Annotated in this window: 90 protein-coding genes; 35 read left to right on the top strand and 55 right to left on the bottom strand. The window is 67.9% G+C overall.

The window, feature by feature from the left end; translation table 11 throughout:
* Both B5X90_RS17080 and B5X90_RS17075 read left to right on the top strand, forming a co-directional pair.
* Positions 1-242, top strand: a 242-nt coding sequence (locus B5X90_RS17080; protein WP_143264793.1) for an integrase core domain-containing protein, incomplete at its 5' end; no start/stop codon positions are given.
* Between the two features lie 219 nt (positions 243-461).
* Positions 462-1,937: a sugar porter family MFS transporter gene (locus B5X90_RS17075; RefSeq protein ID WP_079555143.1), complete on the top strand. Its 1,476-nt coding sequence runs from the start codon at positions 462-464 to the stop codon at positions 1,935-1,937.
* Between the two features lie 119 nt (positions 1,938-2,056).
* Here B5X90_RS17075 and B5X90_RS17070 read toward each other — a convergent pair whose 3' ends face one another.
* The 5 genes from B5X90_RS17070 to B5X90_RS17050 all read right to left on the bottom strand — a co-directional run bounded on the left by B5X90_RS17070 (position 2,057) and on the right by B5X90_RS17050 (position 7,892).
* Positions 2,057-3,283 carry an MFS transporter gene (locus tag B5X90_RS17070; RefSeq protein ID WP_079555142.1) on the bottom strand — a complete coding sequence of 409 codons (1,227 nt, stop codon included), beginning with the start codon at positions 3,281-3,283 and terminating at the stop codon, positions 2,057-2,059.
* A gap of 38 nt (positions 3,284-3,321) precedes the next feature.
* Positions 3,322-3,786 carry a MarR family winged helix-turn-helix transcriptional regulator gene (locus B5X90_RS17065; RefSeq protein ID WP_079555141.1) on the bottom strand — a complete coding sequence of 155 codons (465 nt, stop codon included), beginning with the start codon at positions 3,784-3,786 and terminating at the stop codon, positions 3,322-3,324.
* A gap of 188 nt (positions 3,787-3,974) precedes the next feature.
* A complete protein-coding gene (locus B5X90_RS17060) occupies positions 3,975-5,123 on the bottom strand; it encodes a mannitol-1-phosphate 5-dehydrogenase (protein WP_079555140.1) in 1,149 nt (382 codons plus the stop codon).
* Positions 5,123-7,105, bottom strand: a complete 1,983-nt coding sequence (locus B5X90_RS17055; RefSeq protein WP_079555139.1) for a PTS mannitol transporter subunit IICBA — start codon at positions 7,103-7,105, stop codon at positions 5,123-5,125. The genes B5X90_RS17060 and B5X90_RS17055 overlap by 1 nt, the downstream gene beginning before the upstream one ends.
* Positions 7,106-7,163: 58 nt before the next feature.
* Entirely contained in the window at positions 7,164-7,892 is a 729-nt protein-coding gene (locus B5X90_RS17050; RefSeq protein ID WP_079555138.1) for a TetR/AcrR family transcriptional regulator, read from the bottom strand.
* A gap of 184 nt (positions 7,893-8,076) precedes the next feature.
* Between B5X90_RS17050 and ptsP the strand changes: the two genes are divergently transcribed.
* The 3 genes from ptsP (at position 8,077) to B5X90_RS17035 (ending at position 10,551) form a co-directional block, all read left to right on the top strand.
* Positions 8,077-9,762, top strand: a complete 1,686-nt coding sequence (gene ptsP, locus B5X90_RS17045) for a phosphoenolpyruvate--protein phosphotransferase (protein ID WP_079555137.1) — start codon at positions 8,077-8,079, stop codon at positions 9,760-9,762.
* Positions 9,763-9,784: 22 nt separating this feature from the next.
* Complete coding sequence (locus tag B5X90_RS17040) at positions 9,785-10,207, top strand: helix-turn-helix domain-containing protein (RefSeq protein WP_079555136.1); 423 nt, start codon at positions 9,785-9,787, stop codon at positions 10,205-10,207.
* A 74-nt stretch (positions 10,208-10,281) separates the two neighbouring features.
* Complete coding sequence (locus tag B5X90_RS17035) at positions 10,282-10,551, top strand: hypothetical protein (RefSeq protein WP_079555135.1); 270 nt, start codon at positions 10,282-10,284, stop codon at positions 10,549-10,551.
* 8 nt (positions 10,552-10,559) lie between these two features.
* On the opposite strand, the gene B5X90_RS17030 is transcribed toward B5X90_RS17035, so the two are convergent.
* On the bottom strand, positions 10,560-11,780 hold the full coding sequence (locus B5X90_RS17030) for a PucR family transcriptional regulator (protein ID WP_079555134.1): 1,221 nt from the start codon (positions 11,778-11,780) through the stop codon (positions 10,560-10,562).
* 245 nt (positions 11,781-12,025) lie between these two features.
* On the opposite strand from B5X90_RS17030, the gene ald reads away from it, so the two are divergent.
* Entirely contained in the window at positions 12,026-13,144 is a 1,119-nt protein-coding gene (ald, locus tag B5X90_RS17025) for an alanine dehydrogenase (protein ID WP_079555133.1), read from the top strand.
* 166 nt (positions 13,145-13,310) lie between these two features.
* On the opposite strand, the gene B5X90_RS17020 is transcribed toward ald, so the two are convergent.
* The 6 genes from B5X90_RS17020 to B5X90_RS16995 all read right to left on the bottom strand — a co-directional run bounded on the left by B5X90_RS17020 (position 13,311) and on the right by B5X90_RS16995 (position 21,414).
* Positions 13,311-14,366: a Gfo/Idh/MocA family protein gene (locus B5X90_RS17020; RefSeq protein ID WP_079555132.1), complete on the bottom strand. Its 1,056-nt coding sequence runs from the start codon at positions 14,364-14,366 to the stop codon at positions 13,311-13,313.
* A 136-nt stretch (positions 14,367-14,502) separates the two neighbouring features.
* A complete protein-coding gene (locus tag B5X90_RS17015) occupies positions 14,503-16,200 on the bottom strand; it encodes an ABC transporter family substrate-binding protein (protein WP_079555131.1) in 1,698 nt (565 codons plus the stop codon).
* A 68-nt stretch (positions 16,201-16,268) separates the two neighbouring features.
* On the bottom strand, positions 16,269-18,425 hold the full coding sequence (locus tag B5X90_RS17010; protein ID WP_079555130.1) for a dipeptide ABC transporter ATP-binding protein: 2,157 nt from the start codon (positions 18,423-18,425) through the stop codon (positions 16,269-16,271).
* Positions 18,422-19,435: an ABC transporter permease gene (locus B5X90_RS17005; protein WP_079555129.1), complete on the bottom strand. Its 1,014-nt coding sequence runs from the start codon at positions 19,433-19,435 to the stop codon at positions 18,422-18,424. Before B5X90_RS17005 ends, B5X90_RS17010 begins: the two co-directional genes overlap by 4 nt.
* A gap of 2 nt (positions 19,436-19,437) precedes the next feature.
* On the bottom strand, positions 19,438-20,424 hold the full coding sequence (locus tag B5X90_RS17000; RefSeq protein ID WP_028277582.1) for an ABC transporter permease: 987 nt from the start codon (positions 20,422-20,424) through the stop codon (positions 19,438-19,440).
* 357 nt (positions 20,425-20,781) lie between these two features.
* Positions 20,782-21,414 carry a TetR/AcrR family transcriptional regulator gene (locus B5X90_RS16995; protein WP_256860299.1) on the bottom strand — a complete coding sequence of 211 codons (633 nt, stop codon included), beginning with the start codon at positions 21,412-21,414 and terminating at the stop codon, positions 20,782-20,784.
* Positions 21,415-21,541: 127 nt separating this feature from the next.
* Between B5X90_RS16995 and B5X90_RS16990 the strand changes: the two genes are divergently transcribed.
* The 3 genes from B5X90_RS16990 to B5X90_RS16980 all read left to right on the top strand — a co-directional run bounded on the left by B5X90_RS16990 (position 21,542) and on the right by B5X90_RS16980 (position 24,098).
* Positions 21,542-22,105, top strand: coding sequence for an NAD(P)H-dependent oxidoreductase (locus B5X90_RS16990; protein WP_018775397.1), 564 nt, complete (start codon positions 21,542-21,544; stop codon positions 22,103-22,105).
* A 163-nt stretch (positions 22,106-22,268) separates the two neighbouring features.
* Complete coding sequence (locus B5X90_RS16985; RefSeq protein WP_079555126.1) at positions 22,269-23,561, top strand: aminotransferase-like domain-containing protein; 1,293 nt, start codon at positions 22,269-22,271, stop codon at positions 23,559-23,561.
* A gap of 108 nt (positions 23,562-23,669) precedes the next feature.
* On the top strand, positions 23,670-24,098 hold the full coding sequence (locus B5X90_RS16980; protein WP_018775395.1) for a universal stress protein: 429 nt from the start codon (positions 23,670-23,672) through the stop codon (positions 24,096-24,098).
* Between the two features lie 4 nt (positions 24,099-24,102).
* Here B5X90_RS16980 and B5X90_RS16975 read toward each other — a convergent pair whose 3' ends face one another.
* Positions 24,103-25,746 carry an AMP-binding protein gene (locus B5X90_RS16975; protein ID WP_079555124.1) on the bottom strand — a complete coding sequence of 548 codons (1,644 nt, stop codon included), beginning with the start codon at positions 25,744-25,746 and terminating at the stop codon, positions 24,103-24,105.
* 256 nt (positions 25,747-26,002) lie between these two features.
* Between B5X90_RS16975 and B5X90_RS16970 the strand changes: the two genes are divergently transcribed.
* Entirely contained in the window at positions 26,003-26,341 is a 339-nt protein-coding gene (locus tag B5X90_RS16970) for a hypothetical protein (protein WP_079555122.1), read from the top strand.
* 119 nt (positions 26,342-26,460) lie between these two features.
* Here the strand turns inward: B5X90_RS16970 and B5X90_RS16965 are convergent, their stop codons facing one another.
* From B5X90_RS16965 to B5X90_RS16950, 4 genes are all read right to left on the bottom strand, one after another.
* Positions 26,461-28,056, bottom strand: coding sequence for a dihydrolipoamide acetyltransferase family protein (locus B5X90_RS16965; RefSeq protein WP_079555120.1), 1,596 nt, complete (start codon positions 28,054-28,056; stop codon positions 26,461-26,463).
* Between the two features lie 9 nt (positions 28,057-28,065).
* On the bottom strand, positions 28,066-29,046 hold the full coding sequence (locus B5X90_RS16960) for an alpha-ketoacid dehydrogenase subunit beta (RefSeq protein ID WP_079555117.1): 981 nt from the start codon (positions 29,044-29,046) through the stop codon (positions 28,066-28,068).
* Positions 29,046-30,311: a pyruvate dehydrogenase (acetyl-transferring) E1 component subunit alpha gene (pdhA, locus tag B5X90_RS16955; RefSeq protein ID WP_079555115.1), complete on the bottom strand. Its 1,266-nt coding sequence runs from the start codon at positions 30,309-30,311 to the stop codon at positions 29,046-29,048. The genes B5X90_RS16960 and pdhA overlap by 1 nt, the downstream gene beginning before the upstream one ends.
* Before the next feature lie 147 nt (positions 30,312-30,458).
* Positions 30,459-31,577, bottom strand: a complete 1,119-nt coding sequence (locus B5X90_RS16950) for a histidinol-phosphate transaminase (protein ID WP_079555113.1) — start codon at positions 31,575-31,577, stop codon at positions 30,459-30,461.
* 129 nt (positions 31,578-31,706) lie between these two features.
* On the opposite strand from B5X90_RS16950, the gene B5X90_RS16945 reads away from it, so the two are divergent.
* Entirely contained in the window at positions 31,707-32,093 is a 387-nt protein-coding gene (locus B5X90_RS16945) for a phage holin family protein (RefSeq protein WP_079555111.1), read from the top strand.
* On the opposite strand, the gene B5X90_RS16940 is transcribed toward B5X90_RS16945, so the two are convergent.
* Together B5X90_RS16940 and B5X90_RS16935 are read right to left on the bottom strand one after the other, a co-directional pair.
* Entirely contained in the window at positions 32,044-33,501 is a 1,458-nt protein-coding gene (locus B5X90_RS16940) for a hypothetical protein (protein WP_179129176.1), read from the bottom strand. The genes B5X90_RS16945 and B5X90_RS16940 overlap by 50 nt on opposite strands.
* Positions 33,501-33,845, bottom strand: a complete 345-nt coding sequence (locus tag B5X90_RS16935) for a hypothetical protein (protein ID WP_079555108.1) — start codon at positions 33,843-33,845, stop codon at positions 33,501-33,503. Before B5X90_RS16935 ends, B5X90_RS16940 begins: the two co-directional genes overlap by 1 nt.
* 217 nt (positions 33,846-34,062) lie before the next feature.
* Between B5X90_RS16935 and purB the strand changes: the two genes are divergently transcribed.
* The 4 genes from purB (at position 34,063) to B5X90_RS16915 (ending at position 37,265) form a co-directional block, all read left to right on the top strand.
* Positions 34,063-35,505, top strand: coding sequence for an adenylosuccinate lyase (gene purB, locus B5X90_RS16930; protein ID WP_079555105.1), 1,443 nt, complete (start codon positions 34,063-34,065; stop codon positions 35,503-35,505).
* The gene (locus B5X90_RS16925) at positions 35,502-36,173 is read left to right on the top strand and encodes a histidine phosphatase family protein (protein WP_079555103.1); all 672 of its coding nucleotides are present in this window, start codon (positions 35,502-35,504) and stop codon (positions 36,171-36,173) included. The genes purB and B5X90_RS16925 overlap by 4 nt, the downstream gene beginning before the upstream one ends.
* 85 nt (positions 36,174-36,258) lie before the next feature.
* Entirely contained in the window at positions 36,259-36,762 is a 504-nt protein-coding gene (locus tag B5X90_RS16920; protein ID WP_079555101.1) for a GNAT family N-acetyltransferase, read from the top strand.
* 68 nt (positions 36,763-36,830) lie between these two features.
* Positions 36,831-37,265, top strand: a complete 435-nt coding sequence (locus B5X90_RS16915) for an acyl-CoA thioesterase (protein WP_079555099.1) — start codon at positions 36,831-36,833, stop codon at positions 37,263-37,265.
* Here the strand turns inward: B5X90_RS16915 and B5X90_RS16910 are convergent.
* The 4 genes from B5X90_RS16910 to B5X90_RS16895 form a co-directional block, all read right to left on the bottom strand.
* Positions 37,204-38,256, bottom strand: coding sequence for an FAD-dependent monooxygenase (locus B5X90_RS16910; RefSeq protein WP_179129178.1), 1,053 nt, complete (start codon positions 38,254-38,256; stop codon positions 37,204-37,206). The two genes, B5X90_RS16915 and B5X90_RS16910, sit on opposite strands and share 62 nt — an antisense overlap.
* Positions 38,257-38,300: 44 nt before the next feature.
* The gene (locus tag B5X90_RS16905; protein WP_079555094.1) at positions 38,301-38,693 is read right to left on the bottom strand and encodes a nuclear transport factor 2 family protein; all 393 of its coding nucleotides are present in this window, start codon (positions 38,691-38,693) and stop codon (positions 38,301-38,303) included.
* A gap of 117 nt (positions 38,694-38,810) precedes the next feature.
* Entirely contained in the window at positions 38,811-40,001 is a 1,191-nt protein-coding gene (locus tag B5X90_RS16900) for a 4-hydroxybenzoate 3-monooxygenase (protein WP_079555091.1), read from the bottom strand.
* A gap of 92 nt (positions 40,002-40,093) precedes the next feature.
* A complete protein-coding gene (locus B5X90_RS16895; protein ID WP_079555150.1) occupies positions 40,094-40,873 on the bottom strand; it encodes an IclR family transcriptional regulator in 780 nt (259 codons plus the stop codon).
* 133 nt (positions 40,874-41,006) lie between these two features.
* Between B5X90_RS16895 and B5X90_RS16890 the strand changes: the two genes are divergently transcribed.
* The gene (locus B5X90_RS16890) at positions 41,007-42,311 is read left to right on the top strand and encodes an MFS transporter (protein ID WP_079555089.1); all 1,305 of its coding nucleotides are present in this window, start codon (positions 41,007-41,009) and stop codon (positions 42,309-42,311) included.
* Between the two features lie 13 nt (positions 42,312-42,324).
* Here the strand turns inward: B5X90_RS16890 and B5X90_RS16885 are convergent, their stop codons facing one another.
* Positions 42,325-43,407 carry an FUSC family protein gene (locus B5X90_RS16885; RefSeq protein WP_079555087.1) on the bottom strand — a complete coding sequence of 361 codons (1,083 nt, stop codon included), beginning with the start codon at positions 43,405-43,407 and terminating at the stop codon, positions 42,325-42,327.
* Between the two features lie 231 nt (positions 43,408-43,638).
* Here B5X90_RS16885 and mscL point away from each other — a divergent pair, with 231 nt between their 5' ends.
* From mscL to B5X90_RS16870, 3 genes are all read left to right on the top strand, one after another.
* Positions 43,639-44,166, top strand: coding sequence for a large conductance mechanosensitive channel protein MscL (mscL, locus tag B5X90_RS16880; protein ID WP_079555084.1), 528 nt, complete (start codon positions 43,639-43,641; stop codon positions 44,164-44,166).
* A gap of 128 nt (positions 44,167-44,294) precedes the next feature.
* Entirely contained in the window at positions 44,295-44,888 is a 594-nt protein-coding gene (locus B5X90_RS16875) for a DinB family protein (RefSeq protein WP_079555082.1), read from the top strand.
* A gap of 90 nt (positions 44,889-44,978) precedes the next feature.
* Positions 44,979-45,860: an ACT domain-containing protein gene (locus tag B5X90_RS16870; RefSeq protein WP_079555079.1), complete on the top strand. Its 882-nt coding sequence runs from the start codon at positions 44,979-44,981 to the stop codon at positions 45,858-45,860.
* Positions 45,861-45,909: 49 nt separating this feature from the next.
* Here the strand turns inward: B5X90_RS16870 and B5X90_RS16865 are convergent, their stop codons facing one another.
* A complete protein-coding gene (locus B5X90_RS16865; RefSeq protein ID WP_079555077.1) occupies positions 45,910-46,860 on the bottom strand; it encodes a diacylglycerol/lipid kinase family protein in 951 nt (316 codons plus the stop codon).
* A 172-nt stretch (positions 46,861-47,032) separates the two neighbouring features.
* Here B5X90_RS16865 and B5X90_RS16860 point away from each other — a divergent pair, with 172 nt between their 5' ends.
* Positions 47,033-47,269 (top strand): hypothetical protein, encoded by a 237-nt coding sequence (locus B5X90_RS16860; RefSeq protein ID WP_028277604.1) that lies wholly within the window; start codon positions 47,033-47,035, stop codon positions 47,267-47,269.
* A gap of 52 nt (positions 47,270-47,321) precedes the next feature.
* Here the strand turns inward: B5X90_RS16860 and B5X90_RS16855 are convergent, their stop codons facing one another.
* From B5X90_RS16855 to B5X90_RS16800, 12 genes are all read right to left on the bottom strand, one after another.
* On the bottom strand, positions 47,322-48,128 hold the full coding sequence (locus B5X90_RS16855; protein ID WP_079555075.1) for an IclR family transcriptional regulator domain-containing protein: 807 nt from the start codon (positions 48,126-48,128) through the stop codon (positions 47,322-47,324).
* 62 nt (positions 48,129-48,190) lie between these two features.
* Positions 48,191-48,898: a 3-oxoacid CoA-transferase subunit B gene (locus B5X90_RS16850; protein ID WP_079555073.1), complete on the bottom strand. Its 708-nt coding sequence runs from the start codon at positions 48,896-48,898 to the stop codon at positions 48,191-48,193.
* A gap of 1 nt (position 48,899) precedes the next feature.
* Positions 48,900-49,559 carry a 3-oxoacid CoA-transferase subunit A gene (locus B5X90_RS16845; RefSeq protein WP_079555071.1) on the bottom strand — a complete coding sequence of 220 codons (660 nt, stop codon included), beginning with the start codon at positions 49,557-49,559 and terminating at the stop codon, positions 48,900-48,902.
* Between the two features lie 18 nt (positions 49,560-49,577).
* Positions 49,578-50,777 carry a thiolase family protein gene (locus tag B5X90_RS16840; protein ID WP_079555069.1) on the bottom strand — a complete coding sequence of 400 codons (1,200 nt, stop codon included), beginning with the start codon at positions 50,775-50,777 and terminating at the stop codon, positions 49,578-49,580.
* Positions 50,774-51,259, bottom strand: coding sequence for a 4-carboxymuconolactone decarboxylase (pcaC, locus tag B5X90_RS16835; protein ID WP_079555067.1), 486 nt, complete (start codon positions 51,257-51,259; stop codon positions 50,774-50,776). The genes B5X90_RS16840 and pcaC overlap by 4 nt, the downstream gene beginning before the upstream one ends.
* A complete protein-coding gene (locus B5X90_RS16830; protein ID WP_079555065.1) occupies positions 51,256-52,074 on the bottom strand; it encodes an alpha/beta fold hydrolase in 819 nt (272 codons plus the stop codon). Before B5X90_RS16830 ends, pcaC begins: the two co-directional genes overlap by 4 nt.
* Positions 52,067-53,626, bottom strand: coding sequence for a lyase family protein (locus B5X90_RS16825; protein WP_079555063.1), 1,560 nt, complete (start codon positions 53,624-53,626; stop codon positions 52,067-52,069). Before B5X90_RS16825 ends, B5X90_RS16830 begins: the two co-directional genes overlap by 8 nt.
* Entirely contained in the window at positions 53,623-54,213 is a 591-nt protein-coding gene (gene pcaG, locus B5X90_RS16820; protein ID WP_179129173.1) for a protocatechuate 3,4-dioxygenase subunit alpha, read from the bottom strand. Before pcaG ends, B5X90_RS16825 begins: the two co-directional genes overlap by 4 nt.
* A complete protein-coding gene (gene pcaH / locus B5X90_RS16815; protein ID WP_143264792.1) occupies positions 54,206-55,114 on the bottom strand; it encodes a protocatechuate 3,4-dioxygenase subunit beta in 909 nt (302 codons plus the stop codon). The genes pcaG and pcaH overlap by 8 nt, the downstream gene beginning before the upstream one ends.
* Before the next feature lie 42 nt (positions 55,115-55,156).
* Entirely contained in the window at positions 55,157-57,130 is a 1,974-nt protein-coding gene (locus tag B5X90_RS16810; RefSeq protein WP_079555061.1) for a bifunctional sugar phosphate isomerase/epimerase/4-hydroxyphenylpyruvate dioxygenase family protein, read from the bottom strand.
* Complete coding sequence (locus B5X90_RS16805; protein WP_079555059.1) at positions 57,130-58,011, bottom strand: shikimate dehydrogenase; 882 nt, start codon at positions 58,009-58,011, stop codon at positions 57,130-57,132. The genes B5X90_RS16810 and B5X90_RS16805 overlap by 1 nt, the downstream gene beginning before the upstream one ends.
* A gap of 155 nt (positions 58,012-58,166) precedes the next feature.
* On the bottom strand, positions 58,167-59,009 hold the full coding sequence (locus tag B5X90_RS16800) for an IclR family transcriptional regulator (protein WP_179129171.1): 843 nt from the start codon (positions 59,007-59,009) through the stop codon (positions 58,167-58,169).
* A gap of 225 nt (positions 59,010-59,234) precedes the next feature.
* Between B5X90_RS16800 and B5X90_RS16795 the strand changes: the two genes are divergently transcribed.
* Positions 59,235-60,551, top strand: coding sequence for an MFS transporter (locus B5X90_RS16795; RefSeq protein WP_079555055.1), 1,317 nt, complete (start codon positions 59,235-59,237; stop codon positions 60,549-60,551).
* A 140-nt stretch (positions 60,552-60,691) separates the two neighbouring features.
* Here the strand turns inward: B5X90_RS16795 and B5X90_RS16790 are convergent, their stop codons facing one another.
* Positions 60,692-61,777, bottom strand: a complete 1,086-nt coding sequence (locus tag B5X90_RS16790) for an ATP-dependent DNA ligase (protein WP_079555052.1) — start codon at positions 61,775-61,777, stop codon at positions 60,692-60,694.
* A 117-nt stretch (positions 61,778-61,894) separates the two neighbouring features.
* Here B5X90_RS16790 and B5X90_RS16785 point away from each other — a divergent pair, with 117 nt between their 5' ends.
* The 3 genes from B5X90_RS16785 (at position 61,895) to B5X90_RS16775 (ending at position 65,008) form a co-directional block, all read left to right on the top strand.
* Positions 61,895-62,890, top strand: a complete 996-nt coding sequence (locus B5X90_RS16785; RefSeq protein ID WP_079555049.1) for a TIGR03885 family FMN-dependent LLM class oxidoreductase — start codon at positions 61,895-61,897, stop codon at positions 62,888-62,890.
* Positions 62,887-64,620 (top strand): alpha-amylase family protein, encoded by a 1,734-nt coding sequence (locus B5X90_RS16780; protein WP_079555046.1) that lies wholly within the window; start codon positions 62,887-62,889, stop codon positions 64,618-64,620. Before B5X90_RS16785 ends, B5X90_RS16780 begins: the two co-directional genes overlap by 4 nt.
* 151 nt (positions 64,621-64,771) lie before the next feature.
* Positions 64,772-65,008 carry a hypothetical protein gene (locus B5X90_RS16775; RefSeq protein ID WP_018775353.1) on the top strand — a complete coding sequence of 79 codons (237 nt, stop codon included), beginning with the start codon at positions 64,772-64,774 and terminating at the stop codon, positions 65,006-65,008.
* A gap of 4 nt (positions 65,009-65,012) precedes the next feature.
* On the opposite strand, the gene B5X90_RS16770 is transcribed toward B5X90_RS16775, so the two are convergent.
* The 3 genes from B5X90_RS16770 to B5X90_RS16760 form a co-directional block, all read right to left on the bottom strand.
* Positions 65,013-65,339, bottom strand: a complete 327-nt coding sequence (locus tag B5X90_RS16770) for a MoaD/ThiS family protein (protein ID WP_256860297.1) — start codon at positions 65,337-65,339, stop codon at positions 65,013-65,015.
* Positions 65,340-65,353: 14 nt separating this feature from the next.
* Complete coding sequence (locus tag B5X90_RS16765) at positions 65,354-66,478, bottom strand: WD40/YVTN/BNR-like repeat-containing protein (RefSeq protein WP_079555044.1); 1,125 nt, start codon at positions 66,476-66,478, stop codon at positions 65,354-65,356.
* A 78-nt stretch (positions 66,479-66,556) separates the two neighbouring features.
* A complete protein-coding gene (locus tag B5X90_RS16760) occupies positions 66,557-66,769 on the bottom strand; it encodes a hypothetical protein (RefSeq protein WP_028277621.1) in 213 nt (70 codons plus the stop codon).
* 150 nt (positions 66,770-66,919) lie between these two features.
* Between B5X90_RS16760 and B5X90_RS16755 the strand changes: the two genes are divergently transcribed.
* From B5X90_RS16755 to B5X90_RS16740, 4 genes are all read left to right on the top strand, one after another.
* Positions 66,920-67,417 carry a universal stress protein gene (locus tag B5X90_RS16755; protein WP_079555042.1) on the top strand — a complete coding sequence of 166 codons (498 nt, stop codon included), beginning with the start codon at positions 66,920-66,922 and terminating at the stop codon, positions 67,415-67,417.
* Positions 67,418-67,632: 215 nt separating this feature from the next.
* On the top strand, positions 67,633-67,992 hold the full coding sequence (locus B5X90_RS16750; RefSeq protein ID WP_143264791.1) for a metal-sensitive transcriptional regulator: 360 nt from the start codon (positions 67,633-67,635) through the stop codon (positions 67,990-67,992).
* Positions 67,993-68,059: 67 nt separating this feature from the next.
* Positions 68,060-68,290, top strand: coding sequence for a heavy-metal-associated domain-containing protein (locus B5X90_RS16745; protein ID WP_079555040.1), 231 nt, complete (start codon positions 68,060-68,062; stop codon positions 68,288-68,290).
* 103 nt (positions 68,291-68,393) lie between these two features.
* Entirely contained in the window at positions 68,394-70,697 is a 2,304-nt protein-coding gene (locus B5X90_RS16740; RefSeq protein WP_079555038.1) for a heavy metal translocating P-type ATPase, read from the top strand.
* Between the two features lie 27 nt (positions 70,698-70,724).
* Here the strand turns inward: B5X90_RS16740 and B5X90_RS16735 are convergent, their stop codons facing one another.
* Together B5X90_RS16735 and B5X90_RS16730 are read right to left on the bottom strand one after the other, a co-directional pair.
* Positions 70,725-70,997 carry a DUF2277 domain-containing protein gene (locus B5X90_RS16735; RefSeq protein WP_079555035.1) on the bottom strand — a complete coding sequence of 91 codons (273 nt, stop codon included), beginning with the start codon at positions 70,995-70,997 and terminating at the stop codon, positions 70,725-70,727.
* A 62-nt stretch (positions 70,998-71,059) separates the two neighbouring features.
* Entirely contained in the window at positions 71,060-72,013 is a 954-nt protein-coding gene (locus B5X90_RS16730; protein ID WP_079555145.1) for an EamA family transporter, read from the bottom strand.
* Positions 72,014-72,253: 240 nt separating this feature from the next.
* Between B5X90_RS16730 and B5X90_RS16725 the strand changes: the two genes are divergently transcribed.
* Entirely contained in the window at positions 72,254-72,796 is a 543-nt protein-coding gene (locus B5X90_RS16725; RefSeq protein WP_079555033.1) for a CGNR zinc finger domain-containing protein, read from the top strand.
* Positions 72,797-72,921: 125 nt separating this feature from the next.
* Here B5X90_RS16725 and B5X90_RS16720 read toward each other — a convergent pair whose 3' ends face one another.
* The 3 genes from B5X90_RS16720 to B5X90_RS16710 form a co-directional block, all read right to left on the bottom strand.
* A complete protein-coding gene (locus B5X90_RS16720; protein WP_079555031.1) occupies positions 72,922-73,284 on the bottom strand; it encodes a hypothetical protein in 363 nt (120 codons plus the stop codon).
* Between the two features lie 83 nt (positions 73,285-73,367).
* Positions 73,368-73,961, bottom strand: coding sequence for a hypothetical protein (locus B5X90_RS16715; RefSeq protein WP_079555029.1), 594 nt, complete (start codon positions 73,959-73,961; stop codon positions 73,368-73,370).
* A 114-nt stretch (positions 73,962-74,075) separates the two neighbouring features.
* Positions 74,076-75,431 carry an MATE family efflux transporter gene (locus B5X90_RS16710; protein ID WP_256860296.1) on the bottom strand — a complete coding sequence of 452 codons (1,356 nt, stop codon included), beginning with the start codon at positions 75,429-75,431 and terminating at the stop codon, positions 74,076-74,078.
* Positions 75,432-75,581: 150 nt separating this feature from the next.
* Between B5X90_RS16710 and B5X90_RS16705 the strand changes: the two genes are divergently transcribed.
* Positions 75,582-76,016, top strand: a complete 435-nt coding sequence (locus tag B5X90_RS16705; RefSeq protein ID WP_079555027.1) for a DoxX family protein — start codon at positions 75,582-75,584, stop codon at positions 76,014-76,016.
* A gap of 170 nt (positions 76,017-76,186) precedes the next feature.
* Positions 76,187-77,161: an acyl-CoA thioesterase gene (locus B5X90_RS16700; protein ID WP_079555025.1), complete on the top strand. Its 975-nt coding sequence runs from the start codon at positions 76,187-76,189 to the stop codon at positions 77,159-77,161.
* 12 nt (positions 77,162-77,173) lie between these two features.
* Here B5X90_RS16700 and dnaB read toward each other — a convergent pair whose 3' ends face one another.
* Positions 77,174-78,559 (bottom strand): replicative DNA helicase, encoded by a 1,386-nt coding sequence (gene dnaB, locus B5X90_RS16695; RefSeq protein ID WP_018775337.1) that lies wholly within the window; start codon positions 78,557-78,559, stop codon positions 77,174-77,176.
* Positions 78,560-79,355: 796 nt separating this feature from the next.
* On the opposite strand from dnaB, the gene B5X90_RS16690 reads away from it, so the two are divergent.
* A complete protein-coding gene (locus B5X90_RS16690) occupies positions 79,356-79,802 on the top strand; it encodes a hypothetical protein (RefSeq protein WP_079555023.1) in 447 nt (148 codons plus the stop codon).
* A 3-nt stretch (positions 79,803-79,805) separates the two neighbouring features.
* A complete protein-coding gene (locus B5X90_RS16685) occupies positions 79,806-80,378 on the top strand; it encodes a hypothetical protein (protein ID WP_079555021.1) in 573 nt (190 codons plus the stop codon).
* Positions 80,379-80,435: 57 nt separating this feature from the next.
* Here the strand turns inward: B5X90_RS16685 and B5X90_RS16680 are convergent, their stop codons facing one another.
* On the bottom strand, positions 80,436-80,855 hold the full coding sequence (locus B5X90_RS16680) for a TFIIB-type zinc ribbon-containing protein (RefSeq protein WP_079555019.1): 420 nt from the start codon (positions 80,853-80,855) through the stop codon (positions 80,436-80,438).
* Between the two features lie 75 nt (positions 80,856-80,930).
* Complete coding sequence (locus tag B5X90_RS16675; RefSeq protein WP_079555017.1) at positions 80,931-81,557, bottom strand: FMN reductase; 627 nt, start codon at positions 81,555-81,557, stop codon at positions 80,931-80,933.
* A 140-nt stretch (positions 81,558-81,697) separates the two neighbouring features.
* On the opposite strand from B5X90_RS16675, the gene B5X90_RS16670 reads away from it, so the two are divergent.
* Positions 81,698-82,132, top strand: coding sequence for a DUF1801 domain-containing protein (locus B5X90_RS16670; protein ID WP_079555015.1), 435 nt, complete (start codon positions 81,698-81,700; stop codon positions 82,130-82,132).
* A gap of 107 nt (positions 82,133-82,239) precedes the next feature.
* Here the strand turns inward: B5X90_RS16670 and rplI are convergent, their stop codons facing one another.
* The 4 genes from rplI to rpsF form a co-directional block, all read right to left on the bottom strand.
* Positions 82,240-82,692, bottom strand: coding sequence for a 50S ribosomal protein L9 (gene rplI, locus B5X90_RS16665; RefSeq protein WP_018775331.1), 453 nt, complete (start codon positions 82,690-82,692; stop codon positions 82,240-82,242).
* Between the two features lie 17 nt (positions 82,693-82,709).
* Complete coding sequence (gene rpsR / locus B5X90_RS16660) at positions 82,710-82,949, bottom strand: 30S ribosomal protein S18 (protein WP_003800144.1); 240 nt, start codon at positions 82,947-82,949, stop codon at positions 82,710-82,712.
* Positions 82,950-83,074: 125 nt separating this feature from the next.
* Positions 83,075-83,650: a single-stranded DNA-binding protein gene (locus B5X90_RS16655; protein WP_079555013.1), complete on the bottom strand. Its 576-nt coding sequence runs from the start codon at positions 83,648-83,650 to the stop codon at positions 83,075-83,077.
* A gap of 55 nt (positions 83,651-83,705) precedes the next feature.
* Positions 83,706-84,011 carry a 30S ribosomal protein S6 gene (gene rpsF / locus B5X90_RS16650; RefSeq protein WP_026266755.1) on the bottom strand — a complete coding sequence of 102 codons (306 nt, stop codon included), beginning with the start codon at positions 84,009-84,011 and terminating at the stop codon, positions 83,706-83,708.
* A 270-nt stretch (positions 84,012-84,281) separates the two neighbouring features.
* Here rpsF and B5X90_RS16645 point away from each other — a divergent pair, with 270 nt between their 5' ends.
* Positions 84,282-84,965, top strand: coding sequence for a DUF1345 domain-containing protein (locus tag B5X90_RS16645; RefSeq protein WP_079555010.1), 684 nt, complete (start codon positions 84,282-84,284; stop codon positions 84,963-84,965).
* 13 nt (positions 84,966-84,978) lie between these two features.
* Here the strand turns inward: B5X90_RS16645 and B5X90_RS16640 are convergent, their stop codons facing one another.
* Together B5X90_RS16640 and B5X90_RS16635 are read right to left on the bottom strand one after the other, a co-directional pair.
* Positions 84,979-86,292: a M18 family aminopeptidase gene (locus B5X90_RS16640; RefSeq protein ID WP_079555008.1), complete on the bottom strand. Its 1,314-nt coding sequence runs from the start codon at positions 86,290-86,292 to the stop codon at positions 84,979-84,981.
* Positions 86,293-86,354: 62 nt separating this feature from the next.
* Positions 86,355-87,254 (bottom strand): intradiol ring-cleavage dioxygenase, encoded by a 900-nt coding sequence (locus B5X90_RS16635; RefSeq protein WP_143264794.1) that lies wholly within the window; start codon positions 87,252-87,254, stop codon positions 86,355-86,357.
* Positions 87,255-87,683: the final 429 nt, after the last annotated feature.

Raw genomic sequence — 87,683 nt, 5'->3', positions numbered from 1 at the left:
TCCGCCAGGCCGTCACGGACCTCGGAGCCGTTCAGCGCTTCATCAAGCCCCACTGCCCCTGGACCAACGGCAAAGCCGAACGCTTCAACCGGACCCTGCAAACCGAATGGGCCTACCGGCAGGCCTTCACAAGCAGCACCCACCGCCAAGCCGCACTTGCGCCCTGGCTCCAGCACTACAACACTGAACGAATCCACACCGGCATCGGAACCACACCCACCACCCGGGTGTCACCAACCTGATGGCTCAGTACAACTAGGGCGGTCCCGAGGTCTGGACCACGACGACGGCAGGCAGTCTTTCGGACTGCCTGCCGTCGTCGTCCGCCCTCAGCCGCAGCAGCCGAAAAGTGTATGTTTCGTCTCACTTTCCGGTGGTTGTGACAGGCGGCACGCCGGGTCGGGTGTAAGACTGGGTAGTTGCGGCGAAAGCCGTGGACCGCGAACTGCCAAGGGAGCCGTATGACCACCACCCATGACCAGACCGCCGCCAAGATCCCCAAAAGGGTCATTTGGCTGGCCGTAGCGGGCGCCGTCGGTGGCTTCCTCTTCGGCTTTGACTCCTCCGTCGTCAACGGTGCCGTCGACGCGATCAAGGACGAGTTCGCCCTCAGCGAGGCCGTGACCGGCTTCGCCGTCGCCGTGGCCCTCCTCGGCTGCGCGGCAGGGGCCTACCTGGCCGGCAAGATCGCCGACCGCTACGGCCGGATCCCGGCCATGAAGCTGGGTGCGCTGCTGTTCCTCGTCAGCGCCATCGGCACCGGGTTCGCGTTCGGCGTCTGGGACCTGATCTTCTGGCGCCTGGTGGGCGGGCTCGGCATCGGCCTGGCCTCGGTGATCGCGCCGGCCTACATTTCCGAAATCTCCCCCCGCCACGTCCGGGGCCGCCTGGCCTCGCTGCAGCAGCTGGCGATCACCACCGGCATCTTCGCAGCCCTGCTCTCCGACGCTGTGTTCGCGACGTCGGCCGGCGGCGCGGACCAGGCCCTGTGGCTAGGCTTGGAAGCCTGGCGCTGGATGTTCATGGCCGCCGCCGTCCCCGCGGTCGTCTACGGCTGGATCGCCTTCACCCTGCCCGAATCGCCGCGGTTCCTGGTGTTCCAGGGCAAGGACGAGGAGGCCCTGAGGGTCTTCAAGTCGATCGCCCCGGACGAGGACTCGGACCGGCACCTGCGCGACATCAAGAAGGCCATCGACGAGGACAAGCTTGCCGGCCAGAAGGGATCCCTGCGCGGCAAGGCCCTGGGCCTGCAGCCGGTGGTCTGGATCGGCATCATCCTGTCCGTGCTGCAGCAGTTCGTCGGCATCAACGTGATCTTCTACTACTCCACCACGCTGTGGAAGGCCGTGGGCTTCCAGGAAAAAGATTCGCTCACCATCTCCGTGGCCACCGCCGTCACCAACATCCTGGTCACGCTCGTGGCAATCGCCCTGGTGGACCGGATCGGGCGCCGTCCGATCATGCTGGCCGGCTCCGTCGGCATGGCCCTCTCGCTGGGCACCATGGCGCTGGCCTTCGGCTCGGCCACCGGCTCCGGCGACGCTATCTCGCTGCCCGGGGCGTGGGGTCCGGCGGCACTGGTCGCCGCCAACGTCTTCGTCATCAGCTTCGGCGCCTCCTGGGGCCCGCTGGTGTGGGTGCTGCTGGGGGAGATCTTCCCGTCCCGGATCCGCGCCCGGGCCCTGGGCCTGGCCGCGGCCGCGCAGTGGATCGCCAACTTCGCCATCACCCTGAGCTTCCCGGTCATGGCCGCGGCCTCCCTGCCGCTGACGTACGCCATGTACGCGCTGTTCGCGGCGGCGTCGTTCTTCTTCGTCATGTTCAAGGTCCCGGAGACCAACGGCATGTCCCTGGAGCAGGCCGAAACCCTGTTCGTGCCCAAGGGATCCGCAAAGGAAGCCGCCAAGGAGTCGGCGAAAGAGTCCGCCAGGGCCTGAGCCGGCGCTTCTGTGAGGCCCGCCGCGGCCTCAGCGACCCGACAAAGAACGCCCATGCTTCCTCGGAAGCATGGGCGTTCTTTGTCACCTCAGCGGGTTCTGCACAACACCGGGCGTTGCTACACCACGTGCGGCTCGTGCGCGGCCAGGTAGCGGCGTCCGCCGAAGACGACGGCAATGGCGGCCACCATGGCCAGCGCGCCGGCGAAGAAGGGCACCTGCGGGCCGAAGTGCTCGCCCAGCTGCGCCGCGGCAAACGGTGCCAGAGCGCCGCCCATCCAGCGCACGAAGTTGTAGCCGGCCGAGGCCACCGGCCGCGGCGAGTCGGAAACCCCCATGGCCAGCTCCGTGTAGATGGTGTTGTTGATGCCAAGGAGCGCCCCGGAAATAACCACGAGGACGACGACGGCCGGCACCGAGTGCCCGGCGGCCAGGCCCAGTCCCACAAGGTCGAGCATCAGCAGGACCAGGGTGCCGGTGAGGACCCGGACCGCTCCGAAGCGGTTCTGCAGCACCGGGGCGGCAAACACTGAGAAGACCGCGACGGCCACGCCCCAGCCGAAGAACACCCCGCCGATCCCGTAGGCGTCCATGCCGAGGATGAAGGGCGTGAAGGCGAGGACGGTGAAGAAGCCGTAGTTGTAGAACAGGCCGCTGGCCGCCGTCGTCCGCAGTCCCTTGTGCCCCAGGGCCAGCAGCGGATCCCGGAGCCGGACTTTCCGCTCGGGCAGCGGCGTCTTGGGCAGCAGGGCAATCAGCGCGATGAACGCGGAGGCCATCAGCACGGCCGTGCCTAAGAACGGGGCGCGCCACTGCCAGCCGCCCAGCAGTGCGCCCAGGAGCGGGCCGAGGGAAATGCCCAGGCCGAGCGCGGCCTCGTACAGGATGATCGCCATGCCGGCGCCGCCGCTTGCGACGCCGACGATCACGGCCAGCGCCGTGGCCACGAACAGGGCGTTGCCCAGCCCCCAGCCGGCGCGGAAGCCGATGAGCTCAGCCACGCTGCCCGACGTGCCGGACAGGGAGGCGAACACGACGATGACCGCCAGCCCGATCAGCAGCGTCCGCTTCCCGCCGATCCGGGAGGAAACGTAGCCGGTGATCAGCATGGCGACGGCGGTCACCAGGAAATAGCTCGTGAAGAGCAGCGACACCTGGCTCGGCGAGGCGTCCAGGTTCTTGGCGATTGCCGGCAGGATGGGGTCCACGAGGCCGATCCCCATGAAGGCGAACACCGCCGCGAGGGCCGTGGCCCACACCGCCTTGGGCTGTTTGAGCAGTGAGGCCTTCTCGGCCTCGAGGGTTACTTCCGCTGCCGGCAGGGTGTCGGCGGGCTGGCCGTGCATGGGGGCACTCCTAAGTGATTGGAATTGTTGGGTGAAGATCAGGCCAGGAGCGTCGCGTTGATCCTGCCGATGACCGGGAGGGCGGCCGCGAGGGCGGCGCGGTCTTCGTCCGAAAGGGACGAGAGGACGCCGGCCATGACGGTGTTGCGGCGCTCGTTGGCGGATGCGACGGCGGCGAGGCCGGCGTCCGTGAGGGTGACCCGGACGGCGCGGGAATCGTCGGGGTCCGGCTCGCGCCGGGCGAGGCCGGCGCGTTCGAGCTTGATGATCTGCTCGGTGGCACTAGGCACTTTGACGCCGAGGTTCCGGGCGATTTCGCCCACCCGCACGCCTCCTGCGGCGGGCCCGGCGTCCAAAAGCATCTTGAGCATGCTGAGCTGGGCGGCACTGAGTTCGCCGTCGGCGTCCAGGCGGCGGACGAGGTAGATGCTGTGGCGGAGGGCCTCGCGGAAGTCCTCGGCGAGAGCGAGGAGGCCCGGGTCGGCCGGTTCACTGTCGTTCATAGTTAGGTAGCCTAACAGTTAGGCAACCTAATGGTCAATAATCAGGCCAGACCCTCCCTCACTTTTCGCGTCAAAAACGCAGGCCCTCCCTCACCAAAAGTGAGGGAGGGCCTGCGTCGGACCATCAGCTGAGGGAGCGTCACCGAAAAACCCGCGCGATCTGAGGGAGCGTCGTTCGGCTGGAGGGGCTAGACGACCGCTTTGGCCTCCTCGATGAGGGAGGAGACGGCGGCAAAGAGCGGGTGGTCCGCCGGCAGGCCGGTGATCTTCTCCGTGGCCTCGTCCGGCGTGGACGCGGAGAGGATTTTCGCCAGCTCCACCGCCTCGGCGTCGGCCGGATCATTGAAGCGCAGGGCCGCGGCGATGGCCCCGAGCAGCGCCTCGGGGACAATTCCGCGTTCGGCCAGCTCGGCAGCGGGACCGATGAAGCGCTCGTGCCGGCTGAGTTTGCGCAGCGGGGCACGGCCCACCCGGGTGACGGTGTCCGGGAGGTGCGGGTTCGAGAAGCGGCCCAGGATTTTTTCCACGTACGCCTCCTGCTCGGCCCGGTTGAAGCCGTGCTTGGCCACCAGCAGCTCCTTGGTTTCGTCCAGGACGGCGCGCACATCGGCCGCGACGTCCTGGTCGGCCATGGCCTCGGAAATCTTGCCCAGCCCGGCCTCGAATCCGAAGTAGGCTGCCGCCGCGTGCCCCGTGTTGACGGTGAACAGCTTCCGCTCGATGTACGGTGCCAGATCGTCCACGAACGTCGCGCCCGGGACCACCGGCTCCTTCCCGGCGAACGGGGTACGGTCGATCACCCATTCGTAGAACGTCTCCACCGTGACGTCCAGGCCCTGCCCGGCCTCCTGGTTCGGCACAATCCGGTCCACCGCCGTGTTGGCAAACACGGCGGCCGCGTCCAGGGCGCCCGCGGCCGGATCCCACTGGGCAACGACCTCGGACTTCAGGATGTCCGTGGCGTTGATCGCGTTCTCGCACGCCATCACCTGCAGCGGCGCCAGCCCGGCGGCACGGGCGGCGATCCCCTTGGCGATCACGGGCGCCACGAACTTCAGGATGTGCGGCCCCACTGCGGTGGTGACAATGTCCGCCGTCGCGATTTCCGCGACGACGTCGGCTTCCTGGGTGCCGGAGTTCAGCGCCCGGAAGTTGTCGACGGTACGGACAGCGGGGTTCTCTCCGACCTCGTGGACCTCGTAGCTGTCCGCGGCGGCCAGCTCGGTGATGAGGGCGTCCGCGACGTCGGCGAACACCACCTCATACCCCGCGTCGTGCAGCAGCAGGCCCACGAAGCCGCGCCCGATGTTTCCGGCTCCGAAATGAACAGCCTTCACTAGGAATTGACCTTTCCGAACAGGGCCAGCACTTCGTCAACCGTGGTGGCCGCCTCGAGCTGGGCCACCTGGGCCTTGTTGGTGAAGACCTTGGCGATTGAGGACAGGATGTGCAGGTGTTCGTTGTTGACGCCGGCCACACCGACGACGAACTTCACTTCCTTGCCGTTCCAGTCGATGCCGTTCGGGTAGCGGACAACCGAAACCGCCGACTTCATGATGTGGTCCTTCGCGGCGTTGGTGCCGTGCGGGATGGCCAGGAAGCTGCCCATGTACGTGGAGACGGATTCCTCTCGTTCGTGCATGGCATCCACGTAGCCGGAGTCGACGGCGCCGCGGTCCAGCAGCAGCTGCCCGGCCTCGTCGATCGCGGCGTCCCGCGTGGTCGCGTGGCCGTTGAGGACGACGCTTTCGGCCACCAGGATGCCCGCGGGACCCTCCTCGGCTTCTGCCTCGGCGGCCGCGGGGGCCTCTGCGGTGGCGGTGCCGGCGGCGGCCGCGGCAGGGGCCGCCTCCGTGGCGCCGGGTTCCGTGTTGCTGGCCTCGACCAGTTCCACGATCTCGTCGTACCGCGGGCTGTTCATGAAGTTGTCCACAGAAACATGCACGGCGCTGGCGGTCGCGGGCTTGGCCCTTTCGGTCAGGTCCTGGTGGGTGATGACGACGTCGTACGTGTCGGTGAGGTTGGCGATCGCGGAGTTGGTGACCTTGACGTCCGGGAATCCGGCGGCCTTGATCTTGTTGCGGAGCACCGAGGCGCCCATCGCGCTGGAGCCCATGCCGGCGTCGCAGGCAAAGACGATGTTCTTGATCGGGGTGGCGAGGACGGCGACGCCGCTGGCGCCCACGCCCTCACCGATCAGGGCCGCGGACACCGAGCTCTTCTTGCCCTTCAGGGCCTCCATCCGGTGGGTGGCCTGATCGAGGTCGTCTTCGGCGGGCGCCTTGCTGGCCTTCAGGACCACCGAGGCGATCAGGAAGGACACCGTGGTGGCAAACAGGACGGAGAGCGTCACGCCGACGTAGCTGTCGCGTGCTGTTGAGGCGTAGACCGCGATGATGCTGCCCGGGGCTGCCGGGGAGCGGAGTCCGGCGCCGGTAACCACGAGCGTGAAGATGCCGGTCATGCCGCCGCCGATTGCGGCGAAGATCGTCATCGGCTTCATCAGCACATACGGGAAGTAGATCTCGTGGATACCGCCGACGAACTGGATCACCGCTGCGCCCGGCGCGGATGCCTTGGCCAGGCCCTTGCCGAAGAATGAGAAGGCGAGCAGGATGCCGAAGCCCGGACCGGGGTTGGCTTCGAGCAGGAACAGGATGGACTTGCCCTGCTCGAGCGCCTGCTGCGTGCCCAGCGGGGTGAGGATGCCGTGGTTAACGGCGTTGTTGAGGAACAGGACCTTTGCGGGCTCGATGAAGATGCTGGTGAAGGGCAGCAGGCCGTTGGTGACCAGGAATTCGACGACGGCGCTGGCGCCATTGCTGAAGGCCTTCACAATCGGGCCGACCACCAGCATGCCGACGACCGCCATGGCGGCGGCAACGATGCCTGCCGAGAAGTTGTCGATCAGCATTTCGAAGCCCGGCTTGACGCGGCCTTCCCAGATCTTGTCCAGCGTCATCATGATCCAGGCAGTGAGCGGGCCAAGGATCATGGCACCGATGAACATGGGGATGTCGGTACCGACGATGACGCCCATGGTGGCCACCGCGCCCACCACGCCGCCGCGCACGCCGTAGACCATCCGGCCGCCGGTGTAGCCGATCAGCAGCGGGAGCATGTACGTGATCATGGGCCCGACAAGCTTGCCGAGCTCCGCATTGGGGAAGAAGCCGGCCGGGATGAAGAGCGCCGTAATGAAGCCCCAGGCGATGAAGGCGCCGATGTTGGGCATGATCATTCCGGACAGGAACGTCCCGAATTTCTGGACGTGTACGCGCATGCTGGTGCGTGGTTTCGCAACTGTCTCTGTTGCCATGTGAGTTCCTAACCGTCGTTCCCGCTGCATTGCAGGATGGTCCGATAATTTCGCCGAGCTAGCTGGTGGAGCTGTTGGAGATCCGGTGGAGCCATTCGAGGAAGAGCTTGAGTTCCGAGCTGGAGAGCTGGTCCGAGTGGGACGCCTGGAGTGCTGCGTTCAATGCGATGGCCGCCACAACCACTGAGGACTTTCCGCTGTCGACAGAACCGTTGTCCCGGGCCTGCTCGGTGGAAACCGCAAAGATCATGGCGTCGCGGGTCATGGCGGAGAGCTCGAGGTTCCGCTCCGGCACCTTTTCCGCGATCAGCATGAGGGTCATGCCCACATTGGCCGCCAGGATGGACCTGGCCGCCTCCTTGGGCGGTACGTTGAGCTGGCCGGAGACAGCCGCCTTGTTCAGCATTTCCTCCATGAGGGCCTCGGCATCGGCGACGATGGCCGGACGGTTCTCAGGACGGATATTTCCGAACATGACGAGGTACAGTTCCGGCTGCTTCAGCCCGAACTGGACATGGTTGTCCCACATCCTCCGGATGTCCTCCAGAGGTTGGCCAGAGGGCGCGAAGTCCCGTTCGCCCGCGACATATTCGTCGAAACCTGCTGCGACGACGGCGTCGAACAGCCCTTCCTTGTCACCAAAGTGGTGGTAGAGGGTCGGTGCCGTAACACCGGCCAGCTGCGTGATCTGGCGGGTCGAGACTGCGGATCCGCCGGAGTTGGCCAGCAGCTCGGCGGCCGCACGCAGCAGCCGGGCTTTGGGTGGTAGCTGGCCATTGATACTCATAACCGCTACCCTAGCACCTATAGCAACGCTATATGAACTGCATCACATACAATTTTTTCAGGTGCCGTGACCCGCCCGCTGCCGTAGCCGTCAGCCGCAGGCGCAAATGATCAGCAGGGTCGCTGCGGCACCTGGTTTACCGGCTTAGTGGCCACTGACCTACGACAGAAAATGAGGACCTTCAGTGCAGAACTTCCCAGGAGTAGGCGTTAGCCCCGGCCGCATCATCGGAACCGTCCGGCAGATGCCCAAACCGATCAGCGAACCGCCCGCCGGAGAGCAGCTTCCCGCCGGCGTCACGGCGGAGGACGCGACGGCGGCGCTGAAGGCCGCGGCGAAATCCGTCCACGACGAACTGAAGGCCCGCTCCGAGACCGTCTCGGGCGACGGCAAGGCCGTCCTCGAGGCCACGGCCCTCATGGCCACTGACACCATGCTGCTCAAATCCGCCGCCAAACTGATCGGCCGTGGCACCTCCGGGCAGCGGGCAATCTGGGAAGCCGGCGCCTCGGTTTCGGAAATGCTGCACAACCTGGGCGGCTACATGGCCGAGCGCGCCACGGACGTCCTGGATGTCCGCTCCCGGATCGTGGCGGAACTGCGCGGAGTCCCCGCGCCGGGCATTCCCGTGTCCCCCACCCCGTTCATCCTCGTCGCCGAGGACCTGGCCCCGGCCGATACCGCCACCCTGGATCCGGAGAAGATCCTGGCCCTGGTCACCGCCGGCGGCGGTCCGCAGTCCCACACCGCGATCATTGCCCGCTCGCTGGGCCTGCCCGCCGTGGTCGCCGCGGCCGGAGTCGACGAGCTCGCCGACGGCACCGAGGTATACGTGGACGGCGCGGCCGGCCTCATCACCGCGAACCCCGACGAGTCCCAGCGCGCGGCCGCAGCCCACTGGGCCGCCACCGCCTCGCTGCTCGCCGCCTTCGACGGGACTGGCACGACAGCGGACGGCCACCTCGTGCCGCTCCTGGCCAACGTCGGCGGCGCCAAGGACGCCGTGGCCGCGGCAGGCCTGAACGCCCAGGGCGTGGGACTGTTCCGGACCGAGTTCTGCTTCCTGGAGCGGGACACCGAACCGACCGTCGAGGAACAGGCCGCCGCCTACCAAGGCGTCTTCGACGCCTTCCCGGGCAAGAAAGTGGTGCTCCGCACGCTCGACGCCGGCGCGGACAAGCCGCTGCCGTTCCTGACCGACGCCACCGAGCCCAACCCCGCCCTGGGCGTCCGCGGCTACCGGACCGATTTCACCACGCCGGGGGTCCTGGAGCGCCAGCTGCAGGCCATTGCCCTGGCGGAGAAAGCATCCGAGGCCGACGTCTGGGTGATGGCCCCCATGATTTCCACCGCTGAGGAAGCGGCACGCTTTGCCTCGCTGTGCACTGCGGCAGGGATCAAGACGCCCGGCGTCATGGTGGAGGTCCCGTCGGCGGCGCTGACGGCCGAGGCCATCCTCCGCGAGGTCGGCTTCGCCAGCCTGGGCACCAATGACCTCACCCAGTACGCCATGGCAGCCGACCGCCAGCTCGGCCCGCTGGCCGCCCTGAACACCCCCTGGCAGCCGGCCGTACTGCGGCTCGTGGGCCTGACCGTGGAAGGTTCCGCGGCCGAGGGCCACAACAAGCCGGTGGGCGTGTGCGGCGAGGCCGCGGCGGACCCTGCCCTCGCCGTCGTCCTCACGGGGCTGGGTGTCACCACGCTGTCCATGACGGCGCGTTCCATCGCGGCCGTCGCCGCCGTGCTGAAGACCGTGACCCTGGCCGAAGCGCGGGAGCTGGCCAAGCTGGCCTTGTCCGCGCCGAGCGCTACCGAGGCCCGGGCCTGGGTACGGGCAAAACTGCCGGTCCTGGAGGACCTTGGGCTGTAGTGGCTGCCGCTAGGATGCACTCATGGCACTGATAGCCCCCCGGGTGACGGCCGGCCTCCCGGCCGATGATGCGCAGAAGCTCAGGTACGCCCTCGACGGCAGCCACGACATCACGGTGTTCGTGGACGGCACCGTCCACCGGCTGCCGCCCGCGGCGCGGGACGCCGTCGTCGATCTGCTGGGCCGTTTCAGCCGCGGCGAGGCCGTGACGGTCAGCAGCGTCGAGGAAATGCTGACGACGTCCCGGGCCGCGGAGCTTGCGGGGATCTCGCACACGTATCTGCGGAACATGACCGACCGCGGCGAGATCCCGGTGGAATACCGCGGAACGCACCGCCGGATCCGGCTGGCCGACATCATGGCGTGGCTCGAAACGCAGAAGAAGAATGGTGCCGGCGCCGGGACGCCGGCCGGCCAGGATGACGAGGCTGCCGGTGCTTCATGAAGCAGTGATAAGGATCAAGCAACGATCCCTGTCCGGCGCGGAGGCACTGATATCCCGCGGGTTAAGCTTGGAATGTGGGTAAATTCAGAGGGTGGCACATCGTGGCAGGGATCGCCGCCATGCTGCTCGCTGGCATCTTCGGAACCGCGATGGGCCTGAACAACACCGCCACGTATTTGGCCAGCGGCGTTGCTTTCGTAGCGGTGTCGCTCTGGGTGGACAGCCGGATTTCCCGCCGTCGGAGCGCTGCCGGCAACTCCGGCGCCGGCCAGGACCTTGGCCAGGACGCCGGCCTGGATGCGAAGCCGGCCCTCGACGCCGACCCGTCCAAGCGCGACGGCTAAGCGCGCCGTTAGATTCTGGGCCGGCCGGCCCAGCGCCGCGCCTTGAGCCCGGCATGCAGTTCCAGCCGCACCATTCCCTTCAACGGGTCCACGCCCAGCAGTTGGCGGATCCGGCCAAGCCGGTTGTAGATGCTGCTCCGGTGCAGGTGCAGCTTGGCCGCAACCTCCTGGACCGAGCCGTCGTTGTCGTAGAACAGCTCCAGCACGGGCAGCAGCTCGTGGTTGCGGTCATGGTCCTCGAGGAGACGGAAATATACGGAACCCGCGTCTGCCCAGGCCCCCGCGCCGCCGCCGGCCGAGGCCAGGAGCTGGTAGACGCCGGTGGCCCGGCAGTCGACGAGCTCGCCCAGCTGGGGATCCACCGCCGCGGCCTGGGCCGCCTGCCGTGACTGCCGGTAGGCCTCGGCCAGTTCCCGCGGCTTGGCGAATCCCTCGGAAGTGCCCAGGATGATCCGCCGGACCGTGCGCCCGGAGCGTTTGGCGAGTTCGAGTTGGTAGTGGACCAGCACCTGGGCGTGGTCGGCGCGTCCCGTGGATTCCTTGAAGAGCACCACCGCGTGGGTCTCCGTGCCGGCGCTGAACAGTGCGGCGTCCACCCCGATGGTCGCCTGCAGCGCCGCGGAGCGGTGAATGAGCGTGTCGGCGATGGGATCCGAGCCCCCGGCCCAGCCATCCGCGTCCAGGACGGTCACCAGCTGCCAGGGCCCCTTGCCCTGGACCTCTTTCCAGCCTGCAACGGCCGCCGCCGCGTTGGCCTCCCCGGCGCACGCAGCCAGGAACTCCTGCTCGCGCCGGCGCCGGAATTCGGACTCCGCCGTGTTGGAATCCAGCAGCAGGGAGGACAGCTGCTCCAGCTCCGGCGCCACGTCCGGCAGCTGGGCGAGGACGGTCGCGGCGCTGGGCTCCCCGGCGTCGAGCTGGACCCACAGATACCCCACCCGGAAGCCCCGCACCAGCAGCGGCACGCACACGCGCCCGAGCATGCCGAGGTCCGCGTTGGCCGGCACGACGACCGGCCGGACCGCCGTCGCGATCCCGTGGGAGAGCTGCCACGCGATAACGTCCACGGGGACCCGCTTGCTGAGCAGGAAGTTCACCCGGACCCGGTCCGCATGGGATTGGTTGGAGCTGTAGGCGAGGAGCAGACCGTCGAGGTCCTCGAGGGAGAGGCCGCGGCCCAGCCGCTGCGCCACCTGCTCCACGAGCTGCTCCACGTCCTGCTGTTGCATCCTGCCAGACTACTGCCCCCGCCCGCCGCACTGCGAATACATCCGGGACGGACACGAGCCGACACCTGACGTCCGCTCCCTCGACAAATGTCTATCGCCGGTTTTGGAAAACCCCGGAATGACGCGGCAGGCGCCCAATGCCCGGCGGCGGTGCCTGTCGCGTGCCTCACAGCGGGATTTATTCTGGAAGTACGAATCCCCCTCTCATCCAGGCCCACGAGGCCACCACCTACTGGAGCTAAAAAATGATCATCGGCGTACCCAAAGAGATCAAGAACAACGAGTTCCGCGTCGCCATCACGGCGGCCGGCGTCCACGAATTCCGGACCCACGGCCACGAGGTCCTCGTCGAGCGCGGCGCGGGCCTGGGCTCCGGCATCACGGATGAGGAATACGCGATCGCCGGTGCCGAGATCGTCGCCGAAGCCGACGACGTCTGGGGCCGCGCCGACATGGTGCTGAAGGTCAAGGAACCGGTCAAGGCCGAATACCACCGCTTCCGCAAGGGCCTGATCCTCTTCACCTACCTGCACCTGGCCGCCGAACCGGAACTGACCCAGGCCCTGATCAACTCCGGCGTCACCGCCATCGCCTACGAGACCGTCCAGGAGGGCAGGTCCCTGCCGCTGCTGGCCCCGATGTCCGAGGTTGCCGGCCGGCTGTCCGTGCAGGTCGGCGCGACGTCCCTGATGGCCCCGGCCGGCGGCAAGGGCGTGCTGCTCGGCGGCGTACCGGGCGTCCGTCCGGCCAAGGTCGTTGTCCTCGGCGCCGGTGTTGCCGGCACCAACGCCGCCGCCATGGCCCTGGGCCTGGGCGCCGACGTCACCATCCTGGACATCAACATCAACCGCCTGCGCGAACTGGACGCCCAGTACCAGGGCCGCCTGAAGACGGTCGCGTCGAACAAGTACGAGATCGAGAAGTCCGTGGTCGACGCGGACCTCGTGATCGGTTCGGTCCTGATCCCCGGCGCCAAGGCACCGAAGCTCGTCACCAACGAGCTCGTGTCCCGGATGAAGCCCGGCTCCGTACTGGTGGACATCGCCGTGGACCAGGGCGGCTGCTTCGAGGACACGCACCCCACCACGCACCAGGAACCGACGTACAAGGTCCACAACACGATCTTCTACTGCGTCGCCAACATGCCCGGCGCCGTTCCGAACACCTCGACGTACGCGCTGACCAACGTCACCCTGCGTTACGCCGTCTCACTGGCAAACCTGGGCGTCAAGGCCGCGTTTGAGCGCGACGCCGCCCTGGCCGCCGGCCTGAACATCGCCGGCGGCAAGGTTGCCCACCGCTCGGTCTCCGAGGCGCACAACCTGCCCCTCGTCGCCGACTGGCACGAACTGGTCTCCGCGTAGCCAGCACCGCGTAACCAACACATCTCCGCGTAGCCAGCACTTCATCGGCTGCTCCTCCCCACCGGCCCCCTCGCCTCGCAAGCTCGGCCAGGGAACCCTGCCGGCGTGGGCCCAAACCGCCCTTTTGGACCCCCAGAACGGCAGTTACGGAGCAGTCGATGGCTGTTTAAGCCAGGGACCGGGCCTGCTCGATCAGCTGCAGCACCTGGAGCGGGCCCGCGGGGTCGACGGGGACGGGCAGCGCCGAGCCGGCGCCGCCGTCGGCGATCTTGGCGGCCAGGATCCGGTAGAACTCCGGGTAGGCGCCGCGTTCGGTGGGCAGCCGGTCCAGGTGCCCGTCGCGTCCCAGCAGCCCGGCCCAGTCCGGATCTTCCACGCCGTAGTCGGCATCCAGCGGGCTTCCGCCGGCCAGGATGTACGGCTCCTGCGGGTCCACGCCGTGCTTGGTGAAGCCGCCCTCGCTGCCCAGGATGCGGTAGCGCGGACCCTGCTGGGCGCACAGCATGTTCATCCACAGGTGGCTCGTGACCCCGGAGGTGTGCCGCAGGACCACGAAGACGTCGTCGTCGGCCTTGGCTCCGGGCCGCCGGGCCGCCAGTTCCGCGTGCGTGACCGTGGCCGGCCCAAAAAGCTGCACGGCCTGGTCCAGCAGGTGGGTGCCGAGGTCAAACAGCACCCCGCCGCCGTCGTCAGCCGTTGCGGCCGCCTTCCAGGCTTTGGGGACGTCGGGCGACCACCGCTCGAAGCGGGACTCAAAGCGGCTCACGGCGCCGAAGGCTCCGGTGTCCATGAGGGCTTTCACGGTGAGGAAGTCCCCGTCCCAGCGCCGGTTCTGGAACACCGTGAGCACCCGGCCCAGCCGCCCGGCCAGGTCGATGAGCTCGCGTCCCTCGGCGCTGCTGACAACGAAGGGCTTGTCGACGACGACGTCGAGTCCGGCTTCCAGCGCCGCCTTTGCGAGAGGGTAGTGGGTGGCGGGCGGCGTGCCGAGCACCAGCAGGTCCAGTTCGCCGGCGAGCTCCAGGATATCGGCCGGGGTGTCGGCGATCCTCGCGGCCGGATAGCTGTGTGCGGCGGCAGACTTCCTGCCGGCGTCGGAGGTGGCAATGGCATCGAGCGAATAGGCCGGGTTGGCGGCGATGAACGGGGCGTGGAAGACGCTGCCCGAAAGGCCGAAGCCGGCGACGGCGGTGCGGATGGGCCGGGTTGAATCGTTGCTCATGGTGCCAAGGCTACCGGCTGGGCATGCACCGGGGCGCCGGTCCGGCAGGGCTTAATCGACCGAGGCCGGCGCCGCCCGGATGGTTCCGGGGGCACCGGCCTCGGCCGTGCTGCTTGTTAGTGCGTGCTTGCCAGAACTAGCTCTTCTGCCAGCCGACGACGCTCCAGTCCGGGGTCTGGAACAGGCCTGCACCGTAGTTGGCCAGGCCGGTGCGGGCGAAGTAGATCTGCGGGCCGTTCATGATGACGCCCATCGAGAAGTACTTCTCCATGTGCTTCTTCTCGACGTCCATGGCGGCTTTGTTGCGCTGGGCATCATCCTGGATGGACGCGAGGTCCTTGATGGCCTTGTCCAGTTCGGCGTCGCCGAGTTCGTTCTCGTTGGTCTTGGAATCGTAGAACTGCTTCACGCCGGAGGTGGCGTCGGCGCCTACCGTGTAGCCGCTGATGGTGAGCTGGAAGTCGCGGCTGCCAACCACCTTGCCGAAGTCGGCGTCGCCGCGCTGGTCGATGCCAACGTCCATGCCGGCCGCCTGGAGCTGCTTCTGCAGCGTCTGCACGGTGGCGAGGCCGGTGGGGTCGTCACCGAAGTTGGTGATCTTGAACGACGCCGGGACGCCGTCCTTTTCCATGATGCCCTTGGCGTTGGCCTTGTAGCCGGCCTCGGTCAGGACCTTCTTGGCCGCGTCGGCGCCGGTTTCCTTGACCGGGTAGTTGTCCTGGTAGTACTTCGAGAACGGCATCAGCATCATCGAGCCCGAGCTGTTCTCTTCCCAGTTCAGTCCGCCAAAGCGGACGGCGCGGATGGCGGGACGGTCCACGGCGGTGAAGATTGCCTTGCGGACTGCCACGTCAGTGAGCGGGGCCTTGAGGGCGTTGAGGTTCAGGCCGCCGGCGAAGAGGCGCTGACCGCGGCGGACCTCGGAGTTCTTGGTGCCTTCGAGCTGCTTGTACTTCGTCAGCGTGCGGCCGTCGGCCATGTCGATCTCGCCGTTCTTGAAGGCGGCGATCTCGGCGCTGGCCTCCAGCTGGCGGAAGATCACCTTGTCCAGGACCGGCTTCTCGCCCCACCACTTGTCATTCGGCACGAGGGAGACAGTCTTCGCGGCGGAGTCGAACTTGTCGACCTTGAACGGGCCCGCCATCCACTCGGGGTGCAGCTCGCCGGTGAAGCCGGTGTTGAAGATTTCGGGAGTGTTCACGGTCTGCGGGATGAATCCGCCGAACATGTCACTGAGCGGGTACACCGGCTGCGTGGTGGTGACAACGACTTCCTTGTCGCTGCTTCCGGCCTTGACGGAGTCGATGAACTCGTAGGCCCCGGACGTGACGATGTCGATGTCCTTGTTCTGGCCATTTTGCATCTTCCACGTGTTCTCGAACGTGGCGGCGTTGATCGGGGTGCCGTCGTTGTAGGCGGCCTTCGGGTTGATCTTGATGGTGATGGTCTGCTTGCCGTCTTTGATCTCGCTCTTGAAGTCTTCGCAGAAGTTCTTGTTGAGGTTGGCCGTGCCGTCAAAGTCCAGCTTCCAGCAGCCCACGTAGCCGGCCTCGTCGATCGGGTAGTGCAGTTCAGTGTTGTCCGCTGAGTTGCCCGCGTTGGAGAAGCCGTTGAAGTCCGGTCCGATGTTGCCCAGGGGCAGCGTTACGGTACCGCCCTGCTGCAGCTCGGTGGCCTTCTTGGCGTTGACGCTGACCAGCTTGCTCAGGTCGCCGGAGGCATCCTGTGCCTTGGCGCTCTGGGCGGTGGTTGAGGCGCCACCGCTGCCGCAAGCGGTCAGCGCGAGGGCCGCCACGACGGCGGTGAGCCCGCCGATCCTGGTCCGATTTTTCATGTGATCCCCTTCATTTTTTCATGCGAGTGTGATGCGTGGGTTCTCGGGTGGTGTGCGGGTCCGGTGATTCAGTGGTTTTCGTGGACAACCAGCATGTCCGCGTCCAGTTCGCCGTCCGGGTAGAAGCAGGCGAACTGCTGGTCGGTGGCGGACGCTTCGAGGGCCGGCTCCAGGGTCAGGCACTTCTCCTGCCTGGCCGGCGGCAGGGCCGCGAAGACGGGACAGCGGGTGGCGAAGTTGCAGCCTGCCGGCGCTTCCAGCGGCGAGGGCAGGTCGCCCTGGAGGATGATCCGCTCGCGGGTGCGCTCCAGCTCCGGATCCGGTACCGGGATCGCGGAGAGCAGGGCACGGGTATAGGGGTGGCGGGGGTTGTCGAAGACGGCGTCGACGTCGCCGATCTCCACGATTTTGCCCAGATACATGACGGCAACGCGGTTGGAGATGTGCCGGACCACGGAGAGGTCATGGGCCACCATGAGGTAGCTGAGGCCGAGTTCGGCACGGAGCTTGTCCAGGAGGTTGATGACGCCGGCCTGCACCGATACGTCGAGGGCGGAGACGGGCTCGTCCAGGACCACCAGCCGCGGGTTCACCGCGAGGGCGCGGGCAATGCCGATGCGCTGCCGCTGGCCGCCGGAGAACTGGTTGGGGAACCGGTTGACGTGGTCCGCCTGCAGGCCCACCAGCTCCATGAGCTCCATGATCCGCTTCCGGATGGCGGCCTTGGGCATGCCCAGGTTTTCCATCGGCTCGGCCAGGACCTCGTAGACGGTGAAGCGCGGATCCAGTGCCCCGGTGGGATCCTGGAACACCATCTGCAGTTCCTTGCGCATGGCGCTCTTGGCCCGGGCGTCCGCGGCCTGCTTGTTGCTCAGCCCGCCAATCACCACCTCGCCGTCCTGGTCCTTGTGGAATTCCATGATTTCCAGCAGGGTGGTGGTCTTTCCGCAGCCCGACTCCCCCACGATCGAGAAGCATTCCCCCTCGCGGATATCGAAGCTCAGCCCGTCCACGGCCTTGACCGTGCCGATCCTGCGCTTGATCAGGGCGCCCTTCATCAGGGGAAAGTGCTTCCTGACGTCGCGGAGTTCCAGGACAGTCTTGCGTTCGTGCCGGGGAAGGCTGTCAAAGCGGGATACCGGCACGGCCGGGACGGCGAAAACCGTGTGGACATCGACGTCGGCGAGGGCCTCGCTCTTGATGCACGCGGCGCTGTGCCTGGCGCCGGGCGCCACCGCCCGAAGGTCCGGTTCGCCGTCAAGGCAGGCCTCGCCGGCCAGCGGGCACCGCGGCGCGAACGAACAGCCCGTGGGCGGCTGGGTGAGGTTCGGGGGGATGCCGTCGATCGGCACCAGCGACGATTTTTCCGCGACGTCCACGCGCGGGACCGCACCGAGCAGGCCCATCGTGTAGGGCATCCGCGGGCTGTAGTAGATGTCGTCGACGCTGCCGGTCTCCACCGGCCTGCCCGCGTACATCACCATGATGTCGTCCGCCATGCCCGCGACCACGCCGAGGTCGTGCGTGATCATGACGACGGCGGCGCCGGTCTCCTCCTGGGCGGCGTGGAGCACCTCGAGGACCTGCGCCTGGATGGTGACGTCCAGCGCCGTCGTCGGCTCATCGGCGATCAGAACCCGCGGGTTGTTGGCGATCGCGATGGCGATCATGACGCGCTGGCGCATGCCGCCAGAGAACTCGTGCGGGAAGGCCTTGAGCCGGTCCTTCGGGCTGGGGATGCCGACCAGCCCCAGGAGTTCGACGGCGCGGGCCTCCTTGGCCTGCTTGCTCATGGTCGGGTTGTGGACAGTCAGGGCCTCGATGATCTGGGTGCCGACCGTGTAGACCGGGGTCAGGGAAGAGAGCGGGTCCTGGAACACCATGGCGAGGTCGCTGCCGCGGTGGCGGCACATGGCCTTGTCGCTGAGGCCCAGGAGCTCCTTGCCCTGCAGCCGGACGGAACCAGTGATTTCCGCCGTCGGGGGCAGCAGTCCCATGATCGCCATGGACGTGACCGATTTGCCGGAGCCGGACTCGCCCACGATGCCCAGCGTCTTGCCGGGCATCACGTCGAAGTCGACGCCGCGGACCGCATGCACCACGCCGTTTTCCGTGTTGAAGCGGACGTTGAGGTCCCGGACGGAGAGGACCGCGCTGGTGGGCGCGTGCAGCCCGGCGGCGTGGAGGCACTCGGCGGTCTCCCGTGCGGTGGTGTCGCTGGTCATGTGATCTTCTTCTGTGTTTTGCCAGACTGTTTCTGGCCGGTGGCCTTGCCAGTGGCGCTATTCCGCTTCGTGCGGCCAACGGAGCTGGAGCTGGGGTCGAACGCGTCCCGGAGGCCGTCGTTCATCATGGCGAGCGAGCCGGTCAGCAGGAACATCACGATCAGGGGGGCCCAGAACATCCACGGAAAGGTGGAAACCTGGGAGGTCGACTGGCCGATCAGGACACCCAGGCTCACGTCGGGGACCTTGATGCCGATGCCGATGAAGGAGAACGCGACCTCGGCGAGGATGGCGCCCGTGACGCCCCGGGTGACTTCCAGGACCAGCAGGGAGCCGATGTTCGGCACCAGGTGGCGCCAGACGATCCGGCGCGCCGGGATGCCCATGTATTGGGAGGCTTTGACGAAGTCACGCTGCATGAGTGAGAGCGACAGGGACCTGATGAGGCGCGCGGTCCCCATCCAGCTGAAGACCAGCAGCACGATGATCAGCAGCAGCCAGCTCGGGACGGTATTCTTCAGGCCGTTGGCACCGCCGCTCGTGGCCACCGCGACTACCAGCAGGGCCGGCATCATGATTAGGGCTTCGAGGATGAACAGCATGACCTTGTCCACCTTGCGGCCGAAGAACGCCATGGTGCAGCCGTAGACGGCGGCGATCAGCACCGAGACGAGGCCGACGACGACGCCGATCAGGATGGAGACCCTGGTGCCCTCGACGGTCAGGGCGTAGAGGTCGATCCCCGCCTGGGAGGTGCCCAGCAGGTGCTCCGCGGAGGGCGGCATGCCGATGTTGAAGGGGTCGATGGTCTCCTTGTCCCAGCTGCCGAAGAAGCCGCCGATGAAGGAGAAGAGGGTCAGGGCCAGGAAGATGGCCAGGCCGGCGACGGCTGTCCGGTTGCGCAGGAAGCGCCGCAGGATGATCCGCGACTTGCCGATCACGACCTCGTCGCCGCCGAACTTTCCTTCGTCGAGGACGGCGGCCGGGTCAATCGTGTTGAGGTTGGTCATTATTACTGCACCCGCACTCTCGGGTCCACGAGCGTGGTGGCGAAGTCGGCGAGGATCGCTCCGACCGCGAAGATGACGGAGCCGTAGGCGAGGGTCGCGGTGGCCGCGTTGACGTCCTGCAGGGCGATCGAGTCGATGGACCAGGACCCGACGCCGTGCCAGGCGAAGATTTTCTCGGCGAAGAAGCCGCCGGCGAAAATGGCCGGGATGGTGAACGCAATGCTCTGCGCCACGGGGATGAAGGACACCCGCAGGGCGTGCCGGCTGATGGCCTGGTTGCGGGTCAGGCCCTTGGCCCGCGCCGTCCTGACGAAGTCGGCGTTGACGTTGTCCAGCAGATACTGGCGCTGGGCGATCTGGTACGCGCCCCAGCCCACAATCGTGATGGCGAACGTGGGCACGGCGTAGTGGGCGAGCATGTCGACGAACTGGGCCCAGCCGTCGCCGTCGAGGCCCGGGGTGGAGATGCCGGTGACAAAGAAAACCCGCTCCCCGACCGACTCGTTGATGTTGATGGCGCCCAGCTGCACCAGGAAGTAGGCGATCGGTGCGGGGACGATGTACATGAGGTAGCTGTACGAGGTGATGGCCCGGTCCGAGGCCTTGTACTGGCGGGCCGCCGTGAAGACGCCGAGTGCGACGCCGATCACGAGGGTCAGGATGATCGAGGCCAGGAAGAGCCGGGTTGAGATCCAGACCCGGTCGCCGAACTCGGCGTTGATGAAGGCGCCATTAGGGCTCCGGCCCCAGTCCCAGCGGGTGAGAATGGCGGTGAGCCAGTCGACGTAGCGCTCCCACGGGTTGAGCGTGGGATCGAGCCCCTTGAGCCGGAAGGAATTGACCACCTGCTCGGGCGTGGGCCGCGGAATCCGCTCCTGCTCCAGCAACGCCGGTTGCAGCGTGCTCACAGCCAGGAGATAGCCGGCACTGGTGGTCAGGAAGATCATGAAGACATACGTGAGCGCACGTTTGGCGAGATATCGAAGCATGGAGCGGCTAGTTCTGGATCGCCGTTGCCTGAGCAGATCCGGGCGTCAAAGCTGCGGCCGCACGGGCGGGCCTGCCTGTCCCCGGGGCAAGAATATTCACAACGTCGATCCTTCCGTCGTCCCCCTCCGGCAGCGGGTTCCGCGGCCGGTTCGGGAGTATGGGCCAGCTGGTTTCCGGCCGCCCGCATGCCTTGCGGCTGAGCCCTTGTGGGCTATGTTGCGGGTCACATTCCAGAGGAAGCTATCACATCAGCCGGGCTCCGCCGGGCTCCCACGGGCCGCGACACGGCGCCCTCGCTACAGATCGTTATGAATAACTCCGTGGAATGGATTTGGGCCACGGAATCGGCTGCGCCGCTAAGATCCGCACACCACGCGCGTGACAAGCTCCCGCCAGGTGTCCGCGAGGCGCTCCGGTGCAATCCCGTGCACGCCGACGGAATGGAGCAACAGCTCCGGCTCCAGCGACGCCCCGAGGGCCGACGCCATGACCCACGGGTCCGCCGTCACGCCGGCTTCGCGCAGCAACATCTCGAGATGGCGGCGCCAGAGGACGGCCGGCGGGACATCGAACCTGTTATAGACCGAGGCGTCGGCGGCCCGCGCCAGCTCCCCGAATTCCAGGATCCAGTCAATGCGGGCGGCGCCCACGGCGATCAGCCGCTCCAGGGGCGGCGCGCCGGGACCTACCGGGGGCGGACCGAACATGAACCGGCCCTGGAATTCGGCCTCGGCGTCGCTGAGGAGCGCCATCATCAGCCCGGCACGGCTGCCGAACCGCCGGAAGACCGTCCCTTTTCCGACTCCGGCGCGCTGCGCCAGCCGGTCCATCGTGAGGGCGGCGACGCTGGATTCCTCAACGATTTCACGGGCGGCGCAGAGCAGCAGCTCCCTGTTGCGCATCGCGTCGCTGCGCGCTGATTCTGCGGCGGGCGCGGCGGGGCGCCCTCCCCCGGACTGGGCACCGGGACGGATCGGGATGAGGCTCACACCGCTGATTCTAGCGCCCCGGAATATAACCGGACCGCAGTCCGTTTAGCATGGGTGAAGGCCACCAAAGCCTCACGATCCACCAGCCGCCGGAATCACCCCGGCGGCGTGATGCACAGGAGTACACATGTCCAAGAAGACCATCCTCACTCTCGTCGGCAGCCTTCGCGCCGGCTCCACCAACCTGCAGCTGGCCGAGGCCATCGCGCTGAACGCCCCGGAGCAGGTGGACGTGGTCATTCACGAGAGCCTGGGCAACATCCCCTTCTACAACGAGGACATCGACGTCGAAGGCCAGGTGCCCGCGGCCGCCGCCGCCCTGCGGGCCGCCGCCAACGAGGCCGACACCATCCTGCTGGTCACGCCGGAGCATAACGGCACCGTTCCGGCATCGCTGAAGAACGCCATCGACTGGCTGTCCCGCCCCTTCGGCGCCGGCGCCCTGTCCGGCAAGCCCACCGCGGTTGTCGGAACCGCCTTTGGCCAGTTCGGCGGCGTATGGGCCCAGGACGAGGCCCGCAAGGCCGTCGGCATCGCCGGCGCCCAGGTCCTCGAGAACGTCAAGCTGGCAGTCCCGGGCTCGATGGTCCGCTTCGCCGAGGTCCACCCCAAGGACGACGCCGAAGTTGTCGAGCAGATCAAGGGCGTGTTCGACGCGCTGGCCGAGGCTCCCGCCGCGGAAGCCGCCTAAGCCACCGTCCCCCACTCAGTTCCAGATACCTCCCAAGGCCCCCGGCAGCACACGGCTGCCGGGGGCCTTGGGCCGCCCGGAGTAGCCCCGGCAGATTTCAGCCTGGGCATTCTCTGGAAACAATCGTTTCCCCGAAGACAACACGGGTAGTATCCTTGGGTTTGTGACCCACGAAACACTTGATGCCGCCGCAGCAGTACTTCCGGCCGAGGCCATTGACGCAATCGAACGTGCGGCTACGTCCGCCCACCGCCACGAGATCCTGTTCTCGGAGCGCGCAGCAAATATCAAGCAGTCGGCAGTCCGGGATGTCTTCGACATCTCAATGCGCCCCGGCCTCGTTTCCCTCGCCGGCGGCAGCCCCTACCTGCAGTCCCTGCCGCTGGAACGCCTGGGCCAGACCGCCGCGAAGATCATCGCCGAGCAGGGGATGACCGCCCTGCAGTACGGCGGCGGCCAGGGCACTGAAGAGCTCCGCATCCAGATCTGCGAGGTCATGGCTGCCGAGGGGATCCTGGACGCCGACCCCGCGAACATCGTCATCACGGCCGGCTCGCAGTCCGCGCAGGATGTGGCCACCAAGGTCTTCTGCAATCCGGGCGACGTGGTCCTCGTGGAGGACCCCACCTACGTCGGGGCCCTCAACACCTTCGAGGCCTATCAGGTGGAGGTCGAAACGGTGCCGATGGACGGTGACGGCATCGTCCCTGATCTGCTGGAGGCAAAGATCGCCGCCCTCCAGACCGCGGGCAAGAACGTCAAGTTCCTCTACACCATCCCCAGCTTCAACAACCCGTCCGGCATCACCCTGTCCGCGGAACGCCGGCAAACCGTGGTGGACATATGCCGTCGTGCGAATATTCTGGTGCTGGAGGACAACCCCTACGGCCTGCTGCGCTTCGACGGCAAGCCGCTCACACCCCTGCGGGCGGACAACCCGGATGACGTCATCTACATGGGGTCCTTTTCCAAGATCTTCGCCCCGGGGCTGCGGATCGGCTGGGCCCTGGTCCCGGCCCACCTGCAGCGCCGGTATTACCTGGCGTCGGAGGCCGTCACCCTGTGCCCGCCGACGCTGAACCAGATGCTGGTGTCGGCCTATTTGCGCGACTACGACTGGCGCGGCCAGATCGAGACGTACCGTGGGCTGTACCAGGAACGCTGCGAGGCAATGCTGGCCGCCCTGGCCGAATACATGCCGGAGGGGCTGACCTGGACGCGCCCCGAGGGCGGCTTCTTCGTGTGGGTCACGCTGCCCGACGGCGTGGACACTTACCCGCTGCTGAGGAAGGCAATCGACGCCGGCGTCGTCTTCATTCCGGGCGCGGCCTTTACGAACTCGGACGACCCGTCGAACAAGATCCGGCTGGCGTTCAGCGCGGTGCCGCCCGAATCGATCCGCGAGGGTGTGCGGCGGCTCGCGCCGGTCCTGCGGGAAGCCCTGGCCGCCCTGTAGCGTGAACACCGGCAGGATCCGCTGCGGGGCCTCGACCGGGGCACGCTCGGGCCAGTTGATCGTCCAAGGCACACTGAACAGCATTACCCGTTGAAAGAGGAGCAGTCCATGACCGGAATTATCGTTGTCGGCGTCGACGGCAGTGAAACTGCCCTGCGGGCCGCGCACACGGCGCGCGACCTCGCAGTTTCCATGGGGGCGACACTTCATGTGGTCAGCGCCTTTGACAGCGACAAGACCCAGGTCTTCGGCAGCGGCAGTGACGAGTGGATCGTTTCCGACGCCGGCAACGCGGAGAAGGTTGCACGGACGGTCGCGGACGGCCTGCGCCGTCCGGACACCAACGTCACTCATGCCGCCGCCCGGGGCAAGCCCGCCGAGGCCCTGATCCGGGAAGCCGAACGGACCGGCGCCCGGATGATCGTGGTCGGCAACCGGCGCATGAGCGGAATCGGCCGGGTCCTGGGGAGCGTTGCGAACAGCGTGGCCCACAACGCCCCCTGTGACGTCTACATCGCCAAGACCGACGCCGACTGAGGTGCTACTGCTTCTCCGGTGCCGCCGCCGGCACAGCGGCTTGGCCTGTGTCTGGGCCTGCGGAGCCAAGCATCCGTCGCAGGATTTTTCCTGAGGCGGATTTCGGCACGGCCTCGATGAACTCGACCTGTCGGATTTTCTTGAACGGCGCCACCTGGGCCGCCACGAAGTCCATGACGCCCGCCACGTCCAAGGCCTCTCCGTCCGCGCCCGGCTGGCGGACCACGAACGCCTTGGGCACTTCCTGGCCGTCGGCGTCGAGGGTGCCGACCACCGCGGAGTCGGCGATGCCGGGGTGGGTGAGGAGCAGCGCCTCCAGTTCCGCCGGGGCGATCTGGTAGCCGTTGTACTTGATCAGTTCCTTGAGCCGGTCCACGACCGTCACCACCCCGTCCGCCCGCACCGTGGCGATGTCCCCGGTGCGCAGGAAGCCGTCCGCGTCCAGCGTGTCCGCGGTGTCCTGCGGCCGGTTGAGGTAGCCGAGCATCACGTTCGGCCCGCGGCACAACAGGTGCCCCGGCGCGCTGGTTCCTTCCGCGGGAACTGGGATCTCCTCCCCCGTGGCCGGGTCCACGAGGCGGCACTGCATGTTCGGCACCGTGTACCCCACGGAACTGACGGGGACACTGAGTCCATCGTGGACTTCGTGCGGAATGAGGTGCGATACCGGGCTCATCTCGGTCATGCCGTAGCCCTGCAGGACCCGGCAGCCGAGGCGTTCCGCCAGTCGCGTGCCGAGTTCGCCGTCCAGCGGCGCCGCGCCGGAAAGGGTGGTGTGGACCGAGCCGAGGTCGTACTCGGCAACGAGCGGGTGCTTGGACAGCGCCACGGCCACGGGAGGTGCGATGAACAGGTAGCTGCACCGGTGGTCCTGGATGATCCGCAGGAACTCGGGCAGGTCGAACCGGGGCATGGTCACAAGCCTCGCCCGTTGGCGCAGCGCGAGGTTCAGCAGCACGGTCAGCCCGTAGATGTGGAAAAACGGGAGCAGCGCCAGAACCCGGTCTTCGGGGCCGACGTCGAGCAGCCCCCTGGACTGTTCCACGTTCGCGACCAGGTTGCGGTGGCTGAGCATGACTCCTTTGGGCCGGCCGGTGGTGCCGGAGGAGTAGGGCAGCACGGCCACATGCGTGGCGGGATCGAACGATACGCGGGGTGCCGGTGCGCCCATGGCGAGCAAGTCGGCCAGCGAGGGGTGGCCGTCGGCGCCGTCGAGCACCACGAGCCGTGAGGCAGGGATTCCGGTCCTTTCGGCGGCCTCCCGGGCGGCCGGCAGCAGCGCTGATACGGTGAAGAGCCAGTCCGCGCCGGCGTCGGTGAGCTGGGTGGCGATCTCGTCCGCCGTGTACAGGGCGTTGATGGTGGTGACCGTCGCGCCTGCCCGGAGCAGGCCGTGGAAGACGGTGGCAAAGGCGGGGACGTTGGGGCACAGGATGGCGGCCACGCCGTGCACTCCCAGGCCCCGGGCGGCGACGGCACCGGCGAGGGCGTCGATCTGCCCGCGCAGCGCCCGGTAGGTGGTCTCCGCACCGCTGGCGCCATCGACGACGGCGACCCGGTCCAGGTCCTCCTCTGCCAGGTCGCCGAAGAGGTAGTCGTAAATGCCGAGGTTGGGAACATCGACGTCGGGGTACGGGCTTGAAAACACGCAACATCTCCTTTGATCCGCTTCCGCCCGGGCTGTCGGCGGCTGGTGCCACTCTAGTGCCGGGCGCAGCCGCGGGACAGGAGGGCGCGGACTTGGCTGTGTCCGGTCGTGGCCGTGTCCGGACTTGATGAGGATCACCCCCTGTCGTGGGCAGCCTCACCGCCCAACGGGCCGCCCGGCGCGGACCGGCTCAGTAAAATGGGAGGTGCCCTGCGATGGTGCGGACGTCCGAGAACCCACCTACCAAGGGAGCCCCATGATCACTCTTCAGCGCCGCCAGCTGGTTGGCCACGACATCCTGCTGGCCCGGCACGGCAACCACATCAACGCCATGCGCGTGGACCGCGGTGCCGGTCGCGTTGTCGCATTCCTGGACGACGGATCGACGGACAGCGCACCGAACCTGATTGCCCCGGGACTGCGCATGCCAGACACCCTGCGCAGCGTGTTCCGGGAGGACTGGAAGTTCCTGACGGGAATCAGCGCGTGCTGCGCCGGGCTCGCGGGCCTGATGTTTGCCGCCTCGGCCGCCCTCGCCGGCATGAGCGGCGATCCCGCGATGGTCCAGATCCTCACCGCATACTCGGGAAACTGAGCGCCCCGGCCAGGCTGCCCGCCACTGAAAACCCCAACACTGAGTAACCCAATACTGAGAAACCCCGCCGCTGAAGGTTCAACGGCGGGGTTCTGCGGTTTCGTGGCCGGTTTCGCCGGCTAGTCCAGCAGCAGGGCCGGCTCTTCCAGGATGGCGGCGACGTCGGCCATGAAGCGGGCCGAAAGGTCGCCGTCCACCACGCGGTGGTCGAAGGAGCCGCCGAGGGTGGTGATCCAGCGCGGAATGACTTCGCCGTCCAGGACCCAGGGCTTTTGCTTGATGGTGCCGAACGCCACAATCGCGACCTCGCCCGGGTTGATGATCGGCGTTCCGGTGTCGATCCCGAGGGCGCCGATGTTGGTCACGGTGAGCGTGCCGCCGCGCATCTGGGCAGGCTGGGTCTTGCCGGCCCGCGCCGTGGTGGCGAGCTCGTTCAGGGCCAGGGCCAGCTGCTTGAGCGAGAGGTCCTGGGCGTTCTTGATGTTCGGCACCATCAGCCCGCGGGGCGTGGCCGCGGCGATGCCCAGGTTCATGAAGTGCTTGACGTGGATCTCCGCGGAATCGCTGCCGTCCGGGTTGTCCACCCACGTTGCGTTGACACTCGGGTTTCGCGCCGCGGCCCAAATGACCGCCTTGGCCAGGATCAGCAGCGGGGAGACCTTGATGCCTTCGAAGTCGCGGGAGGCCTTGAGGCGCTTGACGAATTCCATGGTGCGGCTGGCGTCGACGTCGACAAAGATGCTGACATGCGGCGCGGCAAACGCGGATTCGACCATGGCCTTTGCGGTGGCTTTGCGGACGCCCTTGACCGGGATCCGCTCGATGCGCTGGTCCTGCGGGCGGCCGGACTTGCCCCAGAACGAGTCCGCCTTGTCCACCTCGGCGTCACGCTGGGCCTGGTAGCTCACCAGGTCCTCACGGGTCACTTCACCGCGGGCGCCGGTGGGCACGACGTCGGCCAGGTTGATCCCGAGGTCCCGGGCGATCTTGCGGACCGGCGGCTTGGCCAGCACCTTGCCGACCAGGCCGCTGATGGCACCGCCGAAGGTGGGGCGCGCGTCAACGGAGCCGGCGGGGCCTGTGGCCGCGTCGGCAGGGCGGCTGGCAGCGTCCGGGTTGATCCAGACGTCGTGGGCCTCCACGCCCAGCCGCTCGGCCACCGGGGCGGCCGGGGCTTCGTGGGCGGCGGCCGCAGCGGCCGGGGCTTCGTGGGCGGCGGCCGCAGCGGCCGGGGCTTCGTGGCCGGCCGCCGCAGGGGCGGAAGTCCGCTGCCGGCGCTTGACGGCGTCGGCCTTGGGACCGGAGCCCACCAGCGGCCCGCCGGCCGGGCGCCCGGCAGCTTCGCCGGCGTCGGACGTATCAGCCGGAAGCTTGCCATACATGGGCGGCGCGGCGGCAGCCTGCTCCTGGGCCACAGGCGCCGGGGCAGGTGTAACGGCGGCGGGCGCCGCGGCGGCCGGTGCCGGGGCGTCGGCGGCGTCGCTCACGCTGATGATCGGCGTGCCGACATCCACCGTGACTCCCTCGGGCACCAGCAGTTCCGTGACGGTCCCGGCGAACGGTGAGGGCAGTTCCACCAGGGATTTGGCCGTCTCGATCTCGCACAGGACGTCGTTGACGGCCACGGTATCGCCGGCCTTGACCTTCCAGGCGACTATTTCGGCCTCCGTCAGCCCTTCGCCGACGTCGGGAAGGTTGAACTTGTTGAGCGTCATGGGTCCTCGTCAGTACGCCAGGGCGCGGTCGAGCGCCTCAAGGATGCGGTCGATGTCCGGCAGGTAGTCTTCTTCGACCTTGGCCACCGGATAGGGCATGTGGAACCCCCCGACGCGGATGACGGGGGCCTCCAGTGAATGGAACGCCCGCTCGCTGATCCGCGCGGCGATTTCGCCGCCGATGCCGCCGAAGGTGGGGGCCTCGTGGGCCACGATCAGCCGGCCGGTTTTCCGGACCGAGGCCGTGATGGTGTCGAAGTCGATCGGCGAGATGGAACGGAGGTCGATCACCTCGACGCTGTGGCCGTCCTCGGCGGCGGCCTCGGCCGCGGCGAGGGCCACGGGCACCAGCGGGCCGTAGACGACGACGGTCGCGTCGGTGCCCTCGCGGAGCACATGCGCCTTGAAGGGGTCGGCGGACGCGCCTGGGGTGTCGGTGTCGACCTCGCCCTTGAGCCAGTAGCGGCGCTTGGGCTCGAAGACGATCACGGGATCCTGGCAGTCGACGGCCTGCTGGATCATCCAGTAGGCATCGTGCGGATTGGAGGGCGTGATGATGCGCAGCCCGGCCGTGTGGGCGAACAGCGCCTCCGGCGATTCGGAGTGGTGCTCAATGGAGCCGATACCGCCGCCGTAAGGAATCCGGATGACCACGGGAACGGTCAGGTTGCCGTTGCTGCGCGAGTGCATCTTGGCCAGCTGCGTCGTGATCTGGTTGAACCCCGGGAACACGAAACCGTCGAACTGGATCTCGCAGACCGGCTGGTAGCCGCGCAGGGAGAGGCCGATCGCGGTGCCGATAATGCCGGACTCGGCCAGCGGGGTATCCACCACGCGGTCGGCGCCGAATTCGGCGATCAGCCCGTCGGTGACCCGGTAGACGCCGCCAAGGGCCCCGATGTCCTCGCCCATCAGCAGCGAGCGGGGGTTGTTGGTCAACGTGGCCCGCAGGCCCTCATTGATGGCTTTCGCAATGGTCATGGTGGTCATCAGCGGGCCGCCCTGTCTGTCTGGGGAGTAGCTGCCTCATCGGCGGACGCCTCGTCGGCGAACCCTGCGCTGTATTCCTCGAACCAGGCCAGTTCCTCGGCCACCAGCGGGTGGGCCTCCACGTAGGTGTTGGCGAAGGCGGTCCGGATGTCCGGGGTTTCCAGGTCGTAGGTGGTCTTGCGGACATAGGCGGCGAGCTCGTCGCCGTCGGCCTTGACCTGCTCGAAGAAGCTGTCATCCGCGAGGCCCTCGGCCCGGAGATACTTCTCCAGCCGCGCCAGCGGGTCCTTGGCACGCCACAGGCTTTCTTCGGCGGATTCGCGGTATTTGGTGGGGTCATCGGCCGTGGTGTGCGCCCCGACCCGGTAGGTGAACGCCTCGATCAGTACGGGACCATGGCCCTCGCGGGCCCGCTCCAGCGCCCATTCCGTGACGGCGTGGACGGCGATCACGTCATTGCCGTCCACCCTGATGCCGGGGAAGCCATAGCCTTTGGCGCGGTTGGCGAGCGGGATGCGGGTCTGCACGGAGCTCGGCACGGAGATGGCCCAGTGGTTGTTCTGGCAGAAGAAGACCACTGGCGCCTGGTAGGAAGCGGCGAACACCATGGATTCATGGACGTCCCCTTCGGAACTGGCGCCGTCGCCGAAGTACACCATGACGGCGGCGTTCGGCTCCACGGCCTGTCCCGCTTCCCCGCCGGCGACGGCGTTGGCGGCCGCCAGTTTCTGATCCCGCTGGATGCCCATGGCGTACCCGACGGCGTGCGGGGTCTGGGCGGCCAGAACCAGCGTGTAGAGGTGGAAGTTCGTGTCCTTCGGGTTCCAGCCGCCGTTGGAGACGCCCCGGAACTGGCGCAACAGCTCGGCCAGGTCCACGTTCCGCGTCAGGGCCACGCCGTGCTCGCGGTAGGTGGGGAAGATGTAGTCCTGCGGCTGGCTGGCCCGTCCGGAGCCGATCTGGGCAGCTTCCTGTCCGGTGAGCGGTACCCAAAGGGCCAGCTGTCCCTGCCGCTGCAGGGCGGTGGCTTCCACGTCGAAGCGGCGGATCTTGGCCATATCCGCGTAGAAGCCGCGCAGGGTGTCCGGATCCAGCTTCTCGGCGTATTTTGAGAAAACCGGGTCCGAGCCCAGGGTGCCGTCAGGGCCCAGCAACTGCACCATCGGCTCGGCCGGGGCACCCATTTGGGCCTCGGCCTCCGCCTCGAGCTGGTCATCCATCCCGGTTCCGTCGAACTCGGTAGAGGGCAGATGTGTGGCGCCCATACCGTCTCCTTGCTTGCCGCATCCGAATGCGCCGCAATCGCTGGGATATATGCCGGACCGGGAATACATTCCAGGTCCGGCATATATTTTGGCTTACTGGTCCTTACTTTATCCGCACGGGGCGGCCTGAGCGCGCAGTGTTAAGCGCTAGGAACGTTGCGGCGGTTTTGTATAGATCGCACAGAGCTCCAGGAAACGGGTGTTGGCTTCCGTTTCGCCGATGCTGACCCGCACGCCCTCGTTGCCGAAGGCGCGGACGGACAGCGCCCGTTCCGCCGCGAGGGCGGCAAATTCCGAGCTGTTTTCGCCCAGATTGAGCCAGACAAAGTTGCCCTGGGCCTCCGGGACGAACCACCCGAGCTCACGCAGTCCCGCCGTGACCCGGTCCCGTTCGTCCACCAGGCTTTGTACCCTTTCTACAACATCGGCGAAGTGCTCGAGCGATGTAACCGCAGCCGTTTCCGCGATCTGGGACACGGCGAAGGGGGTGGCGGCGACGCGCAGGTGCTGTGTCAGTTCGGGCCGCGAGACGCTGTAGCCCACGCGGAGTCCGGCGAGGCCGTGTGCCTTTGAGAAGGTCCGCAGGACGACGACGTTGGGGTACTTGCGGTACATGGCGATGCCGTCCACGGCGTCGCCGGCGCGCACGAATTCCTGGTAGGCCTCGTCGATGACCACCACGACGTCGGCCGGAACGGCGTTGATGAAGCGCTCCGTTTCCTCGGCCATCAGGATGGGCCCGGTCGGGTTGTTGGGCGTGCACAGCAGTATCATCCGGGTCCGAGCAGTCACGGCGGCGGCCATGGCGTCCAGGTCATGCCGCCCGTCGGCCGTCAGCGGGATCCGGACGCTTTCGGCGCCGGCCAGTCCGACGCAGATGGGGTAGGCCTCGAACGAGCGCCAGGCGTAGATGACTTCGTCGGCCTTGCCGTCGTCGTTCTGGCCGGCGAAGGTGGTCAGCAGCTGGTTCAGGGCGCCCAGGCTGCCGGCGCCCGTGACGATGTCCTCGGCGGGAACATCCAGGAAGCGGGCGAGCGATTCACGCAGCCTGCTGCTGAGCGGATCGGGGTAGCGGTTGAAATCGGTCTGCGCCGCGATGGCCTGCTGCACTGCAGGGATCGGGGGCAACGGGTTCTCGTTGGAGGACAGCTTGTAGCTGGCCAGGCCTTCCACGGGGACCGGGGGTTTTCCGGCTGCGTAGCGGGGGAGGAGGTCTACCACCGGACGGGGCCTGATGCCCCCGGCCGGGTTCTCTGATGAAGTCATGCCAACTAGCCTACTTCGGGTCGCCGCCGCAGTTGCGGGAGCTGATTGCTGTCCGTAGGGGAAAGCCCTTGCTGACATGGGGGAATATGGTCACTGCCGTCGCCGCCAGGCTTATGACAGCATGGGGCCATGCGCTCATTCATCGTACGAGTCATCATCAACGGGCTGGCCCTGGCAATCGCCTGCTGGATCCTCACGGGCCTGGATATTTCCACCCAGGGCGACGGCACCATCAACATCGTCCTGGGCTACCTGTTCATCGGCTTGATCTTCGGTCTGGTCAATGCCTTCGTCAAGCCCATCGTCAGCCTCCTCTCGCTGCCGATCACCATCCTCACCCTTGGCCTGTTCACGGTTGTCATCAACGCCGCGATGCTCTACTTGACCTCCTGGATCAGCAGCTACACCACCGTGCACTTCACCATCGACTCGTTCTTCTGGACCGCAGTGTTCGCCGCCATCATCATCAGCGCGGTGTCCCTCGTGGCGAGCTTCCTTCCCGCCCTCGATCGCTAGGGGCGCCCGGGCTGCGCTGCGGTCCCGGAGGGGTCGCGGGCGGCTTTGCCCGCGGCGCCGGCGGGCCCTCGCGGCGGAGCGAGAACCGGGTCAGCGTCGCCGCCCCGCCGGTCCCCACGACCGCGGCCAGCGCGGCCGTGGAGTCCTGCAGGGTGTTGTCCCGGCTCGCGGAGACGAGCGCGGCCCCGTCGGCGTAATTCTCCAACCGGTGCCCGGGACCCAGGCCGAAGTCCTGTGGCGGCGGCACCGCCAGTGGGTTGGTGAGGGTCACGGTCACGCGGTCCCGGGTGTCCGGGTTCGCCAGTCCGTCCGCCCCCGGCACCCAGTCCTGCTCGTGTTCCAGGTGCAGGCTGCGGATCCCCGGCGCGGGGCTGATCCCGCCCACGGGCGAGCCCGCGGTCAGCACGAACTTGAGGTCGTACTCGGCCAGGACAGCAGGGTCCTTGCTGAGATTCATCGCGTGGATCCCCCCCTGGCTGTAGCCGACGGCCACGAGCTGATCGCCGGCCTCGGCACCGGCCTGCCGCAGCGCATCCCGGATGGCCTGCGCCGTCGACGCCGAGTCATAGCCCAAGGCCTCGGCGATTCCGGCGGGGTCAAAGGGGTTGGTGCCTTCCGGCAGGGCGCCCTGCTGGGTTCCGGGGATTATCACTACCCACGCGGGCCGGGATCCGCCGTCGACCTCGATAACCTCAATCCGGCCGCCTTGCTCTCCCACTGCCCCGGCCCGCCGCAGCAGCCCGGCCGGTGAGAGGTCGACGTCGGCCGTAAACGTCTCCCGGCCGATGATGCTGACGGGGCGGGGCTTGAGGAACACGAGCCCCGGCGCTTCCGAGGCGTCCCGGACCAGGCGGCGGATGTCAGTGGGCCCGGCCAGGGCGCTGGCCACGGCGGCCAGTGGCCAGGGCAGGCCAAGCAGCACGGCGAGATTCCGCGGCGCCATGGCAACCCAACCTTCAGCGATCCCGCGCACCCCGGGCAGGGCGAAGGGCTCCGGTGCTGCGCCGTACTCGGAGCCGTGCAGTCCCATCCGCAGCAGCAGGGCGTTCCGGGCCTCGGCATATTCGTATTCGCGGTGACTGGCGCGGACGTCGTCGCCGATCCGCTGAAGCTGCGACCGGACGCGTCCGACCTCCCGGCCGGCCTCCCCCACGGCGCTGATGGCGTTGCTGCCACTGGTGTAGGAGTCGGGCTGATAGGGAAACAACGCGCGCCGGACGGCGTCGGCCTCCACCTCAACCGATTGCAGCTGCCGGACCAGCGCGTCCAGTGCCGCGGCACCCGCCAGCAGCTCCTCAAACTGGAAGCTCACCCCGCCGATTCCGCCCCGGATGAGCAGGCTGCCGTCGCGCGGCGGTGCGGAAACCCAGGGGCTGCCGCCGGAGCCCTCCGGAGTCGCCTCGGCCATCAGGGTCCCGTCCGGTCCGCGGGCTGCGCCACGTTCCGGGCGTGCCGGAGCACCGCGGCAACAGCATCGAGCAGGGCATCCCGGCTTCGGTGCAACGCCGCCGCGTGCAGGGACAAGGCCACACGGTAGGCGCGGCCGGCGGGTGACTGCCACGACTGCAGCTCAAGGCGGGCGAGGGCGGCGAGCACCGCATCAGCTTCCTCGGCGCACCGCGCAACACGCGCAGCGAACTGCTGGACTTCGTAACTGCGCGATGCGCACTCGAGGGCGTCGGCGGCCGTCACGCCAAGAACCGCCACACTGCCCTCAGGTCCCGGTGCTATCCCGCTACTGACCGGCTTCATCGCGGCCTCATCCAACTGCCCGGCCTCATCCGACTGCCCATAAACCGACGCTAGCGGGGCGGACAGTGACCGCTGAAGAGAGCCGCCCGGCTATGTGGACAACGGCCCCGACCGCCATGCACTGCCAGCCGGCAATGTCGGCCGGCAATGTCATCCGGCAATGTCACAAGGACGGGGGCGCTTAAGGCCAGGCGGCACTTCGTGAAAGAATCGCCATATGCCTGAAACTGCCGCCACAGCTGATACCCGCACGCCGTCCGGACGCCTGGCCCTCGCCGCGTCCGACCACCAGATCGCGCTCGGCCCGCTGGATGGCCGCTACCAGTCCGCCGTCGCGCCGCTGGTCGACTACCTTTCCGAAGCTGCCCTGAACCGCGACCGCGTGGCTGTTGAGGTCGAGTGGCTGATCCACCTGACCGGCAACAACGTCCTGCCCGGGGCCGGACCGCTCACGGCGGAACAACAGGAGCAACTGCGTGCGATCGTCACGGAGTTCGACGCCTCCTCCGTCACCGAACTGGCCGAGATCGAGGCCGTTACGGTCCACGACGTCAAGGCCGTGGAGTACTACATCGGCCGCCGCCTGCCCGGCATCGGAATCGACCGGCTGACCGCCATGGTGCACTTCGGCTGCACCTCGGAAGACATCAACAATCTCTCCTACGCCCTGGGCATCAAGGGGGCCGTGGAGGAAGTCTGGCTGCCTGCGGCCCGCGCCCTCGTCGCCCAGATTAGCGCCATGGCCGGGGACAACCGCGCCGTGCCGATGCTCTCCCGCACGCACGGCCAGCCCGCCACGCCCACCACGCTGGGCAAGGAACTGGCCGTCATCGCGCACCGGCTGGGCCGGCAGCTGGACCGGATCGCCCGCACCGAATACCTCGGCAAGATCAACGGCGCCACCGGCACCTACGCCGCCCACGTCGCCTCCGTCCCGGGCGCCGACTGGGAGCACGTCGCCAAGGGCTTCGTCGAAGGCCTCGGCCTGACCTGGAACCCGCTGACCACCCAGATCGAAAGCCACGACTGGCAGGCCGAACTCTATGCCGACGTCGCGCGTTTCAACCGCATCCTGCACAACGTCTGCACCGACATCTGGAGCTACATCTCGATCGGGTACTTCGTGCAGATCCCGGTGGCAGGCGCCACGGGCTCCTCGACCATGCCGCACAAGGTGAACCCGATCCGGTTCGAAAACGCCGAGGCCAACCTCGAGATCTCCTCCGGCCTGTTGGACGTCCTCGGCTCCACCCTGGTCACCTCCCGCTGGCAGCGCGATCTCACCGACTCTTCCTCGCAGCGCAACATCGGTGTGGCGTTCGGCCACTCGCTGCTCGCCATCTCGAACGTTGCCAAGGGCCTGGACCGGCTCAAGGTTGCCGAGGACGTGCTGGCCGCGGACCTGGACACCAACTGGGAAGTCCTCGGCGAGGCCATCCAGATGGTCATGCGCGCCGAGGCCATCGCCGGCGTCGACGGGATGGAAAACCCGTACGAGCGGCTCAAGGACCTGACACGCGGACAGCGCGTGGATGCCGCCCGGATGCAGGAATTCGTCCAGAGCCTCGGCCTGTCCGCCGACGCCGAAGCCCGCCTGCTGGCGCTGACCCCTGGCAAGTACACGGGCATCGCGGACCAGCTGGTGGACCACCTCAAATGAGGCTTCTGCTCATCCGGCACGGCCAGACGCCCGGCAATGTCCTGGGCCAGCTGGACACGGCGCACCCGGGGCCCGGGCTGACCGAACTCGGCGAGCGTCAGGCCGAGACGTTGTCCCGGGCCTTGGCTAACGAGCGGATCGTTGCCCTGTACGCCTCCACCCTGGTCCGGACGCAGATCACAGCGGCACCGCTCGCCCGGGTGCACGGGCTGGAAACCGAGGTGCTGGCGGGCCTTCACGAGATCGAGGCCGGGTCGCTGGAGAAGCGCACGGACCACGATTCGCACAAGCGGTACATCGGCACCATTTTTTCGTGGGCGGACGGCGAGCTGGACCGCCGGATGCCTGCCGGCCCCAGCGGCCGGGACTTCTTTGAGCGCTACGACGCCGCGATCGCCCAAATAGCGGCACGGACAAACGGGGCGGGGGGCTCAGGCTCCGTCGCCGTGGTCAGCCACGGCGCAGCCATCCGGGTGTGGGCCGGCCTGCGGGCGGACAACATCGAACCGGACTTTGCCATCAGGCACGTGCTGGACAACACCGGAATCGTGGCGCTGGAAGGCGATCCCGCCAACGGCTGGGAACTCATCCACTGGGACGACAGTCCCGTGGGCGGACTGGCTCTGGCGGATCCGACGGCGGAGGATCCCACCGGCCGTCCGGTGTAGCGAAACGCCTACCGGCAGGAAACACAGCCGAAACCGCTGGTGCCTAGCCTTGGACTGCATAACACGTCGGCGAATCGAGGCAGTCATGCAGACCAACCCGCGGCTCAACATCCGTCAGGTCACCTGGGCGAACCCCGTCGGTGCGGACCTGAGGGCCGCCCAGCAGGCGGAACTCGAGGCCCGCTTCGGCCGGCCCGACCACGAGCCCGGCCCGCCGCCGTCGGAAGCGGACACGGCGGTGTTCCTCGTGGCGCACGACAAGGCCTCGGGCCAGCCGGTCGGCTGCGGGGGCCTCCGCATGCTGGACGCCCACACCGCCGAAATCAAACGCCTCTACGTGCTGCCCTACACCCGCGGTTCGGGAGTGGCGAGCTCCATCCTCGCGGCCCTCGAAGCGCATGCGCACGCGCTGGGGATCACCACCCTGACGGCGGAGGCCGGCTCGGTGCAGACCGACGGGCGGCAGTTCTACGAGAACTCCGGCTTCGTGTCCGTGCCGAACTTCGGGCCTTATGTCGGCTTGGTGCACTCGTACTGCTACGCGAAACCGATCGATTCGCACAGCGCCGCGCACACCGCCATGGCGTGAGGCCGCGCCGCCCGGGGCCGGAGGCGTCACACAACGCCGCCGGTCACGGAGTCGGCTAACCTCGCACTATGGAATCGGCCGACATCACCTTCCGCACCCGCAAATGGGTGCGGCCCGAGGACCTCAACGCCAACGGCACCCTGTTCGGCGGGAGCCTGCTGAAGTGGATCGACGAAGAGGCGGCCATCTACGCCATCCTGCAGCTGGGCAACGGCCGGGCCGTCACCAAGTACATCTCCGAAATCAACTTCGTCAGTTCCGCGGTCCAGGGCGACCTGATCGAAATGGGCCTGACCGCGACCCGTTTCGGCCGGACTTCGCTGACGATGCGGGCCGAGGTCCGGAACATGATCACCCGCCGCAGCATCCTCACCATTGATGAGATCGTCTTCGTGAACCTGAGCCCGTCCGGGAAGCCGGAGCCGCACGGCTATACGGAGATCACCTACGACCGGGACCGGATTCCGACGCACCATCTGACCGAGACCCTGGACCAGGACTAGCCAAGCCCAGCAGCGCGTCCCGCACAGGCTGGCCCCGCTCCGCCAGGGCCAGCCGCATCACGGCCGAGGACGCCCACCGCAGCGCCTGCGTGCGGAGGTGGCGCGCCCGGTTGTAGGCGCTCAGCGCCTCGTCCACGGGCCGGGTATTGAGCAGCGCCGCGAGGGTCACGGCATCGACCAGCGCCTCGCAGGCGCCCCGGCCAAGGTTGGGTGTCATCGCGTGGGCGGCATCCCCCAGCAGTGCCACCCGGGCGCGGACATAGCTGCCAAGCGGCGGCGTCGTCCAGATCCGCTGCACCAGGGTCGTTTCCGGTACCGCAACGGCCAGGACGTCGCGGACGCCCGGGGCGTAGCCGCTGTAGCGGACCCGGGTTTCCGCCAGGACCGCGGCGACGTCGAGGCTTCCGTGTTCCGCCCGTGAGCGGAACGCCGCGTACCAGTTGGTCCCGGCCGCCGCGGGACCAATGCCGAAGAGCTGCCCGCGGCCCCAGTATTCGCCCGTATGAGCCCGCCACAGCGCTCCGGGAACCACGCCGCGGACCGCGAGGTAGCGGGTGGGCCGGGCACCGGAGCGGGCACCCCAGCAACTGCGGCGCACCGCGCTGTGGACACCGTCGGCGCCCACCACGAGGCCGGCAGGACCGGGCCGTACGACGTCGAGGCGGCCGGCCACCCGGCGCACGCTGCCCGGAACGGCACCGTCGAGGAGCCGAATGAGATCAACCCGGGAAACGCCGATCAGCCCCGTCGCCTGCGCTGATGTCCATGGCCTGCCGGAGGCCGCCCGGACGGTCATGCCGTCGATCACCGGGCTGGCCTCCCGGACGGCGTCCAGGATGCCCAAATCGCCAAGCGCGCGCTGGGCCGCGGGCCACATGGCCAAGGATGTCCCCACGGTCGGGAGTCCGGACCGCTGCTCGGTGACGGTGACCTCGAAACGCGCGGGATCCAGCCGGGCTGCAAGGGCCAGCCCGGCGATGCCGCCGCCGATGATGGAAACAGCCTGCGGGCGCGGCTGATCACGCGGTTGTTCGGTCAGGTCCAGAAGTCGTCCGACTTGGCCGTGTCCTCGAAGAACTCCCGCCCTTCCGCGATCTTTCCATCGCGGACCACAAACGTGATGACGGTGGCGAGGTCCAGTTTCTTGCCGTTGCCTTCTGCCCGGGATTGCTGGATCCCCACCGTGTAGTTTTCCCCGCCGATGACGTCTTTGACGTCCGCTTGGAAGGAACCCTGGGAGCGGGCACCGAGCTCACCGAAGTAGCTCAGGATAGCGTCCCGGCCCTGTTTGGTTCCGGATAGCACGCCACTTCCGGCTACGTGCCAGACTGCGTCCTCCGCGAACATGTCGCTGAGGGTCGCCATATCCCCTGAGTTGAAGGCCGTGTACCCCCGCCGAACCAGTTCAACATTCTCTGCCGTTCCCATGATCGGACACCTCTCCGTCGTCCTTGTCGGGTCATGCTGGGACGGTTCAAGGCTAGTCCTGGCTCCGGTGCCTGTCGACGGAAATATGCGCGTCTTCCCGGGGCTCCTGCCGGTGCTCTAGCGGGCGCCCGGCCAGCCGGTGTAGGCCTCCGCGAGGTAGGCGCTGCCGTGGCGGGAGGACACCACGGACTGGAGTTCGCCAAGCTGGCGGGCGCGGGAGAAATCATCAGCGCCGGCCGGGGTGTGCAGCATGGAAGTCATCCAGTAGGAGAACTGCTGGGCCTTCCACACCCTGTTCAGGGCGCGGTCGCTGTAGGCGTCCAGGAGTGCCGCGGAGCCGGTGGCGTAGAAGCTGTCGAATCCCTCGAAGAGGACTTTGACGTCATGCAGCGCCAGGTTAAGGCCCTTGGCCCCGGTGGGCGGCACCGTGTGCGCGGCGTCCCCGGCGAGGAACAGGTTGCCGTGCCGCATGGGGGCGTGGACGAAGCTGCGGAATTTCAGGACCGTTTTGTCGATCACGGGTCCTTCCTTGACCTCGAAGCCGTTGCCGTTGACGCGGCTGCGGAAGGCGTCCCAGATGCGGTCCTCATCCCAGTTGTTGACGTCCTCGTTGGGGTCGCACTGGAAGTACATCCGCTGGACGGTCTCCGTGCGCTGGCTGATCAGGGCGAAGCCGTTCCCGGAGTTGGCGTAGATCAGTTCGTCGGAGCTGCGCGGCGCCTCCGCCAGGATGCCGAACCAGGCGAAAGGGTACTCGTGGAAGTACCACTTGCGGTGCGCCTCGGGAATCTGGAACCGGCAGTGGCTGCGCGAGCCGTCCGCGCCGGCGATGAAGTCGGCCCGGAGCTCGTACTCGACGCCGTCCGCATCCGTAAACCAGACCCTGGGCCTGGCTTCGATGTCGTGGATGGTGGTGTCCGTGACGCCGTACCGGACATCGCCGCCGTCGGCCTTCCGGCGTGCGGAGAGGTCCAGGAACACGTCTGTCTGCGGGTAGAGCCACACCGATTCCCCGACGAGGTCCTGGAAGTCGATCCGGTGGCTTTCGCCGTTGAAACGTAGTTCGATTCCGTCGTGCCGGTCGCCGTCCCGCAGCACGCGGTCGGAGACACCGCTGTCGACGAGCATGTTGACCGAGCCATGCTCCAGGATGCCGGCGCGGACCGTCTCGGAGATCTCCTGGTGGCTGCGGATCTCCAGGACGGTGGATTCGATGCCGGCCTTGGCCAGCAGGTGGGACAGCATGAGTCCGGCCGGACCGGCCCCGATGATGGCTACCTGGGTGGTGATGACTTTTCGCTGTGCCATGTGCGTCTCGCTTCGCTGCGGGGTCCGCCGGTCGGGGCCGGGGCCGTTTTCGTCTTCCGGCTTACAGTGTGCTCCCGCCGGCGTGATGCGCGTTACATGGATTCCGCTGAATGGAATACGGAATGCTCGCGGGGCTCGCCCAGCCGCCGCCCGATCCCCCGGGCCGCGGTCTGGAGGGCGGGAACGAGCGCCTGCAGACGCACCTCGCGAAGGGGAACAACGACGCCGAGGGCCGCCACGGCGTGCTTCCTGCGGTCCAGCACCGGGACGGCGATCCCCCACGTGTCAGGGTCCACGACGCCGGCCAACTGGGCATAGCCCTGATGGGCGGCCTCGCTCAGGAGGGCGCGGAGATCCTCCACGCCCAGCCGGCCGGTCGGATCACTGAATCCCTCGAGGAACTCGGCCTGCACGGGGCGGGGCTGGTTGGCCATGAGCACCAGCCCGGCGGAGGACACGTGCACGGGCATCCGCCCGGCCACCTGCGCCCGGTTGGCGACGGAGCCGCGGCGCGAGAGCCGCTCCACAAAGAGCGCTTCCCGCCCGTCCAGCACGGCGAGGTTCACGTTTTGATGCAGCACCTGCTGGATGTCCTCCATGAACGGCAAGGCGGCCTGGCGGAGCTCGAGCGTGGGGGAATTGCGGTTGGCGAGCTCCCAGAGCCGCAGGCCCAGGCTGACGGAGCCGCCGGGGCCGACGTCGAGCAGGCCGTGTCCGGCAAGCTGCCGGACGAGTCTGTGCGCGGTGGTCAGGGGGAGCTCCGCCCTCGCGGCAAGCTCCGAGAGCGGCAGCGCCGTGACGCCTTCAGGGAACGCGGCAATCAACCGCAGAACCCGGTCCACCACCGAGTCGCCGGAGTTCGAATTGGCCACCATATCCCTTCCGTTGAATGGTTTTAAGTGTCCCATGCAACACGGTGCGGTGATAGAACTCTCACAATGGAAAGAGGCCGGCCGGCAGCGGCCAGGCACACGGAATCACCCAAATACTAATGCTGAGGTAACAATGTCAACGTCGTCATTGGACAAGTCGTCTTCCGGGGAGAAATCACGGTGGCCCGTGTGGCTCTGCTGGCTGGCCATGGTGCTGGACGGCTTTGACCTGGTGGTGCTCGGCACGGTCATCCCAACCCTCATCAAGTCGCAGGAACTTGGCTTCGACGCCGTCGGGGCGACGTTCGCGGCAACCGTCTCCCTGGTGGGTGTGGGGCTCGGCGCGCTCTTCATCGCCCCGCTCTCGGACCGGCTCGGCCGGCGGAACCTGCTGGTGGCCTGCGTGGCGTGGTTCTCCCTCTTTACGATCGCCGTCGTCTTCGCGCCCAATGTGGCGTGGTTCAGCACGTTCCGGCTGCTGGCCGGCCTGGGCCTGGGCGCCTGCCTGCCCGCCGCCCTGGCGTACATGAACGACTACGCACCCGCCGGCGCGGCCGGAAAGTCCACCACCCGGACCATGACCGGGTACCACGTCGGCGCCGTGGCCACCGCGTTCCTGGCCCTCATGGTCATTCCGAGCTGGCGGACCATGTTCGTGGCCGGCGGCCTGGCCGGCTTCGCTCTGGTCCCCTTCCTGTGGTTCAAGCTTCCGGAGACCCTCCCGCCGGTCCACCACATCCCCGCGGCCGCCTCCCCGGCCGGCGCCTCCCCGGCCGGCAGCCAGACCCGCGTGCAGGCCGCGCCCGAGGAAGAACGCGCCAGCTTCCGGGATCTGGGCCGCAAGCCCTACCCACTGATTGCGGCCGGTGTGGCCGTTGCGTCCTTCATGGGGCTGCTGTTGGTCTACGGCCTGAACACCTGGCTGCCCCAGCTCATGGCCTCCGCCGGCTACAGCCTGAACGCCGGGCTCGCCCTGCTCCTGGTCCTGAACGTGGGCGCCGTGGTGGGCCTGCTGATCGCCGGCGTCCTGGCGGACCGGCACGGGACGAAGAAGATCGTGTTGCTCTGGTTTGGCCTTTCCGCCGTGTTCCTGGCCGCGCTCAGCATCCAGATCCAGAACGAAGTGGTGCTCTATGCCGCTGTCTTCGTCACCGGCGTGTTCGTCTTCAGTTCCCAGGTTCTGGTCTACGCCTGGGTCAGCCAGCTCTTCCCCGTCCGCCTGCGCGGCACCGCCCTGGGCTTCGCCGCCGGAGTGGGCCGGCTGGGAGCGATTTTGGGTCCGGCTGTCACCGGCGCGCTGGTCGCCGCCGGCATCGCCTACCCGTGGGGTTTCTACGTTTTCGCCGCCGCCGCAGTCCTGGCGGTCATTGCCCTCGCCTTCGTCCCACAGACCGTCCCGGCCGTGTCCCGCACCGGCGCCAGCGTCGGGCACTCGTAGGCGTCAGGCGCTCCTAGGACAAGCGCTCCGGGGTCCGCGCCTCGCGGCGCCCCCTTAGTTTGCGCCACGCGCCGGGTGCCAACACGACGGCGATGCCGACGGCGGCGCCGATGATGGTCTCGACGATTCTGTCGCGGAGCAGGAGGCCGGGCGGCACGGGCGCCACGAGAAGCGTGGAAGTCAGGGCCAGCGGAGTGACGAAAACCTGCGCCAGCATGTACTGGCGCGCGATGAACATCTCGGCCCCGAACTGGCACGCGGCAATGACCAGCACCGTCTGCCAGGGCGTCGGCTGCAGGAGCAGGATGCCGGCGAGCAGCACCAGCCCCAGGGCTGTGCCCGCGATTCTCTGCAGGCCGCGGCTGACGCGGTGCCGGGTGGTGTGGCCCACCAGCGGAACGACGGCGGCCACCATCGCCCAGTAGTTGTGGCCAATGTCCAGCCATTCCCCGGCCAGGGTCCCCAGCGTTCCCGCCAGGCCTGCCGCCACGAGGTAACCCCAGCTTTCGTGCCACGCGGTGCGTTTCTCCTGCGGAGTGAGGGCCGCCGGTCTTGGATTTACCCACGGGGTCCGGTGGCTCCGGGCCACCCGCGAGGACAGGCCGAGCAGCAGGGAGAAAGCCACGGTGAGGACCGCCGCCAGCATGGCCTGCCACAGCGGCGGCTGGTTGGGGATCGACGCGATGGCCGCGAACGCGAAGATATGGAACAGCGAACCGGAGGGGCGCAGGCGCCACCACGCGACAACCAGGGAGCATCCCCACGCGATCACGGTGGTGGCCACGACCAGGACCCAGGTGGTGCCTGCCGCCGACAGCCCGGCCAGGGCGTCCACCCGCGCGGTGAGGGCGGCCAGGAACATCACCAGCAGCATCAGCCCGCCGCCTCGGACCTGGAGGGTCAGGCGCCTGGCGTGCGGCTCGTTGCGGCCGTAGATGCCGGTGAAGGCGCCAAACGAAGCGAAGATTGCCAGATCCAGGCGGTCCAGCAGCACCAGCGTGATCAGCGGAACAAAGACTCCCACGGCGCAGCGGAAGGCAACCTGGTGGTCCTTGTTGCCCGGCGCGATGGTGAACATCTCGGCGAACACTTTCATAGCGCCGGCCTCACAGCGAAAAAGCTCTTCATGGGCGGGTTCTCACGGGTCGGGATGCCTTTCGTTGCGGCCGGAGTGTTACGACGGCGGCGCTGGCATCCAAGAGGGAGTTTACGCCGGAACGGCACGGCGGCGGCATCGGAATCCGTTGATCGGGATCGGCCGTCTGCACGGCGAAGTGGTAGCGTCTATCGGTTGAATCAAGCCCGCAACGCACACCGGAGGTTCCCCATGCTCAAAGGATTCAAGGATTTCATCCTGCGCGGCAACGTGATCGAACTGTCCATCGCCGTCGTGGTCGGCACCGCTTTCACCGCCCTGGTCAGCGCGTTCACCGCAAACATCGTCAACCCGATCCTCGCTGCTGCCGGCGGGGTCGAGACCCACGGCCTGGGCTTCTACGTCTGGCCGGGCAACGACAAGACTTTCGTCAACATCGGCGCCGTGGTGACAGCCTTCCTCACCTTCCTCATCACCGCCGCGGTGGTGTACTTCATCTTCGTGGCCCCCATGAACCGGATCAACCGAATGGTCAAGAACCGGCTCAAGGCAGCAGAGCCCGAGGAGAAGCCGATCCCGGCCGACACCGCACTGCTGGCCGAGATCCGCGACCTGCTGGCCAATCTGGCCGGCCCGGACGCCGCCGCCACCCGTGGCCGCGTCGGGGAGCACCCGGACGGGGAGCACCTGGACAGGGAGCACCTGGACGGGGAGCACCTGGAAGGGGGAGCACCCGCACGGGAAGGCGCAGTCGTCTGAGCCGGCCGGAGCCGCAAGCCGAACTCACGCCTGGCCCCTCCTGGCTGTGCCCTCTGGCGCGCGGTGGGACCGGAGTGCTTTGATGTAGGGGCCCCGCCGCGTGAGCCTGGCTGCCAAGGAGGAACACCATGCCGGACCTTGACTGGAACCACGAGCTGGTGGACCAATTGGACTGGCATTTTGCCAACCAGGCACGTCCGCGGCTGGACGGGTTGACTGACCACGAGTACTTTTGGGAGCCGGCGCCGGGCTGGAATGTCCGCCGCAGGGACGCCTCAACACCCCCGGGCGCGCCGGGTTCGGGCGATTTCACCATTGATTTCAGCTACCCGGAGCCCGTTCCCGCTCCGGTGACAACCATTGCCTGGCGCGTGTGCCACATTCTGGTCGGTGTCCTCGGCGCACGCACGGCATCGCATTTTGGCGGTCCTGCGGTGGACTACCAGTCCTTCGCCTACCCCGGCACCGCGGCCGGGGCACTGGCCCTGCTGGACGAGTACTACGGCCGGTGGATCCACGGCGTGAAAGGCCTCCACGAATCGGGTTTGGCGGCGCCCTGCGGGCCGGCCGAGGGCCCGTACGCCGATGCCCCCCTGGCAGCACTGGTCCTGCACATCAACCGCGAGATGATCCACCACTTGGCCGAGGTCGCCCTGCTCCGCGACCTCTACGCCCACCGCCACCTGCTCCAGCACGGCCAAGAGGGTGGACCGGGTAAGTAACAGCACGATCACCTGACCTGGCCCGGTCCCGGCGCGAAACCGTCACCCGGCGGCAACCCGGCCGAAACAGCCGGCGGGAATCATGGGAGCATGACACGCACCGCCGCAGGCAAAAACCCAGGCAAAACCCCAGGCAAAGCCCAGTCCCCGGCCACCTCCGAGTTGAGCTGCGAAGTGTGCGGCCAGATGCCCGAACCGACCAAGGCACGGCTGACCCTGGCCAATGTCGCCGTGATGCTTCCGATCGAACTGCTGGTGCACGCGGCGGTGGTGGAAACCCACCTGCCATACGTCGCGAAGGTCCTGGTGCTGACCATGACCGCGACCATCCTGGTGATCTGGGTGGCCGAACCCTCGGCCGCCCGGATGCTCAGGGGCTGGCTGCATGCCCCGGCCCTGCGGCACCGCAAACGGCTCGGCGCCGCACCCGCCCTGTGGCGGGCGCGGACCGTCCTGAAAGACAGGCCCGGGTCGCTGCAGAAACTGACGCAGGCCCTGGCCGCGCTGAACACGAACATCCTCAGCATTCATGTTCATCCCGTGGCCGGCGGTGTGCTGGACGAGTTTGTGCTCTCGGCCCCGGGCGAAGTCCGCGAAGCCGAGCTGCTCCGGGCGCTGCGGGCCGGCGGCGGAGCGGATCCGCACGTTTGGCCGACCACCGCCCTGGCCATGGCCGACGGGCAAACCGGCGCACTGAGCCTGGCCGCCCGGATCGCCGCCAGCCCGGAGGAGCTGCCGCTGGCGGTCGCGGAACTGCTGCGGGCACGGATCATCCCCGGACCGGCCGCCGGCAACATTGGGGTCCCGCCTTCCACGGGCGGTGACGGGACGGTCCTGAAAATCCCTACGGCGTGGCACGGGCCCATTACGTTTTCCCGGCCCGGCGAGCCGTTTACGCCTGCCGAATCCGCCCGCGCACACCGTTTGGCCGAACTCGCGGAGATCCTGGCGCACCGGCCGGCGGCACGTTAGATTGCCCGCCCGGGGTGAAACGGCCGGCCGGGCAATGGTTGGCGCGGGGTCAGATGCCTGTCATCCGGATGGTGAGGGCATCCTGCTCGACCGTGACCTTGAGGTGCTTGGCCTTGCCGAGCGGGTCGCCGTCGAGCTGGAATTCCTGCTCGTGGGCGAGTTCGATCTCGGCTGACTTTCCGGCGAAATATTCCACCGATGCGTTCTTGGCGTTCCTCCGGCCGAAGACGCCGGCCAGCACATCCAGCCAGCCGAACCGGCCGATGGGGGCCAAAATCACGACGTCCAGGATGCCGTCGTCGATCTTGGCGTCGGGAAAGATCTCCACGCCCCCCATGATCTTGCCGCAGTTACCCACCATCACGCTGCGGATGCGGCGCCGTACCGGGTGCTCGCCGTCAATGCTGATTTTTGCCCTGATGGGCTTGCCCGGCAGGTGCCGGATGCCCGCCTCAACGTACGCCAGCCAGCCCACGCGGTCCTTGAGTTCGTCGACGGTGTTGGCCATGATGGCGGCGTCGTAGCCAAGTCCGGCCATCACCAGGAAGGTGGATTCCGTCTCGGCGTGGTCCAGCGTGGCCTTCACCACGTCCACCTTGGTGTCCGTGCCGCTTAGGACGTCGTAGCTGGCCGCGACGGGGTCGGTGATATCGATGCCGAGATTGCGGGCCAGCAGGTTTCCGGTCCCCAGGGGCACCAGGCCCATCGGCGTTCCGGTGCCTGCGAGGACTTCCGCCACACAGCGGACCGTTCCGTCGCCGCCTGCGGCGATCACGACGTCGACTCCGGCCTCCAGCGCCTCGCGGGCCTGGCCCAGCCCGGTGTCCTCCTTCGTGGTTTCCAGCCACAGCGGCTCCGCCCAGCCCTGGGTCTCGCACAGGCGGAAGAAGGAGGCACGGAAGCTCTCTCCGGGAGACTTCATGGGGTTGATAACCACGGCGGCGCGCCGGGAGGCCGCGTTGTCCGGAGTCTCCGGCGTCGCGGTGCTGTTCTCTGTCATGGCGTCCTTAGGGGCAATGGGGCGGAGGGTTCCCGAACTAAAATCCTAGCTGCAGTGCCCGCGTAACCTGCGCAGCGCCGGCGCGAATCGTGGACGTGGGCTCCGCAGGCTCACTAGACTGGGCCTCGTGATGTGCCGGAGGCTGCTCTCCGGACGCCGAAAGCGGGAGCAGATGACTGAAACAGAGAATTACTCAGCGACGGCAGAATCATCGAGCGTCGATCCGCACGACTGGGGCCGGGCGATGGCACTGGCGCTCACACGGCTGGCCGAGCAGATCGCGCCCGGAGGCAGCGAAGACATCCATGCCCTGCTGGTGGGCAGGGACCTGCACCTGAAAATCGGTGACGAACCCGGGGGCGTGACGATCACGGTTTCAACAGAGCCCATCCCGGATCCCGCCACCTGACGGTTCTCTTAACGGGCGTGACTCTTCTCAGACGTCTTGTCTGGGACGCGTTTCACCGGCCCGAGGTCAGGTCCTCGGAGATAATTTCCGCCGTGGCCAGCGCCGCTTCACGCACGGCCTTGAGGTAGGCGTCCGGATCAGGCTGCGCGGACACCGTCTGGGCCTGCAGTGAGACGTTGATGGCCGCCACCACCTTGGGCCCGTCGTGGACGGGCGCCGCAATGGACATCAGGCCCAGCTCCAGTTCCTGGTTCAGCAGGCACCAGCCCTGGGCGCGAACAGTATCCAGCTCCGCCAGGAGGGCGGCCCGCGTTCCGATGGCTCCGGGAGTCAGGGGCCGGATCTCGGCCGCCGCGAGGTACTCTTCCAGCTTCGCCGGCGGGAGGGCCGCGAGCAGCACCCTGCCCATCGAGGTGGCATAGGCGGGGAAGCGGGTGCCCACCGTGATGCCGACCGTCATGATCCGCCGGGTGGACACCCGGGCGATGTAGGCGATGTCGGTGCCCTCGAGCACCGCGGCCGACGTCGACTCCCCCAGTTCGAGGGAGAGCTCTTCCAGGTGCGGCTGGGCGAGCTGCGGCAGGGACAGCCCGGACAGGTAGGCGTAGCCGAGCTGCAGCACTTTGGCAGTCAGGGCGAAGATCTTGCCGTCCGTGCGGACATAGCCCAGCTCCGCGAGCGTGTGCAGGAACCGCCGGGCCGTGGCGCGGGTCAGCTCGGTCCGGGCCGCCACCTCGGTCAGCGTCATCTTGGGGTGTTCCGTGTCGAAGGCACGGATCACGGCGAGCCCGCGCGCCAGCGACTGCACGTACTGGTCGCTGGCCGCGGGTGCGCCGCCGCTCTTGGCTGGCTCAGTCATTTTCCGCCTCTCGGTCCCGGATCACTTTAGCGGTGCCCACAGCTTGTCCGGCCGCAGGCCTGTCAGCTTGGGTCCGCCGCCCGGAGCGGCATCGGGACCAGGGCCTGGAGTTCCTCGAGCGTGCAGCCGAAGGTCTCCCGCACCTGGACGCCGTCGGGGCCGGTCAGGAAGACAGCCTTGTCGGTGTAGACGCGGGTCACGCAGCCGATCCCGGTGAGCGGGTACGTGCAGGTCCCCACGAGTTTGGACACGCCGTCGCGGGTCAGCAGCGTCATCATGACGAAGACGTCCTTGGCGCCGGTGGCGAGGTCCATGGCGCCGCCGACGGCGGGGATCGCGTCCGGGGCCCCGGTGTGCCAGTTGGCGAGGTCGCCGGTGGCGGAGACCTGGAAGGCGCCCAGGACGCAGATGTCCAGGTGTCCGCCGCGCATGATCGCGAAGGAGTCAGCGTGGTGGAAGTAGGACGCCCCGGGCAGTTCGGTCACGGGAATCTTCCCGGCGTTGATGAGGTCGCCGTCGATCTGGTCCCCGGTGGCCTCCGGGCCCATGCCGAGCATGCCGTTCTCGGTGTGGAGCGTGATGTTCTGCTCCGGTTCGAGGTAGTTCGAGACCAGAGTGGGCTGGCCGATGCCGAGGTTCACGAAAGATCCGGGGGCGATGTCGCGGGCCACGAGGCGGGCGAGATCGTCACGGCCCAGCGGCTTGCCGGACGTCTGGAGGTCAGCCTGGTTGCCGGTCCGCAGACTCTGGTCATTGGTTGGGATGCTCATCTCAGGCCACCTTCACAATGCTGTTGACGTAGATGCCGGGGGTCACGATGATTTCCGGGTCCAGGCCGCCGGTGGGGACGATCCCGGAGACCTGGGCGATGGTGTGTTTCGCGGCGGCGGCCATGATGGGGCCGAAGTTCCGCGCGGTTTTACGGTAGACCAGGTTGCCCCGGCCGTCCGCCGTGAGGGCCTTGATCAGGGCGACGTCGGCGTGGATGGGGGTCTCGAACACCTGCCACTTGCCGTCCAGGAAGCGGGTTTCCTTGCCGTCGGCGAGCATGGTGCCGTAGCCGGTGGGCGTGAAGAAGCCGCCGATCCCGGCGCCGGCCGCACGGATCCGCTCGGCGAGGTTTCCCTGCGGGACCAGTTCGAGCTCAACCTCGCCCGCGCGGTACTTCGCGTCGAAATGCCAGGAGTCGGACTGCCGCGGGAAGGAACAGATCATCTTCTTCACCCGGCCTTCCTTGATCAGCAGGGCCAGGCCCTGGTCGCCCTGGCCGGCGTTGTTGTTCACCACGGTCAGGCCGGTGGCGCCGCACTCCAGCAGCGCGTCGATGAGCTCGAACGGCTGCCCGGCGTTGCCGAAGCCGCCGATCATGACCGTGGAGCCGTCCTTGATGCCGGCGACGGCCTCGTCGACGGTGTCGATGAAATTCAGCATCTCTCTTTGCCCTGTCCTCTATGCCGCATCGCGGGAAGTTACGTTTTCGAGCACGACGGCGAGGCCCTGGCCGACGCCGATGCAGATCGCGGCGACGCCCCAGCGCTGCCCGGAGGCCTGCAGGGACCGGGCCAGGGTGCCCAGGATCCGCCCGCCGGAGGCGCCGAGCGGGTGGCCCATGGCGATCGCGCCGCCGTGCCGGTTCACGATTCCCGCGTCGATGCCCCAGGCGTTGATGCAGGCCAGGGACTGCGCGGCGAACGCCTCATTCAGTTCGACGGCGCCGACCTGGTCCCAGCCGATGCCGGCCTTGGCGAGGGCCTTGTTCGCGGCCTCGACCGGGGCGTAGCCGAAGTACTGCGGGTCGTTGGCGTGCGCGCCGCGCCCGGCGATCCGGGCCAAGGGCTCCATCCCCAGGAGCCCGGCGGCCTTTTCACTGCCCAGCCACGCCGCGGACGCGCCGTCGGAGAGCGGGGAGGCGTTCCCGGCGGTGACGGTGCCGTTCTCGGTGCGGAACACGGTCTTGAGCCCGGCGAGCTTCTCCGCCGAGGACCCGGGCCGGATGCCTTCGTCGCGGACCAGGTCCGTGCCCGGGACCGGGACGACGAGGTTGTCGTAGAACCCTTCGTCCCAGGCGGCGGCGGCCAAGTTGTGCGAGGCGGCGGAGAACCCGTCCTGGGCCTCGCGGGTGACGCCGTACTTCTCCCGGAGCCGTTCGGTGGCCTCGCCCAGGGAGATGGTCCAGTCCGTCGGCATGGCCCGGTTCACCAGCCGCCAGCCCAGCGTGGTGGAGGCCAGGGTCAGGTCCCCGGCCGGGTAGGGCTTCTCCGTCTTGGGCAGCACCCACGGGGCCCGGGACATCGATTCGGCGCCGCCGATCAGCATGAGCTCGGCGTCGCCGGTGTTGATCTGGCGCGAGGCGATGATCGCAGCGTCCAGGGAGGAGCCGCAGAGCCGGTTGACTGTGGTGCCCGGGATCGAGACGGGCAGCCCGGCCAGCAGGGTGCCCATCCGGGCGACGTTGCGGTTCTCCTCGCCGGCGCCGTTCGCGTTGCCGAACACCACCTCATCGATCCGTTCGACGTCGAGGGCCGGGGCGCGCTTCACGGATTCACGGATCACGTGCGCGGCGAGATCATCCGGGCGGACCCCGGCGAGGCCGGAACCGAACTTCCCGAACGGGGTACGGACGGCGTCGTAGATAAAAGCCTGGTTCATGGGTTCTGGTCCGTTTCTGCTTCGTCCATGGCTGCGTCGTCCATGGAATGGAAGACCTGCTGGGCGGTCTTGAACGCGGTGTTGGCGGAGGGGACCCCGCAGTAGATGGCGGTCTGGAGCAGGATTTCCTTGATCTCGTCCCGGCTCAGGCCGTTGGTGATGGCGGCGCGGATGTGCATGGCGAGTTCTTCCCAGTGCCCGTGGGCCACCATGGCGGTCAGGGTGACGGCTGAGCGCATCTGGCGGCTGATCCCGGGCCGGGTCCAGATGCCGCCCCAGGCGATCCTGGTGATCATGTCCTGGAAGTCCTCGGTGAAGGAATCCTTGTTGGCGTTGGCGCGGTCCACGTGCGCGGCGCCGAGGACCTCGCGGCGGACTTTCATGCCGCCGTCGTAGATCTCCTGGCTGGTCGCGCCGGGCTGGACCACACCGTTGCGTTCGGCCCCGTGGGATTCAGCACTGCCGGTTTCGGAGAGAGTCATGCTCCCGCTCCCTGGGTCTCGGTCCAGGTGATGAGGCCCCTGAGCAGCTCGGCGACGTGGCCCGGCGCCTCGAACGGCGCCAGGTGTGCCACGCCCTCCAGGCTGACGGCCGTCGCCGTCCCGCCGCCGGAGGTGATGCCCGCGGCGACTTCCCCGGCCATCGACGGCGGGGCGACCTCGTCCAGGGCGCCGGCCACAACCTGGGTGGGGACGCGGATGGTGCCTAGCTGGTCCCGCACGTCGAAGCCGGCCAGGGCCTCGCAGCAGAAGGCGTAGCTGAAGCGGTCGGCGTCCCGGAGGCTGTGCAGGAGCCGGCTGCTGAGCTCCGGCTGGCTCTCCATGAAGCCCGGCGCGAACCAGCGCTGCGCGGAACCCTGGATCATCACCGGGGTGCCCTGCGTGCGCACGGTTTCGGCGCGTTCCAGCCAGCCCTCGGGGGTGCCGAGCTTCGCGCCGGAGCACTGCACGGAGAGGCTCTTGAGCCGGTCGCCGTGCTTGATGCCAAGCTGCAGTCCGGTGGCGCCGCCGAGGGATACCCCGGCGTAGTGGAAGCGCGCGCCCGGGGCGATCGAATCGACCAGGCCGATCACGGCATCCGCGAGGTCGGCGACCGTGAAGGTCTCCTCCGCCGCGGGCGAGACGCCGTGCCCGGGCAGGTCCCAAGCGATGACGTCGACGTCGGCGCCCAGCAATGTGCCGGCGTGGCTCCACAGCAGGGAGGATGTTCCGAGCGAGGGCCCGACGATGAGGAGGGGCTTATCGCCGAGCTCGCGCTGGGGCGACAGCAGGACTGCTTTGACGGTGGGTCTAGCCACGGGAAGCTCCGTTCTGGATCTTGTGGGCGAAGGCGCCGGCCTGGCCGGTGTATTCCGGATACGCCGCGAGGATGCGGCGGGAGATCTCAACGGCCTGGCCGAGGTAGTTGGCCGGGTTCAAAAGCTCCTCGAGCCGGGTGTCGCTGAGCAGCTCCTCCGGGACAGCGGCGCGGAGCAGTGCCCGGTAGGTGTCCGCCTGCTCCGCAGCCGGGGCCATGAGCGTTTCGTCGACGACGGCCTGCAGCCGCTGTTTCCCGGTCCGGGCGGCTCCCGGATCGGCGCCGCTCCCGTCCAAAACGGCCGCGTCCAAAACGGCCCGGTCCAAAAGCGGTGCGACGGCGGCGTTGACGGCTTCGGAGAGCAGCAGCGGGCCGCCGAGCTCAAGGTTGCGGCGCATCGCTCCGGGGAAGACTGCCATCCCTTCGGCCAGTTCGCGCAGCTGCACCGCGGCGCCGAGGGCCAGGCGCAGCAGCTGGCGCAGGGCCGCCCATTCGCTGTGCCAGGCGCCGTCGGGGCGTTCGTCGTTGAAATTGGCGGCCGCGAGATGCAGCTGTGCGGCCAGTGCCGGGGCCTGCAGGGCGGCGCTGCGGATCAGCACGGAGAGCACGGGGTTCTGCTTCTGCGGCATGGCCGAGGACACGCCGCGCCCCGCGACGCGCGGTTCCGCAATCTCGGCAACTTCGGGCCGGCTCAGGAACAGGACGTCGGCGGCCATCTTTCCGGCGGCGTCGGTCACCGCCGCCAGCGCGTCGCCGAGCGAGGTGACGGCCAGCCGGTTGGTGTGCCAGGGGGCAGGAACGGGAGCGAGACCCAGGCGGGCGGCCAGCCGGTCGGCGAGGTCAAACGGGGACAGCGTCCCCGCGGACATCGTCTCTGCGGCCAGCCCGGCGCCGTCAGTGAGTACAGTGCCGTCAGTGAGTACAGTGCCGGAAGCCAGGGTCCCGGCGGCGCCGCCGGTCTGTACCGGCAGTTCGAGGGCCTCGAGCCGGCTGGCCGCGGCGGCCAGCCCGCTGAACCATTGCGCGGCCCGCAGCCCGAAGGTGTAGGGAAGCGAGTGCTGGGTCAGGCTGCGGGCCACACAAAGCGTGTGTCCGTGGGTTTCGGCGAGGCCGGCGAGGGCGGCCGTTGCCGACCGTAGCTCCGCGAGCAGTTCGCGGATGGCCCCGGCGGCCAGCACCATCAGGGCCGAGTCGAGCACGTCCTGGCTGGTCAGCGACGTGTGAACGGCGCGGACGGCGCCGAGTCCGGCGGTGTCCAGGTTCCTGACCTGCTCCCGGAGGTCGGCGAGCAGCGGGATGACAGGGTTGCCGCCGCCTTGGGCCCGGACGGCCAGTCCCGCGACGTCGTACCGCTGCGCGTCCGCGGCCGTGGCCACCACCGCGGCGGACCCGGCCGGGGCCAGGCCGGCCTCGTCCAGGACCGCCGCCCAGGCGGCCTCGACCTTAAGGATGGCGGCGAGCACCGCACGGTCCCCGGTCAGCGCCGCCACAACCGGCGACGCCGACACGGGACTCAGCAGGCCGGCGTCGCCGTCGGTTTCGAAGAAGCTCACTTGGCGGCACCCTCGGCGCTGCTGAAGTCCAGGAACACGGTCTCGCCGTCGCCCTGGAGGCGGATGTCCCAGCTCAGTCCGCCGTCGGGATCCCGGCGTGCGATCAGGGTCCGGCGCCGCTCCGGGTCAAGCGAGCTGAGCAGCGGATCCTTGGCCAGGGCCTCCTCGTCCTCCGGCAGGTAGACGCGGGTGAACAGGCGGTTCATGAGGCCCCGGGCAAAGACGGCGACGGCGATGAACGGGGCCGCACCCTCCTCGGTAGGGCCGGGGTTCACCGTGGTGAAGGTGAAGACACCGGTGTTGCCGACCGCGCTGCGGCCGAAGCCGGTGAAGGTGTAGCCGTCGCGGACCAGGGAGCCCGTGCGGTGCGGGACGTTGCCGTCCGCATCGGCCTGCCAGATCTCCAGGATCGCGTCCGGGATCGGGTGCCCGGCGCCGTCATAGACGGTGCCCTGGAGCCGGATGGAGCCCGGGGAGCCGGGAGCCAGGAGCTCGCGGTCCTTGGCGAAGGGCAGGGCGTAGCCATAAAACGGGCCCACGGTCTGGCCCGGTGTCGGGGTGAGTTTACCCACGGCGTTGCTATTCATTCTCATCGCCTCCTGCGCCCAATGCCTCGTTTTCGGTCCAGGTCCGCTTGGACCCGGTCAGGACAATGTCCCAGTTGTACGCCAGAGCCCATTCAGGCTTGGTCTGCTCGTGGTTGTAGGTGGCCACGAGCCGGTCGCGGGCATCCTGGTCCACGATCGACTGGTAGATCGGGTCCAGCGGGAACAGCTGGTCACCGGGGAAGTACATCTGGGTGACGATCCGCTGGGTGAACTCCTGCCCGAACAGGGAGAAGTGGATGTGGGCCGGGCGCCAGGCATTGAGGTGGTTCTTCCACGGGTAGGCGCCGGGTTTGATGGTGGTGAAGCTGTAGGAGCCGTCCGGGCCCGTGATGCAGCGGCCGACGCCGGTGAAGTTGGGATCCAGCGGCGCCGGGTGCTGGTCGCGCTTGTGGATGTAGCGGCCGGCGGAGTTCGCCTGCCAGATTTCGACGAGCTGGCCCGCGACGGGACGCCCGTCGCCGTCGAGCACCCGGCCGGAGACCACGATGCGTTCGCCGAGCGGCTCGCCGTTGTGCGCGATGGTCAGGTCCGCTTCCAGCGCGTGCACGTCCATGTGCCCGAACGCCGGCGAGTACAGTTCGATGGTTTCGGGATCCGCGTGGTGCAGATCCTTGGTCGGGTGGCGCAGGACGCTGCTGCGGTACGGCGCGTAGTCGAGCCGCGGCTGGGTTTCGGCCGGGGCTCCGGCTTTGAGGGCCTGCGCGTACGCTTCGCTGATCGCCTTCATCTCGGCGCTGAGGTCCGCCTGCGACTCCGCGGCAGTATCCAAGGCAGCGCCGGCGGGCGCATGCGTCTTTGGTGCGGCCTCAGTCGCTTCGTCGGACACGTCCTCGGTGATCGGGTCGGCGTTGAAAATGTCGAGGTTGATTTCTTCAGGCACAGCAGCCTCCTTTCGTTGGTGTGTTTGTTGTTCGGATGGGGGTCAGGAAGTACGGGTCAGCTGGTGCAGGTGGTCGTACTGGACGGCGTGCCGCACCGGGGCGTTCGGGGCGCCATAGCCGTCGTAGGCACCGCGGCGCTCCACCATTTCGAAGAACACGCTGCCCACGGTGGCGGTGTAGAAGTGCAGGAATTCGCCGTCGGCATCGCGGTCATAGAGCAGGTTGAGCTCACGGAGCGTGGCCAGGAATTCCGGGTCCAGGGCGAACCGGGCGTCGAGGTCCTCGTAGTAGTTCGCCGGGATCTGCAGGAAGTCCAGTCCGCGGTCCCGTGCGGCCCGGGCCGTGGCCACGAGGTCATCCACGGCGAAAGCGATGTGTTCCTGATAGCCGGGGCGGTGGCCGGTGCCGGCAGTCCCTTCCTGCTGGATCAGCGGGGCCAGGTTCAGCACCAGGCGGACGCCGCGGTCCTGCGTCAGCATCACCTGGGAGCGGACCAGCCCGGTGGGGCTGGCCACCTCGGCGAACGGCTGCGGTTCCAGTGCGAGGGCGCTGGTGTAGAAGAGCACGGCCTCATCGAAGTGCTGCCACGGCTGCGCGAGGTTCACGTGGTCGATCACCGCGCCCGGGTGTTCTGCCCGGTCCGCCGCGGCGGCGTCCAGGCCGTCGCCGAATTCCCGGGTCCACGCGGCGGTGCCGTCGGGGCTGCCCTGGCAGAGGAAGATTTCGGTGGAGTCCGGCGCGGCGAAACCTTGGAAGACTTCCTCGTTGGCCTGGCTCTTGCGCGGCACGGCGGGGGCCTTGAGCTGCTGGGCGCGGGCGGCGGCGATAACGGGAGAGTCGACGTCGAAGCCCAGGGCGGAGATGGCAGGGGCGGCGGGAGCCGGCTGGCCAGTACCGCCGGCAACGGTCGCCGTGCCGTTGGCGGCCGGTTCTTCGTTGATGATCACGCGCGCGTGGCCCATGGTCCACAATTGCACATCCTTCGTGCGATGCCGCCCGTTGAACGCAAACCCCAGCTGGCCCAGCAGGGTTTCCAGTCCGGCGGTGTCACCGGCCCGGACCTCGGCGAAGTTGAAGCCGGCGGGCTCGGCCACGCGGGGAAGCGTGGCGAGCTCCATCGGGTAGCGGCGCCGGGCACCGGACACCGGGCCGGCCGCCCGGCTGGTCATCCCGCCTGCTGCATTCGCCGGGTTTGCCTCGAGCCAGCGGGCGCTCTGCTCTTCGAGCCAGATCAGCGACCGCATGGCGTCGACGGCGGTGCGTTCGACGTCGGCCTGGCGGAACACGTCGTTGAAAACTTCCAGCGACACCGGTCCCGTGTAGCCCGCGCGGACCACGTGGCCCATGAACTTGGCGAGTTCGAACTGGCCCTCGCCTGGAAACACCCGGTAGTGCCGGCTCCAGGACAGGACGTCCATGGACAGTTTGGGGGCATCGGCGACCTGGACGAAGAAGATTTTCTCCGGGTCGAAGGCCTCGATCGGCGCGGTCTCCCAGTCCCGGGAGAGGATGTGGAAAGAGTCCAGGCAGGTGCCCAGGTTGGGGTGGTCCACCATCTCAACCAGCCGGTGGGCGTGCTCGTAGTCGTTGACGTACTTGCCCCAGGCCAGGGCCTCATAGGCGACCTTGACGCCGTGGTCACCCGCGAGGTCCGCGAGCCGGGAAAGCTGTGCGGCGCGGAGCTCGTCATCGTCGATCGTGGCGGTGCCGACGTTGGAGCAGAGCAGCATGGTGTCCATGCCCAGGCGGGACATGAGCCGGAACTTGGCGTCCGCGCGGCGCAGGTTGGCGGCGAGCAAGTCCTCGGGAACGCTGTCGAAGTCCCGGAAGGGCTGGTAGAGATCCAGGTTCAGGCCCAGGTCGGCGGCCAGTTTCCGGACGTCCTCCGGGCTCAGCGGGGACGTCACGAGGTCCTGTTCGAAGATCTCGATCCCGTCGAAGCCGGCCACCGCGCAGGCCTGCATTTTTTCCCGCAGGGTGCCGGCGAGGCAGACGGTGGCGATCCCGGTGCGCATCAGGCGGGCACCTCTTCCGCGGCCACAAGTTCCAGGAAGTGGGACCGCATGCGGTCGGCGTCGGCCTGGCGCCCGGTGAAGATCCGGAAGGCGTCCGCCGCCTGGCCCACGGCCATCCGGCCGCCGTCGAGCACCGCGCAGCCCTTGGCGCGCGCCTCGCGGACGAGCTCGGTTTCGATCGGCCGGTATACGATGTCGGCCACCCAGTGCCGGGACTCCACGAGGGACATGTCCAGCGGAGCCCCGGGGTGGGCGGCCATGCCCACGGGGGTGCAGTGCACCAGGCCGTCGGCCTGCGGCATGAGCTGCGGGAGCTCCGCCGTCGTCCGGGCGGTGACGGTCCGGTCCGGGAAGAACCCGGCGAGCTCGGCCGCCCGGGCGGCGGACCTGGCCGCGTCGGTGTCCACGAGGTCCAGCTCCCGGACCCCCGCGGTGAGCAGGGCGTAGGCGACGGCGGAGCCAGCGCCGCCGGCTCCCAGCTGCACCACGCGATCCAGGGTGGCGCCGGGAAGCCCGGAGGCCAGCGCCGCGGCGAAGCCGGAGAAGTCGGTGTTGTGGCCAATGAAGCGGCCGTCGCGGATCACCACGGTATTGACGGCGCCAAGGCGGCGGGCGTCGGCGGAGACCTCATCCAGGTACTCGAGCACGAGCTGCTTGCAGGGGTGCGTGATGTTCAATCCGTTGAACCCGAGGCTCCGGGCGCCGGAGAGCAGTTCCCCCACGGCCCGGCCGGGCAGGCCGAGTTCGGTGAGGTCGATGGGGCGGTAGAGGTACCGGAGGCCTTGCACGTCGCCCTCGCGTTCATGCATGTAGGGCGTGAGGGAGGGCATGACGCCGTCTCCCACGAGGCCCACGAGGAAGGACTCTGCTCGATTGCTCATCCAGTTTGCTCCTTTGACAACGGCACTCGGCGGGCGGCGGCGCTTGCAGCGTCTGCGGCGGGCCGGGTGATGGGGATTACATTACAGACTTTGTTCACATGTTGCACTGTTGTTCGAATGGCGAACATATTATTACGGCCCAGGCCGGCAGGTCGTCACCGCTGGGGCAGCCGGGCCGACAGCTCCGCCGCCGCCGCCTGCAGGAGGGGCACGAGGGACACGAGGGCCTCCATGCTCAGGCGGAAGACCGGGACCGCGGTGGCCAGCGAGGCGAAGGCGTGCCCTTGGGCGTTGAAAACCGGGACAGCGACGGCGCGCATGCCGAGCTCGTTTTCCTCGTCCATGGTGGCGAAGCCCTGGCGCCGGACCTGCTCGATTTCGGCACGGAAAGCCTCGCGGTCCGTGATGGAGAGGGCCGTCAGCGGCTCCAAGGGGAGTTCCTCGACGAGCTGGGCGCGGGTGGCGTCGTCGGCGAATGCCACCAGCGCCTTGCCGACCGAGGTGGTGTGAAGTGCCCCGAGATGCCCGGGGTCGCTCGTGACCCGGAAGGTCTGCGGGCCGTCCACCTTGTTCACCGTCAGGTGGTGGATGCCGTCCCGCACGGAGAGGATGGTCGCCTCACCCGTCTCCTCGGTCACGCGCCGCAGGATGGGCAGCGCCGTACCCGCGAAGCCGTGGTGGTTGGAGACGCGCTGGCCAAGCTGGAAGACCCTCAGCCCCAGGTGGTAGCGGCGGCCGTCCGGCTCGTAGTCAACGAAGCCGTCCCGCGTCAGGGAGCCGAGCAGGCGGTACGTAGTGCTGAACGGCAGATCCGCGCGGCGGGAGATCTCCGCGGCGCTGGCGCCCCGCGGCTCGTCGCCCAGGAGAACCAGCAGGCCCAGGGCCTTGCCCACCATGTCCGTCCGCGAGTCCTCCCTGGCGGCCTTGGCAGGCTTCGAAGGGGCCGCCGCCGGATACCCGGAAGCGGCGGGAACATCTGTGGTTTGATTCACACTCATGCATTGATGCTCCCACATAGTGAGAGCTATTTCTAGATGGTGATTATTTTTGTTGACAAGTGACTGCGCTCACAGTCATGATTGCTACATCGCACAAGTAGCTTCCACCATGTGGCTACTAGTCCGGGTCTTTCCACGGACCTCCGGCTGCACCAAACTTAAGCAAGCGGCAGCCGAGACCTTCCTGATCCATCCGCGACAACGTCGTCACACCAAAGGAACACCATGAGCCACACTGTCCCGTCCACGACGCCGGGTCTAACCACAGGAGGGACGCCGAAGAAGGCGGCCCTTGCCAGCTTCCTGGGCAGCGCCGTCGAGTATTACGACTTCTTCATCTTCGGTTCCGCGGCCGCGCTGATCTTCCCGCATGTCTTCTTCCCGGACGCGGACACCAACGCGGCGATCATGTCGTTCGCCACCTTCGGCTTTGCCTACATTGCCCGGCCGGTCGGGGCCGTTGTCCTCGGCCACTTCGGTGACAGGATAGGGCGCCGGAAGGTCCTCATGTTCACGCTGTTGCTGATGGGCGCTTCCACCTTTGCCATCGGCTGCCTGCCGGACTTCAAGACGGTCGGCTGGTGGGCCCCTGTCCTGCTGGTGCTGGCGCGTCTCTGCCAGGGCTTTTCCGCTGCCGGCGAGCAGGCCGGCGCATCGTCCATGACGCTCGAGCACGCCCCGGACAACCGCCGCTCCTTCTTCACTTCCTGGACCCTGACCGGCACCCAGGGCGGCCAGATCCTTGCCGCCCTCGTCTTCATCCCGGTCCTCGCCCTGCCGGACGACATCAAGTACACGATCGGCTGGCGCATCCCGTTCTGGCTCAGCGCCGTGGTTGTGCTGATCGCGTTCTTCATCCGCCGCACCCTGCACGAACCGCCGGCATTCGAGGAGGCCCAGAAGACCAAGCAGATCTCCAAGCTCCCCGTCGCGGACCTCCTCAAGAGCCACTGGCGCGATGTCCTCCGCGTCATCGCCTGCGCCTTCATCGCCGCCGTGTCCACCGTCTTCGGCACCCTGGCCATCAGCTACGCCAAGAACGTCGCCGGCGTGGACGGCACCACCACCCTCTGGCTCGTCGTCGGCGCCAACTTCATGGCACTGGGCACCCAGCCGCTCTTCGGCATGCTCGCCGACAAGATCGGCCGCAAGCCGGTCTTCATCTACGGCGCACTCTCCAGCGCAGCCCTGACCCCGGTCTTCCTGCTGAGCCTCGAATCCGGCAACGTCGCGCTGATGTTCCTCACGGCAATCGCGTTCTTCTCCTTCGGCTACGCTGCGGCCAACGCGGTCTGGCCCTCCTTCTACGCCGAGATGTTCAGCACCAACGTCCGCTTCTCCGGCCTCGCCATCGGCACCCAGCTGGGCTTCCTGATGGCCGGCTTCGCCCCGGCGATCGTGGCGGCCATGGGCGGCATCCAGCCCGGCGGCTGGGTCCAGATCTCCATCTTCACCGCAATCATCTGCCTGATCGCCACCGTCGCGGCGCTGACGGCCAAGGAAACATTCCGGGTCCCCACCAAACAGCTCGGCCAGCAGTAGCCCCCGCGCCGGCAGCGGATTTCAACCGCCCTTCCGCACCGGCCTTCCGCACCGGCCTTCCGCACCGCACGACGGCGGCCCGTCCCTTTGGGGGCGGGCCGCCGTCGTTAAGGCGTCGAGGGGGCTAGCCGGTTAGCGGGCTAGGGCGCGGCGCCCAGCACCGCGGCGAGATCGAACTTCACCGGTTCCTCCAGCTGGTCGTACGTGCAGGAGCGCGGATCACGGTCCGGACGCCAGCGCAGGAACTGGGCTGTGTGCCGGAACCGTTCGCCCTCCATATGGTCATACTTCACTTCCACCACGCGCTCAGGCCGCAGCGGGGTGAAGGACAGGTCTTTGCCGCCGCTCCACCGGCTTCCCTCGGCTTTGCGCGGAGTCCGCGCCCCCTCCTCCTGCCGGGCCCAGGCCCAGGGGTGGTCGTCAAAACCGGTGACCAGCTCCTGCAGCTCGGCAAACAGCTCCGCGCGCCGGGCCATCGGGAAGGCTCCCACGACGCCGACGTTCGCCAGCACCCCGGCGTCGTCGTAGAGCCCCAGGAGCAGCGAGCCGATCCGGTCCGGACCGGAGGTGTGAACGCGGTATCCGGCGAGCACGCAGTCCGCCGTCCGTTCATGCTTGACCTTGACCATCGCGCGCTTGTCCGGCTGGTAGCTGCCCTCCAGCGTCTTGGCCACAATCCCGTCCAGTCCGGCGCCCTCGAACTGCCGGAACCAGCGCTGCGCCGTGTCCCGGTCGGAGGTCGCGGCCGTGACGTGGACCGGCGCCGCGCTGGCTGCGAGTGCGCGCTCCAGCTGCCGGCGGCGCTCGGAGAAGGGTTTGCCCGTGAGATCCTCGTCGCCCAGGGCCAGCAGGTCGAACGCCACGAAGCGCGCCGGGGTCTGTTCCGCGAGCAGCTTCACCCGGCTGGCAGCCGGATGGATGCGCTGCTGGAGCGCGTCGAAGTCCAGCCGGTCCCCGGAGGCCGCCACCAGGATGATTTCGCCGTCCACCACGCAGCGTTCCGGCAGCTCCGACTTCAGCGCCTCGACAAGCTCGGGGAAATAGCGCGTCATCGGCTTGCCGTTCCGGCTGCCGATCTCCACCTCGTCGCCGTCACGGAAGACGATGGAGCGGAACCCGTCCCATTTCGGTTCAAAGAGCCAACCCGTTCCGGCGTCCGGCGACGGCAGTGCGGGGAATGCTTTGGCCAGCATGGGCGCAATGGGAGGCATCAACGGCAGGTGCATAGCGCCCATTCTTGCGCCGCGGACCCGGCACCGCCACCCCCGGGCAGCCTTTCCTCGCCACGGCTCCTCAACGAGGAGTTCCTCGACACGGCCCCGCCCCGGCGGTAAACATGGGGGATGGCTACCGTCGGGTTCCACGCCTCGCATGAACAGATCAGCCCCCGCCGCCTCCTGCAGGACGTTCAATTGGCGGAGCAGGCCGGCTTCGATGCCGCCATGTGCTCGGACCATATTGAGCCGTGGTCCGCCCGGCAGGGCCACTCCGGGTTCGCCTGGTCCTGGCTCGGGGCCGCGCTGGCCACCACCGGTCTGCGCTTCGGGGTGGTGACGGCGCCCGGGCAGCGGTACCACCCGGCGATCATCGCGCACGCCTCAGCCACCCTGGCGGACATGTTTCCCGGCCGATTCTGGATGGCCCCGGGCAGCGGCGAGTACATGAACGAGCACGTCACCGGCCAGGCCTGGCCGCCGAAGGAGACGCGTCAGCGCCGGCTGGAGGAGTGCGTAGACATCATCCGCCGGCTCCACGCCGGCGACGTGGTCACGCACCACGGGCTCGTCACGGTGGAGCAAGCCCGGATCTGGGACGTCCCGGAGACCAAGCCGCCGCTCATTGCCCCGGCGGTAAGCGTGGAAACAGCGCGCCGGGCAGCCGCCTGGGCCGACGGACTCGTCACCGTCAACCAGCCGCCCGGAAAACTGAAGGACATGCTGGCGGCCTACCGGGACGCCGGCGGCCGCGGGCCGGCTGCCCTCCAGGTCCACCTGTCATGGGCGCCGACCGAGGCCGAGGCCATCGCCATCGCCGAGGACCAGTGGCGCACCAACGTCTTTGCTCCGCCGATTCCCTGGGACCTGCCCACGGCCGCCCATTTCGACGGCGTCAGCGCCGGTGTCCAGGAGGACCAGGTGCGGGCGGCCGTCAACGTCTCCGCCGATGCCCGGCGGCACGCCCAATGGCTGGCCTCCTATCTGGACCTGGGATTCGACGAGCTCTACCTGCACTTTGTCGGCCAGGAGCAGACGCCCTTTATCGATGCCTTCGCCGAACACGTCCTCCCCCAGCTCCGGCCGGCGGGAGAGGCACTGGCCGGAACGGACGGTGCGCTGTGAGAATCGCCGAGACCTCGGACCTCTGGTGGAAGAACGCGGTGATTTACTGCCTGGATCCGGAGACGTTCTTCGACGGCGACGGCGACGGCACCGGAGACTTCGGCGGACTGATCCAGCGGGTGGACTATCTTGCCGCGCTCGGCATCACGTGCATCTGGCTCATGCCCTTCTACCCTTCCCCGGACCGCGACGACGGCTACGACGTCACCGACATGTACGGCGTGGACCCCCGGCTCGGAAGCCTGGGGGACCTGGTGGAATTCATCCGCACCGCCAACGACCGCGGCATCCGGGTAATCGCGGACTTTGTCATCAACCACACCTCCGACCGGCACCCGTGGTTCGTCCAGGCGCGCAAGTCCGTGGACAACCCTTACCGCGACTACTACGTCTGGCGGAAGGACACGCCTCCGGACACCTCGGACCAGGTGGTGTTTCCCGGCGAGGAAACGTCCATCTGGACCCAGGACAAGGCCACCGGTGAGTGGTATCTGCACATGTTCGCCAAACACCAGCCGGACCTGAACGTGATGAATGCCAAGGTGCGGGACGAAATTGCGAAATCAATGGGATTCTGGCTGCAGCTGGGCCTGGACGGCTTCCGGCTGGACGCAGTGCCCTTCTTCCTGGAGCTGGTCGGCGAGCCAAAGGATGAAGCCGCGAAAATCGACCCGCACCAGTACCTGAGCGCCCTGCGCAGCTTCCTCAACCGCCGCCATGGCAGTGCGGTGCTGCTGGGCGAGGTCAACCTTCCATACAAAGAGCAGCTGAAGTACTTCGGCGGCCCGGCCGGCAACGAACTGAACATGCAGTTTGATTTCCTCTCCATGCAGAACATGTACCTGTCACTGGCCCGGCAGGACGCCCGGCCAGTGGCCCGGACGCTCGGCAGCCGTCCGAAGATCAATCCCGACAACCAATGGGCCATGTTCGTCCGGAACCACGATGAACTCACCCTGGACAAGCTCAGCGATGCCGAACGCGAGGAGGTCTTCGCGGCCTTCGGCCCGGATCCCGACATGCAGATGTACGGCCGCGGACTGCGGCGGCGGCTGCCCACCATGCTCGGCGGCGACCCGGCCAGGATCCGCATGGTGTACTCCCTGATGTTCTCGCTGCCGGGAACCCCGGTGCTCTTCTACGGCGAAGAGATCGGGATGGGCGAAGACCTGCGCGCGAAGGGCCGCTCGGCCGTCCGCTCCCCCATGCAGTGGGACCACACCGAAAATGGCGGCTTCTCGACCGCCCCGCCGGGGGACCTCGTCGCCCAACCCGTGGACGGACCGTTCGGGCCGGCGCACATCAACGCCGCGGCCGCGAAACGGGATCCCGATTCGCTGTGGAACTTCATCGCGACGCTGATCCAGCGGTACCGGGAATGTCCCGAGCTCGGCTGGGGCAGGTTTGGCCTCATCAAGCAGGCCTCACCGGCGGTGTTGTTGCACCGCTGCACGTGGGACGGCTCCACGGTGGTGGTCGCCCACAATTTTGGCGCCGAACCCGCGTCTGTGACGGCCTCGGTGGTCCCGCCGGAGGGTGAGGAAGGCGGCCCGGGGGATCCGGACGGGACGGGCGCGGAGGGGCAGTCCTACGCCGGGGCCGTGCTCCGGGACCTGCTTGGCGGCGAGGACATCCCGCTCTCCGACGACGGCGCCTTCGAAGTCCCGCTGGACCGCTACGGGTACCGGTGGTTCCGGGTCGAGCGCCCGGGCGAACGCCAGCTCCCCTGAAGGCGGCCGCAGCCCCGATGGGGCCGGTATCCGCTGCGTCCCCGAAATCTAACCGGAGCCTTACCGTGCCGAAACGCGGACGCAACATTGGCGCAGGACACTGGAAGTGCCGGCAAGAGCAGGCACCGACTCCAGTCCAGGAGGCCCCGCCATGTTGAAGGAAGCGAAAGCCCATGTAACCCGCGTCCGCGCGCTCGACCAGCTGCACCGCGGCGATGAGATCGAGGCCCGCCTGCGGGTGGGCCCGAACTACGATGACGTCGTGATCCGCCGCGGCAGCGTTCAGGAGACGGCCCCCGGAATCGGCGTCGTCTGGATCATGGACCGCCACACCGGCATGCGCAAGGCCATCAACGCCGACGAATGCAGCGTCTGGCGGGTCGCCTGAGGCGTCAGCCTCCCGCCACCGACTGGATGATGAGGACTTCCTGGCCCGGCGCCACGGCAGTCACCAGGCCCTGCAGCCGCCGGATTTCATTCCCGTTGACGTATATATTCACGTAACGGCGAACACTTCCGGTCTCGTCCCGCAACCGCCGCGACAGCGCCGGATAGTCCCCGGTCACCGTATCCAACACCCACTCCACCGTCACCGCCGCCTCGGCGGGCGCAGTCAGGATGGACTGCCCGCCGGCGAGCGGTTGGAGGACGCTGGGCAGGACCACGCTGATCGTCGAGCCTGCCGGCATGGCGTCGCCGCTGATCACGCCGTTGTTCATGCGCTTTTACCCCTTCACGGCTGCGCCGGGACCAGGGCAGTGGAGACCACGGCTGCCCGCACGCACAGCACATCCGGCAGGTGCGAGGCGACCTCGGTAAAGTGTTCGCCCTCGTCAGCGCTGGCATACACACTGCCGCCGCGCGTCCCGAAGTAGACGCCCGCGGGCTCCGCGCCGTCGACGCTGGCAGCATCACGGAGAACGGCGTTGTACTCTGCCTCCGGCAGCCCGGCATCGAGCCGTTTCCAGCTGGCGCCGGCGTCATCGGTCCGGTGCACGGCCAGCTTCCCGTCCGGCGGGATACGTTCGCCGTCAGCCTTCAGCGGGACCACCCAGGCGGTACCGGCCCGGCGCGGATGCGTCAGCATCACAAAACCGAAGTCCGCCGGCAGCCCTTCGGCGATCGACTCCCACGATTCGGCGTCGTCGTCGCTGCGGTACACGCCGTGGTGGTTTTGCGCGTACAGGCGGCCGTCGACGGCGGCATCGGCCGCGATCTTGTGGACGCACTGGCCGAATTCCGGGTTGGGATCCGGCATGAAGTACGCGGAAATTCCCTTGTTGCGCGGCTCCCAGGAGGCGCCGCCGTCGAGCGAGCGGTAGACCCCTCCGGTGCTCATGGCGACGTGGACTTTCTCGCCCGTGGGGTCCACGACGATCGAGTGCGCCGCGGCGCCGCCATAGCCTGCGCCCCATTCGCTGCGGTGCGGATGGTCCCAGAGGCCGCGGTTGAGCTCGAAGTGCTCGCCGCCGTCGGTGGATTTCCAGACCGAGATCGGTTCGCAGCCCGCCCACACGACGCCCGGGCGGGAGTCGGCGTCGGGATAGATCTGCCAGATCCGTTCCAAGGCGGCGTCGGTGCCGTCCGGGAACGTGATGGCGCCGTTTTCGGGTTCGGTCCAGGATCCGCCGAGATCATCTGAGTGGAAAACCGTGGGACCCCAGTGCTCGGAGCGGACGCCCACCAGGATCCGGGTCCTGTCATCGCGGGTATCGATGGCGATGCTGGGCACCTCACTCATCAGAAAATGCGGGCCGGACAGCGACCAGTCCTTACGGTCTTGGCTGGTCGCCAGCCAAAGGCCTTTCTTGGTCCCGATCGCCAGGACGTAACTCTCTGCAGTAGCCATGGGGTCCATGCAACCATCCCCGCCGGAAGGCCGCAACGGTTTTCTCCCGGCGCCCGCCGGCATGCGCTGCCGCGCCGGTGGCATCTTTCAGTCGACGAACTCCGACTGCGTCTCGATGAAGTCCCAGTCCGCGGCCGTCAATACGGCCGCGCCGGCGGCGGACGGCTCAGCCGGACCCGGCCCGCCGGCATCCGCGATTCCCCGCTGCACGGCCTCGGGCAGTTCGATGGTCCGCAGGTTTTCCCGCAGCCATTCCTTGCTCGCCAAGTCCAGATCCAACCACCACATGTAGATCTCCACGGCGGCCACCTCCTCCTGTGTTCTTCCACCGTAGGCCCCACCCCCGGGCTGTTCAAGGGAGGCCGCGGCAAACGGCGCCGGCACCGTCGCGGTCCGGCAAACGGGAAGTAAGCCCCTGTTCAGGGCCGCACCCCGGCGCCAGAATGAAGTATGCCTGACGACTCCGCCCACGGCCCGGCGCCCCTCGTGGTGGGTGTGGTTCCGGGACAGCATCCGGAAGTGCTGCAGACGGCGGCATCCCTCGCGAAGTCCCTCGCCGCACCCTTGATCTGCGCCTACGTGGACGAGGCCAGCTACCTCGTGGAGTGGGATCCGGCGCGGTCCGCGCACCGGCTGTCCCTGCACCCGGACGCCGACGACGCCCGGATCCGGGCCACCGCCAAGGAGCTTCGCTCCGTTGTTGAGGCACTCTGCGCACCCCTGGGGATCGACTGGACGCTGCGCACCCTGGCCGGGGACCCCGCCCGGGCGATCGGCAGGCTGGCCGCGGAGACCAACGCATCCGTGATCGTGGTGGGCACCCCCGAACGCGGCATCGGCCACCGCATCTCCGCCGCGCTCAACGGCTCCGTGGCGGCATGGCTCAGCCACCATCAGGAACGTCCGATCCTGATCGTTCCGGCCGTCGCTCCGGCAGGAAGAAAGTAAAGCGAAAGTACTTATTCGGAGCGCTGGTGTTACCCCACTACCGGCGAGTAAGCTCGATCTGTAGGCCGGAAGAACCGCCTACCCCAAAGCTGCTCCGGAGTGCGTATCCCCCAATAACGCACTCCGGAGCTCTTTGTTTTGCGCAACATTCCCTATCCTGCGCCTGCCCGGGCCGCGAGCTTGAAACATACCCCTAGGGGGTATAAGTTGAGGGCATGAGCGAGTCAGAAGTCCCCGGCACGGCGGGTCTGGACACTGTCCCCCTTGGCGCCCCGCCCCAAGAACACGGCTACACGTCCAACAAGGACGCCTACCTCCGCCGTCTCAAGCGGATCGAAGGGCAGGTCCGCGGCATCGCCCGGATGGTTGACGAGGACAAATACTGCATCGACATCCTCACCCAGGTCGCCGCCGTCACCAAGGCCCTGCATGCCGTGAGCCTCGGGCTCGTCGAAGAGCACATCGGCCACTGCGTTGTCGGCGCCGCCGCCGAACCGGATCCGGAGCTTCGGGCGGAGGCCATCGATGTCAAAGTCAAAGAGGCCACCGATGCCATCGGACGCCTGCTCCGCTAATACCCGTACCACCCACCACACCACCGGGCCGGGGAACCACACCCAGCCCAGCGACAAGGAGCACCCCATGGCCCCCGTTTCCACCACCGTCAACGTTTCCGGCATGACCTGCGGCCACTGCGTGTCCTCCGTCAGCGAAGAACTTGAGGCGCTCTCCGGCGTCGAAAAGGTCGACGTCGACCTCAACGCCGGCGGCATCTCCACCGTCACGATCACCTCCAGCGACGAACTGTCCGCCTCCGAAATCGGCGAGGCAGTCGCCGAGGCCGGCTACCTCGTGGTCGCCAGCGACGCCTGAGTGACATCCGCGCCGGGCGGGCGCAGACACCGGAACGGCAACCGCCGTCGGGCCCAGACACCGGAACAGCAGAAAACCAATCGAGCGGGAAAAGAAGGGCGCCGTGAGCAGCGAGCAGTTGTTGGACCAGGCCGGGAGCCGTGTCATTGACCTCGACATCGAGGGCATGACCTGCGCCTCCTGCGTCAACCGGGTCGAGCGCAGGCTCGGAAAGCTCGACGGCGTCGAGGCCAGCGTCAACCTGCCCCTCGAATCCGCCCGAGTCAGCGTACCGGCAGACATCACCGACGACCAGGTCACCGCCACCGTCGCGGCCGCGGGCTACAAGGCCACGGTCCGGTCCGCCAGGTATCCGGGCACGCGGGTGGAGGACGCAGGACTTCCGGCCGGCACCGATTTTCCGGCCGGCACAGCCGCACCCTCGCTTCGTCCGCGGCTGGTGGTGGCGGCCGTACTCACCGTCCCGGTCTTCGCAATCTCGATGATCCCGGCATTCCAGTTCCCGAACTGGGGCTGGGTGGCCGCCATCCTGGCCCTGCCGGTGGTTGCCTGGGCGGCGTGGCCGTTTCACCGCGCCGCGGCCATCAACGCGCGGCATTTGGCCTCGACCATGGACACCCTGGTGTCCATCGGCGTGATTGCCGCCTACTCGTTCTCGGTCGGGCAACTCCTCGCCGACCCGGGCATGACCGAACATCCCGCAGCGGAGCGCATGGGCTCCGGCGGCCTGTACTTCGAGGTCGCATCCGTGGTCACCACGTTCCTGCTGCTCGGCCGCTACCTCGAGGCCAACGCCAAACGGAAGGCGGGCGACGCCCTCAAGGCCCTCCTGGACCTGGGGGCAAAAGACGCTACGGTCCTGCGCGGCGGCACCGAGCACAAGATCCCGGCCGACCAGCTGGCCCTCGGGGACGTGATCGTGGTCCGCCCCGGCGAGAAGATCGCCGCCGATGGCGTCGTCACCGACGGTACCTCTGCGGTGGACGCTTCCCTCGTGACCGGCGAATCCGTGCCCGTGGAAGTCGGTCCGGACAGCCAGGTCACCGGGGCCACCATCAATACCTCAGGCCGGCTCCTGGTCCGTGCCACCCGCGTCGGGTCCGAGACCACCCTGGCCCAGATGGGCAGGCTCGTCTCCGCGGCGCAGACCGGAAAAGCGCCGATCGCCCGGCTCGCCGACCGCATCAGCGCCGTCTTCGTACCGGTCGTCCTGGTCATCGCCGCCCTCACCTTCGGGGCCTGGCTGATTGCGGCCGCACCGGCCGTCAGCGCCGACGAGGTCCGGGCCGCCTTCACCGCCGCGGTCGCCGTGCTGGTCATTGCCTGCCCCTGCGCCCTCGGGCTGGCCACCCCCGTCGGACTGCTGACCGGGACCGGGCGGGGCGCCCAGCTGGGGATCCTGATCAAGGGTCCGCAAGTCCTCGAGGACACCCGGACGGTGGACACGATCCTGCTGGACAAGACCGGGACCGTCACCACCGGCCGCCTTGCCGTGGACGACGTCCAAAGTTTCGGCCCGCACAGCGAAGCCGAGGTCCTGCGCCTGGCGGGGGCCGTGGAAAACGCTTCCGAGCACCCGATCGCCCGGGCCATCGCCGCTGCGGCGTTGGGCGCGGCGGCCGGGCGCGTGACCAACGACGGCGCCGGCCTCCCCGCCGTCGCCGGCTTCCGCTCCGCACCCGGCGGCGGCGTCGATGGCACGGTTGGCGGCCGCCGCGTGGTCGCGGGGCGCACCGGCTGGCTGTTGGAGTCCGGCGTCGCTCCGGCCTCGGCTCAGCGCGAGGCCCTGGGTGCTGCCGAAGATTCCGGCGCCACGGCCGTCTGGGTTGCCGTGGACGGCGAAATCGCCGGAATCATCAGCCTGCGGGACACGATTAAGCCCGGCTCCGCGGCCGCAGTTACCCGGCTCCGGGAGCTTGGGCTCCGGCCGATCCTGCTGACCGGCGACAACGCCACTGTCGCTGCCCAGGTGGCGGCCGCCGTCGGAATCAGCCCGCGCGACGTCTTTGCCGGTGTGCTCCCGGCGGGCAAGGTTGAGGCCGTGCGGAAGCTGCAAGCGGCCGGCGCCACTGTGGCCATGGCCGGGGACGGCGTCAACGACGCCGCGGCGCTGGCGCAGGCCGACCTGGGCATCGCCATGGGCTCCGGCACCGACGTCGCCATCGAGGCAGCCGATCTGACGGTGATGGGCAACGACCTCGGACAGGTGGCGCAGGCGATCGAGCTTTCCCGCCGGACGCTCGGCACCATCAAGACGAACCTCTTCTGGGCCTTCTTCTACAACGCCGTGGGCATCCCGGTGGCAGCCCTGGGCCTGCTCAACCCGATGATCGCCGGCGCGGCCATGGCCGCCAGCTCCGTGCTGGTGGTGGCCAACTCGCTGCGGCTGCGCAGCTTCGGGAAGTAATCCGGCCTTAGCCCGGGCGCCCCCGCCTCAGGCCGCGCCATAGCGGATGGCAGCCCTGGCTTTGGCCTTGGCCGCTTCCTCCTCGCGGTCCTTGGCCGGGGCATGGGTCACCAGGGAGTCGAGGAGGTGCTGCGTCGCATGGGCAATCTCATGCACAGCCCGGTTGAAGGCCTCCTCGTTGGCCTTGGACGGCTTGGTGCTGCCGCTGATCTTGCGCACGTATTGCAACGCGGCGGCCTCCACCTCCGCGGTGGTGGCGTGCGGTTCAAAATTGTGGAGGGTCCGGATATTTCGGCACATATCTCCATGCTAAAGGCCATCGGGTCCGGGAACGAGGGCCTCGGGCCGGAACGGACAACCGCCTACGGCACGGGCTCGCAGTCGTTCGCGTGGTCCAGCGCTGCCGCGCCGGTGCCGGACGGGGCCCGGAGCTCGTCCAGCCGGACCAGCACCACCCCGCCGACAATCAGCAGGCCGCCCAGGAGCTGGATGGGTCCGGGCAGTTCGCCGAGCAACAGCCACGCCCAGATGACGGCGAACAGCACCTCGGTGAGCGAGACAAAGGATGCGACTTTCGAGCCGAGCGCCCGCGCGGCGACAATTCCTGACACATACGCCACCACCGTGGCCAGGACAACGAGGCCGCCCAGCGCCACCCACCACGGTGTGACCCAGGGCCCCAGGCGGGTGTCGGCCGTACTGAAGGCCATCGGCAGCAGCCCGGTTGCCGCGGTAAGCCACATGACGATTGCGCCCACCATGAGCCCGCCGGAGGCCAGAAGGATGGGCGGCAGGGTGTCGTTTTCCTTGGCCGTGATGAAGAAGTAGATGGCCAGGCACACCGCGGCCGCGATCCCCCACAGCACCCCGATGAGGTCGACCTTGACGGCTCCGGTGAGGTCCAGGACCAAGATCAGCCCGCCGAGGGACAGGAGAGTGCCGGCAATGGTCAGTGGCCTCGGCCGTTTCCGGCTAACGGCCCACAGCCAGAGGACGATCAGCACCGGCGCCAGGTACTCCAGCAGGAGGGCGACGCCGACCGAAAGCCGGGATACGGCGTTGAAATAGAACAGCTGGCAGGCGGCGACGCCGATGAATCCGAACAGCAGCACGGTCAGCCAGTTGTCCCGGAGCTGGTGCCAACGCCCCCGCAAGGAGGGAATGGCGAAAACGGCCAGAATCAGGGCCGCACCGGTAAGCCGGGCCGTGACGGCCGCCCCGGGAGTCCAGCCCGTTTCCAGGAGCGCCTTGGCGAATGATCCGGAGAGCCCGAACACCGCGGACGAAAACAGGGCGACGCCCAGGCCCGATGCCATGAACCCGGATGGTGCGGCGGCCCGCGTGGTGCTCTGCCTGGCGGCCTGCTTGCCTCCCTGTTTGCCCTCGAGTTTGCTTCCCTGCGGGGTGCCACCCGGTTCGGAGGCAGACCGCTGGGCGGCTAGGTCTCGGACCGGCGTGGCGGCGGGGCGCTGGGGGGCAGACACGGGCATTCTCCTGTCAGGAGTAAAGTAGGGTTATGCTCATGACATTACGCCCCGGCAAGGTAAGGAGTCAAGATGGTTTTTGCCCCTGACACGGAAGTTGCCCTGCGTTCTGTGGTCAACCTCATCAACACCGCGGCCAACGGTGAGGAACATTTGGCCACGGTCAAGGATCTGGACGCCTTCCTGGAGGCCGAGGGCTTCACCGGCTCCCGCACCCGGGACGGGGCCGAGCTGGCAAGCGTACGGCGGCTCCGGGGCGAGCTCGCCGAACTCTGGCAAGCCGAGGAGTCGGCAGCCGCGGAGACCGTGAACCGGCTGCTCCGGGAGGCCCGGGCGCTGCCCCAGCTGGTCAAGCACGAACCCTGGGACTGGCACCTGCACGCCACCACCCCGGAAGCGCCGCTGGCCGACCGGATGAGTACTGAGGCGGCCATGGCGATCGTGGACGTGATCCGCAGCAAGGAAATGGACCGCCTGCTGGTGTGCGCCGCGGACGACTGCGACGCCGTCGTACTGGATCTGAGCCGCAACCGTTCGAAGCGCTACTGCGACACGGGAAACTGCGCCAACCGCGCGCACGTGGCCGCGTACCGGGCCCGGAAAGCCGCGTCCTGACTCCAGGGGCGCCGGCAGAGGGGCGCCGGCAGAGGGGCGCCGGCAGAGGGGCGCCGGCAGTCGGGCCGTGCTCCCAGGCCGCCCTGTCAGGTCGCACCGTGAGGCCTCGCTGCTAGGCCTCGTTGCTAGGCCTGCGGGCCGCTGTCACGGGAATCGCCCGGGCCGGCCTCGGGCCGGGGCTGCGCTGACGGGCCGCCGTGGCCGGAGGGCGTGCGCTTGGAACTGAGATTGACGCCGGAACCCTTCCCCAGGTCAGCGGGATTCTCCTTGTGGCTCATGGCCAGCATGGCGGCCACCACCAGGATCACAATAAAGGCGATGCCGGCGCCGGTGAGCGCCAGATCGAACCGGGGTGAGCGGGCGCTGCCGCCCGAGGCGAAGATCAGGACGCCGAAGAACACCACCACGGCCCAGAACGCGGAGAACATGAGCGGCCCCTTGACCGAGGTCCGCAGGCTGCGGGGCGCTCCGGGTTTCTGCTGTGCCAAGGTGTTTTCCTCCTGCAGCCCGCGCTCACAGCGTGGCTGTCTTGTTACCGCAATTGTTCTACGCCGGGTAGAACCTGTCGGTACTAGTTTACGGCCTCCGCGGAATCGCCCGGAGCATCATGGCGCAGGGTCAGTCCGGACAGCATCCACAGGACGCCGCTGATGATGGCCCCGCCGCCGGCGACGCCGAGGAGGGCGTGCGGGCCGAGGCCGATGAAGAACGGCAGCGCGATCGCAGTGCCCAGTCCGATCACGCCGGAGGCGATCCAGTCACGGGCCAGCACGGACCGGCCCCGGCCACGAATGCCCGCGAACAGCTCCGCGGCGCCGGCCACGCCCAGGCCCAGGGCTGCGATGATTCCGAAGACGAGCGGGGCGGGGATCAGGGCCACGGCCGCGCCGGCTCCGGCCAGGGCTGCCCCGCCGGCGGAGAGGACCCTGCCAGCGCCTTCCCGCGGGGGGAATCCGGTCTTGGGCACGGTCCAGATCATCACAACGCCGGTGGCCAGCAGGTAGAGGCCGCCGGCCCAGCCCATGCCCGATTCCGGCGGCGCGGCCCAGAACACGGTGACCGCGCCAAACACGAGCGCGACGGCGGCCCTGACAAGCACGGGCTTGAAGAGGTCGGCCGCGGCGCGGATGGCAGGGGTCGCGTCAGGCGCTGCGGGAAGAGTCACCCGTCCAGTTTAGTGCGAAGCCGCCGCTTCGCACGTCCGCCGGCGGTATGGGCCCAGTGCGGGCCCGGCGGCGGTTCGCGCCAGGCGCGCGCCTGGCACGGACCCAGCCCGCACTCACCGCGCGCCGAGCACCATCCACCGGTCCGTGCGGGCCCGGAGGCCCAGCGTCAGCGCCCGCGCCGCCATGTAGCCGAGTGAGAACGCGGCCCACAGCCAGAGCAATCCGGCGCCGGCACCGGCGCCGGAATACAGCACGGCCAGCAGCAGCGGCAGGTAGGCAGCGAGGTTGACGACGCCGGCGATCGCCAGGTAGCGGGCGTCGCCCGCGCCGATGAGGACGCCGTCGAGGACGAAGACGTACCCGGCCAGCGGCTGCCCGGCGGCGAGCACCCACAGGGCGAGGGTAAGTGCCGCCCGGACTTCGGCGTCGGGCGTGAAGAGGGCGCCCGCCCACGGTGCCGCGGCTGCCAGAAGGATTCCGGTCAGGACGCCGAAGCCGACCCCCCACCGGGTCATGGTGCGCGTCAGCGCGCGTGCCGCCACCGGCCGGGCCGCGCCGAGTTCCTTCCCGATCAAGGCCTGGGCCGCGATCGCGAGGGCGTCGAGGGCGAAAGCGAAGAATGTGAAGATGGTCATGGCCAGCTGATGTGCAGCGAGATTGACCGGCCCCTGGGCGGTGACCACCACCACCGTGGCGAGAATCGCGATCCGCAGGCTGAGCGTGCGCAGCATCAGCCAGGAACCCACCCCGGTCAGGGCCCGGATGCCACGCCAGTCCGGCCGCAGAGACACCCCGTTGTTACGGGCGTTGCGCCGGACGATCAACACATAGACGGCCGCCATGGCCCACTGCGCGATGCTCGTGCCCACGGCCGAGCCGGTCACGGACCAGCCCAACCCGTAGACGAGGACCAGGTTCAGCGCGATGTTCAGCGTGAAACCCGCGGCGGCGACGATCAGCGGGGTCCGGGTGTCCTGGAGTCCGCGCAGCACCCCGGTGCCCGCGAAGATGAGCAGCATCGCCACGAGGCCGGGCATGGACCCCCGCAGGTAGTCCACGGCAAACGCATGCACCTCGCCGTCGGCGCCCATCAGGTCCAGGAGCGGCCCCGCGGCCAGGAACCCGGCGGCCGCCAGGACGAGTCCGAGCAGCAGCGCCAGCCAGATGCCGTCGCGCCCGGCGGCGAGGGCTTTGGCCAGCTGGCCGTTGCCGATGGCCCGCGCCACTGCCGGGGTGGTGGAGTACGCGAGGAACACCATCAGTCCGACTGCCGTGTGCAGGACCGCCGATGCCAGCCCGACGCCGGCCAGTTCGGCTACGCCAAGATGGCCCACAACGGCCGAATCCGCGAGCAGGAACAGCGGCTCGGCGATCAGGGCGCCGAAGGCCGGCACTGCCAGGCGCAGGATTTCCCGGCGCTGCCCGGTAGTCGGCGGCGGGGCGGTGGACAGCGGCGGGGAAGGTTGCACGCGTTAACCCTAGCCGGGCCACTGAATCGACTCCGCACGTCTTTTAGTTGACATTTCAACTAAATATCCGGAACACTGGATCTTGAACGCAACTGAAGCCGCGGCAGCTGAGAGCCGCGACGCCCCCCTACTTACGAAACGGTACTTCCCATGAACCAGCCCGCCCTGACCACCTCCGCCCGAACCATCCTGCGCGTCATCGCCGGCTTCCTTTTCGCCGCCCACGGCTGGCAGAAGTTCAACGAATTCACGATCGCAGGCACCCAGGCCGCCTTCACCCAGATGGGTGTTCCGGCAGCCCAGGCGGCGGCTCCCGTCGTCGCCACCCTCGAGCTCGTCGGCGGTGTCGCGCTGATCCTGGGCGTGCTCACCCGCGTGTTCGCGGCCCTCCTCGCACTGGACATGCTCGGCGCCCTGTTCATGGTCCACGCCTCCGCCGGCGTCTTCGTCGCAACCGGCGGCTATGAACTCGTCCTGATCCTGGCGGCCGCCGCCGCAGCCGTGGCCCTCGTCGGTGCGGGCAAGCTCTCCGCCGACCGCGCCCTCTTCGGCCGCGCCGACTCCAAGCTCCGCGTTCTGGCCTAAGGCCTCCACGGCATAGCTCACGCCCTGGAGCGCACGACGGCGGGCGGTCACCTTTCTTGGTGGCCGCCCGCCGTCGTGTATCTCCGGGTTATGGCGTGGTTATGGCGTGCCGGACAGCCATTGTGTCGCCGGCCGGCGGCGCCTGCCGGGCCAATCAGTAGACTCACAATATGAGCGAGAACGCGCCCAATTCCGTGACCCTGCGCTTCCTGGCGGCCCCCACCGATGTCGGCCACAGCGGCTCAGTCGACGCCGGCACCGTGCTCGAGTGGGTGGACAAGGCGGCCTATGCCGCCGCCGTCGGCTGGGCAAAGTCCTACTGCGTGACGGCCTACGTGGGGAACATCCACTTCGCGGACCCGGTCAACAGCGGCGACATGGTGGAGGTCGAGGCCACGATCGTGTACACCGGGCGGTCCTCGATGCATATCCGCACCGTAGTGTCCTCGGGCGATCCGAAGGGCGGCCCCGCCACCATGCGCAGCCAGTGCATCGTGATCTTCGTGGCCGTGGGCGCGGACGGCAAGCCCACACCGGTGCCGCAGTTCGCCCCTGTGACACCGGACGAAATCGAACAGCGGGACCACGCGCTGGCCCGGATCAAGGTCCGCGAGGACATCGTGGAGGCCATGAGCGGACAGGAATATACCGACGCCGGCACGGCCGAGCGCGTGGTGCTGCGGTTCATGGCCGCGCCCACCGACGTGAACTGGGGCGGCAAGGTGCACGGCGGCATCGTCATGAAGTGGATCGACGAGGCTGCCTACGTCTGCGCCTCCCGCTACTGCGGCAAGGACACCGTGGCCGTATTCTCCGGCGGCGTGCGGTTCTACCGGCCGCTGCTGATCGGCCACGTCGTGGAGGTGGAGGCCCGGCTGGTCTATACGGGCACCAAGGGCATGCACATCGCCGTCCATGTCCGCTCCGGAGACCCCAAGGGGCGCGAGCTGAACCTGACCACCTATTGCCTGACAGTCATGGTCGCCCGCGACGAGACCGGCACCTCGGTCCCGATTCCGCAGTGGGTGCCGGTGTCAGCGGAAGATATCCGGCTCCACGCCCACGCCCGCGAACTGCTGGAAATCCGCGGCCGGGCCCCGGGGAACCGGCTGCCCAACCACCTGCTCGCGGCCGGCGACCGCTAGGGCCGGGCGGGGCTAGAAGCCGCCGCCACCGCCGGCGTCGGCGGCCATGTTGGCAAACCGCGAGTAGTGGCCCTGGAAGGCCACCACAATGTCTTTGGTGGGGCCGTTACGGTGCTTGGCGATCAGGATGTCCGCCTCGCCGGCGCGCGGGGACTCCTTGTCGTAGACGTCTTCGCGGTGCAGCAGGATCACCATGTCGGCATCCTGCTCGATGGAGCCGGATTCGCGCAGGTCCGAGACCATGGGACGCTTGTCCTGGCGCTGCTCGGAACCACGGTTCAGCTGCGACAGTGCGATCACCGGCACCTGGAGTTCCTTGGCCAGAAGCTTCAGGGCACGGGAGAACTCGGAGACTTCCTGCTGGCGGGATTCCACTTTCTTACCCGAGCTCATCAGCTGCAGGTAGTCCAGGATCACCAGCTTGAGGTCATGCTGCTGCTTCAGGCGCCGGCATTTGGCCCGGATTTCCATCAACGACATGTTGGGGCTGTCGTCGATGAACAGCGGCGCATCGTTCATCCGGCCCATGGTGGTGGCAATCTTGGACCACTGCTCGTCCTTGATGGTGCCCTTGCGGAGATCCTGGAGACCGATCGTGGCCTCGGCGGACAGCAGGCGCATGGCGATCTCGTTGCGGCCCATTTCGAGGGAAAACATGACGGTCGCGAGGTTGTTCTTGATGGCGGCCGAGCGGGCGAAGTCCAGCGCGAACGTGGACTTGCCGACGGCCGGGCGGGCGGCGATGACGATCATCTGGCCGGGATGCAGTCCGTGGGTGAGTTCATCGAGCTCGTAGAAGCCGGTGGGGACACCCACCATGCCCTCGCCGCGGTGGCCGGAGGCCTCGATCTCGTCCACGGTGGATTCCATGACGTCCTTGAGGACCACATAGTCCTCGGCGGTCCGGCGTTCGGCGACGGCGTAGACCTCGGCCTGGGCCTGGTTGACCAGGTCTTCGACCTCGCCGTCCTGTCCGTAGCCGAGCTGGACGATCTTGGTGCCGGCGTTGACCAGGCGGCGCAGCACGGCGCGTTCGCCCACGATTTCAGCGTAGTAACCGGCGTTGGCGGCCGTGGGGACGGTCTGGATGAGTTCGTGCAGGTAGGCGGGTCCGCCGATCCTGTTGATTTCGCCGCGCTTGGTCAGCTCGTCCGAGACGGTCACGGCGTCCGCGGGCTCGCCGCGGCCGTAGAGGTCGATGATGGCCTCGTAGATGGTTTCGTGCGCCGGACGGTAGAAGTCCTGGCCACGCAGGATCTCGACGACGTCGGCGATCGCGTCCTTGGACAGCATCATGCCGCCCAGGACTGACTGCTCCGCAGGGATGTCCTGCGGAGGCTTGCGGCTGCCCTCGGCTCCCCGCGTACCCTCGACTGAGTCCAGATGCGTAACTGACAAAACTGCCGTCCTTCATTGTGTGCCGTGGCGGATATCCGTTCGCCGCGGCGCGTAAGCACTGCGCCTTATGCCCAATGCCCTCGTACCCAGTGCCTTAAGGCCAAGCGCCGTATCCCGGCGGGTCACCGCCCGGCCGCTGCGGTGCTCAACGGCCGTGATGCTCAACGGCCGTGATACCGAACTGCTGTGATTCCCAACTGCTGTGATTCCGAACTGCTGGATGCTGGCGGGAAACCCGGCACATGCCGGCCGCTCTATTCTTACCAGTCAGCTCCGACAGTTCGTGCCGGCCCAGCGACCGCCGTTGTCCACAGTGATGGTGCGGCCGCAGGGCACCGGATCCCGGCGCCGGTGTCCTGGTGGGCACCATCCGGCGGCCGCAGGTTTTCCGCTTCCCACGCCCGATATCCTGCTACGTTATCCGCCGCCGGGGCAGGCACCAACCCGGCCGCTCCGCTGCCCTGTGGATAACCTGTGCACTAGTGCCTGATGCTTGTGCACAGTCTGTGGGTAGAGCTGTGGATAGAAAAAAAGTTAAGCCTGCAATCAGTACTTGACCTGCGGAAATGTTGCATTCATCTTGTGGACACAAAACAATTTCCGCCTAGCTTCATCCACAGCCTGCACCTTGGGGCTGGGGATAGGATGCGGCACAGGAGGCCACATTTGCCGCCCGATACGCACCTTTTGGGACAGGATTCATTCCCATCGAGCCGAATTGACGCCAGCCGCGGCGCACTGTACGCAAGGTGCGGAACATGCTGTGGATAACCGCAATCTGGCATAAGCTCTAATCATGGGCGATGTACTGATAGTCATGTTGCCTGCCCTCATCCTCGCGGCGGTGCTCTGGGCGGCGGTCACGGCGTTGAAGCCGCGGAACCACGGCATCTCAGAGGCCGAGCGCTACCAGCAGGAACTGGCGCTCAAGTCCCAGGCCCACTACGCGGCGCAGGTCCGGGCTGCCGAGGCATCCCGCGCCCGGATTGAAGCGACCACGCGCCCCAGCCAGAACTCCCAGCAGCAGTCGCAACAGGCCGACCACGCGCGCTCCGCCCTGTTGGGCCGGGACGGCTCCGGCCACCAGGAGGGGTTGTCCGCCATTGGACACCTGAACCCCCAACTCCTCTTGCAGCTCCAGTCGCTGGCCCACGACGGCCACAAGACGAAGGCCGTCCGGCTGCTGCGGCAATCGACCAGCTCGGACCTGAAGACCGCAAAGAATTACGTAGATCGGCTCTAGCACATGGACTCACTGCTCATTCCCGTACTGATCCTGGTGCTCGTGGCCGCCGCCGTGCTGCTGGCGGTGCGCGCGTGGAGCCGCCGCGGCGAAAGCACCAGGCCCGCACCAGCGCCGCAGCCGGACCCCGACTCTGCGGAGCTGGCCCGGACGGCGGCCGCCAGGCTCACCGAGGAGCAGCACCGGCAGCTCTACGCGCTGATCGCGCAGGGGCAGGCCATGGCCGCCATCAAGGTCTACCTCGAGGCCACGGGCGAGGGCCTCCGGGCGTCCCGCGACGCCGTCGCGGCGCTGGCAGCCCACCCCCAGCCGTTCCGCGCCCCTGAGCACGCGCCGGCGGCCGTTCCGGACGACGACGACGTGCCGCAGCGGTTCTCGTACCGCTACCGCGCGATCGCCAGCAAGGGCGATGTCACCCGCGAGGTGAGCAGCAACATGCTCAATGATGAGATCTACGGGAGGATCCGCACCCTGGCCAAGAGCGGCGACACCGAGGCCGCAGCGACCGCACTGACCCGCCACTCGGATATCTCCATGAAACAGGCCCGGGAATTCATCGCACTGCTCGGCGACTGAGCACCACGGGGCCCACGCCCCCTCCGGGCCACCCGCGGGGCCGGGGACCCGGCAGGGCTAGAAGTCGAACAAGTCCCCCAGCCAGCCTTCCTTCTTCTTCGGACGGCGGCGGTCATCGTAACGCGGCTGCTCATACCTCGGCTGGTCGGACCGGGGACGGTCGCGGCGGTCATCGTACCGGCGCTCGTCATAGCGGTCATCCGGACGCCGGTCGTTCCGGCGCGGGTCGACGTTGTACAGCGGCGGCGGAATGTGGCCGGCCGGCGCAGGTGAAACCGCCGCAGGCGGGAACGCTGCCGGCGGCAGTCGTGCGGCGGGGACGGCGGCTGCCGGGCCAAACGACTCCGCCGCACGGTCGATGATCTTGTCCAGCTCTCCCCGGTCCAGCCACACCCCGCGGCATTGGGGGCAGTAGTCGATCTCCACGCCGCTGCGCTCACTCATGATCAGGTCAATAGAATCCACGGGACACTTCATGTCCCGGACAACGAGTGGGCGGCCGAAAAGGTTCGGACGGCGCTGCGGGCCCGGAAGCCCAGCGCCGGGCAGACCTTACCGGTGGGCAGCGATCCCGGCCAGCAGCTGCTCAAACGGCAGGGACTCCAGCGCGGCCGGCTTCTGCCGCGGCCCTGAGTCCTGCAGCAGGGCGGCAAACTCCCCCGCCGCGCGGTCCACGCGCACCGACAGCGGCGAGCCGCCGTCGTCGTTGTTTCCCCAGTCCTGCGGCCCGGCGAAAACCGCGGTGGCGGCGATCCGGGTGCGCAGGTACGTGAAGAGCGGCCGCATCGCGAAGTCCAGCACCATCTGGTGCCGGTCCGTGCCGGCGGTGGCCCCGATCAGCACGGCCTTGCCTTCGAGGGCCTTGGGGTCGAGCACGTCGATGAAGGACTTGAAAAGCCCGCTGTAGGACGCGCTGAACACGGGGCTGACGGCGATCAGGCCGTCAGAGGCCTCGACGCGGGCGATCACGTCGGCGAGCCTCGGAGCCGCGTACCCGGTCACAAAGTTGTTGGCGATGTCCACGGCGAGGTCCCGCAACTCCAGGACCTCGATGTCTACGGCGTAGCCGGCCGCGGCAAGCTGCCGCTCGGCCGAGGCCGCCAGCTGGTCCGCGAGCAGACGGCTTGAGGAGGGGACGCCGAGTCCGGCGGAGATAACGGTGATACGGCGGGTTTCCACGGAGTGCTCCTAAATTGAATCCTGGTCAGCAACGCGACTACATGCGTTTGCATCTACCCTTAGAAGCGGCGGGCAAGGGGATTTATTCCCGGGCACCCCCTGCGCCTGACAGGAGTCCCGCGCCCTGCCAGACTGCCCTCATGGCTGAAAACAAAACGCAGGCAACCGGCGCGTCGGTGCAGGAGTTCCTGGCCGCCGTCGAGCATCCGGTCCGGCGCGCCGACGCGTTCCGCCTGCTGGCGCTGATGTCCGGAATAACGGGCGAACCGGCGCAAATGTGGGGTCCGACCATTGTGGGCTTCGGTAGCTACCACTACAAGTACGCGAGCGGCAGGGAGGGCGATGCCGCGGCGGTCGGCTTCTCCCCCAGGAAATCCAGCCTATCGCTCTACGGCCTGACCTATGGGCCGGAGGACGCCGAACTCCTCGGCCGGCTGGGCAGGCACAAGCTCGGCGCCGGCTGCCTGTACATCAACAGGCTCGACGACGTCGACGAGGCCGTGCTCGCGGAACTGGTCCGACTCGGCTACCGGCATGTCACCACGGCGCTGCACCACGGCCAAGCTTCGGGCTAGTGCCTCCAAAGAGGTGGAGTTAACAGCAGAAGGCCCCCGCCTTCGGTCCCTCAAAGAGGTCCGGAGGCGGGGGCCTTCCAGCAGTTCAGGACTGCAGCCGTTGAGGGCTACTTGCCTGCGACTACGTCGAGTTCGATCACAGCGGAAACGTCGTCGTGCAGACGGACGTTTGCCTGGTAGGAACCGGTCGACTTGATGTGTGCCGGCAGTTCAACCTTGCGCTTGTCGATGCGGCCCAGGCCTGCGGCCTCAACAGCGTCGGCCACGTCGCCCTGCTTGACGGTGCCGAACAGGCGTCCGGTTGCGCCAGCCTTGACGACCAGCTTGACCGGCTTGGCGGAGAGTGCAGCAGCCTGCTTCTGAGCGTCTTCCAGGGAAGCGTGCTCGCGGGCAACGCGGGCAGCCTTGATGGACTCAACCTGCTTCTCGCCACCCTTGGACCAGGTCAGGGCGAAGTTGCGGGGCAGCAGGTAGTTACGTGCGTAACCGTCCTTGACCTCGACAACATCGCCAGCAGCACCGAGACCGGTTACTTCGTGGGTCAGAATGAGCTTTGCCATTTTAGTTAATCCCTTCCTTAGCCGCGGCCAGCGCCGGAGTAAGGCAGCAGAGCAACTTCGCGGGCGTTCTTGATTGCCTGGGCGATCTTGCGCTGTTCCTGCACCGTGACGCCAGTGACGCGACGGGCGCGGATCTTTCCGCGGTCGGAGATGAACTTGCGCAGCAATGCTACGTCCTTGTAGTCGATGACAGTGATGTCAGCGGCCTTCAAGGGGTTGGACTTTGGTTTGGGCTTACGGAGTTCAGCCTTAGCCATCGTGGAGCTCCTATTCGATGGAGCCCGTGGATATTGATCCACGGGATGGTGGTGATCCGGCGCAGTCTGCACCAGGCCGCCTTGCGGGGGCCAGTCGGTTTTCGTTGCCGGACCTTAGATGTTGTTTAGAAGGGAGGTTCGGAATCCGGGCCGTTGCCCCAGCCGCCGCCCGCATTGCTGACCCCGGGCGTGGCCCACGGGTCTTCCTGCGCGGCGGGCTGGTTGCCGCCCCATGTCCCACCGGTGTTGCTGCCCTGGTTTGCACCCTGGCCGCCACCGAATCCACCGCCGCTGTTGCCGCCGCCGAAGCCACCCTGACCACCCTGACCGCCGGAGCGCTGGGTGCGGTTGACCTTGGCGTTGGCGTAGCGCAGGCTCGGGCCGATTTCATCGACCTCAAGCTCGATAACGGTGCGCTTCTCGCCTTCTTTTGTTTCGTAGGAACGGCTCTTCAAGCGGCCGGAGACGATAACGCGCATGCCCTTGGTCAGGGACTCGGCGACGTTTTCGGCTGCTTCGCGCCAGACCGAAGCGCGGAGGAACAGGGTTTCCCCGTCCTTCCACTCATTGGACTGCCGGTCGAAGGTGCGGGGAGTAGAAGCGATGGTGAAATTCGCTACGGCCGAACCGGACGGTGTGAACCTGAGTTCGGGGTCATTGGTGAGGTTACCGATAACCGTGATAGTGGTTTCGCCTGCCATCTACTGCCTCCTTGTGCGTTCCTGCGGGGTTGAAGATTGAAGGTTGGCCGCTGAATTACTCAGCAACAACTTTCTGCTCTTCGGGGCGGGTGATCTTGGTGCGCATGATGGTCTCGTTGAGACTCAGCTGGCGGTCAAGTTCCTTGGCGGTAGCCGGCTCAGCGGTGAAGTTCACCACGGCGTAGATACCTTCGGACTTCTTCTGGATTTCGTAAGCCAGGCGACGACGGCCCCAGATGTCAACCTTTTCGATGGTTCCACCATCGTTGGTGATGACGTTCAGGAACTTCTGAAGCGACGGCTCAACGGCACGCTCTTCGACCTCGGGGTCGATGATTACCATCAATTCGTAAGGACGCATATGTGAACCCACCTCCTTTGGGCTAAGCGGTTACGGCATTTCCGTAACAGGAGGTTCATTTGCGGTGTCATGCAATGCCCACCGCCGGAACGGAGGCAGGGCGCAGCACAGACTTCAATAGCTTAGTGCATGCGGGCCGGAATCCGCGATTCCGTGCCTTCACCGTACGGCCCCGCGACCTGGCCGGGAAGAGCGCCGGCGGCCATGTGGATAACCGCCACACGGCAAGCGCTCAGTCGGGGGGCGCATCGGCTGTGCCATGATCTGAAAATGCACACCAAGCCCTCGTCAGCCATGCCGCCACCGCTCCGCCGCAGCCGCCTCCGCTTCGCCGCCATGGTGCTGTTGGGGCTGCTCGCCGCCGGGGCGGCCGGAATGTCGGGACACTGGGTGCAGGCTCCCACGGTTGGCTGGTGCGCCGCGGCCTTGACCTACGTCGTCTGGGTCTGGCTGGTTATCGGCCGCCTCGACCCTGCGGACACCCGGCTGCACGCCACAACGGAAGACCCGGCCCGGAGCACGACGGACCTGCTGATCCTGGCCGCCAACGCCGCCAGCCTGGCGGCGGCGGGAGCGGTCATCGTGGATTCGCACAACAACACTGACACTCTCTCAAGGATTGCCGGCGGGCTGCTCGCGGTAGTCTCGGTGGCGCTGTCCTGGACCCTGGTCCAGACGCTGTTCACACTGCGGTACGCGGAGCTCTACTACGGCACGGGCACGAAGGCAGGCTCCCGGGTGGGCGGTATCGACTTCAACCAAAGCCGGCCGCCGCAGTACACCGACTTCGCCTACCTGGCCACAAGCCTTGGCATGACGTACCAGGTATCGGACACCGCCCTGCAGAACCATGGCATCCGGGCCGAGGCCCTCAAGCACAGCCTGCTCTCCTACCTCTTTGGGACCATCATTCTGGCAACGACCATCAACCTCGTGGTCGGCGTCGCCGCGTAGGGCGCTGCCGGCGTTAGGCCGCCGTCCGGAAGAACGTCTGGGTCACCACGGCCAGCCGGTGCGGGTCCTCGACACCGCAGAGTTCGCGTGCCGAGTGCATCGACAGCAGGGCGACCCCGACGTCGACCGTCCGGATTCCCAGCCGGGTGGCGGTCAGCGGGCCGATCGTCGACCCGCACGGCATTACATTGTTGGAGACGAATTCCTGGTACGGAATACCGGCGTCGGCGCACAGCCCGGCCCAGAGGGCGGCGCCGGCGGCGTCGGTGGCATAGCGCTGGTTGGCGTTGATCTTCAGCAGCGGACCGCCGTTGAGGACCGGCCGGTTGGCGGGGTCGTGCCGCTCGGGATAGTTCGGGTGCACGGCGTGGCCGGCGTCCGCGGAGACGCAGAACGACGCCGCGAAGGCCTGCCGCCGCTGGCTTGACGAGGCGCCGAGTCCGTCCGAGATCCGCACGAGCACATCTTCGAGAATGGGCCCGCACGCCCCGGACCGGGACGCCGAGCCGATTTCCTCGTGGTCGAAGGCGGCCAGCACGGCAATCGGTGCACCGTCAGGCACTGGCGTGGCGGCATGGGCCATCAGCGCCGTGAGCCCGGCGTGCGTCGCGGAGAGGTTGTCGAGCCGGCCGGAAGCGAAGAATTCGCCCTTAGCGCCGAACACCGCCGGGGCCTGGGTGTCTGCGATAACAACGTCATACCCGCCGATCTGCGCGGGATCCACCTCGGCATCTTCAACCCGGTCCGCGAGGAGTCCGAGCAGGTCTTCGCCGGCGGGATCGCCCAGGCCAAAGACCGGATTCATGTGCTGCTGCTTGTCCAGGGCGAGGCCCTCATTGACGGCCCGGTCCAGGTGGATGGCGAGCTGCGGGAAGCGCAGCAGAGGACCGGTGGCCGTGAGATGCTGCGTGCCGTCGCGCATGACGAGCCGGCCAGCGAGCTGGAGTTCGCGGTCCAGCCAGGAGTTCAGGAGGGGTCCGCCGTAGACCTCGACGCCGGCCTGCAGCCAGCCGAACTTGCCGGTGGTGGGCTTGGGCTTGAGTTTGAAGGAGGGCGAGTCCGTGTGCGCGCCGAGGATGTTGAAACCCGTGGTCGGTCCGGCGCCTGCCGGCACCACCCAGGCGATGAGGGCGCCGTCGCGGATCACGTAGAACTTGCCGGTGGCGGCCGCGGGCTCCGGCCAGGCCTGCAGTTCGTCCAGGCCTGTGAAGCCCGCCGCGTCCAGCCGCCGCGCGGCCTCGTGGACGGCGTGGAAGCTCGACGGCGACGCGCTGACGTACGCGCCGAGGTCCTGGATGTGCTCTGCGGCAGTGCTCGGTGTGGGCATGGCTCCGAGTCTAGCCCGGCACGCACGGGCCCCGGCGGCTGCGGTCCCGGGCGACGCTGCGCCTAGACGGTGACGTTGAGACCGGCGGCATAGCCCGCGGCCACCGAGCCGGTGATGGTGGCCAGCTGGTAGATGCCGCCGTCGTTGCCGAAGACGTTGTCGGACTTCAGCGTGGTGCGGGGGAAGTTCTGCGCGCTGGATTCGTACCCGGCCGACGCGTAGACCTCCTTGCACGCGGCCTCGGTCAGCGCGATCTGTGACACCGCCAGGACCTGGCCGGCCGCCGTCGCATTGTTCATGGACTCGAACACTTCGAAGTGGATGTGCGGCCAGCGGCCGTTGTAGGCACCGGGGTAGATGGTCTTGAACGTGACCTGGCCGTTCGCGTCGGCCTCCTGGACGCCGCGGAGGTAGTTCTCGTTCTGAAGCCCGGAATCGTACATGGAGTATTTGCCCTCGCGGTCACAGTGCCAGGCGTACACCGCGGCACCGGCCAGCGGGGTGCAGCCGTTGGCGTTGTCGAGAAGGGTTAGCGTGACGGTCAGCGGTACGCCCTCGGCCGTGCTGGTGGAGGTCCCAAAGCTGGAGGTGATGTCCTGACGGACCACGCCGGATGCCTCGAGGACGTTGGGGCCGTTGGAACCGTCACCGGGGTAGGGGCCGGCGGTTTCCTGCGGAATTTCGACTCCGCACTCGGCGATCGCCCGGGTCAGCGTCGGAGTGGCCGACGCCGACGCCGTCGCCGGGGCTGTTGCCGATGGGACTGTTGCCGACGAGGTCCCCGCGGCCGACGTCGGACTGCCGCTGGTGCCGCTTGTGCCGCCCGGGCTGCAGGCCGCGAGGGCTGCGGCCGTTCCCGCGCCGAGGATCATGCCCAGCGACCGGCGGCTGACGAGGGTGGAGAGATCGAATTCCAGGCCGCGGTCGTGGTTGGGGTGCGGCTCGTGCGGGGGCTGCGGCATTTTTGTCATGACCCCATCGAACCCGGCAGCGCTATGGGCTGGCCAGTCCCTTCCTGTGATGCGGCTGTGCTCCGGCACGCATGGACATGCCCTTCCCTCGCGCTGAACTGCTCCCCGGAAGTTGGACTGAGAAATTCAGTTCCGACTCCCGGGGAGCAGTTTTATGCATGTACGTAGTCCGTTATCCGAAGAGCAGCGCGAGGCCGCTGTAGCGTGGTTTGAGAAGGGCATCGCGGATAAAGCGGCGGCTCGGGTCCTGGGTGTGTCTCACTCGCCGGTGCAGCTTCTCTATCTGCGGTGGAGAATCCATGGTCGAGGAGCGCTGATGGCCAAGCCGACGAAACAGGTGTACTCGTTCGAATTCAAGCTCGCCTTGGTCGAACGGTTCATCGCGGGTGAGACTGCCCAGGATCTCGCGGCGGAGGCCGG

The sequence above is a fragment of the Arthrobacter sp. 49Tsu3.1M3 genome, assembly GCF_900168135.1.
Classification (GTDB): domain Bacteria; phylum Actinomycetota; class Actinomycetes; order Actinomycetales; family Micrococcaceae; genus Arthrobacter.
Note: the sequence above shows the minus strand (reverse complement) of the source record. Positions and strands in the feature narration are given on the sequence as shown.

Coding starts and splice junctions, on each gene's coding strand:
- B5X90_RS17075 (WP_079555143.1), top strand. CDS start 462: ATGACCACCACCCATGACCAGACCGCCGCCAAGATCCCCAAAAGGGTC.
- B5X90_RS17070 (WP_079555142.1), bottom strand. CDS start 3,283: ATGCACGGCCAGCCCGCCGACACCCTGCCGGCAGCGGAAGTAACCCTC.
- B5X90_RS17065 (WP_079555141.1), bottom strand. CDS start 3,786: ATGAACGACAGTGAACCGGCCGACCCGGGCCTCCTCGCTCTCGCCGAG.
- B5X90_RS17055 (WP_079555139.1), bottom strand. CDS start 7,105: ATGGCAACAGAGACAGTTGCGAAACCACGCACCAGCATGCGCGTACAC.
- B5X90_RS17050 (WP_079555138.1), bottom strand. CDS start 7,892: ATGAGTATCAATGGCCAGCTACCACCCAAAGCCCGGCTGCTGCGTGCG.
- B5X90_RS17040 (WP_079555136.1), top strand. CDS start 9,785: ATGGCACTGATAGCCCCCCGGGTGACGGCCGGCCTCCCGGCCGATGAT.
- B5X90_RS17030 (WP_079555134.1), bottom strand. CDS start 11,780: ATGCAACAGCAGGACGTGGAGCAGCTCGTGGAGCAGGTGGCGCAGCGG.
- ald (WP_079555133.1), top strand. CDS start 12,026: ATGATCATCGGCGTACCCAAAGAGATCAAGAACAACGAGTTCCGCGTC.
- B5X90_RS17020 (WP_079555132.1), bottom strand. CDS start 14,366: ATGAGCAACGATTCAACCCGGCCCATCCGCACCGCCGTCGCCGGCTTC.
- B5X90_RS17015 (WP_079555131.1), bottom strand. CDS start 16,200: ATGAAAAATCGGACCAGGATCGGCGGGCTCACCGCCGTCGTGGCGGCC.
- B5X90_RS17010 (WP_079555130.1), bottom strand. CDS start 18,425: ATGACCAGCGACACCACCGCACGGGAGACCGCCGAGTGCCTCCACGCC.
- B5X90_RS17005 (WP_079555129.1), bottom strand. CDS start 19,435: ATGACCAACCTCAACACGATTGACCCGGCCGCCGTCCTCGACGAAGGA.
- B5X90_RS17000 (WP_028277582.1), bottom strand. CDS start 20,424: ATGCTTCGATATCTCGCCAAACGTGCGCTCACGTATGTCTTCATGATC.
- B5X90_RS16990 (WP_018775397.1), top strand. CDS start 21,542: ATGTCCAAGAAGACCATCCTCACTCTCGTCGGCAGCCTTCGCGCCGGC.
- B5X90_RS16980 (WP_018775395.1), top strand. CDS start 23,670: ATGACCGGAATTATCGTTGTCGGCGTCGACGGCAGTGAAACTGCCCTG.
- B5X90_RS16970 (WP_079555122.1), top strand. CDS start 26,003: ATGATCACTCTTCAGCGCCGCCAGCTGGTTGGCCACGACATCCTGCTG.
- B5X90_RS16965 (WP_079555120.1), bottom strand. CDS start 28,056: ATGACGCTCAACAAGTTCAACCTTCCCGACGTCGGCGAAGGGCTGACG.
- B5X90_RS16960 (WP_079555117.1), bottom strand. CDS start 29,046: ATGACCACCATGACCATTGCGAAAGCCATCAATGAGGGCCTGCGGGCC.
- pdhA (WP_079555115.1), bottom strand. CDS start 30,311: ATGGGCGCCACACATCTGCCCTCTACCGAGTTCGACGGAACCGGGATG.
- B5X90_RS16950 (WP_079555113.1), bottom strand. CDS start 31,577: ATGACTTCATCAGAGAACCCGGCCGGGGGCATCAGGCCCCGTCCGGTG.
- B5X90_RS16945 (WP_079555111.1), top strand. CDS start 31,707: ATGCGCTCATTCATCGTACGAGTCATCATCAACGGGCTGGCCCTGGCA.
- B5X90_RS16940 (WP_179129176.1), bottom strand. CDS start 33,501: ATGGCCGAGGCGACTCCGGAGGGCTCCGGCGGCAGCCCCTGGGTTTCC.
- B5X90_RS16935 (WP_079555108.1), bottom strand. CDS start 33,845: ATGAAGCCGGTCAGTAGCGGGATAGCACCGGGACCTGAGGGCAGTGTG.
- purB (WP_079555105.1), top strand. CDS start 34,063: ATGCCTGAAACTGCCGCCACAGCTGATACCCGCACGCCGTCCGGACGC.
- B5X90_RS16925 (WP_079555103.1), top strand. CDS start 35,502: ATGAGGCTTCTGCTCATCCGGCACGGCCAGACGCCCGGCAATGTCCTG.
- B5X90_RS16920 (WP_079555101.1), top strand. CDS start 36,259: ATGCAGACCAACCCGCGGCTCAACATCCGTCAGGTCACCTGGGCGAAC.
- B5X90_RS16915 (WP_079555099.1), top strand. CDS start 36,831: ATGGAATCGGCCGACATCACCTTCCGCACCCGCAAATGGGTGCGGCCC.
- B5X90_RS16905 (WP_079555094.1), bottom strand. CDS start 38,693: ATGGGAACGGCAGAGAATGTTGAACTGGTTCGGCGGGGGTACACGGCC.
- B5X90_RS16900 (WP_079555091.1), bottom strand. CDS start 40,001: ATGGCACAGCGAAAAGTCATCACCACCCAGGTAGCCATCATCGGGGCC.
- B5X90_RS16890 (WP_079555089.1), top strand. CDS start 41,007: ATGTCAACGTCGTCATTGGACAAGTCGTCTTCCGGGGAGAAATCACGG.
- B5X90_RS16885 (WP_079555087.1), bottom strand. CDS start 43,407: ATGAAAGTGTTCGCCGAGATGTTCACCATCGCGCCGGGCAACAAGGAC.
- mscL (WP_079555084.1), top strand. CDS start 43,639: ATGCTCAAAGGATTCAAGGATTTCATCCTGCGCGGCAACGTGATCGAA.
- B5X90_RS16875 (WP_079555082.1), top strand. CDS start 44,295: ATGCCGGACCTTGACTGGAACCACGAGCTGGTGGACCAATTGGACTGG.
- B5X90_RS16870 (WP_079555079.1), top strand. CDS start 44,979: ATGACACGCACCGCCGCAGGCAAAAACCCAGGCAAAACCCCAGGCAAA.
- B5X90_RS16865 (WP_079555077.1), bottom strand. CDS start 46,860: ATGACAGAGAACAGCACCGCGACGCCGGAGACTCCGGACAACGCGGCC.
- B5X90_RS16860 (WP_028277604.1), top strand. CDS start 47,033: ATGACTGAAACAGAGAATTACTCAGCGACGGCAGAATCATCGAGCGTC.
- B5X90_RS16855 (WP_079555075.1), bottom strand. CDS start 48,128: ATGACTGAGCCAGCCAAGAGCGGCGGCGCACCCGCGGCCAGCGACCAG.
- B5X90_RS16850 (WP_079555073.1), bottom strand. CDS start 48,898: ATGAGCATCCCAACCAATGACCAGAGTCTGCGGACCGGCAACCAGGCT.
- B5X90_RS16845 (WP_079555071.1), bottom strand. CDS start 49,559: ATGCTGAATTTCATCGACACCGTCGACGAGGCCGTCGCCGGCATCAAG.
- B5X90_RS16840 (WP_079555069.1), bottom strand. CDS start 50,777: ATGAACCAGGCTTTTATCTACGACGCCGTCCGTACCCCGTTCGGGAAG.
- pcaC (WP_079555067.1), bottom strand. CDS start 51,259: ATGACTCTCTCCGAAACCGGCAGTGCTGAATCCCACGGGGCCGAACGC.
- pcaG (WP_179129173.1), bottom strand. CDS start 54,213: ATGAATAGCAACGCCGTGGGTAAACTCACCCCGACACCGGGCCAGACC.
- B5X90_RS16810 (WP_079555061.1), bottom strand. CDS start 57,130: ATGCGCACCGGGATCGCCACCGTCTGCCTCGCCGGCACCCTGCGGGAA.
- B5X90_RS16805 (WP_079555059.1), bottom strand. CDS start 58,011: ATGAGCAATCGAGCAGAGTCCTTCCTCGTGGGCCTCGTGGGAGACGGC.
- B5X90_RS16800 (WP_179129171.1), bottom strand. CDS start 59,009: ATGAGTGTGAATCAAACCACAGATGTTCCCGCCGCTTCCGGGTATCCG.
- B5X90_RS16795 (WP_079555055.1), top strand. CDS start 59,235: ATGAGCCACACTGTCCCGTCCACGACGCCGGGTCTAACCACAGGAGGG.
- B5X90_RS16790 (WP_079555052.1), bottom strand. CDS start 61,777: ATGCACCTGCCGTTGATGCCTCCCATTGCGCCCATGCTGGCCAAAGCA.
- B5X90_RS16785 (WP_079555049.1), top strand. CDS start 61,895: ATGGCTACCGTCGGGTTCCACGCCTCGCATGAACAGATCAGCCCCCGC.
- B5X90_RS16775 (WP_018775353.1), top strand. CDS start 64,772: ATGTTGAAGGAAGCGAAAGCCCATGTAACCCGCGTCCGCGCGCTCGAC.
- B5X90_RS16770 (WP_256860297.1), bottom strand. CDS start 65,339: ATGAACAACGGCGTGATCAGCGGCGACGCCATGCCGGCAGGCTCGACG.
- B5X90_RS16765 (WP_079555044.1), bottom strand. CDS start 66,478: ATGGACCCCATGGCTACTGCAGAGAGTTACGTCCTGGCGATCGGGACC.
- B5X90_RS16755 (WP_079555042.1), top strand. CDS start 66,920: ATGCCTGACGACTCCGCCCACGGCCCGGCGCCCCTCGTGGTGGGTGTG.
- B5X90_RS16750 (WP_143264791.1), top strand. CDS start 67,633: ATGAGCGAGTCAGAAGTCCCCGGCACGGCGGGTCTGGACACTGTCCCC.
- B5X90_RS16745 (WP_079555040.1), top strand. CDS start 68,060: ATGGCCCCCGTTTCCACCACCGTCAACGTTTCCGGCATGACCTGCGGC.
- B5X90_RS16735 (WP_079555035.1), bottom strand. CDS start 70,997: ATGTGCCGAAATATCCGGACCCTCCACAATTTTGAACCGCACGCCACC.
- B5X90_RS16730 (WP_079555145.1), bottom strand. CDS start 72,013: ATGGCATCGGGCCTGGGCGTCGCCCTGTTTTCGTCCGCGGTGTTCGGG.
- B5X90_RS16725 (WP_079555033.1), top strand. CDS start 72,254: ATGGTTTTTGCCCCTGACACGGAAGTTGCCCTGCGTTCTGTGGTCAAC.
- B5X90_RS16705 (WP_079555027.1), top strand. CDS start 75,582: ATGAACCAGCCCGCCCTGACCACCTCCGCCCGAACCATCCTGCGCGTC.
- B5X90_RS16700 (WP_079555025.1), top strand. CDS start 76,187: ATGAGCGAGAACGCGCCCAATTCCGTGACCCTGCGCTTCCTGGCGGCC.
- B5X90_RS16690 (WP_079555023.1), top strand. CDS start 79,356: ATGGGCGATGTACTGATAGTCATGTTGCCTGCCCTCATCCTCGCGGCG.
- B5X90_RS16685 (WP_079555021.1), top strand. CDS start 79,806: ATGGACTCACTGCTCATTCCCGTACTGATCCTGGTGCTCGTGGCCGCC.
- B5X90_RS16680 (WP_079555019.1), bottom strand. CDS start 80,855: ATGAAGTGTCCCGTGGATTCTATTGACCTGATCATGAGTGAGCGCAGC.
- B5X90_RS16670 (WP_079555015.1), top strand. CDS start 81,698: ATGGCTGAAAACAAAACGCAGGCAACCGGCGCGTCGGTGCAGGAGTTC.
- rplI (WP_018775331.1), bottom strand. CDS start 82,692: ATGGCAAAGCTCATTCTGACCCACGAAGTAACCGGTCTCGGTGCTGCT.
- rpsR (WP_003800144.1), bottom strand. CDS start 82,949: ATGGCTAAGGCTGAACTCCGTAAGCCCAAACCAAAGTCCAACCCCTTG.
- B5X90_RS16655 (WP_079555013.1), bottom strand. CDS start 83,650: ATGGCAGGCGAAACCACTATCACGGTTATCGGTAACCTCACCAATGAC.
- rpsF (WP_026266755.1), bottom strand. CDS start 84,011: ATGCGTCCTTACGAATTGATGGTAATCATCGACCCCGAGGTCGAAGAG.
- B5X90_RS16645 (WP_079555010.1), top strand. CDS start 84,282: ATGCACACCAAGCCCTCGTCAGCCATGCCGCCACCGCTCCGCCGCAGC.
- B5X90_RS16640 (WP_079555008.1), bottom strand. CDS start 86,292: ATGCCCACACCGAGCACTGCCGCAGAGCACATCCAGGACCTCGGCGCG.
- B5X90_RS16635 (WP_143264794.1), bottom strand. CDS start 87,254: ATGCCGCAGCCCCCGCACGAGCCGCACCCCAACCACGACCGCGGCCTG.